Annotated in this window: 110 protein-coding genes, 1 tRNA gene and 1 riboswitch (2 of these 112 only partly in view); of the genes, 54 read left to right on the top strand and 57 right to left on the bottom strand. The window is 62.5% G+C overall.

Annotated features, from left to right (window positions below; genetic code table 11):
- Together ACSQ8R_RS11190 and ACSQ8R_RS11185 are read left to right on the top strand one after the other, a co-directional pair.
- Window positions 1–354: the 3' portion of a DUF7338 family protein gene (locus ACSQ8R_RS11190; RefSeq protein ID WP_436253414.1), read on the top strand. Its footprint begins 147 nt before the window's first position; only the last 354 of its 501 coding nucleotides appear in the window; the start codon falls outside the window, past its left edge; its stop codon occupies window positions 352–354.
- A gap of 23 nt (window positions 355–377) precedes the next feature.
- On the top strand, window positions 378–1,541 hold the full coding sequence (locus tag ACSQ8R_RS11185) for an N-acetylmuramidase domain-containing protein (protein ID WP_436253413.1): 1,164 nt from the start codon (window positions 378–380) through the stop codon (window positions 1,539–1,541).
- Between the two features lie 20 nt (window positions 1,542–1,561).
- Here ACSQ8R_RS11185 and ACSQ8R_RS11180 read toward each other — a convergent pair whose 3' ends face one another.
- The gene (locus tag ACSQ8R_RS11180; protein WP_436253412.1) at window positions 1,562–1,726 is read right to left on the bottom strand and encodes a hypothetical protein; all 165 of its coding nucleotides are present in this window, start codon (window positions 1,724–1,726) and stop codon (window positions 1,562–1,564) included.
- Window positions 1,727–1,921: 195 nt separating this feature from the next.
- Here ACSQ8R_RS11180 and ACSQ8R_RS11175 point away from each other — a divergent pair, with 195 nt between their 5' ends.
- Together ACSQ8R_RS11175 and ACSQ8R_RS11170 are read left to right on the top strand one after the other, a co-directional pair.
- A complete protein-coding gene (locus ACSQ8R_RS11175) occupies window positions 1,922–2,374 on the top strand; it encodes a hypothetical protein (RefSeq protein WP_436253411.1) in 453 nt (150 codons plus the stop codon).
- Window positions 2,358–2,687 carry a hypothetical protein gene (locus ACSQ8R_RS11170; RefSeq protein WP_436253410.1) on the top strand — a complete coding sequence of 110 codons (330 nt, stop codon included), beginning with the start codon at window positions 2,358–2,360 and terminating at the stop codon, window positions 2,685–2,687. Before ACSQ8R_RS11175 ends, ACSQ8R_RS11170 begins: the two co-directional genes overlap by 17 nt.
- 92 nt (window positions 2,688–2,779) lie before the next feature.
- Here ACSQ8R_RS11170 and ACSQ8R_RS11165 read toward each other — a convergent pair whose 3' ends face one another.
- The 3 genes from ACSQ8R_RS11165 to rfbB (ACSQ8R_RS11155) form a co-directional block, all read right to left on the bottom strand.
- Window positions 2,780–3,145: a thermonuclease family protein gene (locus ACSQ8R_RS11165; protein WP_436253409.1), complete on the bottom strand. Its 366-nt coding sequence runs from the start codon at window positions 3,143–3,145 to the stop codon at window positions 2,780–2,782.
- A 195-nt stretch (window positions 3,146–3,340) separates the two neighbouring features.
- A complete protein-coding gene (locus tag ACSQ8R_RS11160) occupies window positions 3,341–3,583 on the bottom strand; it encodes a hypothetical protein (RefSeq protein WP_436253408.1) in 243 nt (80 codons plus the stop codon).
- Window positions 3,584–4,145: 562 nt separating this feature from the next.
- Window positions 4,146–5,234 carry a dTDP-glucose 4,6-dehydratase gene (gene rfbB / locus ACSQ8R_RS11155; protein ID WP_436253407.1) on the bottom strand — a complete coding sequence of 363 codons (1,089 nt, stop codon included), beginning with the start codon at window positions 5,232–5,234 and terminating at the stop codon, window positions 4,146–4,148.
- A gap of 302 nt (window positions 5,235–5,536) precedes the next feature.
- Here rfbB (ACSQ8R_RS11155) and ACSQ8R_RS11150 point away from each other — a divergent pair, with 302 nt between their 5' ends.
- The 13 genes from ACSQ8R_RS11150 (at window position 5,537) to ACSQ8R_RS11090 (ending at window position 18,351) form a co-directional block, all read left to right on the top strand.
- Window positions 5,537–5,887 (top strand): ArsR/SmtB family transcription factor, encoded by a 351-nt coding sequence (locus ACSQ8R_RS11150; protein ID WP_436255445.1) that lies wholly within the window; start codon window positions 5,537–5,539, stop codon window positions 5,885–5,887.
- A 104-nt stretch (window positions 5,888–5,991) separates the two neighbouring features.
- Complete coding sequence (locus tag ACSQ8R_RS11145; RefSeq protein WP_436253406.1) at window positions 5,992–6,501, top strand: arsenate reductase ArsC; 510 nt, start codon at window positions 5,992–5,994, stop codon at window positions 6,499–6,501.
- Entirely contained in the window at window positions 6,498–7,202 is a 705-nt protein-coding gene (locus tag ACSQ8R_RS11140; RefSeq protein ID WP_436253405.1) for an aquaporin, read from the top strand. The genes ACSQ8R_RS11145 and ACSQ8R_RS11140 overlap by 4 nt, the downstream gene beginning before the upstream one ends.
- 2 nt (window positions 7,203–7,204) lie before the next feature.
- A complete protein-coding gene (gene arsC / locus ACSQ8R_RS11135; protein ID WP_436253404.1) occupies window positions 7,205–7,630 on the top strand; it encodes an arsenate reductase (glutaredoxin) in 426 nt (141 codons plus the stop codon).
- Window positions 7,608–8,333: an arsenical resistance protein ArsH gene (arsH, locus tag ACSQ8R_RS11130; protein ID WP_436253403.1), complete on the top strand. Its 726-nt coding sequence runs from the start codon at window positions 7,608–7,610 to the stop codon at window positions 8,331–8,333. Before arsC ends, arsH begins: the two co-directional genes overlap by 23 nt.
- 62 nt (window positions 8,334–8,395) lie before the next feature.
- Complete coding sequence (locus tag ACSQ8R_RS11125) at window positions 8,396–8,716, top strand: ArsR/SmtB family transcription factor (protein ID WP_436253402.1); 321 nt, start codon at window positions 8,396–8,398, stop codon at window positions 8,714–8,716.
- 56 nt (window positions 8,717–8,772) lie between these two features.
- Window positions 8,773–10,167 (top strand): NAD(P)-binding domain-containing protein, encoded by a 1,395-nt coding sequence (locus tag ACSQ8R_RS11120; RefSeq protein ID WP_436253401.1) that lies wholly within the window; start codon window positions 8,773–8,775, stop codon window positions 10,165–10,167.
- The gene (gene arsK, locus ACSQ8R_RS11115; RefSeq protein WP_436253400.1) at window positions 10,167–11,390 is read left to right on the top strand and encodes an arsenite efflux MFS transporter ArsK; all 1,224 of its coding nucleotides are present in this window, start codon (window positions 10,167–10,169) and stop codon (window positions 11,388–11,390) included. Before ACSQ8R_RS11120 ends, arsK begins: the two co-directional genes overlap by 1 nt.
- A 130-nt stretch (window positions 11,391–11,520) precedes the next feature.
- On the top strand, window positions 11,521–12,585 hold the full coding sequence (coxB, locus tag ACSQ8R_RS11110) for a cytochrome c oxidase subunit II (protein ID WP_436253399.1): 1,065 nt from the start codon (window positions 11,521–11,523) through the stop codon (window positions 12,583–12,585).
- On the top strand, window positions 12,582–15,098 hold the full coding sequence (gene ctaD, locus ACSQ8R_RS11105; RefSeq protein WP_436253398.1) for a cytochrome c oxidase subunit I: 2,517 nt from the start codon (window positions 12,582–12,584) through the stop codon (window positions 15,096–15,098). Before coxB ends, ctaD begins: the two co-directional genes overlap by 4 nt.
- Window positions 15,095–15,478: a hypothetical protein gene (locus ACSQ8R_RS11100; protein WP_436253397.1), complete on the top strand. Its 384-nt coding sequence runs from the start codon at window positions 15,095–15,097 to the stop codon at window positions 15,476–15,478. The genes ctaD and ACSQ8R_RS11100 overlap by 4 nt, the downstream gene beginning before the upstream one ends.
- The gene (locus ACSQ8R_RS11095; RefSeq protein WP_436253396.1) at window positions 15,475–16,098 is read left to right on the top strand and encodes a cytochrome c oxidase assembly protein; all 624 of its coding nucleotides are present in this window, start codon (window positions 15,475–15,477) and stop codon (window positions 16,096–16,098) included. Before ACSQ8R_RS11100 ends, ACSQ8R_RS11095 begins: the two co-directional genes overlap by 4 nt.
- A 198-nt stretch (window positions 16,099–16,296) precedes the next feature.
- Window positions 16,297–18,351 (top strand): response regulator, encoded by a 2,055-nt coding sequence (locus ACSQ8R_RS11090; RefSeq protein WP_436253395.1) that lies wholly within the window; start codon window positions 16,297–16,299, stop codon window positions 18,349–18,351.
- A gap of 21 nt (window positions 18,352–18,372) precedes the next feature.
- Here ACSQ8R_RS11090 and rfbA read toward each other — a convergent pair whose 3' ends face one another.
- The 6 genes from rfbA to ACSQ8R_RS11060 all read right to left on the bottom strand — a co-directional run bounded on the left by rfbA (window position 18,373) and on the right by ACSQ8R_RS11060 (window position 24,846).
- Window positions 18,373–19,281 (bottom strand): glucose-1-phosphate thymidylyltransferase RfbA, encoded by a 909-nt coding sequence (gene rfbA / locus ACSQ8R_RS11085; RefSeq protein WP_436253394.1) that lies wholly within the window; start codon window positions 19,279–19,281, stop codon window positions 18,373–18,375.
- A gap of 4 nt (window positions 19,282–19,285) precedes the next feature.
- Entirely contained in the window at window positions 19,286–20,215 is a 930-nt protein-coding gene (rfbD, locus tag ACSQ8R_RS11080) for a dTDP-4-dehydrorhamnose reductase (RefSeq protein ID WP_436253393.1), read from the bottom strand.
- Window positions 20,212–21,270 carry a dTDP-glucose 4,6-dehydratase gene (gene rfbB / locus ACSQ8R_RS11075; protein ID WP_436253392.1) on the bottom strand — a complete coding sequence of 353 codons (1,059 nt, stop codon included), beginning with the start codon at window positions 21,268–21,270 and terminating at the stop codon, window positions 20,212–20,214. Before rfbB (ACSQ8R_RS11075) ends, rfbD begins: the two co-directional genes overlap by 4 nt.
- Window positions 21,271–21,298: 28 nt before the next feature.
- Window positions 21,299–21,895, bottom strand: a complete 597-nt coding sequence (gene rfbC / locus ACSQ8R_RS11070; protein ID WP_436255444.1) for a dTDP-4-dehydrorhamnose 3,5-epimerase — start codon at window positions 21,893–21,895, stop codon at window positions 21,299–21,301.
- A 368-nt stretch (window positions 21,896–22,263) separates the two neighbouring features.
- Window positions 22,264–22,337: transfer RNA gene (locus ACSQ8R_RS11065), tRNA-Gln, on the bottom strand.
- Window positions 22,338–22,506: 169 nt separating this feature from the next.
- A complete protein-coding gene (locus ACSQ8R_RS11060) occupies window positions 22,507–24,846 on the bottom strand; it encodes a PBP1A family penicillin-binding protein (RefSeq protein WP_436253391.1) in 2,340 nt (779 codons plus the stop codon).
- Between the two features lie 194 nt (window positions 24,847–25,040).
- Here ACSQ8R_RS11060 and ACSQ8R_RS11055 point away from each other — a divergent pair, with 194 nt between their 5' ends.
- The gene (locus tag ACSQ8R_RS11055; protein ID WP_052753938.1) at window positions 25,041–25,295 is read left to right on the top strand and encodes a DUF982 domain-containing protein; all 255 of its coding nucleotides are present in this window, start codon (window positions 25,041–25,043) and stop codon (window positions 25,293–25,295) included.
- 52 nt (window positions 25,296–25,347) lie between these two features.
- Here ACSQ8R_RS11055 and ACSQ8R_RS11050 read toward each other — a convergent pair whose 3' ends face one another.
- Both ACSQ8R_RS11050 and ACSQ8R_RS11045 read right to left on the bottom strand, forming a co-directional pair.
- A complete protein-coding gene (locus ACSQ8R_RS11050) occupies window positions 25,348–26,433 on the bottom strand; it encodes an ornithine cyclodeaminase (protein WP_436253390.1) in 1,086 nt (361 codons plus the stop codon).
- 72 nt (window positions 26,434–26,505) lie between these two features.
- Window positions 26,506–26,742 (bottom strand): BrnA antitoxin family protein, encoded by a 237-nt coding sequence (locus tag ACSQ8R_RS11045; protein WP_436253389.1) that lies wholly within the window; start codon window positions 26,740–26,742, stop codon window positions 26,506–26,508.
- Window positions 26,743–27,119: 377 nt separating this feature from the next.
- On the opposite strand from ACSQ8R_RS11045, the gene ACSQ8R_RS11040 reads away from it, so the two are divergent.
- The 19 genes from ACSQ8R_RS11040 (at window position 27,120) to ACSQ8R_RS10950 (ending at window position 47,438) form a co-directional block, all read left to right on the top strand.
- On the top strand, window positions 27,120–27,506 hold the full coding sequence (locus ACSQ8R_RS11040) for a RidA family protein (RefSeq protein ID WP_436253388.1): 387 nt from the start codon (window positions 27,120–27,122) through the stop codon (window positions 27,504–27,506).
- A gap of 148 nt (window positions 27,507–27,654) precedes the next feature.
- Window positions 27,655–27,801 carry a DUF1127 domain-containing protein gene (locus ACSQ8R_RS11035; RefSeq protein ID WP_210009004.1) on the top strand — a complete coding sequence of 49 codons (147 nt, stop codon included), beginning with the start codon at window positions 27,655–27,657 and terminating at the stop codon, window positions 27,799–27,801.
- Window positions 27,802–28,605: 804 nt separating this feature from the next.
- On the top strand, window positions 28,606–29,334 hold the full coding sequence (minC, locus tag ACSQ8R_RS11030; protein WP_436253387.1) for a septum site-determining protein MinC: 729 nt from the start codon (window positions 28,606–28,608) through the stop codon (window positions 29,332–29,334).
- 31 nt (window positions 29,335–29,365) lie between these two features.
- Window positions 29,366–30,181 (top strand): septum site-determining protein MinD, encoded by an 816-nt coding sequence (gene minD / locus ACSQ8R_RS11025; RefSeq protein ID WP_436253386.1) that lies wholly within the window; start codon window positions 29,366–29,368, stop codon window positions 30,179–30,181.
- The gene (minE, locus tag ACSQ8R_RS11020; protein ID WP_038543946.1) at window positions 30,178–30,438 is read left to right on the top strand and encodes a cell division topological specificity factor MinE; all 261 of its coding nucleotides are present in this window, start codon (window positions 30,178–30,180) and stop codon (window positions 30,436–30,438) included. The genes minD and minE overlap by 4 nt, the downstream gene beginning before the upstream one ends.
- A 135-nt stretch (window positions 30,439–30,573) precedes the next feature.
- A complete protein-coding gene (locus ACSQ8R_RS11015; protein WP_436253385.1) occupies window positions 30,574–31,557 on the top strand; it encodes a LysR family transcriptional regulator in 984 nt (327 codons plus the stop codon).
- Window positions 31,558–31,698: 141 nt separating this feature from the next.
- On the top strand, window positions 31,699–33,213 hold the full coding sequence (locus ACSQ8R_RS11010) for a class I adenylate-forming enzyme family protein (RefSeq protein ID WP_436253384.1): 1,515 nt from the start codon (window positions 31,699–31,701) through the stop codon (window positions 33,211–33,213).
- 21 nt (window positions 33,214–33,234) lie between these two features.
- The gene (locus ACSQ8R_RS11005) at window positions 33,235–34,050 is read left to right on the top strand and encodes a creatininase family protein (RefSeq protein ID WP_436253383.1); all 816 of its coding nucleotides are present in this window, start codon (window positions 33,235–33,237) and stop codon (window positions 34,048–34,050) included.
- Window positions 34,051–34,055: 5 nt separating this feature from the next.
- The gene (locus ACSQ8R_RS11000; RefSeq protein ID WP_436253382.1) at window positions 34,056–35,690 is read left to right on the top strand and encodes a CocE/NonD family hydrolase; all 1,635 of its coding nucleotides are present in this window, start codon (window positions 34,056–34,058) and stop codon (window positions 35,688–35,690) included.
- The gene (locus tag ACSQ8R_RS10995) at window positions 35,680–36,705 is read left to right on the top strand and encodes an ABC transporter ATP-binding protein (RefSeq protein WP_436253381.1); all 1,026 of its coding nucleotides are present in this window, start codon (window positions 35,680–35,682) and stop codon (window positions 36,703–36,705) included. The genes ACSQ8R_RS11000 and ACSQ8R_RS10995 overlap by 11 nt, the downstream gene beginning before the upstream one ends.
- 34 nt (window positions 36,706–36,739) lie before the next feature.
- Complete coding sequence (locus ACSQ8R_RS10990) at window positions 36,740–37,789, top strand: ABC transporter substrate-binding protein (protein WP_436253379.1); 1,050 nt, start codon at window positions 36,740–36,742, stop codon at window positions 37,787–37,789.
- Window positions 37,786–39,474: an ABC transporter permease subunit gene (locus ACSQ8R_RS10985; RefSeq protein WP_436253378.1), complete on the top strand. Its 1,689-nt coding sequence runs from the start codon at window positions 37,786–37,788 to the stop codon at window positions 39,472–39,474. Before ACSQ8R_RS10990 ends, ACSQ8R_RS10985 begins: the two co-directional genes overlap by 4 nt.
- Window positions 39,475–39,542: 68 nt before the next feature.
- Window positions 39,543–39,646: riboswitch (TPP riboswitch) on the top strand.
- Between the two features lie 134 nt (window positions 39,647–39,780).
- Entirely contained in the window at window positions 39,781–40,575 is a 795-nt protein-coding gene (locus ACSQ8R_RS10980) for an ABC transporter permease (RefSeq protein WP_436253377.1), read from the top strand.
- The gene (locus tag ACSQ8R_RS10975) at window positions 40,572–41,516 is read left to right on the top strand and encodes an ABC transporter substrate-binding protein (RefSeq protein WP_436253376.1); all 945 of its coding nucleotides are present in this window, start codon (window positions 40,572–40,574) and stop codon (window positions 41,514–41,516) included. The genes ACSQ8R_RS10980 and ACSQ8R_RS10975 overlap by 4 nt, the downstream gene beginning before the upstream one ends.
- Before the next feature lie 97 nt (window positions 41,517–41,613).
- Window positions 41,614–42,516: an NUDIX hydrolase gene (locus ACSQ8R_RS10970; RefSeq protein ID WP_436253375.1), complete on the top strand. Its 903-nt coding sequence runs from the start codon at window positions 41,614–41,616 to the stop codon at window positions 42,514–42,516.
- Between the two features lie 68 nt (window positions 42,517–42,584).
- Entirely contained in the window at window positions 42,585–43,556 is a 972-nt protein-coding gene (nadA, locus tag ACSQ8R_RS10965) for a quinolinate synthase NadA (protein ID WP_436253374.1), read from the top strand.
- On the top strand, window positions 43,553–45,094 hold the full coding sequence (locus tag ACSQ8R_RS10960) for an L-aspartate oxidase (protein WP_436253373.1): 1,542 nt from the start codon (window positions 43,553–43,555) through the stop codon (window positions 45,092–45,094). The genes nadA and ACSQ8R_RS10960 overlap by 4 nt, the downstream gene beginning before the upstream one ends.
- A gap of 1 nt (window position 45,095) precedes the next feature.
- The gene (nadC, locus tag ACSQ8R_RS10955; RefSeq protein ID WP_436253372.1) at window positions 45,096–45,953 is read left to right on the top strand and encodes a carboxylating nicotinate-nucleotide diphosphorylase; all 858 of its coding nucleotides are present in this window, start codon (window positions 45,096–45,098) and stop codon (window positions 45,951–45,953) included.
- Window positions 45,954–46,040: 87 nt separating this feature from the next.
- Complete coding sequence (locus tag ACSQ8R_RS10950) at window positions 46,041–47,438, top strand: M20/M25/M40 family metallo-hydrolase (RefSeq protein WP_436253371.1); 1,398 nt, start codon at window positions 46,041–46,043, stop codon at window positions 47,436–47,438.
- A gap of 12 nt (window positions 47,439–47,450) precedes the next feature.
- Here the strand turns inward: ACSQ8R_RS10950 and ACSQ8R_RS10945 are convergent, their stop codons facing one another.
- Complete coding sequence (locus ACSQ8R_RS10945; protein WP_436253370.1) at window positions 47,451–49,253, bottom strand: adenine deaminase; 1,803 nt, start codon at window positions 49,251–49,253, stop codon at window positions 47,451–47,453.
- Between the two features lie 193 nt (window positions 49,254–49,446).
- Here ACSQ8R_RS10945 and fdxA point away from each other — a divergent pair, with 193 nt between their 5' ends.
- Window positions 49,447–49,785, top strand: coding sequence for a ferredoxin (gene fdxA, locus ACSQ8R_RS10940; protein ID WP_436253369.1), 339 nt, complete (start codon window positions 49,447–49,449; stop codon window positions 49,783–49,785).
- On the opposite strand, the gene ACSQ8R_RS10935 is transcribed toward fdxA, so the two are convergent.
- The 8 genes from ACSQ8R_RS10935 to ACSQ8R_RS10900 form a co-directional block, all read right to left on the bottom strand.
- On the bottom strand, window positions 49,782–51,185 hold the full coding sequence (locus ACSQ8R_RS10935) for an amidohydrolase family protein (RefSeq protein ID WP_436253368.1): 1,404 nt from the start codon (window positions 51,183–51,185) through the stop codon (window positions 49,782–49,784). The genes fdxA and ACSQ8R_RS10935 overlap by 4 nt on opposite strands.
- On the bottom strand, window positions 51,182–52,105 hold the full coding sequence (locus ACSQ8R_RS10930; RefSeq protein WP_436253367.1) for a LysR family transcriptional regulator: 924 nt from the start codon (window positions 52,103–52,105) through the stop codon (window positions 51,182–51,184). Before ACSQ8R_RS10930 ends, ACSQ8R_RS10935 begins: the two co-directional genes overlap by 4 nt.
- 138 nt (window positions 52,106–52,243) lie before the next feature.
- Window positions 52,244–53,020 carry an enoyl-CoA hydratase-related protein gene (locus ACSQ8R_RS10925; protein ID WP_436253366.1) on the bottom strand — a complete coding sequence of 259 codons (777 nt, stop codon included), beginning with the start codon at window positions 53,018–53,020 and terminating at the stop codon, window positions 52,244–52,246.
- Window positions 53,017–54,174: a CaiB/BaiF CoA transferase family protein gene (locus ACSQ8R_RS10920; protein WP_436253365.1), complete on the bottom strand. Its 1,158-nt coding sequence runs from the start codon at window positions 54,172–54,174 to the stop codon at window positions 53,017–53,019. Before ACSQ8R_RS10920 ends, ACSQ8R_RS10925 begins: the two co-directional genes overlap by 4 nt.
- Window positions 54,171–55,529, bottom strand: coding sequence for an FAD-dependent oxidoreductase (locus ACSQ8R_RS10915; RefSeq protein WP_436253364.1), 1,359 nt, complete (start codon window positions 55,527–55,529; stop codon window positions 54,171–54,173). The genes ACSQ8R_RS10920 and ACSQ8R_RS10915 overlap by 4 nt, the downstream gene beginning before the upstream one ends.
- Before the next feature lie 120 nt (window positions 55,530–55,649).
- Window positions 55,650–56,477 carry an ABC transporter permease gene (locus ACSQ8R_RS10910; RefSeq protein ID WP_436253363.1) on the bottom strand — a complete coding sequence of 276 codons (828 nt, stop codon included), beginning with the start codon at window positions 56,475–56,477 and terminating at the stop codon, window positions 55,650–55,652.
- The gene (locus ACSQ8R_RS10905; protein ID WP_436253362.1) at window positions 56,474–57,268 is read right to left on the bottom strand and encodes an ABC transporter ATP-binding protein; all 795 of its coding nucleotides are present in this window, start codon (window positions 57,266–57,268) and stop codon (window positions 56,474–56,476) included. Before ACSQ8R_RS10905 ends, ACSQ8R_RS10910 begins: the two co-directional genes overlap by 4 nt.
- A gap of 26 nt (window positions 57,269–57,294) precedes the next feature.
- The gene (locus ACSQ8R_RS10900; RefSeq protein WP_436253361.1) at window positions 57,295–58,329 is read right to left on the bottom strand and encodes an ABC transporter substrate-binding protein; all 1,035 of its coding nucleotides are present in this window, start codon (window positions 58,327–58,329) and stop codon (window positions 57,295–57,297) included.
- Between the two features lie 365 nt (window positions 58,330–58,694).
- Here ACSQ8R_RS10900 and ACSQ8R_RS10895 point away from each other — a divergent pair, with 365 nt between their 5' ends.
- Window positions 58,695–59,123, top strand: coding sequence for a helix-turn-helix domain-containing protein (locus tag ACSQ8R_RS10895; protein WP_436253360.1), 429 nt, complete (start codon window positions 58,695–58,697; stop codon window positions 59,121–59,123).
- Window positions 59,124–59,138: 15 nt separating this feature from the next.
- Here ACSQ8R_RS10895 and ACSQ8R_RS10890 read toward each other — a convergent pair whose 3' ends face one another.
- The 14 genes from ACSQ8R_RS10890 to ACSQ8R_RS10825 form a co-directional block, all read right to left on the bottom strand.
- Window positions 59,139–59,387, bottom strand: coding sequence for a hypothetical protein (locus ACSQ8R_RS10890; RefSeq protein WP_436253359.1), 249 nt, complete (start codon window positions 59,385–59,387; stop codon window positions 59,139–59,141).
- A complete protein-coding gene (locus ACSQ8R_RS10885; protein ID WP_436253358.1) occupies window positions 59,384–60,124 on the bottom strand; it encodes a TfuA-like protein in 741 nt (246 codons plus the stop codon). The genes ACSQ8R_RS10890 and ACSQ8R_RS10885 overlap by 4 nt, the downstream gene beginning before the upstream one ends.
- Window positions 60,121–61,398, bottom strand: coding sequence for a YcaO-like family protein (locus tag ACSQ8R_RS10880; protein WP_436253357.1), 1,278 nt, complete (start codon window positions 61,396–61,398; stop codon window positions 60,121–60,123). The genes ACSQ8R_RS10885 and ACSQ8R_RS10880 overlap by 4 nt, the downstream gene beginning before the upstream one ends.
- 259 nt (window positions 61,399–61,657) lie before the next feature.
- Complete coding sequence (locus ACSQ8R_RS10875; RefSeq protein ID WP_210009030.1) at window positions 61,658–61,813, bottom strand: hypothetical protein; 156 nt, start codon at window positions 61,811–61,813, stop codon at window positions 61,658–61,660.
- A 95-nt stretch (window positions 61,814–61,908) separates the two neighbouring features.
- On the bottom strand, window positions 61,909–63,849 hold the full coding sequence (locus ACSQ8R_RS10870; RefSeq protein WP_436253356.1) for a BTAD domain-containing putative transcriptional regulator: 1,941 nt from the start codon (window positions 63,847–63,849) through the stop codon (window positions 61,909–61,911).
- 249 nt (window positions 63,850–64,098) lie between these two features.
- On the bottom strand, window positions 64,099–64,248 hold the full coding sequence (locus ACSQ8R_RS10865; protein ID WP_436253355.1) for a hypothetical protein: 150 nt from the start codon (window positions 64,246–64,248) through the stop codon (window positions 64,099–64,101).
- 177 nt (window positions 64,249–64,425) lie between these two features.
- Entirely contained in the window at window positions 64,426–65,289 is an 864-nt protein-coding gene (locus ACSQ8R_RS10860) for a carbohydrate ABC transporter permease (RefSeq protein WP_436253354.1), read from the bottom strand.
- A complete protein-coding gene (locus ACSQ8R_RS10855; RefSeq protein WP_436253353.1) occupies window positions 65,286–66,206 on the bottom strand; it encodes a carbohydrate ABC transporter permease in 921 nt (306 codons plus the stop codon). The genes ACSQ8R_RS10860 and ACSQ8R_RS10855 overlap by 4 nt, the downstream gene beginning before the upstream one ends.
- 57 nt (window positions 66,207–66,263) lie before the next feature.
- Window positions 66,264–67,502 carry an extracellular solute-binding protein gene (locus tag ACSQ8R_RS10850; RefSeq protein WP_436253352.1) on the bottom strand — a complete coding sequence of 413 codons (1,239 nt, stop codon included), beginning with the start codon at window positions 67,500–67,502 and terminating at the stop codon, window positions 66,264–66,266.
- 43 nt (window positions 67,503–67,545) lie between these two features.
- Window positions 67,546–68,616 carry an ABC transporter ATP-binding protein gene (locus ACSQ8R_RS10845; protein WP_436253351.1) on the bottom strand — a complete coding sequence of 357 codons (1,071 nt, stop codon included), beginning with the start codon at window positions 68,614–68,616 and terminating at the stop codon, window positions 67,546–67,548.
- Window positions 68,617–68,634: 18 nt separating this feature from the next.
- A complete protein-coding gene (locus tag ACSQ8R_RS10840; RefSeq protein WP_436253350.1) occupies window positions 68,635–69,252 on the bottom strand; it encodes an HAD-IA family hydrolase in 618 nt (205 codons plus the stop codon).
- A 596-nt stretch (window positions 69,253–69,848) separates the two neighbouring features.
- Window positions 69,849–70,628: an ATP-binding cassette domain-containing protein gene (locus ACSQ8R_RS10835; RefSeq protein WP_436253349.1), complete on the bottom strand. Its 780-nt coding sequence runs from the start codon at window positions 70,626–70,628 to the stop codon at window positions 69,849–69,851.
- 2 nt (window positions 70,629–70,630) lie between these two features.
- Window positions 70,631–71,695, bottom strand: coding sequence for an ABC transporter permease (locus ACSQ8R_RS10830; protein WP_436253348.1), 1,065 nt, complete (start codon window positions 71,693–71,695; stop codon window positions 70,631–70,633).
- 142 nt (window positions 71,696–71,837) lie between these two features.
- The gene (locus ACSQ8R_RS10825) at window positions 71,838–72,863 is read right to left on the bottom strand and encodes a sugar ABC transporter substrate-binding protein (RefSeq protein ID WP_436253347.1); all 1,026 of its coding nucleotides are present in this window, start codon (window positions 72,861–72,863) and stop codon (window positions 71,838–71,840) included.
- 315 nt (window positions 72,864–73,178) lie between these two features.
- On the opposite strand from ACSQ8R_RS10825, the gene ACSQ8R_RS10820 reads away from it, so the two are divergent.
- Window positions 73,179–74,420 (top strand): ROK family transcriptional regulator, encoded by a 1,242-nt coding sequence (locus ACSQ8R_RS10820; protein ID WP_436253346.1) that lies wholly within the window; start codon window positions 73,179–73,181, stop codon window positions 74,418–74,420.
- Between the two features lie 26 nt (window positions 74,421–74,446).
- On the opposite strand, the gene ACSQ8R_RS10815 is transcribed toward ACSQ8R_RS10820, so the two are convergent.
- Both ACSQ8R_RS10815 and araD read right to left on the bottom strand, forming a co-directional pair.
- Window positions 74,447–75,172 (bottom strand): ribonuclease activity regulator RraA, encoded by a 726-nt coding sequence (locus tag ACSQ8R_RS10815; RefSeq protein ID WP_436253345.1) that lies wholly within the window; start codon window positions 75,170–75,172, stop codon window positions 74,447–74,449.
- Window positions 75,173–75,196: 24 nt separating this feature from the next.
- A complete protein-coding gene (gene araD, locus ACSQ8R_RS10810; protein ID WP_436253344.1) occupies window positions 75,197–76,927 on the bottom strand; it encodes an L-arabinonate dehydratase in 1,731 nt (576 codons plus the stop codon).
- Between the two features lie 162 nt (window positions 76,928–77,089).
- Here araD and ACSQ8R_RS10805 point away from each other — a divergent pair, with 162 nt between their 5' ends.
- The 5 genes from ACSQ8R_RS10805 (at window position 77,090) to ACSQ8R_RS10785 (ending at window position 81,818) form a co-directional block, all read left to right on the top strand.
- Complete coding sequence (locus ACSQ8R_RS10805) at window positions 77,090–77,767, top strand: GntR family transcriptional regulator (protein ID WP_436253343.1); 678 nt, start codon at window positions 77,090–77,092, stop codon at window positions 77,765–77,767.
- 204 nt (window positions 77,768–77,971) lie between these two features.
- Window positions 77,972–78,883: a glycine betaine ABC transporter substrate-binding protein OsmF gene (gene osmF / locus ACSQ8R_RS10800; protein ID WP_436253342.1), complete on the top strand. Its 912-nt coding sequence runs from the start codon at window positions 77,972–77,974 to the stop codon at window positions 78,881–78,883.
- A 93-nt stretch (window positions 78,884–78,976) separates the two neighbouring features.
- A complete protein-coding gene (locus ACSQ8R_RS10795) occupies window positions 78,977–80,143 on the top strand; it encodes an ABC transporter permease (RefSeq protein WP_436253341.1) in 1,167 nt (388 codons plus the stop codon).
- Window positions 80,140–81,078: an ABC transporter ATP-binding protein gene (locus ACSQ8R_RS10790; RefSeq protein ID WP_436253339.1), complete on the top strand. Its 939-nt coding sequence runs from the start codon at window positions 80,140–80,142 to the stop codon at window positions 81,076–81,078. The genes ACSQ8R_RS10795 and ACSQ8R_RS10790 overlap by 4 nt, the downstream gene beginning before the upstream one ends.
- Window positions 81,075–81,818, top strand: a complete 744-nt coding sequence (locus ACSQ8R_RS10785) for an ABC transporter permease (RefSeq protein WP_436253338.1) — start codon at window positions 81,075–81,077, stop codon at window positions 81,816–81,818. The genes ACSQ8R_RS10790 and ACSQ8R_RS10785 overlap by 4 nt, the downstream gene beginning before the upstream one ends.
- 6 nt (window positions 81,819–81,824) lie before the next feature.
- On the opposite strand, the gene ACSQ8R_RS10780 is transcribed toward ACSQ8R_RS10785, so the two are convergent.
- The 10 genes from ACSQ8R_RS10780 to murA all read right to left on the bottom strand — a co-directional run bounded on the left by ACSQ8R_RS10780 (window position 81,825) and on the right by murA (window position 93,385).
- On the bottom strand, window positions 81,825–82,745 hold the full coding sequence (locus ACSQ8R_RS10780; protein ID WP_436253337.1) for a DMT family transporter: 921 nt from the start codon (window positions 82,743–82,745) through the stop codon (window positions 81,825–81,827).
- A gap of 50 nt (window positions 82,746–82,795) precedes the next feature.
- The gene (locus ACSQ8R_RS10775) at window positions 82,796–83,911 is read right to left on the bottom strand and encodes an anhydro-N-acetylmuramic acid kinase (protein WP_436253336.1); all 1,116 of its coding nucleotides are present in this window, start codon (window positions 83,909–83,911) and stop codon (window positions 82,796–82,798) included.
- Between the two features lie 11 nt (window positions 83,912–83,922).
- On the bottom strand, window positions 83,923–84,948 hold the full coding sequence (locus ACSQ8R_RS10770; RefSeq protein WP_436253335.1) for a serine hydrolase domain-containing protein: 1,026 nt from the start codon (window positions 84,946–84,948) through the stop codon (window positions 83,923–83,925).
- A gap of 13 nt (window positions 84,949–84,961) precedes the next feature.
- Entirely contained in the window at window positions 84,962–86,707 is a 1,746-nt protein-coding gene (locus ACSQ8R_RS10765; protein ID WP_436253334.1) for an ABC transporter ATP-binding protein, read from the bottom strand.
- Window positions 86,704–87,543 (bottom strand): ABC transporter permease, encoded by an 840-nt coding sequence (locus ACSQ8R_RS10760; protein ID WP_436253333.1) that lies wholly within the window; start codon window positions 87,541–87,543, stop codon window positions 86,704–86,706. The genes ACSQ8R_RS10765 and ACSQ8R_RS10760 overlap by 4 nt, the downstream gene beginning before the upstream one ends.
- Window positions 87,543–88,505, bottom strand: a complete 963-nt coding sequence (locus tag ACSQ8R_RS10755; protein WP_436253332.1) for an ABC transporter permease — start codon at window positions 88,503–88,505, stop codon at window positions 87,543–87,545. The genes ACSQ8R_RS10760 and ACSQ8R_RS10755 overlap by 1 nt, the downstream gene beginning before the upstream one ends.
- A gap of 38 nt (window positions 88,506–88,543) precedes the next feature.
- Entirely contained in the window at window positions 88,544–90,064 is a 1,521-nt protein-coding gene (locus tag ACSQ8R_RS10750) for an ABC transporter substrate-binding protein (protein ID WP_436253331.1), read from the bottom strand.
- Between the two features lie 78 nt (window positions 90,065–90,142).
- Complete coding sequence (murQ, locus tag ACSQ8R_RS10745; RefSeq protein WP_436255443.1) at window positions 90,143–91,066, bottom strand: N-acetylmuramic acid 6-phosphate etherase; 924 nt, start codon at window positions 91,064–91,066, stop codon at window positions 90,143–90,145.
- Between the two features lie 181 nt (window positions 91,067–91,247).
- Window positions 91,248–92,132 carry a BadF/BadG/BcrA/BcrD ATPase family protein gene (locus ACSQ8R_RS10740; protein WP_436253330.1) on the bottom strand — a complete coding sequence of 295 codons (885 nt, stop codon included), beginning with the start codon at window positions 92,130–92,132 and terminating at the stop codon, window positions 91,248–91,250.
- On the bottom strand, window positions 92,129–93,385 hold the full coding sequence (murA, locus tag ACSQ8R_RS10735; protein ID WP_436253329.1) for a UDP-N-acetylglucosamine 1-carboxyvinyltransferase: 1,257 nt from the start codon (window positions 93,383–93,385) through the stop codon (window positions 92,129–92,131). Before murA ends, ACSQ8R_RS10740 begins: the two co-directional genes overlap by 4 nt.
- Window positions 93,386–93,612: 227 nt before the next feature.
- On the opposite strand from murA, the gene ACSQ8R_RS10730 reads away from it, so the two are divergent.
- The gene (locus ACSQ8R_RS10730; RefSeq protein ID WP_436253328.1) at window positions 93,613–94,464 is read left to right on the top strand and encodes a MurR/RpiR family transcriptional regulator; all 852 of its coding nucleotides are present in this window, start codon (window positions 93,613–93,615) and stop codon (window positions 94,462–94,464) included.
- A gap of 7 nt (window positions 94,465–94,471) precedes the next feature.
- On the opposite strand, the gene ACSQ8R_RS10725 is transcribed toward ACSQ8R_RS10730, so the two are convergent.
- The 4 genes from ACSQ8R_RS10725 to ACSQ8R_RS10710 all read right to left on the bottom strand — a co-directional run bounded on the left by ACSQ8R_RS10725 (window position 94,472) and on the right by ACSQ8R_RS10710 (window position 97,562).
- On the bottom strand, window positions 94,472–95,122 hold the full coding sequence (locus tag ACSQ8R_RS10725; RefSeq protein ID WP_436253327.1) for a class I SAM-dependent methyltransferase: 651 nt from the start codon (window positions 95,120–95,122) through the stop codon (window positions 94,472–94,474).
- Window positions 95,123–95,216: 94 nt separating this feature from the next.
- Window positions 95,217–95,837: a 2-dehydro-3-deoxy-6-phosphogalactonate aldolase gene (locus tag ACSQ8R_RS10720; protein WP_436253326.1), complete on the bottom strand. Its 621-nt coding sequence runs from the start codon at window positions 95,835–95,837 to the stop codon at window positions 95,217–95,219.
- 12 nt (window positions 95,838–95,849) lie between these two features.
- On the bottom strand, window positions 95,850–96,779 hold the full coding sequence (locus ACSQ8R_RS10715) for a 2-dehydro-3-deoxygalactonokinase (protein WP_436253325.1): 930 nt from the start codon (window positions 96,777–96,779) through the stop codon (window positions 95,850–95,852).
- Window positions 96,780–96,899: 120 nt separating this feature from the next.
- Entirely contained in the window at window positions 96,900–97,562 is a 663-nt protein-coding gene (locus ACSQ8R_RS10710; protein ID WP_436253324.1) for an SGNH/GDSL hydrolase family protein, read from the bottom strand.
- Window positions 97,563–97,669: 107 nt separating this feature from the next.
- Between ACSQ8R_RS10710 and ACSQ8R_RS10705 the strand changes: the two genes are divergently transcribed.
- The 8 genes from ACSQ8R_RS10705 to msrA are packed head-to-tail and all read left to right on the top strand — an operon-like array spanning window position 97,670 to window position 105,784.
- A complete protein-coding gene (locus ACSQ8R_RS10705; protein WP_436253323.1) occupies window positions 97,670–98,701 on the top strand; it encodes a LacI family DNA-binding transcriptional regulator in 1,032 nt (343 codons plus the stop codon).
- A 14-nt stretch (window positions 98,702–98,715) separates the two neighbouring features.
- Window positions 98,716–100,317: an FAD-dependent oxidoreductase gene (locus tag ACSQ8R_RS10700; protein ID WP_436255442.1), complete on the top strand. Its 1,602-nt coding sequence runs from the start codon at window positions 98,716–98,718 to the stop codon at window positions 100,315–100,317.
- A gap of 51 nt (window positions 100,318–100,368) precedes the next feature.
- On the top strand, window positions 100,369–101,643 hold the full coding sequence (locus ACSQ8R_RS10695; protein WP_436253322.1) for an ABC transporter substrate-binding protein: 1,275 nt from the start codon (window positions 100,369–100,371) through the stop codon (window positions 101,641–101,643).
- Between the two features lie 10 nt (window positions 101,644–101,653).
- Window positions 101,654–102,586 (top strand): carbohydrate ABC transporter permease, encoded by a 933-nt coding sequence (locus tag ACSQ8R_RS10690; protein WP_436253321.1) that lies wholly within the window; start codon window positions 101,654–101,656, stop codon window positions 102,584–102,586.
- Entirely contained in the window at window positions 102,576–103,418 is an 843-nt protein-coding gene (locus ACSQ8R_RS10685) for a carbohydrate ABC transporter permease (protein WP_436253320.1), read from the top strand. Before ACSQ8R_RS10690 ends, ACSQ8R_RS10685 begins: the two co-directional genes overlap by 11 nt.
- 15 nt (window positions 103,419–103,433) lie before the next feature.
- Window positions 103,434–104,486, top strand: a complete 1,053-nt coding sequence (locus ACSQ8R_RS10680) for an ABC transporter ATP-binding protein (protein WP_436253319.1) — start codon at window positions 103,434–103,436, stop codon at window positions 104,484–104,486.
- Window positions 104,487–104,494: 8 nt separating this feature from the next.
- The gene (locus ACSQ8R_RS10675; RefSeq protein WP_436253318.1) at window positions 104,495–105,205 is read left to right on the top strand and encodes a hypothetical protein; all 711 of its coding nucleotides are present in this window, start codon (window positions 104,495–104,497) and stop codon (window positions 105,203–105,205) included.
- 57 nt (window positions 105,206–105,262) lie between these two features.
- Window positions 105,263–105,784 carry a peptide-methionine (S)-S-oxide reductase MsrA gene (gene msrA / locus ACSQ8R_RS10670; RefSeq protein ID WP_436253317.1) on the top strand — a complete coding sequence of 174 codons (522 nt, stop codon included), beginning with the start codon at window positions 105,263–105,265 and terminating at the stop codon, window positions 105,782–105,784.
- A 60-nt stretch (window positions 105,785–105,844) separates the two neighbouring features.
- Here the strand turns inward: msrA and ACSQ8R_RS10665 are convergent, their stop codons facing one another.
- The 6 genes from ACSQ8R_RS10665 to ACSQ8R_RS10640 all read right to left on the bottom strand — a co-directional run.
- The gene (locus ACSQ8R_RS10665) at window positions 105,845–107,278 is read right to left on the bottom strand and encodes an aldehyde dehydrogenase family protein (protein WP_436253316.1); all 1,434 of its coding nucleotides are present in this window, start codon (window positions 107,276–107,278) and stop codon (window positions 105,845–105,847) included.
- Between the two features lie 68 nt (window positions 107,279–107,346).
- Window positions 107,347–108,627, bottom strand: coding sequence for a TRAP transporter large permease (locus ACSQ8R_RS10660; RefSeq protein ID WP_436253315.1), 1,281 nt, complete (start codon window positions 108,625–108,627; stop codon window positions 107,347–107,349).
- A complete protein-coding gene (locus ACSQ8R_RS10655) occupies window positions 108,627–109,148 on the bottom strand; it encodes a TRAP transporter small permease (RefSeq protein ID WP_436253314.1) in 522 nt (173 codons plus the stop codon). Before ACSQ8R_RS10655 ends, ACSQ8R_RS10660 begins: the two co-directional genes overlap by 1 nt.
- An 82-nt stretch (window positions 109,149–109,230) precedes the next feature.
- On the bottom strand, window positions 109,231–110,202 hold the full coding sequence (locus ACSQ8R_RS10650) for a TRAP transporter substrate-binding protein (RefSeq protein ID WP_436253313.1): 972 nt from the start codon (window positions 110,200–110,202) through the stop codon (window positions 109,231–109,233).
- An 82-nt stretch (window positions 110,203–110,284) separates the two neighbouring features.
- A complete protein-coding gene (locus ACSQ8R_RS10645) occupies window positions 110,285–111,151 on the bottom strand; it encodes an amidohydrolase family protein (protein ID WP_436253312.1) in 867 nt (288 codons plus the stop codon).
- Window positions 111,151–112,078: the 3' portion of a mandelate racemase/muconate lactonizing enzyme family protein gene (locus ACSQ8R_RS10640; RefSeq protein WP_436253311.1), read on the bottom strand. The gene runs 209 nt beyond the window's last position; the window shows 928 of its 1,137 coding nt (coding positions 210–1,137); its start codon lies beyond the right edge, outside the window; it ends in the stop codon at window positions 111,151–111,153. Before ACSQ8R_RS10640 ends, ACSQ8R_RS10645 begins: the two co-directional genes overlap by 1 nt.

Raw genomic sequence — 112,078 nt, 5'->3', positions numbered from 1 at the left:
GGCGGCCCGCTGTCCTACCTCACCACCCACAACGCCACGCTCGACGGCGGGATTGACCAGGGCGTGGCCGGCTATGAGCCGAACCTGACCGGCTTCAAACTCTGGTGGCAGCGCACCTGCTGGGTCTGCCGGAACCCGGCTTACAAATTCGCGGCGCTGGTCCTCGGCTTCCCGACGGAAGGCTCGACGCTCGTGTTCGAGGCCGGGAGCAAGGACAAACCGTATTCCTACTGGTCCGTGGTCCAGTCCGCATCCGGCCGGCGATATTTCGGCTACCGCGGCGGCGGCACGTGGATCGGCTGGAACTACCGACCGTATGGCGGCTGGCACCAGCTGCAGGCAAAGCCTTTCTGAACTAACCCACAAGGACATCCCCCATGACCGAGTTCAACGGTTTCAAGGGCGCGGCCGTGCGCCTGGATGATATCGACATCCCCCGCATCGGCTCCGAGATCGGCGTGGGTGAAGACGAAATCCACGCATTTATGGAGGTCGAGGCGGCCGGTTCCGGTTTCGACAGCCAGGGGCGGCCGAAAATCTTGTTCGAGCCGCACGTCTTCTATCGCAACCTGTCCGGCAAGAAGCGGGACGAGGCGGTCAAGCAAGGGCTGGCCTATGCCAAATGGGGCGAGAAGCCTTATCCGAAGGACAGCTATCCGCGCCTCATGAAGGCGATGGCGATCGACGAGACCGCGGCGCTCAAGGCATCCTCCTGGGGATTAACGCAAATCCTCGCCGAAAACTGCAAAGGGGCCGGCTATGCCACGCCTCAGGCTATGGTGCTGGCCTTCATGGCGGACGAGGAGAATCATCTTGCCGCGACGGTCACCCTGCTCAAGCACATGGACATCGCGGACGATCTCAAGGCTCATGCCTGGGCGGTCGTGGCGCGCGTCTGGAATGGTCCTGGCTACCGCAAGAACAAGTACGATACGAAGATGGCGGCGGCCTATGCAAAGTGGGCCAAGATCAAGGATACCCCGTTCACTGCCGGCGCGGCGAAGGTTTCTGCCAATGTCATCGCGCCGGCCGGTAAAACCGATCGGACCACCGTCCGGGTCGTGCAGGAGCGACTGAAGGAACTCGGCTATACCGAAGTCGGCAACCCGGATGGCAAGATGGGCAAGCTGACGAAGACGGCGATCCTTGCCTTCCGCAATGAAAACGACCTCCCGGTGTCCGATATCATCGACGATGGTCTGCTGCAGGCACTCGACAACGCCAGTCCGCGAAACCTGCCGCGGAACGACGCGGAGCCCGCTACCGTCCGCCAGGCGGTCCCAGAGGTGCAATCCAACTTCCTAACGAAGATAGGGGCAGGTGGCCTTGCTGGCGGCCTTGGCGTCGGTTCCATCGGCGATCTCGCAAGCAAAGCGGATTCGGTTCGGGGCTGGATCAACCCGTGGAAGGAAATGTTCTCGGATATCCCAGGATGGGCATGGCTTGGCGGCGCGGCGCTGGTGTTGGTGGCGATCGCGCTGATCGCCCGCCGCGGTGAGATGAAGGGTATCGAGGCCTTTCAGGCAGGAGAGAGACGCTGATGTTCGGGCTTCTCGCGCTCCTACCCGATTGGGTCAAACTCCCTGCTGCCATGGTGATAGGTGGCGGCCTCATCTTCTATCCCGCCAAATGGGTAGGCCAGTCCGAAGGCAAGCAGATGGCTGCGACGGCTGCCCTTACCGCTTCCGTCAAAGTTCTCCGCGAAAGGAACGCGATCGATGATCAAGTCTCTGCTTCTGATGCCGCTGCTCTGTGTGGGGCTCTCGGGTTGTCCGAGCCAGACACTGCAGAGTGTGTGCGACGGCTGGGGGAGGCTGAACCCGAGCCTGGACACGTCGGTAACGATCCTGCGGAAGGACCGCCCTTTTGCCAACCAAGTGGCCGCCCATAACAAGTTCGGCGCTTCGAAGGGATGTTGGAAATGAATGACGGTTACATGGGCCCCGGAATCTGGATACGCATCCAGCACCGCTTCGGCCCGCGGATGATGGAATGGTTCATGGCCGGCCACATGGTCCTTTTCGGATGCATCCTGCTCCTACCCACCGAAACGTTCAACCAACCGGCATGGGCATCCTTCCGATACCTATTCCATTCTGAGCAGCTTCTCGGGTGGATTATGTTCTTCGTTGGCGTCCTGCGGATCGTGGGGCTGATCGTCAACGGCGCAAGGAAGAAGGTTACACCGCAGATCAGGCAGATATCCGCGGCGGTCGGCTGCGTTATCTGGGCAGGCATCACATACGGATTTACTTCCTCGGATGTCGTCTCGACATGGCTCGCCATTTATCCGCTCTTTGCGGTCGGCGAGCTGGTCAACATTCACCGTGCGGCGCACGACGAGGGAGAGATCAGGAATGGAACAACTCGGTAGCCTCCCTATGCCGGCGCTCATCACCTTCGGCGCCGTTCTGGCAGTCATATTCGGAGTTCGGTATTTCGGCCTCTGGCAGGGGCAGCAGCACGCCCCGGCATCATCGGCAGCATCGGCCCAGGTGGCGGCGGTCATTGTCGATCCAACGGCACTGAACAAGGCCACGGCCGCTCTTGAGGCCCACACAGCGGCGCTGCACAAGATCATCTTCGTCGGCGAGGAGATGAGCCGCCAGAGCGACCACCTCGCGGATGAGCTTGGACGGGTCCGGGAGGAGCTTCGCATCCAGCGCGAGATCCGCCGGCAGGCTTGATAGCCACTCGATTTCATGAGCATATTTGATCCGCACAATTCATGGCGGACCTAACGGCCTCCTCTGCCTTCACGGGCGGGGGAGGCCTTTTTTTATTTGCACCAGTCGTTCTTGTTTCCTGGCCGCCATTCGCGCGCCGTGCCGTCCTTCAACAGGATCTGGCCGACCTCGCGCCCGTCCGGGAGGTAGAGGTTCACCAGCGGGCGATCGAAGTCGTCCATGCCCTTTGCCTCCACCTTGATCGTTTTCCCATGGATGAGGTCGCTCAGGTGGCGCTTGGCGATCAGCGCCAGCCTGCGCTCCTTCTCGCACTTCGCATGACTGCCGATCTCCGGCGTGTCTATGCCCCGTACGTCAACGACACCCTGTCCGAGAAGGCGCATGTTCTGCCCGTCGCATTTCACGGTATCGCCGTCCACCGCGGTCAGAGACGCGCAGATGATGATCGCCCCTATCATTTCCTCACCTCAATTTCTGAGTTCCTGCGCACCTGCATTCCGCGGTAGGTTTCCGGCCTATGCTCCATGCAAAACCAGCCCGTCTTGGACTTGTCGCGCTCAAACCCGAATCCTCCCCACATTTTGCAACCGGGATGCTCGCACCAATGCTCGAAATGCACTGGCGCTGCGGGGTGGGGGCAGTGCGTTCGTCGCTCATTTCTTGTGTATCCTGGTGTTCGCAAGCATAGCATCCCAATAGTCCTCGACCTGTCTTGCCGCCTCGGCAGCCGTTGGAAGCCATCCGCTGTTCGGCATCATCATGGTGCGGCACCTCTCCGGCTTTCCACCTGCCCAACGCCACTTCCCGGCCTTCAGGGTCTGCTGGTCGAGATAGATTCTCCCGATATACGCATTCCCATCGTAGCCGACGTAGTCCTCGTGGGGCTTACCATCCAAGCCCGTTTCGCCTGGCCACGTCCGCACCCACCGGTATTTCTTCTGCCATTGCACGCGGAATCGCTCTCGTGTTCGAGACCTGCCGCATCGGTCGTGATTGATTGGTGTCCGCCGCCCTGGGACGAGGAGATAGATTCCGCAGATCGGGGAGGGCGTCAAGCGGTTAGCCGACACAATGAGAACATATGTGAACGCACTGACCTAACCTGAAACGTTAACCTATTGACGGTGCTGGACTCTGGGCACGCCCTCCGGGCCCACCATTTCCGTTTTCGGATGTTGTTTTCCATCGCTTTTGAGCGGTCGGGTCGCTTCATGGAAGTCGTTGATCGCTTTGGCATGTTCGCCTCCGGCTCAAGCGGCTGTACCCAAAGGTGGGTGAACTAGGCACCCTTGCAAGCGCGCCAGGCAGGCAGTCCCGGCACATCCGCAATGCGGAGTTTCCGGTACGCTTCAGAGGACAGCCTACCTGTCACAACTTTCTGGAATGACTTGTCATTCATAGACCTGGCGAAAATCTCCTCGTTTTGGTCCATGCGCTCAACGAAAAGAGCCTCACCAGCTAGCGAATCTGCCCCAGACGTTCCCGCTGGTATGTTCCAGCCTGAACGCGTTGGCACCAGTCGAGGTTGTCGAGATACCACTGCACGGTTTTCCGGATGCCGGTCTCGAAAGTCTCGGTCGGTTGCCAGCCCAACTCGCGCTGAATTTTGCTGGCATCGATGGCGTAGCGACGGTCGTGCCCCGGGCGATCCTGCACGTGTGTGATGAGCGCGCGGTATGTCTTCATCGATCGTCCGGCACCCGGAGGAGCCAAATCCTGCAGGACGTCGCAGAGGGTCTGTACCACCTCGATATTCTGCTTTTCGTTGTGGCCGCCAATGTTATAGGTCTCGCCGACCTTACCTTCGGTGACCACCTTGTACAGCGCACGCGCGTGGTCTTCGACGTATAGCCAGTCACGGATCTGATCGCCAGATCCGTAGACCGGCAAGGCTTTCCCCTCCAGCGCATTGAGGATCACCAAGGGAATCAGCTTTTCCGGGAAATGGTATGGACCGTAGTTGTTGGAGCAGTTGGTGACTACGACCGGCAGGCCATAGGTTCGCATCCAGGCGCGAACCAGGTGGTCGGAGCTGGCCTTGCTGGCCGAGTAAGGACTGCTGGGAGCGTAGGGGGTCGATTCTTTGAAGAGATGGAGTTCCGCATCGTCAGCATCAGCCGGGTGCGGCAGGTCGCCATAAACCTCGTCCGTGGAGACGTGATGAAAACGAAAAGCCTGCTTGCGCTGATCGGCCAACCCCTGCCAGTAGCTGCGAGCCACCTCCAGCAAGGCATAGGTGCCCAAGATATTGGTTTCGATAAAGGCTGCCGGACCGTCGATGGAGCGGTCCACGTGGCTCTCCGCCGCCAGGTGCATGATGCTATCGGGACGGTGTTGGGCAAATACCCGTCCCATCTCAGCGCGATTGCAGATATCGACCTGCTCGAACGCGTAGCGGTCCGAGCTATCGATATCCCGCAGATTTTCAAGGTTCCCGGCATAGGTCAGCTTGTCGACGTTGACCACAAGGTCGCCGGTATTCTGGATGATGTGACGAATAACCGCCGAACCGATAAAACCAGCTCCGCCGGTGACCAGAATTTTCATTCCCCTCGATGCTCCCGCTCAGCCGATGGCTTCATTCAGACACTGAACACGTATTCTCGCTGCTCAGCGCTCAAGTCAACCCGCAGCGGCAAGCGCACCAACCTATCGCGGTATTTCATCTTGGCGTCGCGTCCGCAGATCCACCGGCTGTAGCTCCTGGCGAAGATGTCTTGAGCATCCTTCTATCTTCCGTTCGGGAACTGCCGTACGCGTCCACGGCCATCTCACGATGCCTGAGCCTCTTGCAAATGTCGCCTTACCAGGGTATCTGTCGATTCAATATTTCAAGGATTATATGAATGTTGAATCAGCAGCAGGCCCTCGGAGCCTTTGGTGCCCTCTCGCAAGAGACGCGGCTGCACATCGTCCGGATGCTGGTCGTCGCCGGACCCGAAGGCATGGCCGCAGGTCTGATTGCCGAGCGGGCAGGGGTGTCGCCGTCCAATATCTCGTTTCATCTCAAGGAGCTCGAACACTCGGGCCTGGTTCTCCAGCAGCGTGAATCCCGTTCGATCATCTACAGGGCGAATATCGAGGTCCTCGGCGACCTGGTGCGCTTTCTGATGCAGGACTGCTGCGCGGGCCATCCGGAAATTTGTGCTCCCGCCGTAGAGGTTGCCGCCTGCTGCGCTCCCGCTGCGGTGACGGCATGACGGCTCGACGTCGCCGGTGCCATCGTCCTTGGCGGCCGGTCCGGAACATCTGAAGCGGAAAACAGAACAAACCAATCGAAACCACGTCACCAGGGACAAACGTCATGCCTGATCGCACCTACAACGTGCTTTTCCTCTGCACCGGGAACTCCGCCCGCTCCATTATCGCGGAGGCCATCCTGAACAGGCTCGGCCAGGGCAGGTTCAAGGCCTATTCGGCCGGCTCCCAGCCGAAAGGCGAGGTCCACCCTTACACGCTGCAGCTCTTGAAGACCCTGAACTACGACACCAGCTTCGCCCGCTCGAAGAACTGGGAGGAGTTCGCGGCTCCAGGCGCGCCGCAGATGGATTTCGTGTTTACCGTCTGTGACAACGCCGCCAACGAGGCGTGCCCGGTTTGGCCGGGACAGCCGATGACCGCCCACTGGGGCGTTCCCGATCCCGCCGCCGCCGAAGGGACCGAAGCCGAAAAGCACTTCGCTTTCGACGACACCTACAGGATGCTCAACAACCGCCTCTCCATCTTCACCAGCCTGCCGATGACAAGCCTCGACAAGCTGGCGCTGCAGAAACGACTGGACGAGATTGGTCGCAACTCCCAGAAGGCCGAATGAGCGTGGCAGTCGATCTTGGACGCCGTCTGGTCGCGGAGGCCCTCGGCACCGCGGTCCTCGTTGCAACCGTTGTCGGTTCGGGCATCATGGCGGATCGCCTGACCGACGACACGGCCATCTCCCTCCTGGGCAATACGATCCCGACCGGAGCAATCCTGTTCGTGCTGATCACGATCCTCGGCCCGATCTCGGGAGCGCACTTCAATCCCGCGGTGACAATGGTTTTCGCCGTGCGCGGGGAATTCAGGGTCTCCGCGGTCATGCCTTACATCCTGGCGCAGATAGCGGGCGGCGTGTCCGGAACGATGGTCGCTCATGCGATGTTCGGCCTTTCGCTGCTCCAGACGTCCGGAACGATCCGTACGGGGTCGGCTCAGTGGATCGCGGAGTCGGTTGCGACTTTCGGCCTGCTGCTCACCATTCTCGGCGGCTTGCGCTTCAGGGTCGATGCGATCCCTCTGCTGGTGGGCCTCTATATCACGGCGGCCTACTGGTTCACCGCATCGACATCCTTCGCCAATCCAGCGGTCGCCATTGCACGGAGCATCACCGACACCTTCTCCGGCATTCGCCCAGCCGACCTGCCGGGCTTCATCGCTGTCCAAATCCTCGGGGCGCTCGTCGCCGCCGCTTTGGCCGGATGGCTGTTTTCCGAACGAGGCGGCAAAGTTCGCCCTATTACCGCTCAAGGAGCCGATTGATCATGGACGTCACCATTTATCACAATCCCGCCTGCGGGACCTCCCGAAACACGCTGGAGCTGATCCAGCATGCAGGCATTGAGCCAACGGTGATCGAATATCTGAAAACCCCGCCGACCCGCGCGCAACTCGTCAGGATGATTGCCGATGCCGGGCTGACCGTACGCCAGGCGATCCGCGAAAAGGGCACGCCCTATGCGGAGCTTGGCCTCGACAATCCGGAGCTGACCGACGAGGAGCTTCTCGACGCGATGCTGAAGGACCCGATCCTGATCAACCGCCCGTTCGTCGTCACCCCGATGGGTACGCGCCTGTCGCGGCCGTCCGAGCTGGTGCTGGATGTCCTGCCTGCGGACGCGTTCAAGGGGCCGTTCACAAAGGAAGACGGCGAACGCGTTCTCGACGATGAAGGAAAGCGTATTGCCTGAAACTTTTCCTGCCGCATCGCCCGACCATTTCCGCATGCCCGATCGTGATGCGCTGCGTCCTGCATTCTCGCAGCATAAACCGCGCATCCTGATCCTCTACGGCTCCTTGCGCGAGGTGTCCTACAGCCGATTTCTCGCTCATGAGGCGCGGCGTCTTCTGGAGCATTTCGGATGCGAGGTCCGGGTATACGACCCGGGAGGCCTGCCGCTTCCGGACGAAGCACCTGTCAGCCACCCCAAGGTCCAGGAACTGCGGGAGCTATCGCAGTGGTCGGAGGGCCAGGTCTGGGTCAGTCCGGAGCGCCACGGCGCGATGACCGGGATCATGAAGGCGCAGATCGACTGGATTCCCCTGGCTCTCGGTTCGATCCGGCCGACGCAGGGAAAGGCGCTCGCGGTGATGGAAGTCTCTGGCGGGAGCCAGTCCTTCAACGCCGTGAATCAGATGCGCATCCTGGGACGATGGATGCGGATGATCACCATTCCGAACCAGAGCAGCGTCGCCAAGGCCTACCAGGAGTTCGACGCCGATGGACGGATGAAGCCGTCCTCCTACTACGACCGTGTCGTGGATGTCTGTGAGGAACTGGTCAAGTTCACCCTGTTGACGAGGGATGCGTCCGACTACCTCACCGACCGCTACAGCGAGCGGAAGGAAGATGCCGAAAAACTTCAAGACAGGGTCAAGCTCAAATCAATCTGACATATTTCGATGATTGTGGAAATAGCCTTGACCACTCCAGCTTTCACCGCTATCTTATTTCCATGATCATCGAAAAAGCAGCCTCGCAGCTCGAAGCCCTTGGCAACGTCACCCGCCTCAAGATTTACCGTGTTCTGGTTCGCGCCGGCGAGGAGGGGCTTCCCGTCGGCCGGCTTCAGGAAAAGCTGGATATCCCGGGATCGACGCTTTCGCACCATCTGAAGCGTCTGGTCGATACGGGGCTGGTCGTTCAGGACCGGCAGGCGACGACGCTCATCTGTACCGCGAACTACAAGCACATGAATGCACTCATCGGCTATCTCGCCGATGAATGCTGCGCCGACCAGGGATGCGACGGGCCGGCGACCAGGATCGTCGCCTGACCGCATTTTTTTACATTCTAATTTCGAAATTTCCGGAAATACCGATGGAGATCAAAATGAAGTCGAATGACGCCTTTCCCGTTGCGGTGATCGGTGCAGGTCCGGTCGGGCTGGCGGCGGCGGCGAGGCTGCTTGAAGCCGGCATGGTGCCGATCGTTCTTGAGCGGGGAGTTTCTGTCGGGACGGCGCTGGCGGAATGGGGGCATGTCAGGGTGTTCTCGCCATGGAAATACAATATCGATGACGCCGCGCGGCGGCTGCTCGAGAGCAACGGCTGGGCTGCTCCTTCGCCCGACTACCTGCCGACCGGGCGCGAGATCGTCGATGATTACCTGTTGCCTCTGTCGCGCGTTCCGGCCATCGGGCAGGCGATAAAACTCGGCGCGACCGTCACGGCCATTGCCCGCCGGGGGCTGGACAAGGTTTCTTCCCGGGAGCGCTTCGACGCGCCGTTCGCAATCCGATATCAGGACAAGGACGGCGAACATGAGATCATCGCGCGGGCGGTGATCGATGCCTCCGGCACATGGACGCAACCGAACCCAATGGGCGTAAACGGCATTCCGGTCCTCGGCGAGAGCGCAGGCGGGCGGGTTTCCTACGGCATCCCGGACGTTTTCGGGAAGAGGCGCTCGGACTTCGTGGGCAAGCGTACGCTGGTGGTGGGAAGCGGCCATTCGGCAATCAACGTCGCCCTTGCGTTGCTGGAGCTTCAGCAGGCCGATCCGTTTACCGAAATCCACTGGGCGCTTCGCAATCACGGCGTCGCCAGGCTGCTGGGCGGTGGTTTGAACGACCAGCTTCCGGAACGGGGCGCTCTCGGCCTTGCTGCGAAGAAGGCCATGGACGAGGGAAAGCTCAGGATGCTCACGTCCTTCTCGGCAAGCGGGATCGCGAGGAGAGATGACAAGGTCGTGGTGACCGCAGCCGCCGATGGGGAGGGGATCGAACTTGAGCTGGATCAGGTCGTCGTCGCCACCGGGTTCCGTCCGGATTTCTCGTTCCTGAGGGAGTTGCGGCTGAGCGTCGATCCGGCTGTCGAGGCGCCGCCGGCACTGGCTCCTCTTATCGACCCCAACCGTCATTCCTGCGGCACCGTCCCCCCGCATGGGGTCGATGAACTGTCGCATCCGGAGAAGGACTTCTACATCGTGGGATCGAAGTCTTACGGTCGGGCGCCGACCTTCCTGATGAGGACGGGCTATGAGCAGGTGCGATCTGTCGTCGCGGAACTGGCTGGTGATCATGCGGCGGCGCGACGTGTCGAACTCGTGCTTCCCGAGACAGGCGTCTGCGTCGCTACTCCACCGATTTCGGCATCGTCAGGGTGTTGTGAAGGTCCGGCCCCTGCTAGGGTAGATGCATGCTGCGCCGCTGACGCCGAAGCTAAATCTGAAGGCAAGGCTGGCTGCGGTTGCGGCCAGACAAAGGTCGAGATCGAGCGCGCATAATGTCCAGCGAACAGAAGTTGCCCCTCTGGGCCCTGATGGGTCTGGGAGCTTCGCAGAACATCGGCTACGGCACGCTTTATTATGCCTTCAGCATTCTGGTTCCGGAGATCGCTCGCGACATCGGGCGGTCGGAACAGTGGGTGTTCGGCGCGTTTTCGATCGCACTCCTGTTCGGCAGCCTCGCCGCTCCGTTTTCGGGTACCCTTGCCGACCGGATCGGCGCGGGACGCCTGATGGCCATAGGGTCGCTGCTGGCCGCCTCCTGCCTGGTGATGATGTCCGTGTCGTCGGGGCCGCTGACCTTTGCCGTTTCCCTCGCGTTGACGGAGGTTGTTTCCGCCGCGGTGCTCTACGCGACGGCCTTTACCGCCATCGTGCAGGCGGGAGGGAAGAAGGCCCAGACCTCGATCGTTCACCTGACACTGATGGCCGGGTTCGCGTCGTCGATGTTCTGGCCGCTGACCTCGTGGATGCACGGCTTCCTGTCATGGCGGGAAGTCTACCTGGTCTTCGCGGCGATGAACCTGGCCGTCTGCTTTCCCGTCCACCTCGCCCTGGCCCGTCTGACCACCAGTGCCGTGTCGGCGTCCAAGGCCAATCCTACGGCGGCGGCACCCGTCCGGGCGGTAGCAAACAGGAGCCTGCTGTTCTTCCTGATGCTCTTCGGCTTTGCCATAGAAGGATATGCATTGTCCGCCATCCTCGTTCACATGGTCCCGCTGACCCAGGCGCTGGGCATGGGAACCGCGGGCCTCGTCGTCGCCTCGCTGTTCGGTCCTTCGCAGGTCGCCAGCCGCCTGATCAACCTGATCTTCGGCCGCGAGCTGCCGCAGAGGTGGCTGGCGGTGATCGCCACAACGCTGATCCCGTTCGGCCTGACGATCCTCATGTGGACGACGCCGTCCGTCCCTGGTGCTATCCTGTTCGCTGTCTGCTTCGGACTTGGTTCCGGATTGACAAGCATCGTGAGCGGAACGTTGCCGCTGGAGCTGTTCGGGAAGGCTGGATACGGCAGCCGCATGGGCTGGGTAACGTCGGCCAAGCAGATGATGTCGGCCGTCGCTCCGCTCGCGATGTCGATCTCGCTGGCGGGGATCGGCGTGGTACCATCGATCTGGTCGACTGTGGCGATCGGGACGGTTGCGGCCCTGGCATTTCTGGGCGTTGCCATGACAGTCCAGCTGGGTGCTCGCGCGTCTATTTCGGAGGCCCCGAGTCGATGATTCCCCGCCCTGCGCCGGGGGCCGGGGATTGCGGTTGGATCCGTTTCTTTTTGCTCGGAACAAAGCCATCGGTCGTGCGTTGCGGCCCAATGTCTGGCTGACAGCCGATGGCGCGATGGGTGCTTGCCGAATGGATGATGACCGCTTGACCGGCGCTGGCCGGCCAATCCGATCAGGACGAGACATCGGGCGTGACGGGGGTTCTGGCAGCTATCGGCCGGCAGTCCGGGTAATCACGTTCTTCCTTCTCTTTCCGCTCCTGGCGTCGTGTTCCGGTGTCCAGTCGGCACTTGATCCGGCCGGCCGCGAGGCGCGCGATGTCGCGAGCCTCTTTTTCGTCATGCTGGTTGGCGGCGCGATTATCTGGGCGGGTGTCGTCGGACTGCTTTTCCACGCGGCGCGCAAGCGCAGACACTACTCGGAAAAGGGGGCGGGGCGGCTGATCCTCTGGGGAGGGGCTGTTTTCCCGACGGTGATCCTCGCAGCCCTGCTTTCCTATGCCGTGTGGCTGATGCCCAACGTCCGGCCCTGGTTCAGCGAGGATGTGGGTATACGGCGCGTCGAGGTCACGGGCGAGCAGTTCTGGTGGCGGGTGCGCTATCTCGACGACGCCGGCGCGGTCGTCTTTGAAACGGCCAATGAGGTGCGGGTACCAACCGGAGAGCGCGTCGTCTTTTTGCTGAAATCCCCCGACGTCATCCATTCCTTCTGGATACCCGTCCTCGGCGGCAAGATGGACATGATACCCGGTCGCGAGAACCGCCTGACGCTGCAGGCGGAAAAGCCCGGCATCTATCGGGGCGTCTGCGCCGAATTCTGCGGTGCAAGTCACGCGCTGATGGCCTTTACCGTGCATGCCATGGAGGCGGAGGCATACGAGGCATGGGTGGTTGCGCGCCGCAACGCGTCCGGCGGGCAGGATGCCGAGGGATTGGCGCTCTTCCTGCGCCACGGCTGCGCCGCCTGCCATGCCATTTCGGGCACGGAGGCGAGAGGGACGATCGGTCCCGATCTGACCGCCTTCGGCGAGCGGGGTTCTGTCGGAGCGGGCGCGCTTGCCAATGTGCAGGAGCATGTCGCCCGCTTCATACGCGATCCAGGCAAGGTCAAGCCGGAGGCACGCATGCCACATTTCTCCATGCTGGAAGAGGCTGAGATCGACCGGATAGCTGCCTACCTGAAAGGGCTCAGATGACGATGGAGCTCGGTAATTTTTCGCCGGAGGAGCGGGCGGCGCAGGAGGAACGGCTCCGCAAGGTATGGGAGACGCCGAAAGGCATCCGTTACTGGACATCGGTCAACAATAGCGAGATCGGGCTGTGGTATGGCGTCACCGCCTTTGCCTTCATGCTGTTCGCCGGCCTGCTGGGGCTCTTGATGCGCCTGCAACTGGCGGTGCCGCAGAACGACTTCATCTCCGCGGAACTCTTCAACCAGGCCTTCACGCTGCATGGCACGGTGATGATGTTCCTGTTCGCTGTACCGATCTTCGAAGCCGTCGCGATCTTCCTGCTGCCGTCGATGCTGGGCGCCCGGGAGCTGCCTTTCCCGCGGCTGTCCGCCTTCGGCTTCTGGAGCTTCCTCATCGGCGGCGTCTTCGTTTGCGGGTCGATCTTCTTCAACGCCGCGCCGAACGCGGGCTGGTTCATGTATCCGCCGCTTGCGACCGACGACGAATATGCGGGGATCGGCGCGGATATCTGGCTGCTCGGCCTGTCCTTCATCGAGGTGGCGTCGATCGCCGCCGCCGTCGAGATCATCGTCGGCATCATGAAGTGCCGGGCACCGGGCATGCGCATCAACCTGATGCCGATGTTCGCCTGGTACCTCTTGATCGTCGCCGGCATGATCCTGTTCGCCTTTCCGCCGCTGATCGCCGGTGACATCCTGTTCGAGATGGAGCGGATGTTCGACTGGCCGTTCTTCGATGCGACGCGCGGCGGCGATCCGCTTTTATGGCAGCACCTGTTCTGGATCTTCGGCCATCCGGAAGTCTACATCATCTTCCTGCCCGCCATCGCGCTGATGGCGATGATCGTGCCGACCTTCTCGCAGCGGCCGATCGTCGGTTATTCGTGGATCGTGCTCGCCGCCGTCGGCACGGGGTTCCTCAGCTTCGGGCTCTGGGTGCACCACATGTTCGCGACTGGCCTGCCGCAGATCTCGCTCGCCTTCTTCTCGGCTGCGTCGGAGGCGGTCGCCATCCCGACGGGGGTGCAGATCTTCGTATTCATCGCCACCATGCTTGCAGGCCGGGTGATCTTTTCGGTGCCGATGCTGTTCGGGGCAGGCGGGCTGATCATCTTCGTGATCGGCGGGCTGACGGGCGTGATGGTGGCGCTCGTCCCGTTCGACTGGCAGGCACACGATACCTATTTCGTCGTCGCTCACCTTCACTACGTGCTGATCGGCGGCATGCTGTTTCCGGTCGTCGCCGGCATCTATTACTATTTTCCGTTCGTGACCGGAAAGAAGCTCAGCGATGCCTGGGGCAAGACCGCTTTCTGGCTGATGTTTGCCGGTTTCAACCTCGCCTTCTTCCCCATGCATTTCTCCGGCCTGCGCGGAATGCCTCGGCGTGTCTTCACCTATCCGGAAGATATCGGCTGGGATTGGTTCAACCTCATCTCGACCATCGGTGCTTTCGTCTTCGCGGCCGGGGTCGCGACCTTCGTCATCGACATTTTTCGTCCGAAACAGAAACCTGAAGGGCGCCATCTCAACCCCTGGAATTCCGGCACGCTCGAATGGACAAACGATCCGTCGGAAAGCTGGGGCATGCGCTCGGTGCCGATCATCACCAGCCGCTATCCGCTCTGGGATCAGCCGAACCTGCAGGCGGATATCGAGGCCGGGCGCTTCTATCTGCCGGATGCCAAATCGGGGAAGCGCGAGACGCTGGTGACCTCGGTTCTGGATGCGAAACCGATCCAGTGCCTGCGCGTGGGGGGCGTATCGTACGTGACGATCATCGCAGCGATCGCGCTCGGTGGCGTGTTCATCGCGCTGACCTTCAAGTTGTGGATCACCACGATCGTCTTCGCGGTCGTTACCTTCATGGCCATCATCCACTGGCTCTGGAACGGAACTGCGCCGATCCCGGAGGCACCGGAGACCGATGTCGGGCTAGGCGAGAAGCTGCCGGTCTATGTCTCCGGCCCGGCCTCGGTCGGATGGTGGGCGATGTTCATCACCATGGTCGGCGACGGCACGGCGTTCGCCAGCCTGATCTTCGGCTATTTCTTCTACTGGACGATCCATGGCGACTTCACCACGATCGCCAACGGGCCGGGCGTCCTGTGGCCGATGGCAGCACTGGTGCTCTACGTCGTCGCGTGGACGCTGACGCTTCTGGCGCGCGAACTCAACGAGAATGGGCCAGCGGGTGCGCGCGCGGCACTCGCGGCGGCCTTCGCCATTTCGATCGCGGCCTCGTTTGCGGGCCTTGCCGGGCCGTATCTCTACGGCATGGACCCGACCTCCCATGTCTATCCGGCCATCGTCTGGATTGTCGTTATCTGGACGGTGACGCACGGCATGGTCGGCGCGATCATGCATGCCTATTGTCTCGCGCGCAGCATGGCCGGCCGGATGACTTCGGAATACGACCAGGATATCCGCAACGTCACGCTTTACTGGCACTTCATGGTCTTCACCGCCGTCGTCACCTTCGCGGTCATCGGCCTGTTTCCACTGGTGAGCACATGAAGAGCTTCATTCCGCGCGAGGTGGAAACCCTCTGGACCCTGTTCACCGCCCCGACGGTCTGGGCGGTGCATTTCATCGTCTGTTACGCGACGGTGGCGGTCTTCTGCGCCAAGGGCCTCGCCTCGGAGATATCGTTCGATACGGTGCGGATCGGGCTCGGCGTGGTGACGGCGCTGGCGCTGGCGATGATCGTGCTGTCGGCCTGGCTTGCGTGGCGGCAATGGGGTTTCGGCTCCGACGATCCGCCGCACGACGACGCGACCCGCAACGCGCGGACATTGTTCCAGGGATTCGCGACGCTGCTGCTGTCAGGCCTGAGCTTCGTCGCGGTCCTCTACATGGCCATTCCGATGATCTTCATCGCGGGGTGCCAGCCATGAAGAGGCCGGCACTGATCACCGGGCTTGCGCTGCTGTTGGTCCTGTGGACCGTGCTCACGCTTGCCGACAGGGCGTCCTTCACCGTGCACATGATTGCCCATATGGGCGTCGTGGCGGGTGCGGCGCCGTTGATTGCAATCGGTCTTTCCGGAACGCGCCTCGATTTTCCGTCCACGCTGCCTTGGCTTACGCCGCTCACAGCCTCGCTGATCGAACTGTTCGCCGTGTGGAGCTGGCATGTTCCCGCCCTCCGGTCGCTATCGGAAACCTCGCCCCCCGTTGCGATGCTGGAGCAGCTCATCTTTCTCGGCGCAGGTCTCGCTCTCTGGCTTTCCTGCCTCGGCGGTGCGGCGACGGGCCGGGAGGAGCGGCGGCTTGTCGGCACGTTCGGTCTGCTCTTTACCTCCATGCACATGACGCTCCTCGGCGCGCTTTTGGCGCTTTCGCCGCGTACGCTCTACGGTGATGGCGAAGTCAGTTGCCTCGGCGTGACCCTGTCCTCCGCGGTGGACCAGCAGGCGGGTGGAGTGGTCATGCTTCTGGTGGGCGCCGCGGTCTATTTGGCAGGTGGCGTGGCGCTGTTGGCGCGAACCTTGAACGCGCCGCTGCCGGATCGGTGAGTCGGCAGCCCAAAGAGAGACGTCCTTCCGCCCAGCGGATGGGCGGGTAGCGGTCGATATCGCCGTGTGCATGACGCAGATCGGCGCGATCTCCCCAGCTATTCGCCGCAGCTGCGGCCCTCCTGCCCAAGTTGGCGTTGCAACTTTCCGACTCTGGCTTATTTGATGGAGCGTGAACAACAGATATCGGGGTGTCAGTTGAATCAAACCCGGCCAGCGCTGCTCCTCGTCACGGCGTCGCTGATCCCGCTCATCATTCTCGCCGCCGTGATGGGCAGGTTCTTCATCCAGGAGCAGCAGAACGCGCTCGACGCCGACGTGCGCAGCAAGGCGGTCACCATGGCTGCGACGCTTCAACGCGAGCTCAAGAGCCAGGTTCAGCTTCTGTCCGTGGTTGCGGATTCGCCCCGGCTCGATCCGCCGATACCCCGTTCGGCCTTCGCCGAAACTGCTCGGCGCCTGCGTGAGAGAGTGCCCGAATGGGAGCAGATCCGGATATCGGATGAGAAAGGCGAGATCGTGCTGTCCTCGCCGGTCCTGGACGGTTCGGCTGAGAAACAGGTCGTGGACATGGAGAGCCACCGGACCGTGGTTCGCACCGGCGCCGCTGTGATCGGCAATGTTTCCCTCGGGCCTCGGGGGCAGGCCGCCTTTGCCGTGAGGGTTCCGATCGAGAGGAACGACAAGCTGCGAGCCGTCCTGTCGGTTGTCATCCGCCCGACGATCGTCACAAACCTCCTCTACGCCAACGGGCTCCCGGAAACCTGGGCGGCCTGGATCGTCGACGGCCAGGATCGCCTTGTCGCTTCAACCGGCGCTCCTGCTCTCGCCGGCAATGCGGCAAGCGAGTTCGCAAGTTTTTCCGGAACGGATTTTGGTCTGGCCACGCTCAAAAATGGGCTGGAGGTGCGGGTGGCAGAAGTCGCGCTTGGGGAAACGCCGTGGCGGGTGAGGGTAGGCCTGCCGGTTGCTGAATACGATAGACTGGCGCGCAAGGCGACATTGCTGCTCGCCGCAGCCAGCTGCTTTACGCTGCTGCTCTCGGGTTCGGCTGCATTTCTGTTCCACCGGGAGGTTCGCGCCAGGAACCGCGAACGCGAAAGCATGGCCAACTGGCAGCGCATGGATGCGCTTGGAAAGCTGACTGGCCAGGCAGCGCATGATTTCAACAACCTCCTCATGGTGTTTCAATCGGGCGTCGAGGGCATCAAGCGGAGGCGCAATGACGAGCAGCGGGTGACGCAGCTCCTTTCGCACATGAGCGAAGGAGTGACGAGGGGAAAGGCGATCACGCAACGGCTATTGTCGTTTTCGAGGCGCTCCAATCAGGGGGCAGGGCATGTGGAGCTGGACATCAAGCTCGCCGAATTGAGACCGCTGCTGCGACAGGCCATCGATGACACGATCGTCATGGACATCAACGTTCCGGACGATATCTGGCCCGTTCATGTCGATCCCGCGGGCCTGGAAAACGCGCTGATCAATTTCCTTACCAACGCGCGCGAGGCAATGGGCAGCGGTGGTCAAGTGACGATTTCGGCCAGGAATGTCCTCGACGCCGCCGCGGAAGATCCGACGCTTCAAGGACAATTTGTTGCCTTGACGATCACGGACACCGGAACAGGCGTTACGTCCGAGCATCTCGGGCGGGTGTTCGAGCCGTTTTTCTCTACAAAGAAGAACGGCGGTCCGGGCCTGGGGCTGACCCAGGTTCACAGCTTCGCCAAGGGCAGCGGCGGTGCGGTGAAGGTGGCGAGCGTGGTCGGCCATGGCAGCGCCTTCACGCTGCTCCTTCCCCGGTCAAACGCACAGCGCGTCGCGCGCGAGCCGGTAAAACCGGCGGTGAACCTTCCGGGCAGGCTTTTGATCGTCGATGATACCCCATCATCACTGGAATCGGTGCGCCTGGCGCTGGAAGGGCTGGTTTCCACGATCTTCGTGGCGACAGGTGGCAGCGAGGCAATCGAGGTCCTGGAGCGTCACCCCGAAATCGAGGCGGTGATCAGCGACATCATGATGCCGGGGATGTCCGGCATCGAGCTTGCCGAGGAAATACGTCGAAAGAATTCGCGGCTGCCGGTTGTTCTGATGACCGGCTACAGCGACAAGCTTGAAGCCGGCACGGAGGTCGGGCGCCCGGTTGTGGCGAAGCCGTTCAAGATCGAAGACCTGGCTGCCTCGCTGGAGGCAGCGAAAATGTCGATGGAAAAATCAACAAACGTCGTGCGCCTCGGGATCCCGGCGAAAAGCTGAGCGGCTCGAGAACGCTTCAACCTACCCGACCAGGCTGAGCGGCTTATGGACCTGCGAGGCAATCGGAACCTCCAGAAGCCCGGTCAGGTATCGTCCATAGGCACTCTTCCCATATTGCCTGGCGAGACATTCGAGCTGGCGGGCGTCGATAAAGTTCTGGCGATAGGCGATTTCCTCGGGGCAGGAAATCTTGACGCCTTGTCGGCGTTCAAGCGTCGACACGAATTCGGATGCTTCAAGGAGACTATCGGGCGTGCCTGTGTCGAGCCAGGCATAACCGCGTCCCATCATTTCGACATGGAGCGTACCCCGATCGAGATAGGCCCGGTTGACGTCGGTGATCTCCAGTTCACCCCTGGCGGACGGCCTCAGGTTGGCCGCAATGTCGATGACGTCCTTGTCATAGAAATAGAGGCCTGTGACGGCCCAGCTGGAACGAGGATGTTCCGGCTTCTCCTCGATCGAAGCCGCCCTCATCTGCTCGTCGAACTCGACCACGCCGTAACGCTGCGGGTCGTTGACATGGTAGGCAAAAACGGTGGCGCCGCTTTCCCGCGACATGGCGCTTTTGAAGAGGTCGGTAATGCCATGGCCGAAAAAGATGTTGTCGCCCAGGACCAGGCAGGACGAGCTGGAGCCGATGAAGTCGGCCCCGATGATATAGGCCTGCGCCAGACCGTCAGGAGAGGGCTGTTCCGCATAGGACAACGAGAGGCCCCATTTGGAGCCGTCGCCCAACAGCTGCTGGAAATGCGGCATATCCTTTGGCGTCGATATGACCAGGATGTCGCGAATCCCTGCGAGCATCAGCGTCGACAGCGGATAGTAGATCATCGGCTTGTCATAGATCGGCATCAGCTGCTTCGACAGCACCTGGGTCATCGGGTGTAGCCGCGTGCCGCTGCCGCCGGCGAGAATAATCCCTTTCATCAACTCACCTCCCGTATTGTCTGTTTTCAAGGTCGACCGGCTGCAGAACACGCCTGACGACGTGCCCCGACGAGCCCCGCCAGTCGGGCATCACGACGCCGTGGCGCCTGTACAGTTTCGAACAGTCCAGTTGCGAATTGGCCGGTCGCCGAGCCGGCGTCGGATAGGCGCTGGTTGGAATGCGGACGACCCTTGCCGAAGGCCCGCCGTTCGCTGCCGAAATTCTGAAGATCTCTTCTGCGAAATCCGCCCAGCTCGCCGCGCCCGTTCCGGCCATATGAAAGACACCGCGCAAGGCTGGATCGTTCGAAGCCAAAAGGTTTTGCCCGACCACCATGATGACTTCGGCAATATCGATTGCCGAAGTCGGGTTGCCGATCTGATCGTCGACGACCTGCACCTCTTCCCGAGCCTCGGCGACCTTCAGCATCGTGCGCAGGAAGTTTCGGCCGAAGGGGCTGTAGACCCAGGCGGTGCGAAGGATTGCATGATTTTCGGTTGCTGCGGCGACGTTTCGCTCGCCCACCAGCTTGTCGCGGCCATAGACGCCAAGCGGTGCGACCGGATCGGATTCGACATAGGAGGAGGGCTTGCTGCCGTCGAAGACATAGTCCGTGGACAGATGAACGATTGGGACCCGAAGCGTGTTCGCTACGCGCGCCAGTTCCGCCGGACCTGCAGCGTTGACGGCGAAAGCCGTGGCCCTGTCGATTTCGGCCTGATCGACAGCTGTGAAGGCGGCCGCGGAGACGATCAGGTCGGGTCTGGCGGCCTCGACCGTCGCTGCGATGGTCTCCGGCTTTGCCAGATCGAGTTCGGGACGGCCAAGCGGAATAATCTCGACCTCGCTTTGCCCGATCGCATTCTCGATGAGGGATTGAACGACCTGTCCTCTGAGCCCGGTTACCACGTATCGCCTCGGTTCGCGCATCATCCGGCCCCGGCCTTGAGGAGCCCGAGGCGGCGGCCGTCATATCCTTGCCGGAGCGGCGCCCACCACCATTCATTGTCCAGATACCAGCGTACCGTCTTTTCGATCCCCGTCTCGAAGCTCTCCTCCGCCCTCCAGCCGAGTTCCGTTTCGAGCTTGGTCGCGTCGATCGCATAACGCACATCATGCCCTGGCCGGTCGGCCACGAACTGGATCAGGTTTTCGTGGGGGCGCCCGATCGCGTGCAGATCGTCGAGGATCTTGCAGATCCGCTTGACGACATCGATATTGCTGCGCTCGTTGCGGCCTCCGACATTGTAGGTTTCGCCGACCCTGCCTCGCTCGGCGACAAGATCCAGCGCCCGGGCGTGATCCTCCACATAAAGCCAGTCGCGGATGTTGGCCCCGTTTCCATAAACCGGCAGGGGTTTGCCTTCCAGCGCGTTCAGGATAGTCAGCGGAATGAGCTTTTCCGGGAAGTGGTAGGGGCCGTAGTTGTTCGAGCAGTTGGAGACGACGACCGGCATGCCGTAGGTGCGTGCCCATGCCTTTGCGAGATGGTCCGATGCCGCCTTCGACGCCGAATAGGGCGAGCTTGGATCGTAGGGCGTTGCTTCCGTGAATAGTCCCTTCGCTCCCAGGGAGCCGTAGACCTCGTCGGTCGAGACATGCAGGAAGCGAAAGCGGCTACGGTCTCGGGGAGGAAGATCCTGCCAATATGCGCGCGCGCATTCGAGCATGGTGAAAGAGCCGAGTATATTGGTTTCAACGAATTGCCGCGCACCGAGGATGGAGCGGTCGACATGGCTTTCGGCAGCCAGATGCATCACCCGGTCCGGTCTGAATATCGACATTGCGGAAGCTATCGCCGCGGCATCGCATATATCGATCTTGAGGAACCGGTAGGACGGCTTGCCCTCAACCGACTTCAGCGAGCTCAACGTGCCGGCATAGGTCAGTTTGTCGACGTTCAGGACTTCGTATCCCTTTTCGAGCACGAGGTGTCGGATGACCGCCGACCCGATGAAACCTGCCCCACCCGTTACAAGCACGCGCATGCGTTCGATTACCCCCAAAAAGTTCTCGTCACCGGATCCGACTGCTTCTGCCAAGTTCATCGTTGACGGCATAACTGAAGTTGGATTGAAGCTCCGAGAGCGCAGGCTGCCCCCGATCCTTCTCCGACAGGATTGCCTTGTCCGCAGCGACGGGCCATTCGATCCCAAGCGCCGGATCGCTCCAAAGCAGGCCGCGTTCGTGTTCGGCGCTGTAATAGTCGGTCACTTTGTAGGTGATGACCGTATCTGCCGTCAGCGTGCAGAACCCATGTGCGAAACCTGGCGGCAGCCAAAGCTGGAGAGCATTTTCGGCCGATAGTTCCACCGCGACGAACTTCCCGTAGGTCGGCGATCCGATCCGGATATCAACCGCTACATCCAGAAGTGCGCCGCTGGAACATGACACTAGCTTTCCTTGTGCATGAGGGTGGATTTGAAAGTGGAGGCCGCGAACAGTCCCCGCCTCTGCCGAGTAAGACCTGTTGTCCTGAACGAACGTGAAGGAACCAACTTCCGACTCAAAGAGGTTCTTCCGATACGTTTCCATGAAATAGCCTCGGGGATCGCCGAATTTCTTCGACACCAAAAGAATTACACCCTCAATGGTCGTACCTTCGAAGTGCACAAATTCCTCATGATCCTGAAGTTCCGGCTGTTTAGCTATAAAGCCACACTGATATTCTGAGCGCAATTCGGATGCGGCTCATCAGATGGGCGATGGGATAGTCAATAAGCGGTAGGCTGGAGCCTATGCCGCGTTCTTTGGTTGCCCACACGGCTATGCTGCTCTCACCAGAACAACGGCGTTTGCCGCCAGCCCAGGACCTGGCCGGATGTCAGGGAACGGTGCGGGCAATGGGCACAGCCGCAAATCATCGCCTGTTGTTCAATCGCGATCGGAATCCGTTACCTGGCTCCGGTAGACAGGTGGACTGCTCAGCTACGATTTGCCGGTTCCGGTACCAATGAATGTTAGAATGAACCATCAGAAATTGGCTGGGGCGCCTGGATTCGAACCAGGGATGACGGTACCAAAAACCGTTGCCTTACCGCTTGGCGACGCCCCACCATGATGGCGGCGATGACGCCGCTCAAGGAATGCGAGTTGCTCTAGCAAAGCTTCATTCGGCGAGCAATCACGCAGCGGTCGTTTTTTGTTAAATGTGGTAGTTTCATTCGGCTTTGTAAGTTTACTCCGGCTGATCTGCTGCCGCTGCCCAATCCGGTTGCCGGGGTTCACCTTTCACAAAGCCTGCGCTCACCCCGAAAAGGTTGATAGGTGCAGTCGGAAGCCCGGAAAGACCGGTAGCTGCGGGAGCAGGCGGTGATATTGCAGGAGGGCGCGGCCCCCGGCTCGCCTGCCGCCTGACCCTTGTCCAGATAGGTGTCAGGAGCACGCTCGGCCGCCGCCGCCCGGATGAAGTCCCGCCAGATCCGGGCCGGAAGCGAGCCGCCCGTCACGCCTTTCATCGGCGTGTCGTCGTCATTCCCGACCCAGACGCCGACGACCAGCGGCTCGGTGAAGCCGACAAACCAGGCATCGCGATTGTTCTGGCTGGTGCCTGTCTTGCCGGCGGCGAAGGTGCCGGGATCCGCATCGCGGCCGGTGCCGCGTTCGACGACCAGCTGCAGCAGGCCGAGGAGGTCGGACTGATAGGGTGAGAGATCGATGGAAGGCGCTGACCTTTCGCCTACCCTGAAGGCCTGGGACTGGCCCGCTGCCTGAAAATCGATAATCCCCCACGGCTCGACCGGCGCCTTCCCCAGACGAACCGATGCATAGGCGCTGGTGAGATCGAGCAGATTGACCTCCGAAGTGCCGAGCGCCAGGGACGGCGTCGGCGCGAGCGGCGTGTCGATGCCGAGTTCCCTGGCGGCCGAAATGACGTTATCGAGCCCGACTTCCTGCGCAAGGGCGACGGTTGCGGCATTCAACGAACGGGCGAAAGCTTCCGCCAACGTCACCCAACCACGGTAACCGCCGCCCGAGTTTTCGGGCGACCAGCCGTCAATCTCGATCGGAGCGTCGAGGACGCGGTCGGAAAGGGTCAGTCCCTTTTTCAAGGCCGCGTAATAAACGAACAGTTTGAAGGTGGAGCCGGGCTGCCGCATCGCCGTGACGGCGCGGTTGAACTGGCTGGTCTTGTAGTCGTGCCCACCGACCATGGCGACGACCGCGCCTTCGGGTGTCATTGCCACAAGCGCCGCCTGGCTTGCTCCGAGCGTCTTTCCGTCTTCGTCCAGAGCCTGTGCAACAACCCTTTCGGCAATACGCTGCAGGCGCGGCACGAGCGTCGTGCGCACCGTCGTCGATCCCGGCGAGGTGCCGGCGATCTCGCTTGCCTGCGGCGATATCCAGTCGGCGAACCAGCTTCCCGAGCGCGGCGTCGGTCTTGTGGGGCGAAGTTTGCCGAACTCCGCCTTCGCGGCCGCGGCTTCGTCGGGCGTCAGCTTGCCGTTGGCGACCATTGCGGCGAGCACCGTCGCCGTTCGCTGACGGGCGCCTTCGAAATTGGCGATGGGGTTCAGTTGGCTCGGCGCCTTCAGGAGGCCGGCGAGCATTGCAGACTCCGAGACGTCGAGGTCCCCGATGTCCTTGTTGAAATAGACCCGCGCGGCGGCCGGCATTCCGGTAGCCCCCGAGCCGAGATAGGTGGTGTTCAGATACCGGGTGAGGATTTCCTGCTTGCCGAGCTTCCATTCGAGCCAGAATGCGATGACCACTTCCTGGATCTTACGCTTCAGCGTTCGGTCGCTTTCCAGATATTGCACCTTGATCAATTGCTGCGTGATCGTGCTGCCGCCCTGGGCGACCGTGCCCGCCTGAAAGTTGCGGATCAGAGCACGGCCGATACCCTGTGGATCGATACCGTAATGGTCCATGAACCGCCTGTCCTCGATCGACAGGACGGCGTCGATCAGGGACTGCGGGAACTTGCCGTAGGCGGCATACGGCCCTTGATAGGGGCCCTGTCGGACAAGCGGCGCTCCGTCCGCCGTTTCCAGCACGATGACCGGCTTCAGCGTGCCAGCGGCAATCTCCCACCATGGCACGTCCTTCAATGCCCATGTCAGGACGCCCGCCAGGACAAGGACGCAGGTCAATGATGCGAGTGCGGCCGCGGTTATCCACGACCATCGCCTGGATGGGCCATCCTGCCGTGAAAAGCGCAGCCAATGCGTCAGGGCGGTTATTCGCAAAAGGGCTTTCCCGCGGAAGGCTGAAAGGTGCTTCGCCGTCGCTGCGGATGTCGGGTTTGGTACTTGCCCTTTCGGCCCCGAATATCTCTCCCGAAGAGTGGCAGCGGCTTTCCTCATCCGGAGGGAACCCGATCGCCACGAAGTTCCGAGATCATGCCGGAGCGCGGCCAGCAATTCACGGACGGCCCGTCCGCTTTGCCCAAAAGCCGGAGCGGAACTGCCGCTCGCTTTCGGCTCGTCCGCACTGGAGCGTTCTTCGCGACGCTCGCCGGTCTCCGGCGCGCCTTCCGGTGCCGCCTCGACCTCAGTCACGCGCGCAGGCTCGCTGTGGGCATGTTCATCCGGGTTGTTGGAGCGGTCCTCAGGGCGGGTCATTCACTGCGTAACGGTTGGATTTTGAAAAGGGAACTAGAGCATCTTAGCGCAAAAGGAAGATGCCGTGGCGCCTGTCGGTAATCACAAGCGGCGATGTTCTACTCCCAATGGGGTAAGTCAGGTCAAATAGATAGGCGGCGGAAGCCGTGTCACACTCCGATCCGCAAGCTTTGATCCGCAAGCGGAGGAAATGCATGAAAAAACGGGTGAAAAGCGATCCGAACTGGCCGGAGCCGGTGGTCGTGGCGGTCGGGCGGCGATCTCCGGAGATTATTCGAACTCCCGCGGAGGCCTTGATCTATCTCACCAACAAATGGCCGGCGGCGCGCAACGAACGCTATCGGGCGGCGACCGAGGTCTGCTCCGCCGCGCTGCGCAGGCAGATAGACGCGGCAGCCGCGCGTGAGACGTTCCTATCCGCCGCACTCGAGGCGGGAATGCTCCAATAAGCCTGCTGGGTGCGAACGGCATGAAATCCGGAGCACCCATGTCGCGGTTGTGTTATCCGTTCGGAATCGAGTTCCGCGTCGTTGCTTTCCGCGAGACTTCGCGCCGGAGCAGCATGCCGAACAGGTCGCGCGGCTCGTCAGGGTCTGCGAGGAGGTCGAGATTTTCGTAAAGCCCGGTGCCGGCGAGCTTGTCGCGGATATAACGAAGCGCCGAAAAATCCTCGGTCGCAAAACCGACGCTGTCGAACAGCGTCACCTGAGCGCTGCTCGTCCTGCCCGTCGCAAGACCGGAGATCACCTGCCATAGTTCGGTGACAGGGTAATCCGCCGGCATCTGCTGGATCTCGCCTTCGACACGCGTCTGCGGCGGATATTCGACGAATATGTCCGAGCGCAGCAGGATGGCCTTGTGAAGCTCGGTCTTGCCGGGGCAGTCGCCTCCGACCGCGTTGATGTGCACACCCGGTCCGACCATGTTGTCGGTGAGGATGGTGGCGTTCTGTTTGTCCGCCGTTGCGGTGGTGATCACATGGGCACCCTCGACGGCCTCCTCAGGCGAGTGGCATCGCAGGATTTCAAAGCCCATCCCGGAAAGATTTCTGGCACATCGTTCGGTGGCATGCGGGTCGATGTCGTAGAGTCGCAGCTTCTTGATGCCGACCAGTGCCTTGAAGGCGATCGCCTGGAACTCGCTCTGCGCGCCATTGCCGATGATCGCCATGCAATCGGCACCTTCCGGCGCCAGATATTTGGCCGCCACGGCCGAGGTCGCCGCGGTGCGCAGTGCGGTCAGGATGGTCATTTCGGAAATCAGGAGCGGGTAGCCGCTGTCGACATCGGAGAGTACCCCGAAGGCCGTAACGGTCTGGCGTCCGGTGCGGGTATTCTTGGGGTGGCCGTTGACGTATTTGAAGCCATAAAGCGTGCCGTCGCTGGCGGGCATCAGCTCGATCACGCCTTCCTGAGAGTGGGAGGCGATACGCGCCACCTTGTCGAAGGCCTCCCAACGGCGGAAATCCGCCTCGATATAGGCTGAAAGCTCCGTGAGGAAGTTCTCAACGCCGACGTTCAGGACGAGATCCATCATGTTCTCGACGCTGATGAACGGCACGATGTTCAGGTTTGGCAAAGCTGGCATGGTCGTCTCCTTGGGGGGATCATATCCTTTTCAGGCAGCGCACGCCATGCATGCCGTGGCGGTTGCCGTCATTCACCCCTTGTCGTTCATCGCCTCACGGAGCACATCGTTGATGCGATCCTGCCAGCCGGGGCCGTCCTCCTGGAAATAGGCGAGCACGTCGCTGTCCAACTTCAGGGACACAAGCTCCTTGACGTTCGGCGGCGCGCGCCGCTCGACGGCAGGAGCCGGAGCGGCCTTCCTGGTCGGCGCAAACAGAGCCTCTGCGGCGTCTAGCGGATTGACGGGCCGGCGTGGGGGACGTGTCATGATCATCTCCGTCGAAAGGAAGGGGCCGTTGCGGTTGCGGCCTGCAGAAGCGGCTCCCGTCCCGAACTATCAGCAAGCATGGCGAAATAGCAATCGCCGCGCAGGAACGAGCCGGCGAGTGCACGATCCGGACGCAGGTCGGACACCTTGACGATCGAACCAGAAGACGTCTATCTCGCCGCGAAAGCTCACTGTCGAGCCTGCTGGAAGTCCGGATCGACGAGACGGAGCGTTGCGCCTGGTTGCTGTTCGGGACGACCCGCAACGGCGAATAGGCCGGTCGACAATCTAGATCTATAAAGACATCACCGCGGCGGCCGCATCGCTGCCTCCGCGTCACCGTCTCGTTCATCGTTCAAAATCAGCATAGGCATTTCATGATCCAGGACTTCTCTTCCATCATTCAGCGGTTCGGTGTGGGCAGCCGCGGAAGTTCGGCCGTCGTGCATCAGGGCACCGGCTATTTCGCGGTGACGCCACAGTCACCCTATGACGGTGATTTGAGCACCGCCGAACAGACCCGGCAGTTGCTGGCCAAGGCCGAAGCGCGCCTCGCCGAAATCGGCAGCGCCAAGCAGGGCCTGATCTTCTGCGCCATCATGCTTGCCGACATGGAGGGTTATGCCGAAATGAACGAAGTCTGGGACGCCTGGGTTTCGGGCATGGCCCCGCCCGCGCGGGCCTGTTTCGAGGCGCGGCTTGCCAATCCCAACCTCAAGGTCGAGATGATCATGGTGTGCGCTGCGGAATCCGCTGAGGCATAGTTTCGGGATCAATGCGCATGATGCATGGGTGGCCTGAGGTATTGTTGCTTTTCAGGGCAGTTCCGCGCCTCTATATCACTGTCATCAAACGACGCCGGAGCCAAGAACGGTCGCTGACGTCAGACCGTCTCAAGAAAGGGACCCGATCATGAACGTAGCACGCTCTTTCAACAACTGGCGCAAGTATCGTCAGACCGTCTCCGAACTCGGCCGCATGACTAGCCGCGAGCTGCAGGACCTCGGCATCGACCGCGCCGACATCCGCAACGTCGCCCGCGCAGCCATCGGTCGCTGACCTTAGTATCCCTGCCTGGAATCTGCATGACGCCCGCCATTGCCGCGGGCGTTTTCGTGTCGGCAGGCGCCGGGGCAGGGGGCCGCCTCTTCAAACATCTCCCATCCGATGTTCGGTATGCGTTTTTCGTATAGCTGCACTGCAACATAATGACTATCAATCCAGCCAGATCGGTATATAGTCATATTTATCGAAGCAATGCACCTCCTCCCGCAGAGCTTCGTGTTATCAGGCGTCCCACTCCTCCTCCCAGGGGCGTCTGTAGGAACGGCGGCACTCCTCCTCCCAGCCGCTGTTCGGTTCTTTTCGGAAAGCCTGCCGCACCTCCTCCCGCGGCAGGCTTTTTCGTTTTGGGGCTGAGGGTTTCCCGAATTCGAGTTGCAGGCATTCGAGCGCGCCCCTGGCGGGGTCTGCGGCGATATCGATTCGTGCTTGAAAGTCGCGCGCACGGCGGGGCGAGTTCTCCCGCGAGATGGCTACGGCTGCCGGAAGCGCTTTCGAATTGCCCTGAGCGGGTCGCGGAGTCCCGCGGCAAGGCCGAATCAATGTGACAGTTCGGAATCACAGCCGTCACCGAAGCGCCGGAAAAGATGGTTCATGGCCTGTGCTCCGTGTCGTGGTGGCCAGCCATTTTCCTCCTCACGCCCGACCTTCGCTTCATCGCCAGGCCGATATCTGCCAAGCCGCGCTTGGTGGAAGGGAAGATCGTAACGATCGGTTAAAACCAGGCTCTCCGTGGGGTCTCTGTTTACCTTTTGTTAACCATGCTGGCGCTAGAAATCAGTCAACGATTTCTTTACGCAGATGACCAAAATGCTAACGGACGCTCGATCTATCCGCATCAAGGGCCGCTCATTTCTGGCGGTCGTCCTTGCCCCCGATCTTCCCTTCGACGACTGGCTCATCAGGCTGGACGACCTTGCGGCGCGTTCTGCGGGTTTCTTTCTGGGGCGGCCTCTCGTGCTCGACGTGACCGATCTGCCGATCGATCGCGCCCAGCTGAAGGATCTCATCGCCGAGCTGGCGGGGCGCAACGTCAATATCATGGGCATCGAGGGCGGTCGTCCTTCGATCCTTGGTCCCGGCATGCCGCCGGCGCTCAAAGGCGGTCGTCCGGTCTCCGACGAGGCCGTCGCCAGGGAGCCGATCATCGAGCTTCGCAACGGCGAGCCGAAGCCGGCCGCGCCGGAGGTTCGTTCCGCGTTGCAGTCGGTGGTCATCCGCGAGCCGGTCCGCTCGGGCCAGTCGGTCATCTTTCCGGAAGGCGACGTGACGGTCATAGGCTCGGTCGCGTCAGGGGCCGAAATCATCGCCGGCGGATCGATCCATATCTATGGGGCCCTGCGTGGCCGTGCCATGGCGGGATCGCTCGGAAACGCGTCGGCGCGCATCTTCTGCCGCAAGCTCGAAGCCGAGCTGGTGGCAATCGACGGCATCTACAAGATGGCGGAAGACATGGCCCCGGGCCTTCGCGGACAGTCAGTCCAGCTTTGGCTCGAAGGGGATTCGATCATTGCAGAGAAACTTATTTGAGCCGAAGCCGGCCAGCAAACAGGAGAGCAAGATGGGGAAAGTCATCGTAGTCACTTCAGGCAAGGGCGGGGTTGGCAAGACGACCTCGACTGCCGCATTGGGAGCAGCTCTGGCTCAGCGAAACGAACGGGTGGTCGTCGTCGATTTTGACGTCGGGCTGCGCAATCTCGACCTGGTGATGGGCGCCGAGCGCAGGGTCGTCTACGACCTGATCAACGTCATTCAGGGCGAAGCCAAGCTTTCGCAGGCGCTGATCCGCGACAAGCGGCTGGAGACGCTGTTCCTGCTGCCGGCTTCGCAGACGCGCGACAAGGACAATCTGACACCCGAGGGCGTGGAGCGGGTCATTACCGAGCTGAAGCGGGTCTTCGACTGGGTCATCTGCGACAGCCCCGCCGGGATCGAAAGTGGCGCAACGCTTGCCATGCGCCACGCCGACATGGCGGTGGTGGTGACCAACCCGGAAGTATCGTCCGTCCGAGACTCGGACCGCATCATCGGCCTGCTGGATTCGAAGACTTTGAAGGCCGAGCGCGGCGAGCGCATGGAAAAGCACCTGCTTCTGACACGCTACGACGCCAACCGCGCTGAGCGGGGCGACATGCTGAAGGTCGAGGACGTGCTGGAAATCCTCTCCATCCCGCTGATCGGCATCATTCCGGAAAGCATGGATGTCCTGCGGGCTTCGAACATCGGCGCACCGGTCACGCTGGCAGACGCGCGCAGCGCACCGGCCATGGCCTATTTCGATGCCGCCCGCCGGCTTGCCGGAGAAGTTCTGCCGATCACGATCCCCGGGGAAAAGCGGGGGATATTCGGCAAGATCTTCGCACGGAGGGCCGCATGACCATATTCAATCTCTTCCGCAAACAGCGTTCCGCACCCACGGCCCGCGAACGCCTGCAGGTGCTCCTCGCCCACGAACGCTCATCGAACGGCTCAGACCTCGTATCCCTGCTTCGGGAGGAGATCCTTGCCGTGATTGCCAAACACGTGCAGGTCGACAGCGACAAGGTGCAGGTCAAGATGGATCGCGACGAGAACGTCACGATCCTCGAGATCGACGTCGAGATCCCGCTGGATGCCGTCAGCCAGGCCGCCTGAGGCTATAGACTACCCTGGATTCGGTTCGAAACGCGGATAACCCTGTTGTCCGCGTTTTCTCTTGAGTGACGAAGGCGGCGTGTCTGGCACGTCGCTTGCTTCGTAATACGGTTGTCCCTGCAAGAGGAAACGGCCGTGTACGCGAACATAAATCCCTCCATCGACGTCAGGTTGCTGCGCACCACCTATCTGCTGCTCAGGGAGCGCAATGTCTCCAAAGTCGCGGTGCTGCTCGGACACAGCCAGCCGGCGGTGAGCGCCTGCCTCAAGAAGGCGAGGGAGATCTTCTCTGATCCGCTTCTCGTGCGCAGCGGCCAGAAACTGGTGCTCACCGAGCGTGGCGAAGAGGTGATGACCTCGATCGCGGGCATGCTCGAAGGCCTGCTGGACACCCTGAACCGCAGCAGCCAATTCGATCCCGGCATGGTCCACAGCCGGATGCGGATTGCCGCGGTCAACTGCTTCGGAACCTTCCTCATCCCGCCGATCGCCACGAGCATCCGAAACGAGGCGCCCGGCATTTCGGTCGATTTCTTTGCGCCCTCCGAACAGAGCGATCTGATCGAGGACCTGGGTTCTGGCCGGGTCGACATGGTGATCGGCAACTGGCCGGCGCCGCAACAGAGCCTGAAGTCGAGTACACTCCTGCATTGTGACATCGCCTGCGTGGTGCAGAAATCCAATCCGCTGGCGCGGCTCGGCCGTCTGCCGCTCGACGCCTATCTCGACGCCGATCACGTCTCACCGACGCCCGGCTCGAATGCCGTCTACAGCCCGATCGACGGCCGGCTGGCGCAGCTCGGGCATCGTCGGCGCATCGCCATGTCGGTGCCGGAATATGCTTTGATTCCAGCGATCCTTGCGGAAACGGACCTGATCTTCACCACCGCTAGACCCTATGCCGAATATATCGTCGCTAACGCGCCGGCCAATCATCTGCAGCTCGTCGAAGCGCCGCGGGAGTTCGACCAGATGAACCTCTACCTCCTGTGGCATGAACGGGCCCATAATAGCGGCGCCAACCGCTGGCTGCGGAACGTCATCCGCACCGTGGCGCGCCGTTTCGACCAGACGCTGCATCCCGTGCCATCCGCAATTCCGCTGCGGGCGGTCTCCTGAGGTCTTTCGGTATAAGCAAACGGATATACCCGCTATCGACGACCATGGCATTCACCCAGGGAGCAAATTTGCCCATGCTGCAGGCAGGATTTACATCTGCCAAACAATTGAGCAGGCAGATTTAGCGCCGGGGAATTTCGAATGTTGATGCACACCCTTCTCGTGGATGGCGCCAATCGCGATCCGGATCATGCCTGTTTCCACTGGGTCGATCGCGCCAAGAGCCTGACCTATGCTGGGGCTGTCGATGCGATGGAGCGCGCTGCGGGCGCCCTGCACAGTTTTGGCGTCAAGCCGGGCGACCGGGTGACGATCTTTGCCCATAACGGCATGGATTATCTGACCACGATGCTGGGCTGCTGGCGGCTCGGCGCGATCTCGGCCCTCGTGAACGTCAAATTCGCCGACGAACTTGCCTATTATTTCGGCGATCACCAGCCGACCGTGGTTGTTTATACCCATGACAAGCATGAACAGGTCAGCGCCGCAGCCGCGGGCGTGCCGACAGTCCGGGCATTGCTCTGCATGGACGGGGCGCAACCGGGCGCTCACTCGCTGCCGGATTTGATGGCGGCCGCCCTGCCGGTGCCCGCCGATCCGGGCAATGAAGATGCGATTGCCCATCTTTCCTACACCTCCGGGACCACCGGCAAGCCGAAGGGCGCCTGCCTCAAGCATGAGCCGACGGTTCGTGCAGCGGGCTGCATCGCCGAGCGGCTGCAGATCACGGCGGATGACATCTCGTTCGGCCCGAGCGCGCTGTCGAGTTCCTACCAGCTGGTCGGCAATCTTCTGCCGCAGCTTTCGCGCGGCGCGGCGATCAACGTCATGGGCAAATGGACGCAGACGACCGGCTTCGATGCGCTCGAAGCGCGCGGCGCCACCATGCTGATTGCCAATCCGCCTATACTGACCGATGTGCTCAACGAGGCCGCCATTCGCGGCCATGCGCCGCCGACGCTGCGCATGAGCATGTCCGGCGGCGGTCCGGTTCCGCCCGTGCTGAAGGCCGGCTGGCAGGAGAAGCTGAAGCTGCCGCTGGTCGAAAGTTACGGTCAGTCGGAGCTCGGCGGTTTCGTGGCGCTCGGTTTCCCGAAACTCGATCCCGCTGATATCGAGACCCGCCGCGCCGGCATGCCGCTGCCGGACAAGGAAGTGCGCATCCTCAATTCCGATGGCAGCGAGCTGCCCTGCGGCTCCGTCGGCGAGATCGCCCTTCGCGGCGGCTTCATGTGGGGTTACTGGGGCAAGCCCGAAAAGACCGCCGAGACGCTGCGCGACGGATGGCTGTGGACCGGCGATATCGGTACCATGGATCGGCACGGCTTTGTCACCATGATGGGACGTCGCTCCGAGCTTCTCGAAGTCGGCGGCAAGACCTGGTATCCGCGCGATGTGGAAGAGGCGCTTTCGACGGTGGCCGGCATCGAGCAGGCGGCTGTCGTCGGCGTGCCCGATGCGGTGATGAAGACCCGGCCGGTCGCCTTCGTGCAGGCCGCAGCCCCTATCGACGGCGAGGCTGCCAAGGCTGAGATCGCCGCGACGCTTCCCTATGACCTCTCGGTCATGACGGTCATCTCGCTGACGGAACTTCCCATGACCCCCACCGGCAAGATCGCCAAGGCGGAGTTGGCGGCACGCGCCGCAGCTGCTTGAGCGACAATGAAGGACATGACCATGAAATTGAAATCGCATTGGTGGTGGGATCATACCGCAAGGGATTTCTCCGAATTCGAGATGGAGAAGTTCGTGGCGATCCTGCCGATCGCCGCCGTCGAACAGCACGGGCCGCATCTGCCGGTTCGCGTCGATGCGGCGATCAATGCCGGCGTCGTCGCCCGCACCGTCGAACTGATGGCCGACGACCTGCCGGTACTGGTCCTGCCGATGATGCCGGTCGGCAAGTCGGTCGAGCACACCGCCTATCCGGGCACGCTGACCTTCAACTACGACACGCTGGCAAAGATGTGGTTCGAGCTCGGCGAAAGCGTCAATCGCGCCGGCTGCCGCAAGATCATCTTCGTCAATTCGCATGGCGGCCAGCCGCAGGTGATGGACATCGTCTGCCGTGAACTGCGCATCAAGCTCGACATGTTCGCCGTCAGCGCCTGGGCGAGTGCCGGCGCCGATTTCTCCGACCTGTTCAGCGCCCACGAGATGAAGCACGGCATCCATGGCGGCGAGGCAGAGACCAGCGTCATGCTGCATCTGCATCGCGAGCTGATCGACATGCAGTATGCCGAGGATTTCGTGCCGGTCTCCGTCGAGCTCGAAGCGGCCGGTGGCCTGCTGATGCCGGAAGGCCGGATCGGCTACGGCTGGCAGACCCAGGACGTGCAGCCCTCCGGCGCCTGCGGCAACGCGGCGGCCGGCGATGCCGAGCGCGGCCGGCTCTATATCGAGCGCAGCGCCGCCAATCTCCTGAAGCTGATCAGGGAAGTCCTGGATTTCCCGCTCGACCGGATCACCTCGAAAACCATGTACAGGGGTTGATCGACTTGACGACCTCACGCGCACCATACGGCGTTGCCGGCCCCGAAAGGGGAGAGCTCCTGCTCGATGACGGCGTCGTGCTGGTGTCGGATATCTATCGTCCTCTGGGGGAGGGCAGGTTCCCGGTCCTCTTGATGCGGCAGCCCTATGGGCGGGCTATCGCCTCCACTTTGGTGCTGGCGCACCCCTCCTGGTACGCCTCGCACGGCTATATCGTGGTCATCCAGGACGTGCGAGGCTGTGGCGATTCCGGCGGTGTCTTCGAGGCCTTTGTCAGCGAACTGGCGGACGGCGCACGCACGCTGGAGTGGGCGGCCGCATTGCCGGGAAGCAACGGCAAGCTCGGCCTCTACGGCTTCAGTTACCAGGCGATGACACAGTATTTCGCCATTGCCGGCAAGGGGAGCGTGCGGCCGGATGCGATTGCGCCTGCCATGAGTTCGTGGATGCCGCGTGACGACTGGGCTTATGAAGGCAATGCCTTCCGGCTCGGACTCAATGCCGGCTGGGCGGCGCAGATGGCGCGGCTGACGGCGGCGCGGCGGGAGGATGCCAGGACCTATGCGGAAATCGCAGCCACCGGCGACGACGATGCCGCCCTTCGCGACCTGCTCGCCTCGAGACCCGATATATCGCATCTCGGCAAATGGATGGCGGACGAGAAGGACTATTGGGACGCGGTATCTCCCGGGGCGCTGCTGGCCGATGATCCGCTCGATATTCCGGTTCTCCACACCGGCGGCTGGGCCGATTTCCTGCTCCAGGGCACCTGGGCCGCTGATGCAGCCTTCCGGCGCAGACATCGGGACAGCACCCATCTGGTGATCGGCCCCTGGGCGCATGCGCCCTGGAACCGTGCCGGCGGCAGCACCGACATGGGAGCGGATGCCGAGTTTTCGATCGACCGCGCGCAGCTCGCCTTTTTCGATTTCTATCTCAAGGGCTTTGGCGAACGGCCGCAGCCGGTCCGGTTCTTCGACATGGGGCGACGGCGGTGGCTCGTTCTTTCCGGCCGGCCAGAGGTTTCGGGGGCCGACTTTTTCCTGTCTTCCTCCGGGCTCGGCGCGGCAATGGTCAGCGACGGCAGGCTGCTTGGCGAAACCGGCGGCGAGATGCGGGATACGTTCGTTCACGATCCGACGCGGCCGACTCCGCTCGTCGGCGGGCATCTCGGCGTGCCGCAAGGCTTTGCTGACCATGGCAGCCACGATAACCGCGCCGACGTCGCCGTCTACACGACCCTGCCTTTCGAGGCGGCACGGTTCTTCGTCGGCGAAGCCGCGGCCGAGATCGAGGTGGATACGCGCTCCGAGGGCTTCGACCTCTGCGCGACGCTGTCGCTCGTCGCGCCGTCCGGAGAGGCGAGGGTGCTCAGCACGGGTTATGCCCGACTCGAAGGCGGTGGAAAGGTTCCGGTGCGCATCAGTCTCCGCCCGGTCTGCGTCACAGTCTCCGAAGGCTTTGCCCTGCGGCTTTCTCTGCAGGGCGCCGGCGCGCCGGCCTTCGAAGTTCATCCCGGCGACGGGCCGTTCGCATCTGTGCCCGAGATGGCGCGGCGACCGATCACCATTTCCATCTGCCATGGCGGGGCGACGCGCTCCCGCCTGATCATGCCCGAGGCTCCCGAAAATGTCGCATAAGCACTACCTGACGCTCGACAACATCACGGCCACCTATGGTGACTCCGTCGCCGTCAGCGGCCTGACGATCGAGGTCGCCAAGGGTGAACTCCTGTCGCTGCTCGGGCCTTCCGGCTGCGGCAAGACGACGACGCTCAGGATGATCGCCGGCTTCGTGCAGCCGTCCGAAGGCCGCGTCATCCTCAATGGCGAGGACATCAGCAAGCGCCCGGTGCATACCCGCAATATCGGCGTGGTCTTCCAGTCCTATGCGCTGTTTCCGCATCTGACGGCTCTGGACAATATCGGTTTCGGCCTGCGCATGCGCCATGTCGGCAAGGCGGAATGCCGTGCCCGTGCCGCCGCGGCACTCGATACCGTCGGTCTCGGCGCCTATTACGACCGATATCCGGGCCAGCTTTCCGGCGGTCAGCAGCAGCGCGTGGCGCTCGCCCGCGCTTTGGTGATCGAGCCGGACGTGCTTCTTCTCGACGAGCCGCTTTCCAACCTCGACGCCCATCTTCGCGCCGACATGCGCACCGAAATCCGAACGCTGCAGCAGCGGCTCGGCATCACCACCGTGTTCGTCACCCACGACCAGCAGGAGGCTCTTGCGATGTCGGATCGCGTCGCCGTGATGAACAAGGGACTGCTTGCCGAGATCGGCACGCCCGTCGCGCTCTGCGACCGGCCGCATTCGCCATTCACCGCATCCTTCCTCGGCGCCCGCACGGTGATCGAGGGGCGGACGGAGAATGGATTGTTCAGCGCGCCTGGGCTCACCTGCGAAGGTGCGCCTTCCGGTGCGACCCGTCTCGTGCTGCGCGCCTCGCGCCTCAGGCTTTCCGACGAACCGGGGCCGTTGCATCTCTCAGGCACGCTCGTCAACGCAGCTTTCCTCGGCGACACGTACGAAGCCGATATCCAATCCGCATGCGGCACGATCCGCCTGATCGTGCCTTCGGATATGCCGCCTCCGCCCCTCGGGACGCCGTGCAGCATCCAGACCCAGCCGGGTGGCGCAACATTCATCTGAACGGACAGACCTGACCGAAAAAGGGGAACACGAAATGACTCTCTCGCGTCGTACATTCAACAAGCTGATTGCCGGTGCCGGCCTTGCCGCACCGTTCCACATCATCCGTCCCGCCTCCGCGCAGGAGCCCAAGAAGGGCGACGAACTGGTCGTCGGCATCTGGGGCGGGGCGCAGGAAAAGATCGTCAAGGAACACGTCGAGAAGCCGCTGGTCGAGAAATACGGCTGCAAGGTCAGCTACGTCCTCGGCGGTACCGGTGACCGGCGCGCGAGGGCCTATGCGGAACGCGGCCGCCCGAGCTTCGACGTCCTTTATCTCAACATCTTCGAGAGCCGACAGGCCGTGAAGGACGGCGTGACCCAGGCGCCGACGCCGGCCGTCAAGAACTTCGAGGCGCTTTATCCGAGCGCCCGCAAGGGCGGTTACGGCGTTGCCTTCAACCCCTGCACGATCGTCTACGACAAGACCAAGGCGTCGAAGCCGATCACCTCCTGGAAGGACATGTGGAACCCGGAATGGAAGGGCCGCATCGCCTGGCCGGACGGTCTCGGCGCCGAAGGCATTTCCGCGCTTATGATGGCGGCCCGTGTCTGGGGCGGCGACGAAAAGAACGCCGACATCGCCTTCGAAAAGGTCAAGCAACTGAAGCCGTTTGCCGCCATCCAGGGCAGCCAGGCGCAGCTCTTCGAAATGTTCGACCAGAAGCTCGCCGACCTTTCCGTCGAGTTCGGCAGCTTCACGCAGTCCTATGTCGAAACCCGCAATCCCAATATCGCAATCGCCAAGCCGGTCGAGGGACAGGCGCTTTCGATGAACGTCGCGTGCATCACCGAAGGCACGAAGAACCAGAAACTCGCCGAGGAGTGGATCAACCTGCACCTCTCCGAGCCCTGCATGCTCGCCTATGCGCGCCAGATCTACTACTCGCCGACCGTCAGCAACATCACCGTCCCGGACGACCTCAAGTCGAAGCTCGTGCTCGGCGACGAACAGGTCAGCAAGCTCGTCGATTTCGATTGGGACGTGATCAATGCCAGCCGCGCCAAGTGGCAGGCGAAATACGATCGGGAGATCGCGGGATGAACCGTTGGATCGGGCCGGCGCTTGCAGCGCCGGTCACCCTTTGGCTGCTTCTGTCCTTTGCGGCGCCGATGTTCGTGGTCCTCGTGCTCTCCCTGCACGAGTATCCCGATCCTTTCGGTCCGCTCTTCATAGCTCCGTCGATCGCGCAGTTCCGGGACATCGTCTCCGACAGTTTCTATTTCGGCGTCGTCTCCGAAACCATCCTGCTCGGCCTCGGCGTCACCGTCATCACCGCGCTTCTCGGTTATCCGCTCGCCCACTGGCTGGCGCGCATGCCGGTGAAATACCGCGCGGCCGCCTTCGCGGTGATCCTCATTCCGCTGCTCACCAATGTGGTGGTGCGCTCGCTCGGCATCATCCTGCTGCTCGCGCCGGAGGGGCTGATCAATTCGGTCACCGGCCTCGTCGGCATTCCGCCGGCGAGATATATGCTGTTCACCCACGGCGCGGTCGCCGTCGCGCTGGCGCAGGTCTTCCTGCCGTTCATGGTGCTGGCGCTCTACGACAACCTGCAGAACACGTCTCCGCGCGTTCACGAGGCGGCCCAGAGCCTTGGCGCTTCTCCCGCTGTGCGGTTCCTCACCGTCGATCTGCCGCTTTCGCTGCCCGGCCTGCGGTCCGGTGCCGTCATCGTTTTCCTGATGGCGACCACGGCCTATGTCTCCGCCTCGCTGCTTGGCGGCAAGAAGGTCTGGACGACCGGCATGCTGGTGCTGCAGGAGGCGATCAAGAACCTCAACGCGCCGCTTGCCGCAGCACTTGCGATCATCATGACCGTGACCGGTCTCGCGTTTGCGGCGCTGTGCGCCTATCTCCTCAATCGCCTGATGCCGTGGCTGAAGGGCAAGCCCAGCAATCCGTTGAGCATTCCGCGCTGGATCGTGCCTGTCATCGACATCCTGGGGCCGGTTGTTTCGAAACTGCTGCTTGCCACCTCGCTGCTGCTCCTGCTGCTGCCGCTGGTGCTGGTCTGCATCCAGAGTTTCAACGACGTGCCCCAGGCGACCGCCTCCGGCTTCCGCGGCTTCACGCTGAAATGGTACGAGGCGGTGTTCTTTGCGGGGACCTATGCGGACGCCTTCTGGGTGTCGGTGCAACTGGCGGTCACCTCGATGCTGGTGGCGCTGGCGCTCTCTTTGCCGGCGGCGTTTGCGCTCGCCCGTTATCCGTTCAAGGGCCGGTCCGCGCTTCTGACCTTCTGGCTGCTGCCGATGTCGCTGCCGCATGTGGCGATCGGCGTCGGCATGCTGCGGCTGCTACAGATCTACCTGATCGTGCCGCCGTTCCTCGGCCTCGTGGCAATCCACGTGATCGTCATCCTGCCCTTCGCGATCACGTTGCTGACGACCTCGGTCATGGGCCTCGACCGGGCGCAGGAGGAAGCGGCTGCAAGCCTCGGGGCAAGCCCCGCGCGGCGGTTCTTCCTGATCATCATGCCGGGACTGGCGCCAGGGCTGTTTGCCGCCGGCATCGTCGGCTTCCTGCTGAGTTTCGGCGAGGTGACCGTCACGAGCTTCCTCACCACCGCCCGCCTGACGACCCTGCCGGTGCGCATCTACTCGGAATCGACCTTCAGCCTGGAGCCGACCGCGCATGCGATCTCGGCGGTGCTGATCGTCTTCACCGTCATCGCGCTGGTCCTGGTCGGCAGGGTGGTTCGCCTCGACCGTCTCTACGCACGATAAAAGGGAAACGACAGCGGGCCGGTCGTCCGGCCCGCTTGACAGGCATACTGAAAACCGACAGTTATCGTCTCAATTCCGAGGGGGGCATCTTGACGATGCTGAGATGGCGGTGAGCCGGACCCTTGAACCTGATCCGGGTCATGCCGGCGTAGGAACGGAAATAGGCGTCGCCCGACGATTTTTCTCTTCTCCGCTTCACCTGGATCTCCGTGATTGACTGATCTGGAGATCGACCGATGATATCCATTGTTTCCGTTGTGCCCAAGGGGTATCCGGCCCTGACGTGCAGGTCCGACGTGTAGCATCATGCGCGCGTCCCATGCGGTCATAGGCCTCGTCCTGCTTGTCGTTCTCTGGCAAGCGGGCGTCTGGCTGTTCGCTCCGCCCCGTTATATTTTGCCGTCTCCCCTTGCCGTCGCTTCCGCCTTCTGGCGGCAGCCGGGTTTCCTGCTGCAAAACAGCGTCGTCACGCTGACGGAAATCGCGCTCGGTCTGGTTATCGGCGCAGGCCTTGGTATCGCCACCGCCTTCGGCGTTGCGGCGCTGCCGCGGCTTGGCCGCCTCGTCTGGCCGATGGTGCTGATCTTGCAGGCCTTTCCCGTCTTCGTTCTGGCGCCGATCCTGGTTCTCTGGCTCGGTTTCGGGCTTGCCTCGAAAGTGGCGATGACGACGATCATCATCTTCTTTCCGGTCGCATCGGCTTTTGCCGATGGTCTTCGCCGCACGGATCAGGAAATCCTCGATGCGGTCTCGCTGGAGGGCGCGAGCCACTGGCAGACGCTGGTGACAATCCGCATGCCGCTGGCGATCCCGAGCCTCGTCTCTGGCCTTCGGGTCGCAGCACCGCTCGCGCCGCTGGGTGCGGTCGTCGGCGAGTGGGTCGGCGCTTCCGGCGGGCTCGGTTTCGTCATGGTCCAGGCCAATGCGCGCATGCAGACCGACACCGTGTTTGCGGCGATGGTCATACTCGCGATCCTCACCCTCATCCTGCGGCTTCTCATCGACCGGCTGACCGCCGGTCTCGCCCCCTGGGCCAGCGAAGCCGATCCTTCATTCTCATCCACAGCCAAATCCGCATCAGGGAGTTCCGTCCGATCATGATCCGTATCCTCACCGCGTCCTTCATCGCGCTGGCAAGCCTTGCCGCGCCCGCTTCCGCGCAGGCGGCCGACAAGCTCAGCGTGCTTCTCGAATGGTTCGTCAATCCGGACCATGCGCCGATGGTGATCGCCGAGCAGCGCGGCCTGTTTGCCGATGCCAATCTGGACGTCGAACTCATTCCGCCGTCCGACCCTTCCGCGGTGCCGCGTCTCGTCTCGGCCGGTCAGGCGGATATCGGCATCCACTACCAGCCCAATCTCTATCTCGACCACGAAGCCGGCCTGCCGCTCGTGCGTTTCGGGACGCTGGTCGAGACCCCACTCAACACCGTCACGGTTCTGGCGGACGGTCCGATCAAGAGCCTCAAGGACCTCAAGGGCAAGAAGGTCGGCTTTTCCGTCACCGGATTCGAGGATGCGATGCTGAAGCGCATGCTGGCTTCGGAAGGCCTTTCCAACGATGACGTGGAGCTGATCAACGTCAATTTCTCGCTGTCGCCCTCGCTGATCGGCGGCAAGGTGGATGCGACGCTCGGCGGCTTCCGGAATTTCGAGCTGACCCAGATGAAGCTGGAAGGCCATGCCGGCCGCGCGTTCTTCCCGGAGGAGCATGGCGTTCCGGCCTATGACGAACTGATCTTCGTTACCCGCCGCGATCTTGCTGCCGACAGCCGCCTGCCGCGTTTCCTGCATGCCGTCGAACAGGCCTCGATCTTCATCACCAACCATCCGCAGGAAGCCTCGCAGCTTTTCATCAAGGCCTATCCGAACCTCGACGACGAGCTGAACCGCACGGCCTTCTTCGATACGCTGCCGCGTTTTGCCAAGCGCCCGGCCGCCCTCGACCAGGGCCGCTATCAGCGTTTTGCCGCCTTCATGCAGGAGATGGGGCTGATCAGGACCGTGCCGCCGACCGGCGACGTCGCGGTCGAAATCAAATAGGCCAAGTCGCTGATATTGTTTGATTTGAACTCCGGGGTTCGCGTAACGTGATTTTCATGCCAGATCGGCGTTGCATGTTACGTACCCCGGAGTTTGCTTGACCATCGGACTTGCCCATGCGGAACTGATCGCGGTCCTTTCCGCCGTCACCGGCGACGAGCCGCGCGTCATGACGGTTCGCTCCGGCGATGCGCTGCCGTCCGGCCCTTTCGAGCTCGGCCACAGGAGCCTGCAGGCCGGGCTCCGCGAGTGGGTGGGGGACCAGACGGGCCATCCGCTCGGCTATCTCGAACAGCTCTATACGTTCGCCGACCGGGACCGGACCCATGAGGATGCCGAGGGGCGGACGATCTCGATCAGCTATCTCGGCCTCGTGCGCGAACAGGCGGCACCCGGCGCCGGCAAACCCGGCTGGCATGGCTGGTACGAATATTTCCCCTGGGAGGATCATCGCGGCGGGAGGCCGGATATCCTGGGTGCCATCACCGGCCGCCTGCAGGACTGGGTTGCGGCCGAACCGGCGCGGCGCGAGCACCGCAAGCGCCGAGTCGATTTCGCCTTCGGCCTCGATGGGGCCGCCTGGAACGAAGATCTCGCCCTGCAGCGTTATGAGTTGATGTACGAGGCGGGGCTCGTCACCGAGGCGGGCTGCTCGGCGGCCAAAAGTTTCGGCCGTTCGATGTTTGCCGATCACCGCCGCATCCTGGCGACCGGGATCGCCCGGCTGCGCGCCAAGATCAAATACCGCCCGGTGGTCTTCGAACTGATGCCGGAGAGTTTTACGCTGTCGCAATTGCAGCACACCGTCGAGGCGCTTGCAGGCCTCACCCTGCACAAGCCGAATTTCCGCCGGCTGATCGACCAGCAGGAGCTGATCGAGGAAACCGGCGAGGCGACCAGTGAGACCGGCGGCCGGCCTGCCAAGCTCTTCCGCTACCGTCACGCGGTCCTCGAAGAGCGCGCGCTTTCGGGTTCGAAACTTCCGCTTTCACGCAATTGACATAAACTCGAATCGAGAATATCTCTTTGCGCCGGATATACTCACTTCGAGTATAAAAGGAGCAGATCATGAATTCTCCGCTTTCGGTTTCCTCGCTTTACGATCGTGTCAGCCGCGTCATCCCGAAAGCCGAGTGGATGAGCTACGAGGCGGACGTGGCGGCGATCCTTGAACTCAAGCGCACCCGCAACGCCGTCATCCTCGCCCACAACTACCAGACGCCGGAAATCTTCCATGGCGTCGCCGATATCGTCGGCGACAGCCTGGCGCTGGCCCGCAAGGCGATCGACGTGGATGCGGATGTCATCGTGCTCGCCGGCGTCCACTTCATGGCGGAGACGGCAAAGCTGCTCAACCCGGGAAAGACCGTGCTGATCCCGGACATGGCGGCGGGCTGTTCGCTGGCGGATTCGATCACGCCGGAAGATATCGCGCTCTTGCGCCAGGCGCATCCCGGTGTACCGATCATCACCTATGTGAATACGTCGGCGGCGGTGAAGGCGGCGTCGGATATCTGCTGCACCTCCGGCAATGCAAAGCAGGTGGTGGAATCGCTCGGCGTTCCGAAAGTGCTGATGATCCCCGACGAATACCTGGCGCAGAACGTCGCGCGGGAAACCAATGTCGAGATCATCGCCTGGCATGGCCATTGCGAAGTGCACGAACTGTTCAACGCGCAGGATGTTCGCGATCTGCGTGAGGCGCATCCGGGCGTGGTGGTGCTGGCGCATCCGGAATGCCCGCCGGACGTGGTGGCCGAGGCCGATTTTGCGGGCTCGACGGCCGTCATGTCCGATTATGTCGGAGCCAAGAAGCCGGCCCGCGTCGTGCTTCTGACCGAATGCTCGATGAGCGACAATGTCGCCGTGCATCACCCGGACGTGGAATTCGTGCGGCCGTGCAATCTCTGCCCGCACATGAAGCGGATCACGCTCGGCAATATCCGCAAGGCGCTGGAAGAGAACCGGCACGAGGTGACCGTCGATCCGTCGATCGCCGTTGCCGCCCGCCGCGCGGTAGAGAGGATGCTCGCCATATGACCGAGATCCTCGACCATCTCGCCGGCCGCATCGCGATCGTCGGCAGCGGCCTGGCGGGGCTGGTGACGGCGCTGACGCTCGCCCCGCAGCCCGTTGTCCTGATCACTCGCGCCGGGTTGGGTGCGGAAACGTCCAGCGCCTGGGCGCAGGGCGGCATTGCCGCGAGCCTCGGTGCCGACGACAGCGCGGACCTGCATCTTGCCGATACGCTTGCGGCAGGAGACGGGCTTTGCGATCCGGCTGTGGCGGCTTCGATCCTGAAGGAAGCCCCGAACGCCATCGCGATCCTGGAGAAATTCGGCGTGCGTTTCGACCGGGCCGCCGACGGCTCGCTTTCGCTCGGCCTGGAGGCGGCCCATTCGCGCCGCCGTATCGTGCATGTGGCAGGCGACGGCTCGGGTGCGGCGATCGTGCGGGCTCTGGTCGAGGCCGTTTCAGGGACACCGTCGATCACGGTCCTGGCAGGCGTCGAAGTCCGTCGGCTTCTGATGGAGGGCGGTGCGGTCTCAGGCCTGCTTTGCGCGACGGCTCGGGGGGCGGCTATTCTGCCGACCGCACGAGTTGTTCTGGCGACCGGCGGCCTCGGCGGGCTTTATGACGCAACCACCAATCCGACCGGCAATTTCGGCCAGGGCGTGATGATTGCTGCGCGCGCCGGTGCGATGCTTGCCGACATGGAATTCGTCCAGTTCCACCCGACGGCGCTCGATTCCCAGAGGCGCCCGCTGGCGCTGGTCAGCGAAGCTGTGCGCGGCGAGGGTGCGGTGCTCGTCAACGAAAGGGGCGAGCGTTTTCTCGCCCGCGAACCGGGCGCGGAACTTGCCGCGCGGGATATCGTGGCACGGGCGATCAGCGCCGAGATCGCCCGGGGCGGGCACGTTTTCCTCGATGCCCGGCAGGCGCTCGGGAGCGGTTTCTCCAGCCGGTTCCCGTCGATTGCCGCGCTCTGCGGGGAGGCGAGTGTCGATCCCAATTCGGAGCTCATCCCCGTTCGTCCCGCCGTTCATTATCACATGGGTGGTGTCGCGACGGACGAGAATGGCCGCAGTTCGGTTTCCGGCCTCTGGGTGGTCGGGGAGGCGGCCTCGACCGGCCTGCACGGTGCCAACCGGCTGGCCAGCAACTCGCTGCTCGAAGCGGCGGTCATGGGCATGCGGGCCGCGCAGAACCTCTCGGGAACTTCCGCCGCAACCGCGTTTCGGGTAACCGATGCCGGCCTACCGGTGCCAGCCGATATCTCCGCCGTGCGGCCGATCGTGTCACGGCATCTCGGTGTCCTCAGAAACGCGGGCGCCATCCATGGCGCGATCGCAAGCCTGTTGCCGCTCGTCGAGAGCGATGGATCCGCTGCCGATCCGGCGATCGTCGCTTTGCTGATCGCCGTCTTCGCGTCGCTGCGGAAGGAATCCCGCGGAGCCCATGCCCGCACCGATTTCCCGTTGAAGCTCGCTTATGCGGAGCGGCGGCCGATGTGCCTTGCCGAGGTGCTGGACATCGCCCGCGCCACCGCTTCCCATCCCCTTGCCCGGAGTGCCTGACATGATGCTTGCTGCCCTTCCGCGACTGCTCGTCGAACCGCCGGTGCGTGCCGCGCTGCTGGAAGACCTCGGCCTTGCCGGAGACGTCACCTCGACGGCGGTCATTCCCGCAGGCCATCGCTCGACGGTGGTGATGGCGGCCCGCAAATCGGGCGTCATCGCTGGCCTCGATGCCGCGGAACTCGCCTTCCAGCTCGTTGATCCGAAGATCGTCATGACGCGTCATGTCGATGACGGCGGGGTCGTGAAGCCCGGCGATGTGATTGCAACGATCGAAGGCCCGTCCCGCGGCCTCCTGACCGGCGAACGAACCGCACTCAACTTCCTCGGCCATCTCTCCGGCATCGCCAGCGTCACGGCTGGCATCGTCGCGGCGATCGAAGGCACCAAGGCCTCGGTCGTCTGCACCCGCAAGACCACGCCGGGGCTGCGGGCGCTGGAAAAATATGCGGTGCGCGCCGGCGGCGGCATGAACCATCGTTTTGCGCTCTATGACGCGGTGCTGATCAAGGATAATCACGTGGCGATCGCAGGCGGCATTGCGGAAGCCATCCGCCGCGCCAAGGCGGGCGTTGGCCATATGGTGAAGATCGAGGTGGAGGTGGATACGCTCGACCAGCTTCAAGAAGCCATGCAGATCGGGGTCGATGCGGTGCTGCTCGACAACATGACCCCGGAGCTGCTGCGTGAGGCGGTGGGTATCGTCGGCGGCCGGGCTATTACCGAAGCATCCGGCGGAATCACGCCTGCGACGGCCGCGACGGTGGCGGCATCCGGTGTCGATCTGCTCTCGGTCGGATGGATCACGCATAGCGCGCCGACGCTGGATATCGGGCTTGATTTCCGGTCTGCAAATTAAGGTGACGGCAGCTGCAAGTGCTTCCTAGTGCGTTGAAAACAGTGCTACATCCTTGACCCGAAAGACCGAGCGGGCAAGGAGTGCAAAATGCCGAGACTATCCGAGGACCAGATCGATGCCGTGCTGGCTGTTGTCGATGCCGATATCGACAACAGCCTTGAGCGTCTCTTCGACCTGATCCGTATTCCGAGCATTTCGACCGATCCCGGCTATCGCGACCAGTGCAAGGCGGCGGCCGATTGGCTGAGCCGCGATCTCGGATCGATCGGCTTCGATGCCTCCGTCAGGCCGACGACGGGCCATCCTATGGTCGTCGCTCACCAGAAGGATGCAGGCGGGCCTCATCTTCTCTTCTACGGCCACTACGACGTTCAGCCGGTCGATCCGCTGGCGCTTTGGACCAGCGATCCGTTCGAGCCGCGGCTGGAGCCATTGCCGAACGGCGATACCGCGATCGTCGCGCGGGGGGCCTCCGACGACAAGGGCCAGATGATGACCTTCGTCGAGGCCTGCCGTGCCTGGAAGGCGGTGACCGGCAAGCTGCCGGTGCAGGTCAGCATCCTTTTCGAAGGCGAGGAGGAGGCGGGCAGCCCGAGCCTTGCGCCGTTCCTCGATGCGACCGCCGACGAACTGAAGGCCGATATTGTCTATGTCTGCGATACCGACATGTGGGACCGGCAAACGCCGGCCGTCACCACCATGCTGCGCGGGCTCTACAGCACCGAAATCGAGATCACCTGCGCCGACCGGGACCTGCATTCCGGCATGTTCGGCAATGCCGCCCGCAACGCTCTGCAGGTCCTCTCGGATGTTATCGCGAGCCTGAGGACGCCGGATGGCGGGGTGGCGGTCGAAGGTTTTTACGACGGCGTGAAGGAACTGCCGGAAGCCATCAAGGCGCAGTGGCAGCGGCTGCCGTTCGACGAAAAGGGTTTTCTTGCCGATATCGGGCTCACCATCCCGGCGGGCGAGGCGGGGCGGTCGATCCTGGAACAGGTATGGGCGCGGCCGAGCTGCGAAATCAACGGGATCAGCGGCGGTTATACGGGCGAGGGCTTCAAGACGGTCATCCCGTCGAAGGCGATGGCGAAGATCTCGTTCCGGCTGGTCGATGGGCAGGTCCCGGAAAAGATCCGCGATGCCTTCAAGGCGCATGTCGCAGCCCGCATCCCTTCCGACTGCTCGGTGACCTTCAATGATTTCGGTCTTGCCCCGGCAACCGTGATGCCGATCGAAAGCTCGTTTCTGACGAAGACGCTCTCAGCACTTTCCACCGAATGGGACTGTGAGGCGGCGCTTGCCGGGACCGGCGGCTCGATCCCGATCATCGGGGAGTTCAAGCGCCGGCTCGGCTGCGATGCCCTGCTCGTCGGCTTCGCCCGCTTTGACAACCGCGTTCACAGCCCGAACGAGAAATACGACCTGTCGAGCTTCCACAAGGGTATCCGCTCCTGGGTCCGCATTCTCGCCGAGCTTGCCGACTGACCTTTTCGCCGCTCAGGCTTTTTCGAAGAGCGGCGAGATCACCATTTCCGGTACCAGCACAAGTCCCTTGTCGGTGATGCGGATTTCGGGGATGACCGATAGGGGGATGAGGTTGAAGCCCATATAGGCGATGGTGCAGCCTGCCTTTTCCCATTCGAGCTTGAGGGCTTTCACCTCGTCGGCGACCTCGTGGACGCGCTTGTCGGAGAGCAGGCCGGCGATCGGCAGCGGCACCATGGCCGTCACCTTGCCGTCCATCACGACGCAGACGCCGCCCTGGGTTTCCTCGATCGCATCCAGCGCCAACTGCATGTCCGTTTCGTTGGTGCCGGCGACGATGATGTTGTGGCTGTCATGGCCGACGGAGGAGGCGACGGCGCCCTTTTTCAGCCCGAAACCGTTCAGCAGCCCGTGCGCCACATTGCCGGACGATTTGCCATGCCGCTCGACGACGGTGACGAAGCAGAGGTCGTGGCGGTCGAAATGGGTCTGCCAGTCGTTCGCGGGTTCGAGTGTCACCGTGACGTGGCCGAGCGTGATGCCGGGGAGCTCGGTGCGGATCGTATGCGCTGTGACGGTGCCGGCCGGCAGATCGGGCGTCAGCTTGAGGTCTTTCGGCAGCTTGACGGTGTGATAGGCGACCTGCGGGTAGCGATAGGGCTTTGAAAGCGCCTCATCCAGAATCGGGGTGATCTTGCGGTTGTCGACCACCAGCTCGCCGCCATACCAGGTGCTGACGGGTTTCAGGTCGTCGGTCAGAAGCACGAGGTCGGCGCGGCGGCCGCCGCCCATGCCGCCGATCTCGCCTTCCATGCCGAAACGGGTCGCGCCATGCAGCGAGCCCATCGCCCAGGCCTGTTCCGGCGTCATGCCGGCCTTGACCGCTTCGCGCGTTACCCAATCGAGGCCGAAGGCGAGCAGGTCCTCGCCATCGCGGTCGTCGGTGCAGACCGCGACGCGCTTGTGCGATGCGCCGAGTTCGGTGATCGTCTTGATCGCATGCGGCAGCGAATGCCAAGGTGTCGTCGGCGGGCCGCCGCGCAGGAAGAGCCAGACGCCTGCTTCGAGCAGGTCGTCGGCGATGTCGCGGTCGATCGCCTCATGGGTATCGGTAACGCCTGACGCGGCATAGGCCGCGACGAATTCCCGGCCATACACATGGCCCGAGACCGGCCGGCCGCGCTGGAGCGCTGCGGCCAGGATCGCATGACTGCGCTCGTCGCCCATCGCGACGGGCACGAAATCCATCTTTTCGCCGAGCGCCACCGCTTCCGGCCATTTGTCGAACAGGGCGGCGATCTTGGCGGGCGTCAGGTCGCCGCCGGCGGTTTCGAGCTCCGGCGATGTCGCCGGCACGGTGCTCGGGACGGTGAGGAAGATAGACAGCGGCGCCTGCCGTGCGTCTTCGAGCATCGCTTCGACGCCCGCCACGTCCATGACGTTACCGATCTCGTGGCTGTCGCAGAAGATTGTCGTGGTGCCGTTGAGAAGTGCTGCTTCGGCATAGGCACAGGCCGTCACCATCGAGGATTCGATGTGGATATGCGGATCGACTAGGCCTGGGGCGATGATGCCGCCTTTGGCGTCATACAGTTTCGCGGAACCGCTCCTGTAGCTGCCGGCAGGCTTCACGGCTGCGATGCGGCCGCCCGAGATCCAGACTTCGCGGCCGTCGAGAATGCGCTCCGAATAGGTGGAGAGCACGCGCGCACCCTGAATGACGAGATCGGGTTCTCGACGGGCCGAGGCTACGTCAGCGAGACGACGGGTCATGGTCGAAAGCGGTTGGACGGAGAAGCGGGTGAGGGTGCTCATGAAAATCTCATTTCCAGACTCGGGAGTGACGCGGAGATTGTAGGGAAAGCCGGCCAGGCAAGGAAGCGCCAACGGGCAAGCGAACGCAATTGGGTGTTGCCGAAATTCGAATGCTCGCTGCGAAATATGCTGCTTTTCAGCAACGCCAAGGTTTGGGATAGTGCGCCAAAGGCAATGAGAGGCGAACGATCCGATGGCCTATATCATCACCGAACCCTGTATCGACGTGAAGGACGGCGCCTGTACCGCGGCCTGTCCGGTCGACTGCATCTACGAGGGCGGGCGGATGTTCTATATCCATCCGGACGAGTGCATCAATTGCGGTCTCTGCCTCTCCATCTGTCCGGTCGATGCCATCGCCTATGACGAAGAGGCGACCGAGGCGCAGATGGCTTTCGTTCCGGTGAACCGGGACTATTTCGGACCTGATGTCACCGGGCTGGGGTCGCCCGGCGGTTGGGACAAGAGCAGGACGCGAGCTGTCGATCACCCTGCGGTGACAGCCGTGCCCGTGCGCGAGGCGGCGCATTAGGCGTTCGCCCAGCTTCCGTAATAGGCGCGGGTGGCAATGATCAGCTTGCCGCACCTTTCCCGCTCGACGGTGAGGCGCGGCAGGTCGGCCTTGGCCTGCGCCAGCAGTTCCTTGCGGGCCGCGTCGAAATCGACGTGGACGAGCTTGCCGTCCCGCATGACTGGCCGCCCGGCGACATAGACGGCCTTGGCGTGGACGGCTGACATGCGATTCAGCAGCACCTCGGCTTCATCCAAATCGTCGAAGACGCTGTCGGCGATCAGGGCTTCGTAGTCGACGACCGTGAAATCCTCTCCGAGCGGCGTGTTGACGACGGCGGCACCGGTGCGGATCGCGGCGTCGAAAATGCCGGCTGCCGTAAAACTTCGTTCGAGCTCGCGCCCGCCATGCAGGAAATAGAGGAGCCGCATTTCGCGCCAGAGATCCTGGTCGTCGTCGAAGGCGCTGCCGTCCAGTCCGATGCCGAAACGGAGACCGCGTTTGACGGCGTTCGCCAAGGGCGCAATGCCGGAGCGCAGGCGCAGGTTGGCTGATGGATTGGAGACAAGCTGGACGCCGCGCTCGGCCAGAAGTTCGTATTCGTCCGGCCGGAGCTGAACGCCGTGCGCCACGGCAAGCCGCGGTGACAGGAAGCCGATCTCATCGAGATAACGGACGATGCCCTGCGGGAAACGACGGTCCAGCCATGCCCGCTGCCTCGGGCTTTCGAGCAGATGCATGTGGATGCGGCGATTGTTGGTGGCGGAGGCCCCGGCGATCGCTTCGAGCAGGGCGTTCGAGCACCATTGCGGGCCGATCGGGCCGTATTGGACATCGACCAGCGGGTTGGAATTCGCGGCCGCGACGGCGTCGGCGGCGGCAAGCTGGTCGCTGAAAGGCGCATAGCGCGGCGCAAGGGGTGAAAGGGCCTCCCAGTCCTCAGTACTCAGAAACGGCTTCAGCCGATCCGGGCCGCCGTCATAGGCCCAGGCGTCATGGTCGAGCAGGGGGCAGGAGAGGCCGAGACGGATGCCGACATCCTTTGCCGCGCGGATCACTTCCAGCGCTTCCTCGACCATGCGGGCGGCGTTGAGCGAGTTGTGGCAGTGGATGGTCGCCGCGACGCCGGTTTTGGCCAGGCGGCCGAAGGCGACGAGCGCTTCGAGATAGGCGTCGGTGCGGGGGCGGAGCCGCATGGTCGGAATCCAGGCCTCCAGCGCGTCGTCCAGGCTGCCGAAATCCAGCGTGCGGATGCCGTAGCCGTGGTCATGGGCGTTGACCGGCATAGGCAGGACGAGGTCGCCGGCGGCAAGTGGAATGGCCGAAGCCAAAGCGGGAAGGGCGGCACATGCCGCATCGCCGCGCAGGGCTTTTTCGTGGCCCGGGTGCTGCAGGAAGCGTGTGTCTTTGTTCGATGTCACCGCCTGATGACCTCCGCGATCTGATTGCTGAATTTTTCGAGGTCGATGCTCAGCGCCTCGATCACCGCTTCCGTCGCGTGGGTGAGCTGGCGGTTATGGGGCGCGACGATGCCGACCTCCATGTTCTGAAGGCGGGAGCCGGCGATCGGCAGGGCGACGACGTCGCCCGCCTTCAGCTCCTTCAGGAGGCCGAGCGGAGTGAAGAAGGCGACGCCGGCACCCGACAGGATCAGGGGTTTGAGCATCATCTGGTTGTTGGTGGCGACCAGCGTGCGGCCGACGCGATCGAGCGAGGCGAGTTCGACAGCGATCATCGAGCTCATCACCTCGTTGTCGAGCTGCAGCAGCAGCTTGAACTGGGCGCATTCCTGCAGCGTCACGCTCTTCTGGCGGGCGAGCGGGTGGTGCTTGGCGACGATAACCATCAGCGGCATGCGCACGCCGTGCACCAGCTTGATGTCGTGGGGGCGGGCGAGATCGAAGGTGATGCCGATATCGCAGTCGCCATCGGCGACGAAATGGAAGATGTTGTTGAAGTTGTCGGCGCGGATGCGGAAATCGACCGCCGGGTTCTTGTGGTGAAATGCCATGACGAATTCCGGCATGAACTGTACGGCCAGACTGTCGAGGCAGGCTATGTGGACGCGGCCGGTGCGTTTGCCCTGCAGGTCGCCGAGATCGGATTTCATGATCTCGTAGTGGTGGATCGTCTCCTTGGCGTGCTTCAGCACGACCTTGCCGGCGGAGGTGAGGCGCAGGCCGTCGGAGAACCGTTCGAACAGCGGCGTACCGAGTTCGTCCTCGAGCTTGCGGATCTGGCGGCTGACGGCGGAAGTTGCCACGTGCAGCTCTTCGGAGGCTTTGCGGATCGAGCCCGAGCGTGCCACTTCGACGAAATATTTCAGGATACTGGCGTGCATACTCAACCCCCAAGATCCTGAAATTCATACCATGCCTGAAGCGTGTTGCGATCCTTCGGATTCGCTTGCCACGCTTCCATTCCTTGTTCGATGCATGTCGTTACCGCAAAACCGCCACGCACTTTTGCGCGACATGCATCAGCGGCCCTGCCAAACCGGCGCGCGTTTTTCGCGGAAGGCAGTCACGCCTTCGACGGCGTCCTCGCTTTGCAGAGCCCGGATCAGCGCGGGGGTGCGCAACCCTTGGGCTTCCGAGGGACTGAGATGGCCGGTGCGATTGACCGTCTGCTTGATCGCCTTCAGCGACAGCGGCGCGCAGGCGACGATATCCTTCACCCATCTGTCGACGGCGGCATCCAGTTCGTCGAAGGGTACCGTTTCGTTGACGATGCCAAAACCTTGCATTTCGGCGGCGGTGAACTGCCGGCCGGTCAGCATCACGGCCATGGCGAGGTTGTGGGGGATTTTCCGCTGTAGCATGACCATGCCGCCGTCAAGCGGCATGCGGCCGACGCGAGCTTCCGGCAGGCCGAATTTCGCGCTGTCGGCGGCAATCACGATATCGCAGCCGAGTACCATTTCGAAGCCGCCGCCGAGTGCGTAACCGTTGACGCGGGCGATGACCGGCACGTCGAGCGACTTGCGGAAGGCAAGGCCGCCGAAGCCGTTGGTGCGGCTCTCCGCCCAGTATTCGAGGCCGGATTTGGTGGCGCCGCCCTTGAGGTCGGCGCCGGTGCAGAAGGCCTTTTGGCCGCTGCCGGTCAGAACCACGCAGGAGATGTCATCGCGGGCCTCGATTTCCGACCAGATTGCGTCGAGTTCCTTTTCGGTGGCGGCATCGACGGCGTTCATGCGGTCCGGGCGATCGAGCGTCACCCGCGCGACGCGGTTCTCGACGGAGAAACCGACGGTCATGCTGCATCCCCACGACGAGCGTCCAGCGAACCGAGGATCTCGTCATTGTGCTGCCCGAGACGCGGCGGGGAGATGCGAACCGAAACCGGGGCGGCCGACATGTCGATCGGCGAACCGATCAGGCGGATCGGGCCGGCCGCCGTCTCGCCGGCTTCGAGGATCATCTTGTTGATCACCGTCTGCGGGTCCTGCAGCGCTTCCGCCAGGTTGCGCACCGGGGCGCAGAGGATATCGACCTCTTCCAGGCGCTTCAGCCAGTGGGCATTGCTGTTCCTGGCGAAGTTCGCGCGGAAGATCTCCTGCAGTTCCGGGCGATGGGCCATCTGGGAATCGAAATCCTTGTAGCGCGGCTGGGCGGAAAGATCCTCGATTTCCAGCGCGTTGCAGATGTCCTGCAGCGGGTTCTGCTTAAAGGCGCCGACCATGACGATCGCGCCATCGGTGGTGTCGAAGACGCCGGTCAGCGGGAAGGCGCCCCAGTTGAGGTCCTTCTCGCGCATCATGTGCGCAGCACCTTCCTGCATCTGCATGGCCAGCATGGAATTGTAGAGGCTGACGGCCACGTGCTGGCCTTCGCCAGTCTTTTCCCGGTGCAGGATCGCGAGAAGGATGCCCTGGACCAGATGCATGCCTGCGGAATAGTCGGCGAGCGGCGTGGCATAGATCGAGGTCGGATGGGCGCTATCCGACTTGCGGCGCATGACGCCCGAGAGCGCCTGGGCGAGGATGTCCTGGCCGCCCTTGTGCTGGTAGGGGCCGGTGAGGCCGAAGCCGGTGCCGACCGCGTAGATCAGCCGCTTGTTGATCTTCTTCAGGTCCTCGTAACCGAAGCCCATGCGCTCCATGACGCCGGGGCGGAAATTGTTGACGACGACATCTGCGCCCGCGATCAGGGCGAGAACGGCGTCGCGCGCTTCGGTGAGCTTCAGGTCGAGCGCCAGGCTCTTCTTGTTGCGGTTCAGCGAGCAGAAGACCGGGTTGTTGAGCCCGTCCGGATCCGAGCCAAGCGACCAGCGGGAGAGGTCGCCGATCTTGCTCTTTTCGATCTTGATCACTTCGGCGCCGTAATCGGCGAGCGTCTGGGTGCAGCAGGGGCCGAGCATGACCTGCGTGAAATCGATCACGCGGATGCCATCGAGGGGTAAAGAGTTCATTCCGCAGCCTCCAGGAATGTTGCATTGTCGGAGGGCACGTCGCCGGGATCGGCACCCTGCGCCCTCATCTGTTTCTGGATCGCCCGGACATCGGCTTTCCGTACGGTGGTTCCGGCATTGAGCGCCACGACTGCGGCGACGCCGGCCGCTTCGCCCATCGCCATGCAGGGCGGGATCTCGCGGCTCGATTTCTGCGCTTGCGGTGTCGCCGAGTAGTGACGTCCTGCGACGATCAGCTGGTCCACCTCGCGCGGCAGCATCGACCGGTACGGCGTGTAATAGTCGCGGCCGCGGCAGACGGTGTCGGAGAAGTGGATGCGGTTCATGACGTCGTCCTTGGTGACGACGTATTCGCCTTCCAGCAGTCGCGTCTGGCGTACGCCGGTCTGCGGTGCGAAATCGACCACATAGGCCTTTTCGAAGCCCGGCATCTTCTCGCGGGCGAAATCGAGCAGGCGGGCGATGCGGTTACGGCCTTCCAGTTCGGCCTTGGTCAGGTCCTCGGTCTTGAGACCCGAGAGGTTCGGCATATGCGGGCAGTTGAGCCAGACGACGCCCGGCAGCGGCGTCTTCAGCCACCAGAAGGACCAGCAGCCGCCGATCAGGCGTTTCGCTTCATGGTCGATCTTCTTGAAGGCTTCCGGCTCCTCGAATTCGAAACGCTCGGCAGCATCCGTATCGACGCCGCCCCAGCGGGAGACGGTGGTCAGGATGAAATTCGATTCCACATGCGAGGCGCCGGCCGAGGCCGCGACGTCGAGGTCGCCGGTGGTGTCGATGACGACATCGCCGAGGATAGCTTCCATGCCCGACTTGGTCTGGCAGATGACGCCCTTGATGGTCTTGCCTTCCATGATGGCGGAGGAGAACCAGCTATGGGTCCTGAGCTTCACGCCGGCCTCGGTCAGCACGTCGTAGGAGGCGCGTTTGAAACCGTCCGGGTCGAAGGCGGCGGAAAAGCAGATCGGGTGCGGCATGGACTGGGTGTGGAAATCGAACAGGCCCCAGCGCGCCCAGCGCCGCCAGGCTTCCGGCGTTTCGCGGATATCGAGTTCCCGGTCGCGGCCGGTGGGCGTGACGCAGAGGTCCCATTTCTTCATCCGCTCGATCATCTCCATGCAGATGCCCTGCACGGTGATTTCGAGCTGGTTGATCATGTCGTCGAGCACCAGCACCATGCCGCCGGCGGCAAGCCCGCCGACATAGGGGTAACGTTCGAGAAGGGTCACCTTGGCGCCGTTGCGGGCAGCGGAAACGGCCGCGGAAATGCCCGCCGGTCCTCCGCCGACGACGACCACATCGGAACGGTCTACCACTGCGACGTTGCGCGCCGCCTGAAGAATTGTCTGTTGCATTGGTTCAAACTCCCAAAGAACCGGGTCTGATAACGTCGTCGGGCTAGAGCGTTCCGCTCTACCTCTTTGTTTTTACGCAATTCCGGACGCAAAACCGCTGTGCAGCTTTGCTGGAATGCTCTAGTGCGTGCCGGCCGGCTTCCAGCGGATCATCCGTGCTTCCACCACCGAGACGATGAAGAAGAGGACGACGGCGAGGACCGCGGCGATCACGACGGTTGCGTAGAGCAGGGGCGAGCGGAAATTGTAGGTCGCCTCGATGATGAGGGCGCCGAGGCCGAAGCTGGAGCCGATCCATTCGGCGACAATGGCGCCCATGACGCTGCTGGTCGCGGCAATCTTCAGGGCCGCAAACAGGAACGGCATCGAACTCGGCAGCCGCACCTTCCAGAGGATTTCGGTGTTGCTGGCCGAAAGCACGCGCATCAGGTCGAGCATGGCGGGGCTTGCGGATTTCAGGCCCTGGACCATGTTGACCAGCGTCGGGAAGAAGCAGATCAGCCCGGCGATGATGATTTTTGGCGCAAGCCCGTTGCCGAAGATCAGCACCAGGATCGGGGCGAGCGCGATGATCGGGATCGCCTTGATGAAGACGGCGATCGGGTAGAAGGCCTTTTCCGCCGTCGAGCTGTGGACGAACCAGATCGCCAAGAGGATGGCGACGAGATTGCCGAAGACGAAGCCGAGGAACGCCTCGAGGATCGTCGGCAGCATGTTGGTCCAGAGGATGCCGGCATTCTGCTGGAAGGCGTAGGCGACATCGACCGGGCTGGGGGCCATGAAGGTCGGTATCTTGAAGAACCAGACGACGAACTGCCAGAGGACGACGAGCCCGACGGCCGCCGCGATCGCCGGCATATGTTTGGTGAGCACGCCGGCGGTGGCATCGAGAAGCGCGATCTTGCGATCGGCCCCGGTCTTGGCTGTGGAGGAAGCGACGTGGCTCACAGGCATTCCTCCAGAAGGCGGCGCAGATGCGCGGTGACACCGATGAACTCCACCGTGTCACGCACGGCAAGCGAACGCGGGAAGGGCAGATCGACCCTCATGAACTCCTTGACGCGGCCCGGATGGGCCTGAAGCATCAGCACGTTCTGGCCGAGGAAGGCCGCCTCCGGGATGGAATGGGTGACGAACAGGATCGTCGTTCCCGTCTCCTGCCAGACGCGCAGCAGTTCCTCGTTCAGCCGGTCGCGGGTGATCTCGTCGAGCGCCCCGAAGGGCTCGTCCATCAAGAGGATGCGCGGCCGCGTGATCAGCGCGCGGGCGATCGCCACGCGCTGGCGCATGCCGCCGGAGAGCTCGTGAGGGAGCGCATTTTCGCGCCCCTTCAGGCCGACCATGGCCAGCAGTTCATGCGGATCCGCATTGTTGCCGTTCTGGGCGTGCTTTCCGACTTCCAGCGGCAGTCGGACATTGTCGAGTACGTTCCGCCAGGGGAGCAAAGTCGCATCCTGGAAGACGAAGGCGAAGTCGCGGCCTTCCCGGGCCTGCTGGGGGCTCTGGCCGAATACGGAAATCGAACCGTCGCTGATATGGACGAGATCCGCGACGCATCTCAGAAGCGTCGATTTTCCGCAGCCGGAGGGCCCAAGCATGGTGACGAAGGCGCCTTCCGGTATGTCGACGGAAACGTCGGAAAGGGCCGTGAATTCGTTGTTCCTGTCGCCGAACCGGACGGAGAGGTTTCGGATCGAAACCGCCGTGGCCGCCGGTTCTGCCTGGGGAACGCTCGGCATCAATTTCGCCGCTCCTGACATGGCCATCACCCCACCTGTTTGCGGATGTCGGCGGTCGCTTCGAGGATGGAGAAGTTCGCGACGTCGTCGACCGTCGGAACAGTACCCTTGAATTGCTTGAGATCGGCATAGGCCTTGATCTGCGCCGCCCAGTTCTCACGCGACATGGTACCCCAACCCGATGCCTTGGTGGTGGCGCCGAAGGAGAAATCGACGCAGGGGGCAACGGCCTTCATTTCGCTTGCCTTGTCGAGGATCGGGTAGGCCTCACAGAGCATCTCGACCGCTTCCTTCTGATTGCTGCGAACGTAACCCCAGCCTTTCGCGGCAGCACGGGTAAAGCGTTCCAGAACATCGGAATGTTTGGCGATCTGGTCGTCGGTCGTGTAATAGACGTTGGCGTAGAGCTGCAGCCCGCTATCCCAGAGCATCATGTCGACGCGGTTGTCGCCCAGCACGTCGAGCGCGTTGACGTTGGTGAGCCAGCCGGTGACCGCATCGGCCTGGCCGGTGATCAACTGGTTCATGTCCGAGCCCATGTTGACCATCTTCACCTGGTCCTCGGCAATGCCGTTCTGGGCGAGAAGCGCGCGCAGCAGGATGAAGGCGGTCGGCTGGGTGGCGATCGTCTTGCCGATCATGTCCTTCGGGGTCTTGATCGCCTTGCTCTTCAGCGAGAAGTAGGTGAACGGGTGTTTCTGGTAGCCGGACAGGAAGGCCTTGACCGGCAGACCGGCCGACCGCGCCAGCATCACGGACGGGCTGGACGAAATCTGGCCGGTTGCGGACTGGCCGGACGCGACGCCCGCGACGCCATCGACGCTCGGTCCGCCAGGGACGATTTCAAGTTCGATTCCCTGTTCCTGGAAGAACCCCTTCTTGATGGCGGCGACTTCGCCGAGCACGCCGTTCGAGACGAGCCAGCCGAGCTGCATGCGCACCTTGGCGACGTCCTTGGCATTGCCGGCCTGGATGCCGAGGAAGCTGGAGGTTGCGGCAAGGCCGCCCAAGGCGGCGGCATTGGAGATGAAGCGGCGGCGATTCAGTGTGAAATGAGACATAGCGTTCCCCTGTTGGCCTTTTGGCCCGATACATTTTCGCTTGACCTAGCCGGTCTCAACTGCCGGATTAAGGAGAGGATGGCGCAATGTGGCGTTCTAATAAAGAACAATAATTCGCATATTTGGTTGCCGAAAAGGCAACACCAATGTGTCGCGGACTTCCGCGAGCCGGCAAGGGCAGGGCGCCTTCGCACACCATGGCCTCGGTGCCGATACCGGAAACGCCGCCTGGGCCGGCGTTCATGGTAGACGGTTTGTTTATTTATCCACTCAAGATAGAAAATGCCTGGAGGGTACTCGGCAACCTATCGATGATAGGATACAAATAACACCTGTGTATCCTAGCCCGTAGAGATGGTCCTGTAGTGAGCAAAGCACCGAATGCCGCCGACAGAGAGGTTGGAAAGCGGATCCGCCTCTACAGGCGGGAGAGAAAACTAACCCAGCCGCAACTCGCCCATCATGTGGGCATCACATCTCAGCAGCTTCAGAAGTATGAAAACGGCATCAATCGGATTGCCGTCGGCAAGCTCGTGGAGATCGCAACTGCGCTGAAGGTCGAGATGGTGTCGTTCTTCGACCGCATACCGACGGTCGAACCGTCGAACGACAATCAGGCCACAGACCCGCAATTCGATTTCACCCATGAAGCGCTGCTGATGAGCACGGCATTCATGAGCATTTCGAAGCCGGTTCTTCGCAAACGCATCCTCGAATTGGTTCAGGCGGTTGCCGCCAAGGAATTCGAGGCGGAAGCGCTTTTTGCCGAGATCGAGAGACAACCGGCCCAGTGATCGGTCCCTGGCGTTTTAAGTCCGGGGACCATCCTCATCGAGGGCCAGCTTCGTTTTGCTGCGAAATATCGCATTCAGCTTCACGCTCCTCTCGTTTTCGGGATTGATACCTTCCCAATCGAGCGAGAGCTGAAGCAGCGCCATGTTCGTCAGGTGGACGACCGTGGCGAGATGAAGCGATTCCGCTTCCTTGTTGACTGCGGAAAGCATGCGGAACAGGCGGGCATATTCGTCGCTGGCGACATCATTTGCGAGATCAATCATTTCATGGATCCTTGCGCCGAGTCGACCTCGTCGCGCAGTTTTTCCCAATGGGCGGTCTGAGCGAACGTCCATTTGGAATGTTTGTTGGAACTACTGATGCCGTTTAGCCAGACGAGAACGGCTCTCGCATCCTCACGCTTCAATTCCACCTTGTTACGTTTGATGTCGTGAAGGATCACTGCACTGCGCTGGGGATCGCTGAAATCGCATCGTTGGAGAATGGCTTGGTAGGTCCGCTCGGTGTAGTGCATGAAATTGGCGGCGAGGAAAAATCTCTCCCGCTCGGCAGCCGAGATCAACCCCATCCGCCCAAGCTTGCGGATCGTCGCCTCATAATCGACCCGTGGCACCGAGAGAGGCATCCAGCCCAGCTCCTCGGGGCCGTGGATCAGAGCGACGGCTTCGTCGTCGATCAAGCGACCGGCGGCATAGTCCGAATAGATCCTGCCGATGCCGACCATCCCGAATGCCTCGCATTCGGCAGCTCGCAATGCTCCCATGCTCGATCCACCGCCGACGGAAACATCGCAGCTCAGCGCATAAAGTATCTCCTTGTGCCATACGGAGGCGGACTCGCCGAAATAGCCGTCGATCAGGGCGATCGCCTTGGCACCGTCCTCGACCGCTTTCAGGATGTCGCCACGCGCCGCGGGCCCGCGGAAGGTCAGCGAGGGAAACCTTTGCTTCATCTGGCGGGTCGAAGACCCGAGACTCGGTCCGACAAAAACGACTTTCAATGCCGTGACCTCCTTATGGCGTTTGCAGCGCGGATACCGAGTTGCAAATATTGGCCTGAAAGTTCGACTTCCAAGCCGGGAACGACGACGCGGACGACCGACACAGGAAGCCCGGCATCCTGCATGGGAACCGCAACGACCTGCCGGATGCCGGCAAGCTTCAGGCGGCCGAGGATATGATCGATCGTGCCGTTGATGGTGTGGCGGGTTGCGTCGATCTCGCGATACTGGACCCGCCGCCTGTCTTGCGACGACAGTGCGACCAGGCGGCCGAGAGCGTTATCCCCCCGCATGTGCTGATAGATCCGCGGCGAAAAGTCGTCGCGGCTGCCGGCAATCGCAGTCAGGCGGCTCTGCGCCGCCTCGGTGATGGCGCGCAGCATTGCGCGGACCGGATCGGGATGGCAGCCGCAGCCGCCGCAAATCTGGCTCCAGCGTGAGTCTGATCGGCTGGCTGTGGAGTCGGGGATAAGCACGGCCAGGAATGCCGGAACCTGGAGATCCGTCGTCATATCGAGGAGGAGGAGCTGTAGGCCCGCATTGCGAAGGCGGCTGACCATGAGGTCGAGCACGGCATCCTCCACACTCGCGGGATCCACAAGGCAGTCATTCAGTTCCTGCTCGGATTTCAGCTGGACAAGGGTCCACGCATCGCGCTCGACGAGTTCGCACAACCCGTGCAGGAGTGCCTCGGCGTGAGTGTTTCCGGATGCGAGGCCATCGCTGGACTGCTCGAACCCGGCCGGCCGTTCGCCCCGGTGATCCATCCCGGCGAGCCACCAGGGCACCATGACCTGTTTGCCGGAGAGAATGTCGAAACCCGAGACCCAGGGTATCTGGCCATCGCCGATTTCGGAGGGCACGCATCGTGCGGTCGAATGAAGGTCGAGCATCCCCGCCGTGGAGCCCGCAACGTCGTGGACGGTCGCCCAGGTGAGCGATGCCGGTTCGATTTCCGCGACCCGCGTTTCCAGGGCCTCCATGGCGGCCGAGGTGCGCGCCGCATCGGCATCGACGCCTTTGCCCTGGAAGACGGAAAGAGTGTAGCTATTCGGCCGCGTCGCAAAGGCGACAGGAATGCCAACCCGGTCGAGGCCGGTCAGGAAACCGACCCGGGTAATGCCGAGATCGCGGAAAAACGGGCTGATCGCGTCGAAGGTTTCCGCCGGCGAAACGCGCCGGTCATGATAAGTGCTGAAACCCTGCTCCCGCTGCGCGAGGGAGGCTGCGAACGTCTGGATCGTCTGTGTCGATGACTGTATCTGTATCATCATTTCCGGCTGCCGAATTTCAACGGACCCTGCCCCGGAACGGGCGGGCGACTGCCGGGTCTGCAAAAGTGGTTGCGATGCCGAACTCATCCCGTCGAATCGTCCTCTCTAAGGGTCTCTATGGGAGAAGAGACCAAAGGCACCGTGACTTGGGCGTGACAGGCTTGTTCAGGAGGGTCGCCTGGCTGCTTGAACGTTCTTTTGCTTGGCGGCTCGTGGTTAAGCCCAAGGCAGCCGTCGGCACCTTGGGCTTCCAGGCTCATTACTGATATCTCATGGCATGCGTGACCTGAGAGAGCGCGTTCGGCGCAATTTCGGTCCGGCGGCCGAGCACGGCTTCGGCAGCGGCGGAAAACCGCAGGGTCGGGGCCGAAGCAGTGGCTTCAACGGGCTTGGAGGTCTTGAACTTCGTTTCCATGCTTTCTCTCCGCTAATAGGCAGCGTGTGCTGCGTTGCATCGAGAAAGGACCACACCGGGTGTTATTCCAGCGTGACAGGCATTTTCACGCCTGTTTACGGCAGCCCGGCGAGCCGGAGGCCATGAATGAGAAGCTCGGCATGGGCCGGATTGCGGTCCGGCACAAAGTAACGGATATCCTCGCTGCGGAAGTCCGGGAAATTTTCCCTGACGATTGCCGCATATTTACGCGCGGCGGGCATGTCTCCAGCCATTGCGTGACTGGCGGCGAGCAGCCGCGCGGTGGCGTGCTTGGTCCTGACCGGGTCGATCGTATCGATCGCCTTCGAATATTCCTGGCGGACGTAATAGGTGGAGCCCAGGATCCAGTAGTAATAATCCGGCGGCAGCGGGTTCAGCTTGAAGGCCGCGAGCCCGAGATCGAGGGCCTTGTCCAGGTCGCCGGCATGCGACAGCGCGTCCGAATAGTCCACCAGCACATCCGCGTCGCTCGGATTGAGGTTGTGAGCCTCCTGAAAAAGGTCGAGGCTTTCATCGAAACGTCGGCGGTAGAGGGAGATGAAGCCAAGTTCGCGGAAGGCGCGGCCGCTGCCGGGATCGAGATCGCGGGATGCGCGGGCGGATTGATTGGCCACGTCCAGCAGTTCATTGTCCTTCATGCCGCGGACCAGCCATTCCATGCCGAGCGAGCGCGAAATTCCGGCATGCGCCGGAGAAAAGCTGTCGCAACGCTTGACCGACGATTTGAACCACTTGCGCGCCTGGCGCAGGTGCTGGAGGTCAGTGCCCGACAGGTAGCGCTTCCCTTCGAGATAGAGGCGATAGGCGGAGGGATCGACCTCATCGAGCGACTTGGCAATCTCATGCCGCTCGATGACGTCGGTCAGCGATGTCGAGATGCGCCGCGCCAACTGGCCGAAGGACGCCCTCATCTGCTGGACGTCGAGCGGCAGGTTGATGGCCCAGAGCACTTCGCCGGTGCCAACTCTCGTCAGCCTGCAGGTCGCAAAAATCTCGTCGCCTTCGCCCTGGATCGTGACGAACACGGAATAATCGAACTGAAGGTCGCTCAGCATCGACTGGCCCTGATTGGGATCTGTCGAGCGGTTGAGGAGTTCAAAACTCGTATGGGCGGCGATGATCTTGAAAACACGCTGATGGCTGAGGCCGATCGTGACATCTTCCAGCAGGGCTCTGCCGAGGCGCTGGACCAGCGCATCCTGGGCGATCGTTTCGGGCGGCAGGATCACCACGCGCGGCTGAGCCGGCATGACGTCCCTCGGACGTATCTCCGCCGGCGGCGTGCGGTCCGAGCCGGGCCTGCTCAGGATGCCGAGTTCGTGGGCGAGCCCGACCGTCTCCGGTGTCGGCGGCGTGCCGTAATCGGCCCTGAGCTGGTCCCGGCATCGGCTATAGGCCTGGCGAGCGGCGGCAAGGTCACCATGGCCGACGTGATACTTCATCAACGCTCGTGCGGCGCCCTCGTGAGAGGCATCCAGTTCGAGCAGGCGGTTGGCAAGCAAAGGCAATGACGGGGACTGCTGGTGGGACGATATCGCCAGCAGGCTTTCGATGTGGCTCGACCGCCACTCCCCGACCTTGCGGCGCGCGTCGAGAAGCCAGTCTTCCGCGCCGCCGGTCGGAGCCTCCACGGCTTCGAGCAGTTCGCCGTGAACAAGGCCCCAACCATCTTCCGTTAAGGGGCCCGGCTCCATCAAGGCGAGGAGATCGGCCGTGAACCGGTCGCAATCCAGCCGCAGCGCTTCTTCGTCGGTGACAAGGATGGCCGGGGCATCCGGGCCGATAGCCTTGGCTATGCGTGCCAAAAGCTGACGCAGGCTGTTTGCACGCTTCTCCGAGTCATGGGAAGGCCAGAGAAGCCGCCGTATCGTTTCGCGATCGACCGTCAATCTCGGCGCCATCGCAATGACGGCAAATAGAAAATACGCTTTTTCCGGCAGAGCGATGCTCACGCCGTCCAACTCTAGCGAGGGGCGACCGAGCAACCGGATTTTGAGCGTCGTATTTTCGAGCATTGTATTGTTGTTCGGAACTACGCGTTGTTGTCGGAAATATGTATCGTTATTGGGACTGCCTGTACATGCATTTCTTGAGACTATTAGCCAAGTAAGATACAGCTATCGCGCGCCTCGTCAAACAGGCATTTATCGTAACGGTCGAAATGTGTTCCTATCACCATCTTTGGATTGAAGGTAGTGTGCCGAAAGCAACGGGGCGATCGGCGTGTCCAGAAATCCGGTGCCGGTTCAACCAGAAATCCAGGCTTACGTCGGGCTTCCGAGGAATTGGAAATAAGCCCAGGCAAGAACAAGGCACACGATTACGGCTGCAACAACCGCCAACTTGCGCAGCAGCGGGTTCGGCTCCCGCGGCGGCGGTTCCGGGCGTCGGAATTTGATGATGTTGTCGTTCATGGATCTGCTTTTACCGCTGAATTTCTTGAACCGCCATGGGGCTGCGATCGTTTTGTGGTTTTGCGGGCGCGAGCTGCATCCGGGAAGTGCATAACAGCACATCGACCGGGATTCAACTTGCCAGAGTCGCCGAACTCTCCAGCTCGGCGGCCATCGCAAGCGCTCTTTCCGACCGGCCTACTTCACCGCTCCGGCCGTCATGCCGTTGATGAACTGGCGTGACAGGATGATGTAGACGATGATGACCGGAGCGGAGGAGAGCAGAAGCCCGGCAAACAGCACGCCCCAATCGGTGGTGTATTCGCCCATGAAGGTCGTCAGGCCCTGCGGCAGGGTTTTCAGATTGTCCTTCTGGATGAAGATCAGCGGGAAGAAGAAGTCGTTCCAGATCGGCACGACGTTCTGGATGCCGGCGATCACCATGGCGGGCCTGACGAGCGGCAGCATGATCGACCACATGATCCGGGGTTCGCTGGCGCCGTCCATGCGGGCCGCGTCCTCCAGCTCGTTCGGGAGCGTGGCGATGAAGCCGGTCATGATGAACACGGTGGTCGGCAGGCCCATGGCCACATAGATGACGATCAGCGACAGCTGGGTGTTGAGGATGCCGAGGTCGCGCATCAGGATGAAGAGCGGGATGATCGCAAGTTTCAGGGGAAGCGTCAGGCCGGCCAGGAAGAACATCAGCACGAAGCTCGATCCCCGGAACTTGTAGCGGCCGACGGCATAGGCAGCCATCGTCCCGAGCGTCAGGATCACGACGATCGACGCGCCGGTGACGATCACCGAATTCAGGAGATAGCGCAGGAAGTTGGTCTGGCTCCAGATCTTGATGATGTTGGCGAAGTTGGAAAAATCCGGGATTCCGAACGGTGACTGGAAGATCTGCGCATTTGTCTTGAACGCGGCAAACAGCATGATGATGATGGGGGCGAGCATCACCACCGTATTGAGGATCAGGATGATCTGGATCAGCCCGTCCTTGCCGAGCGTGGCGAGCATGCCGCGCCGATCGTAATAGCTTTGCGAAGCAGCGCTCATATCTGAATTTCCCTGGCCCGCAGCTTGAAGGTGATGACGCCGGCGACAAGCGCGATGAAGACGAAGATCAGCACGGCAAGCGCGCTGCCGGCCCCGAAATCCTGGCCTGAGCCCGACATGTTGCCGAAGGCGGTGCGGTAGAAATAAAGCCCCAGCACGTCGGTCGCGCCGTGCGGAGAGCCTTCAAGGCCGACCATGACGTAAGGGATCTCGAACCAGTTGAAGCTGCCGACGAAAAGTAGCGTGAAGACGACGGTTGCGCTTGGCGCGACCAGCGGCCAGACGATCTTGGTGATCTTCGTCCATTCGCTTTCGGTTTCCATGCGCACGGCATCGAGGATCTCGCCCGGGATGCGCTGCATGCCGGCGAGGAAGACCAGCGTCGGAAAACCCACCATGTGCCACGCATTGGCAATGATCAGCGACCAGAGCGCCGTGGAATCCTGACCCAGCCACGGCTGGGCAAGACCGCCAAGACCCAGGCCGCGGAACGAGATGTTGACCACGCCGAAGAGCGGATGAAGGAAGAGCTTCCAGAGGAAACCGACGATGATGGTCGACAGCACGACCGGCAGAAAGACGGAAATCCGGTGGAAGGCCGCACCCGGCAATTCGCGCCAGAGGCAGTAGGCGAGCAGGAAGCCAAGACCGTTCTGCAGCACCATCAGCGCGAAGAAGACCCAGACGTTATGAAGGAAGGCGTTGACGGTCCAGTCGGCATAAGGCTGGGTGAACAGAACCTTGTAGAAGTTTGCGAAACCCACGAATTCCCCGCGCGCCAGCCCGTTCCAATGGAAGAAGGCATAGGCGAAGGCCGAAATGATCGGGTAGACGACAAACAGCGCCACGAAGGCAAGCGGCGGCCCGATCAGCACCGAAATCCAGAGCCTTCGCGAAACAAGGGGCGATCCGGGCATCACAACTCTCTTGAGGTTGGAGGCGGGGCAGCTTTCGAGCCGCCCCGCCGCTTGAGGTCACTTCTTGAACGGGGCGTACCAGGCCGCGAGGCCGGTCGTCAGGTTCTTGCCGACCTCTTCCGGGGTCGCCTTGCCGCCGAGCAGCTTCTGGATCTCGCTCTGCAGCAGGACCGATCCGGACGGCTCGCCGTAACGGAAGTGGACCAGCATCAGGTAGGGGATAGAGTGCTTGTTGAGGTCGGCGACTTCGCCGAGCAGCGGATCCTTGAACGTCACGCCCGGCACGGCCGAGATGTTGTTCAGGTCGTTGGCGAACATCTGGCCGAATTCCTGGCTGGCGAGGAAGTTCAGGAACTTGACCGCGGCTTCCTGGTTTTTGCCCTTGGAATTTGCCGCATAACCGCCGTCGAAATAGAGGGCGACGAGCTTCTCGTCCTCGGCTTTGAGGCCGGGAGCCGCGAAGATGCCCAACTTCATGTTGGGGTTCTGCTTCTTGAAGTTGGCAAGCTCGTAGGAGCCGCCGACGAACATGCCCGCCATGCCGGAGGAGAAAAGCTGCTGGGCGGAAGCGTAATCAAGGCCGATGAAGCCATCCGGGAAATATTTGGTGATTTCCTTGAGCTTGGTGAGGGCCCCGACATAACGCTTGTCGGTGAAGTCGGCCTTGCCGGCCATCAGGTCGTCATAGAAGCTGCGGCCCATGATCGAGGAGACGAGGCCACCGACCACGACTTCGTTCTGCCAGGCGGTCGCCGTGCCGTTGGCGAACGGCATCACGCCGGCAGCCTTCAGCTTTTCGGATGCCTTGATGAAGTCATCCCAGCTCTGCGGTTCGCTCAGGCCGTTCTTGTCGAAGATGTCCTTGTTGTAGATGACCAGCATGGTCTGGCTGGCAAAGGGAACGGCGTAGGTGGTCTTGTTCGAACGCATCGTTTCCGAGGCAAGCGCCGGCGCGGTGAAGGTCGAGAGGGCAGGGACGTTGGTCTTGTCCAGAGCCAGAAGATAACCGCCGCTCGCGACCGTTTCCATGCCGCCATAGGTGCGGGTGAACATCAGGTCAGGTCCCGAACCGCCGGCAAGCGCGGTCGACAGGATGGTGTTGTAGTTCGTCGCTTCGAAGGTCTCGAACTTCACGGTGATGCCCGGGTTCTTCGCCTCGAAAACGTCGATGAACTTTTCGTACTGCGCCTTGTCTTCCTGGCGCCAGCTCCAGAAGGTCAATTCCTGCGCCATTGCCGGCAAAGCCGTCGCAAGGGCTCCCAGGGCTATTATCGTGCTGCTAACTAGCTTTTTCATCTGGTTCCATCCTCTTGGTATTTATAGGAGACGAAAAGTGCTCTCAGGCCGCCAACCTCTCCCTCGTCGCGCGGCTGAAATAGTGGATTTGCTCTGAGGCGACGTTGATGACGACCGGCGTGTCCGGAGGCAGATCGACCGAGGCCGACGACCGGATGCCCACCAGCGTGCCTTCGCCGAGGCGCACATACACATAGGTGTTCTCGCCGAGGTATTCCGTGTAGACGACCCTGCCCTTGAAACCATCGCCGGTCTCGTCCGCGGAGACCGTCATCGCATCCGGCCGGACGCCGATGACCAGGTCCCGTTCGTCGGAATGGGGGAGGCGGGAGGCGCTGACCGCACCCGATCCGGCAAGCGCCAGATGATTGCCGTTTCGCTCGACATCGAGAAGCGACATGCGCGGCGAGCCGATGAAGGTGGCGACGAAGGTGTTCGCCGGTCGCTCATAGAGTTCGCGCGGGCTGCCGAACTGCTCCACCTTGCCATTGTTCATGACGACGATCCGGTCGGCGAGCGTCATGGCCTCGACTTGGTCGTGGGTGACGTAGATGGTGGTGCCGCCGATCTCCCGGTGAAGCCTTGCAATTTCCAGGCGCACGTCGGAGCGGAGTGCCGCGTCGAGGTTGGAAAGCGGCTCGTCGAGAAGCAGGACCTTCGGCTTTCTGACCAGCGCGCGGCCGATCGCCACACGCTGGCGCTGGCCGCCGGAAAGCTCGCGCGGCTTGCGCTTCAAGAGCGGATCGAGCCGCAGCATCTTGGAGGCCTCGTCGATGCGCTTTTCGACCTCGTCCTTCTCAAGGCCCATCAGTCGGGCGCCGAACGCCATGTTTTCGTAGACATCCATATGCGGATAGAGCGCGTAGGACTGGAAGACCATGGCGATGCCGCGGCGCGACGGGGCGACGTCGTTCATCCGGCGGTCGTCGAGATGAAACTCACCCGAGCTGATCGTGTCGAGGCCGGCGATCAATCGCAGCAGCGTGGATTTTCCGCAGCCCGACGGGCCGACGAAAACGACGAACTCCCTGTCGGAAATCTGGAGGTCGATCCCATGCAGCACATCGACGGATTTGAAGCTTTTCTTGATGCCGCTGAGGGTCATTCGAGCCATGCCGAAACTCCGTATTCGTCAATTCAAAGTCTGCTCGGCGACGAGCGCCATGAGCAATTCTGCCGTTTCAACCGAATCGCGATGGACGATGCAATGCTGCCATCCGGCTTCGCGAGCCGACAAAACATTTTCCTCCAGGTCGTCGATGAAGAAGACGTCCTTTTCCGAACATGCCTCCGCCCGCGATACGGCCTCGAAGATCGCGCGATCCGGTTTCTCAAGGCCCATTTCATGGGAAAGGTATTCGCGGTCGAAATAACCGGCGCCCAGAAGGTTCTCGCTGATATGGCGCCAATGGATCGCCTGATTGTTGCTGAGGCAAACGACGCGATGGTTTTCCCGGAGCCTGCGGACAAACTTGATGAATTCGTGAAAACCTTCGGCGACATAGGCATGTTCGGCGGCGTAGATGCTTTCGGACGGGACATCGAATATCTTGGTCAGCGCCTGCACGTAGTCGGGTTCGGTCGATCGCCCCAGCCGGAAATCCCGGAAGATCGCTTCCGGAACGTCACCGTAACGCAGCGAAGGGCCAGCACCGCCGGCCTTGGATACCGCCTGGTCACGGGAAGCCGGATCGAGCTTCACGAAGACTCCGCCAATATCAAAAATGAAGAGTTTTTCGCGTTTCGTCATGAGCCGGTTCCAGCACCACTCCCTCACCCTCGAGCGTTAACAACCTATTAGATAATTCCGCCCTGTCAATTAAGTATGGAATTTTTTATTCGTATCGAACGTTTTCAACAGGCCGGCGTGGCCTTCGCCTAATTTCGATGGCGGGTTTACTATGGGCATCGGTAGGGGATGTCGTAACCCACAGGCGGTAAGGTCTTAGAAATGCGCCTTATCTGGGAATGCGCGGGTCATGCCGCTGTAGCAATGCCGCGAAGCGGGTTGGAATATAAAATTCTTCAAAAGGTTTATGGCGGGAATTTTCTATCGGTGCCGTTTCGGCGACTGGGACTGCCAACCGAACGATCGAAGGGAAGCCCCATATCGTCCGGGCGATTGATACCATCGTGGCAAGCGGTTGATTGTGTTGGAATGCGCGTGGCCACCGAGCCTCAAAGGGGAAACGCTGCTTCCCTGCAAGGTCGGCGGCATCAACGCTGCGGTCCGATCACGCAAATGGGTCAAGGTAGGGCAGGGAGGAGATATCCTGGGCTACCCGATCGCCTGTCTCTGCAGGCGACCGGAAGGCGGCTTTGACAGCGGCCTGATCGAGGCGGCTGTTACGCTGCGACCGGCTGGGCAGGCGCCTTGGCGCCGGTCATGAAGGCGACCGCGTCGGACATCGTGTATTCTTTCGGATCGATCACCGTCAGCCGTCGTCCAAGCCGATGAATATGAATACGGTCGGCCACTTCGAACACATGCGGCATGTTGTGCGAGATGAGCACGATCGGGATGCCGCGCGAACGCACGTCGAGGATGAGTTCCAGAACCTTCCGGCTTTCCTTGACGCCGAGTGCGGCGGTTGGTTCGTCGAGGATGATCACCTTGGAGCCGAACGCTGCCGCGCGTGCCACCGCGACGCCCTGGCGCTGGCCGCCCGAGAGGGTCTCGACCGCCTGGTTGATGTTCTGGATCGTCATCAGCCCGAGTTCGGTGAGCTTGTCTCGCGCCTGCTTTTCCATCGTCGGCCGGTCGAGCATGCGGAACCACTGTCCGAGCATGCCCCGCTTGCGGATTTCGCGACCGAGAAACATGTTGTCGGCGATCGACAGGGCCGGGGAGAGCGCGAGGTTCTGGTAGACGGTTTCGATGCCGGCATCGCGTGCTTCGAGCGGCGACTTGAACTGCACCGGCCGGCCTTCGAGCGTGATTTCGCCTTCATCGGGCCGCACCGCGCCTGAGATCGCCTTGATCAGCGAGGACTTGCCGGCGCCGTTGTCGCCGATGACGGCGAGGATTTCGCCGGGGTAGAGATCGAAGTCGGCGTTGTCGAGAGCGGTCACGCGTCCGTAACGCTTGACCAGGCCGCGGGCCGTGAGAATGGGTTCTACGCTCATGGTTACACCGAGACCTTTCTGATCCACTGATCGATTGCGACGGCGGCGATGATGAGCCAGCCGGTCAGCATGACTTTCCATTGGGGATCGGCGCCGAGCATGTTGAGCCCCATCGACATGACGCCGACGAGCATGGCGCCGAACAGCGTGCCGAGTATGGAGCCGCGTCCGCCGAACAGCGAGATGCCGCCGATCACCGTCGCGGTGATCGCCTGCAGGTTAAAGTCCGTCACTGCCGAGGAGGGGGATATCGAGCCGTTGCGGCCGATCGAGACCCACGCGGCGAAGGCGGCGATGACACCCGCGATCGTGTAGACGCTAAGCAGAACCTTGCGGGTCTGGATGCCGGAGAGCTTGGCCGCTTCCGGGTCGTCGCCGACGGCGTAGACATGCCGTCCCCAGGCAGTGTGGTTGAGAATGTACCAGAGCACCGCCACGAGCAGGACCATGGCGATGACGCCAAGCGTCAGGATGGCGCTGCCTATCTTGAAGTTGAGAGCGAAGAGATGGAGGAGCGGTGCCTTTTCATCCACGTCGGTGTCGCGGATCGTCTCGTTGGCGGAATAGATGAAATTCGTCGCCATGATGATGTTCCAGGAGCCGAGCGTCACGATGAACGGCGGCAGTCGCATGACCGCGACGAGGAACCCGTTGAAAAAGCCGCAGACGCCGCCGGTGATCAGGCCGACGAGGATGGCGATGCCGGTCGGCACGCCGTAGGTCACGGCAAAGTTGCCCATGATGACAGCCGATATCACCATCACTACCCCGATCGAGAGATCGATGCCGGCTGTGAGGATGATCAGCGTCTGGGCCGCGCCGAGAATGCCGACCACCGCGATCTGCTGGAGGATCAGCGTCAGCGTGTAGGACGAGAAGAACCGTCCGCCGATGGCGACGCCGAAAATGATGATGGACAGAATCAACACGATCAGCGGCACGGCAGCGGGTGTCGAATGCAGAAAATGTTGCGCGCGTTTTAAGAGAGAGACGTCCTGGCTCTCGAACGAGGCAACGTTTTTGTCGCTGCCGTCGAGAACACGCTCGAATTCCTGTGTTCCGCTCATGTTTCCTCCTCCGCGCGTCGAATGCGCAGGAACCGTCCGTTGAGTTTGACCGGTCTTCGCCGGTTGTTCCCCAGCGGCGCATCATTGGTCGAGAATGGCCGGGGATCTCAGCCCCCGGCCGGGGTTGGCTATATGGTGGGGATCAACCCCAGCACTTGGCCGTACCTTCCTTGACGTCGATCGACTTGACGCCGGGGACCGGTTTGTCGGTGACGAGCGCGACGCCGGTGTCGAAGAAGGACTTGCCTTCGGTCGGCTTCGGCTTTTCCTTAGTGTCGGCGAACTTCTTGATCGCTTCGATGCCGAGCGAGGCCATCAGCAGCGGATATTGCTGCGAGGTGGCGCCGATCACGCCCTCCTTGACCGACTTGACGCCCGGGCAACCGCCGTCAACCGAGACGATCAACACGTTCTTTTCCATGCCGACGGCCTTCAGGGCCTGATAGGCGCCGACGGCGGAGGGCTCGTTGATCGTGTGGATGACGTTGATGCCGGAATCCTTCTGGAGAAGGTTTTCCATGGCCTTGCGGCCGCCTTCCTCGTTGCCGTTGGTCACGTCGTGGCCGACGATGCGCTTGTCGGTTTCGTCACCGATCTTGTCCGGGTTCTTGGGGTCGATGCCAAAGCCGATCATGAAGCCCTGGTCGCGCAGCACGTCGACCGTCGGCTGATCCGGGGTCAGGTCAAGGAAGCCCACCTTGGCGTCCTTGGCCTTGTCGCCCATGGTTTCCTTTGCCCACTGGCCGATCAGCTTGCCGGCAAGAAGGTTGTCGGTCGCGAACGTGGCATCGGCGGCACTGATCGGATCGAGCGGGGTGTCGAGCGCGATCACCAGGACGCCGGCGTCGCGGGCCTTCTTGACCGTCGGTACGATGCCCTTGGTGTCGGATGCAGTGATCAGGATGCCCTTTGCACCATCGGCGATGCAGCTTTCGATGGCTGCGACCTGGCTCTCGCTGTCGCCGTCGATCTTGCCGGCATAGGATTTCAGCGTCACGCCGAGTTCCTTGGCCTTGGCCGTCGCACCTTCCTTCATCTTGACGAAGAAGGGATTGGTGTCGGTCTTGGTGATCAGGCAGGCGGATACGCCTGCGGCCTGCGCGGGGGCGGAAAACGCAACGCCCAGGACAAGGGCGCCGAATGCGGCGGACAATACGGATTTCTTCATGGTCTCCTCCCAGAGTTAAGACTGTCCGCCATGCGGACCAACTTTCGGACACCGGTGCCACCGAGTTCGACAGGCGTCTCCTCCAAGCCGTCCTGTGCCCTTGCACTCTAATTAAGAACGAGTTGAAATAGCCTGTCAATAATTAATTCCGATTGAATTATTTATTTCTCATGCCATAGTTTGCCGAAGTGGAGGTTTAGAATCTGGCGATCTGTGCGCGGTGTGCCTTCGGGTTTAATTCGGGATATCAGGGGGATACCTTGCATTCCCGAATCGGGTGCTCTCGTCGATTTCACGCTTCTGGGAGGAAGAGCCATGTCAGTTTCAGATAGCGTGGCGCAAGGCCATGCGCTGCTGGGCAATTTCACCGGCGGCTCAAATCAGGTGCGGGTCAGGGCCTATAACGAACGGCTCGTGCTTTCGCTGGTGCGGCTGAACGGCTCCATGTCGAAGGCTGATATCACCCGGCGCAGCGGGCTTTCGGCCCAGACCGTCTCGGTCATCATGCGGGCGCTCGAGAAGGACGGCCTTCTGTTGCGCGGTGAACCGGTGCGTGGCCGGGTGGGGCAGCCTTCGGTGCCGATGCGCCTCAATCCGGACGCGGTCTATTCGTTCGGCGTGAAGATCGGCCGGCGCAGCGCCGACCTCGTCCTGATGGATTTTGTCGGCCGCATCCGGCTGCAGTATCACGAATCCTACGCCTATCCGCTTCCCGGGAAAATCATCGAGATCATCACGTCCGGCATTGCGCGGCTCGAAGGCCAGTTGAACGAGGTGCAGCGCGGCCGGATCGCCGGGATCGGGATCGCCGCGCCGTTCGAACTCTGGAACTGGGCCGAGGAGGTGGGCGCGCCGCAAGGGGCGATGGAGGTTTGGCGGGGGGTCGATCTGCAGGCGGAAATCGCGGGCCAGGTCCAGCATGCGGTCTACCTGCAGAACGACGCGACAAGCGCCTGCGGCGCCGAACTGGTGTTCGGCGTTGGCCCCTCCTATCCGGATTTTGTGTATTTCTTCATCGGATCGTTCATCGGCGGCGGGATCGTCCTGAATTCGGCGATCTTTTCCGGCCGGACAGGGACGGCGGGCGCGGTGGGGCCGCTTCCCGTGCGCGGCGGCGATGGCGAGACACGCCAATTGCTCGACATCGCCTCGATCTTCGTTCTGGAGAATCTTCTCAAAGAGCAGAACATCGATCCGCAGCCGCTCTGGTATTCCGCCGACGACTGGATCGATTTCGGGGAACCGCTCGATCTCTGGATCCGGCAAACCGCGGATGCGCTTGCCCAGGCGATCGTTGCGGCAGCCTCGATCATCGATTTTGGCGCGGCCGTGATCGACGGCGGTTTTCCGGCCTGGGTCAGACACCGGATCGTCGCATCGACCATCGAAGCGGTGGCCCGGCTCGACCTTCAGGGCGTCATCATTCCCGATATCATCGAAGGAATGGTCGGTTCGCAGGCGCGGGCGATCGGCGGGGCCAGCCTGCCGATCTTTGCCAAGTACCTGTCCGACCAGAACGTGCTTTTCAAAGACCTGCGCGAAACGGCAGGTTCATAGGCGGTGGAGATCGGCCGGAGGTCGCCTCAGCGGCCCCTGGCCTGGCGCCAGCGGGCGAAGTCGGATCTGGTCTCCTCGCGGGTCGCCGGATAGAGGCCGATGATCGAGCGGCCGTTCAGGACTTCCTCGGTCACGAAATCCTCAAACGCAGTCATTTCGATCACTTCGTCGGCGATTTCGTCTGCGAGAGACGCCGGGATGATGACGACCCCCTCGTTGTCGCCGACCACGACGTCGCCCGGCCAGACGGCGACGTCGCCGCAGCCGATCGGCACGTTGATGTCGAGTGCCTGGTGTAGAGTAAGGTTGGTCGGGGCGGAGGGGCGGTTGTGGTAGGTACGGATGCCGAGTTCGGCGATTTCGGGACTGTCGCGAAACCCGCCATCGGTAACGACGCCGGCGACACCGCGCACCATCAGGCGCGATACGAGAATGGAGCCGGCGGAGGCCGCGCGGGGGTCCTTGCGGCTATCCATGACCATGACCTGGCCGGGTGGGCACTGCTCGACGGCGGCGCGCTGCGGATGCTGCGGGTTCTGAAACGCCGAGAGCTGGTTCAGGTCTTCGCGTGCCGGGATGTAGCGCAACGTGAAGGCCTGGCCGACCATGTTTTTGGGTTTCTGGGAAAGCGGCCGGACATCCTGGATGAACTGGTTGCGCAGGCCGCGCTTGAAGAGCGCGGTGCAGATCGTCGCGCAGCTGATGCCCTCGTATTTCTGGCGTGTGGCGTCGGAAAGAACGTAGTCGGTCATGGGGTTCCACTCGGAGATATCGGGTTAGAAAATGTCGGGCTCGCCGGCGGTGGCGCCGAATTCCCGTTCCAGAAAGTCGAAGTCGCAGCCTTCGTTGGCCTGCTTGATATGCTTGGTAAACATCCAGCCATAGCCGCGTTCGTACTTGTCGGCCGGTGCCACCCATTCGGCGCGGCGCCTGGCGAGCGTCGCTTCGTCCACCAGCATGTCGATCGAGCGGTTCGGCAGGTCGACGCGGATGATGTCGCCGGTGCGCACCAGCGATAGCGGGCCGCCGACATGGGCTTCAGGCGCCACATGCAGGATGCAGGCACCGTAGCTCGTGCCGGACATGCGGGCATCGGAAATGCGCAGCATGTCGCGAAAACCCTGTTTCAGGATCTTCTTCGGGATCGGCAGCATGCCCCATTCCGGCATGCCGGGACCGCCTTTCGGTCCGGCGTTGCGCAGAATCAGCACGTGATCGGCGGTGACGTCCAGATCCTCCCGGTCGATCATCGCCTTCATTTCGGGATAGCTGTCGAAGACGAGGGCAGGGCCTTCGTGGACCCGCAGCCGCGGTTCGCAGGCGGAAGGTTTCATGACGCAGCCGTCAGGCGCAAGGTTGCCCTTGAGGACCGCCAGCGAACCCTCATGATAGATCGGGTTCGACAGCGGGCGGATGACGTCGCTGTTGTAGACTTCGGCGCCTTTCAGGGTCTCGCCGAGCGGGAAACCGCTGACGGTCATGGCGTCGAGCTTCAGGAGATCCTTGATCTCCGACATCAACGCGCGCAGGCCGCCGGCGTAATAGAAGTCTTCCATCAGATATTTGTCGCCGGACGGGCGGATGTTGGCGACGACTGGCGTCGTGCGTCCCGCCTTGTCCAGATCGTCCAGTGTCAGCGGCACGCCGGCGCGGCGGGCCATCGACAGCAGGTGCACGACCGCATTGGTGGAACAGCCGGTCGCCATGGCGACCGTCGTCGCATTGTGGACGGCATCGGGCGTGATGATCTTGTCGGGCGTCAGTTCATCCCAGACCATTTCGACGATCCGGCGGCCGCACCGCGTGCTCATGCGCATATGGTTGACGTCGGCGGCGGGAATGGAACTCGCGCCAGGGAGAGTGAGGCCGAGCGCTTCGGCGATCGCGGTCATCGTGCTTGCCGTGCCGAAGGTCATGCAATGGCCGTAGGAGCGGGCAATACCTTCCTCGACGCCGGTCCACTGCTCTTCGGTGATCGCGCCGGCGCGGCGCTCATCCCAGTATTTCCAGGCATCCGAGCCGGAGCCCAGCCATTCGCCTTTGTAGTTGCCGCGCAGCATCGGGCCGGCCGGGAGGAAGATCATCGGGAAACCGGCGCTGATGGCGCCCATGACGAGGGCTGGGGTGGTCTTGTCGCAGCCGCCCATCAGCACCGCTCCATCGACCGGATGCGCGCGCAAAAGCTCCTCGGCCTCCATGGCGAGGAAGTTGCGATAGAGCATCGATGTCGGCTTCAACGCGCTTTCGGACAGCGACTGGACCGGCAGTTCGACCGGGAATCCGCCGGCCTGCAGAACGCCGCGTTTCACGTGTTCGACGCGATCCTTGAAATGCGCGTGGCAGGCGTTGAGGTCGGACCATGTGTTGAGGATGGCGATGATCGGCTTTCTGCCCCAATCCTTTTCGTCATAACCCATCTGCATCATTCGGGACCGGTGTCCCGACGAACGGAGATCATCCGGCGCGAACCAACGCGCGCTGCGGAGATCGGCTGTTTCCTTGGTCATGCTTGCTCTTCCAGAAATTCTACCCTCACTCCAGGATCGTTCATGGTCGATCATGGGGACGGAGCTCCTCCCGCCCGGCGTCAGCTTAAACACGCTCGTTTTAAATTGATATATCAAATTTCAGGTGCTAGATCGGCATAAAGGACAAGGTGGAGGACGCGGATGGTAAGCGACAACGCGCTTCTGCCAGTGGCGCCGGTTTTTCTGAAAAGCCTGCGCGACCACGTTTACGGCTTGGTACGCGATGCCATACTTTCCGGCCGGCTGAAGAGCGGCGAGAAGCTGAACGAGCGCCACCTCGCCGGTCAGCTCGGCATCAGCACGACACCGCTGAAGGAGGCGTTGCGCGTGCTCGAGGCCGAAGGGCTGGTGCGGTCGGAGCCTCGCCGCGGGATTTACGTCACCTTCAATGCCAGCCAGGCGGAAGAGATGATGCTGGCGCGTGCCGCGATCGAGAGCATGATTGCTCGCCAGGCCGCCAAGCGAGCGAATGACGACAGCGTGGCCCTTATGCGCGAACTCGTCGTCGAGATGCGGACCGGCCTCGATAAGGTGGACGTGCTCCAGTTCATCGCGCTCAACGAACGTTTCCACAACGTCATCCATGAAGCATCCGGCTGCGGCTATCTGCGTCGGCTGCAGGGCGGCCAGAGCATCTACACCCACGCAGCCCGTCTCAGCGTGCTGTCAGAGGAGCGGGAGCGCTTTCTGGCGATCGAGGAACATGAGGCCATTGCCAATGCGATCGCCGACCGCGATCCCGATCTTGCCGAGCGCCTGATGCGCGATCACGTCATTCGCTCGGGCGAGAAACATCTGGTTCGCGTGTCCCAGGCGTGAGGTGGAGGCGTTCCAGCCAATGGCGGGCGGCAGATCCTGTGGGCTAGATCGATCGGCGGAGAAAAATGCACCGCACAAAATATTTGCCCGATGCGCCTTCCAGAACTCGCACATTCCATAAGTCGCCCTACATAACATTGGCTTTTATGTGTTCCAGGCCAAGTCAAACGTGCGTCGGCCGACGATCCGGAGGGAAATTCTGTCATGTCTTTGAAAAAGAAGCTTTTAGGCATTGCTTTTGCGCTTGGCGTTTCGGCCACCATGGCCAATGCGCAGGTCGTCGTCTCGTCCAAGATCGATACGGAAGGCGGTGTGCTGGGCAACATCATCCTTGCCATGCTGAAGGCGAACAACATCCAGGCCACCGACCGTATCCAGCTCGGTGCGACGCCGGTGGTGCGCAAGGCGATCACCGCCGGCGAGATCGACATCTATCCGGAATATACCGGCAATGGCGCGTTCTTCTTCGAGAAGGGCGACGATCCAGCCTGGAAGAACCCGCAGAAGGCCTATGAAGCGGTCAAGAAGCTCGATTACGATGCCAACAAGATCGTCTGGTTGACGCCATCTTCGGCCAACAACACCTGGGCGATCGCCGTCCGCAAGGATGTGGCCGATGCCAACAAGCTGAAGACGCTGACGGATTTCGGCAAATATGTCGCGGGCGGCGGCAAGATCGTTTTGGCGGCATCGTCCGAATTCGTCAATTCGGCCGCAGCTTTACCGGCCTTCCAGACGACCTACGGCTTCAAGCTGAAGCCCGACCAGTTGATCACGCTCTCGGGCGGCGACACGGCCGCAACCATCGCCGCTGCCGCCAACCAGACCAATAACGCCAACGCCGCGATGGTCTATGGCACCGACGGCGGCATCGCGCCTTCCGGCCTGGTGGTTCTCGAAGACGACAAGGGCGTTCAGCCGGTCTATCAGCCGACCCCGATCATTCGCGAAGCGGTGCTCAAGAAGAACCCGAGCATCGAGGCGGTGCTGAAGCCGGTCTTCGCCAAGCTCGATCTCGTCACTCTTCAGGATCTCAATGGTCGCGTGCAGGTGGGCGGCGAGCCGGCCAAGGCGGTTGCCGAGGACTTTCTCAAGAAAAACGGCTTCCTGAAGTAATTCCTTTTCGGAGCGGTTTCGTGTCAACATGGGCCGGGCGCTCCAGCGTCCGGCTTTTTCATCGGTCGCAGGTCGCTTATAGGCAGGGACGGTTTGAGAGTTCGGTTCGATAAGCTCGGCATCGTCATCGCCCTTCTGGCCGCCTACGGTGCGCTCTGGTCGTCGTTTGCGACGCTCAAGCCCAATCGCATCGTGCAGGGCAGGGCGGAATCGATGCTCGATTCATTGCCGGCCTGGGCAGGCTGGGGACTGACCGGCGTGCTGGTTCTTGCGATCGCGGCAGCACTCTTTCGCACGTCTCCCTGGATCAAGTTGATCGCCGCCGTCGCAGCACTTGCGGCGCTGACGCTTTCGATCGGATACGCCGCGACATTCCTGACGCCGGCCGGCAATTCCTATGCCCGGGTCTCGCCAGCTTCAGGCTTCTGGATCCTGCTGTTCGCCTTCGCGCTTCTGGCTGCCGATGCGATCACGCGGCTCGATCCGCCGCCCTCGATGCGGGTCCTGTTCCTGCTTCTGGCGGCGGTGGCGATCGGTGCGCTGCTGGTCTCGGGGAGCTGGAACGGGCTGTCGATCATGAAGGAATATTCCGGCCGCGCCGATGTCTTCTGGATCGAGGCGGGCAAGCATGTGGAGTTGGCGCTCGGTTCGCTGTTTGCGGCGGTCCTGGTCGGCCTGCCGCTCGGCATTCTCTGTCATCGGGTGGCGCCGCTGAGGGATGGCGTGCTCAATACGCTGAACCTTGTCCAGACAATCCCGTCGATCGCGCTTTTCGGAATCCTGATCGCGCCGCTTGGCTGGATCGCTGTCCATGTGCCGGGTGCGGCCGCGATCGGCATCCGCGGCATCGGCGCGGCTCCGGCCTTCGTAGCGCTGTTTCTCTATTCGCTGCTGCCTGTCGTCGCCAATACCGTCGTCGGGCTCGCCGGAGTGCCGCGCGAGGCCAATGATGCGGCCCGCGGGATCGGCATGACGGGTCGCCAGCGGCTGTTCAAGGTCGAGTTTCCGCTGGCGCTGCCGGTCATCCTGACGGCGATCCGCATCGTGCTCGTCCAGAATATCGGCATGGCGACGATTGCCGCACTGATCGGCGGCGGCGGCTTTGGCGTGTTCGTCTTCCAGGGCATCGGCCAGACCGCCATGGACCTGGTATTGCTCGGCGCCGTGCCAACGGTGGCGCTTGCGTTTGCCTCGGCCGTCGTTCTCGACGCGCTGATCGAAATGAACTCCCGCGTTCCCAACGGAGCCAGATCCGCATGATCGAGATCGACGCCATCACCAAACGCTACGATGGGGCAGCCGTCGTCGACAACGTCTCGATGGTGATCGAGCCGCGCACCGTCACGGTCGTCGTCGGTACCTCCGGCTCCGGCAAGACGACGCTGGTCCGGATGATCAACCGGCTGGTGGAGGCAAGCGAAGGCGCGATCCGGCTCGACGGGGAGGATAACCGCTCGATTCCCGGTTACGAATTGCGACGCCGGATCGGTTACGCGATCCAGGGGCACGGGCTTTTCCCGCACCGGACGGTGGCGCAGAATATCGCGACCGTGCCGGGCCTGCTCGGCTGGAGGAAGGCCCGTATCGATGCCAAGGTCGAGGAATTGCTGACGCTCTTCCAGCTCGAGCCGAAGACCTTCGGGCCGCGTTATCCCCATGAGCTTTCCGGCGGCCAGCAGCAGCGCGTCGGCGTCGCCCGGGCGCTTGCAGCCGAACCGAACGTGCTTTTGATGGACGAGCCTTTCGGGGCGCTCGACCCGATCATCCGCGCCAAGGCGCAGGACGATCTGCTGGCGATCCAGAAACATTTCGGCACGACCATCGTGCTGGTGACCCATGACATGAACGAGGCCTTTCATCTGGCCGACAAGATCGCGGTGATGGACAAGGGCAGGGTGGTGCAATACGGGCCACCGGCCGAGCTGGTGCGCGCGCCGGCGACGCCGTTCGTGGAAACGCTAATCGGCGACGCGGAGCGGCCGTTCCGGTTGCTGTCGATCGCAAAGACCGGTGCTGCGGCGGAGCCGGGCGAGGCGGAGGGCACGCCGATCAGCGAGGACAGGAGCCAGCAGGAGGCGCTTGCCGATCTGATCTGGAGCGGCCGGGATGCGCTGCCGGTCATCTCGAAGAGCGGTGTTTCGATGGGGCGGGTGACGCTTGACGCGATCCTCAAGCGCGCTGCGAGGCCTCGATGAGGACCTGGGCGCCGACCATCCTGCGCGGCCTTCTGCTTGTGTTGCTGATCGCCTTCCTGCTGTCGCCGGGAATTTTCGAACCGCTGCTGAAGCCCCTCGTGCAGCAGAATGCCCCTGCTATCTATAATCAGGGCAGCCTGCTCAGCCTGACACTCCTGCATCTGCGCACGGTCTTCATCGCGACGTTTGCCGCGACGATCATCTCCGTGCTTCTGGCGATCCTCGTCACGAGGCCGTTCGGGGCCGAATTCCTGGCGCTCTCCCGCAGCCTCGTCAATATCGGGCAGACCTTTCCGCCGGTCGCCGTGCTGGCGCTTGCCGTACCGGCCGTCGGTTTCGGCGAGAAGCCGACGTTGATCGCCCTCTTTCTCTACGGCCTTCTGCCGATCTTCGAAAATACGCTGACGGCGCTGACCAACCTGCCACGCTCGGTGATCGAGGCGGCACGGGGAGCGGGCATGACCAATTTCCAGCGGCTGATCCAGATCGAACTGCCACTGTCGCTGCCGGTGATCGTCGCCGGCATCCGGCTTTCGGTGGTGATCAGCCTTGCCACCGCGACGATAGGCTCGACGGTCGCGGCAAAGACGCTCGGCGAGGTGATCATCGCCGGGCTGCAATCCAACAACCTCGCCTTCGTCTTGCAGGGCGGGTTGATCGTCGGCGCGCTGGCGGTGCTGATCTATGACGGGCTCTCGGCTATCGAGGCCATGCTTGCCCGTCGGACGGGATCGGCCTGAGCTTTGTCAGCCGTGGCTGGAATCGGTCGGCACGACCGGTTCCACATCCTCTTTCAGGTTGCCGCGGTGGAAGATGAACAGACCGGCGACGACGATGATGCCCGCGCCAATCCAGGTCTGCGCATCCGGCAGGTCGCCAAAGAACAGCCAGCCGAGAATGACCGCCCAGACCAGCAGCGTGTATTGCAGCGGCGCGAGCACGGAGGCCGGCGCGAGCTTCAATGAGCGGGTGATCAGGAGGTGGGCGATGCAGGCGATAACGCCGAGCAGCAGCAGCGCCAGCAATTCGCCGACGTTGAAAGGGCTCCAGTGGCCGATGCTGAGAAATATGCCGGCAACGAGGCCGGCAACCGTCTGCCAGGTAACGAGCGTCGCATCGGTCGTTGAACGCAGCCTGCGGTTCAGAACGAGAGTGAGCGCGAAGGACAGGCTGCCGACGAGGCCGAAGACGGAAGGCCATGCCAACATCTCCGCAGAAGGCCGAAGCGCGATCACGACGCCGACGAACCCGATGAGGACGGCGAGCCAGCGCCGCCAGCCGATCCGCTCGCCGAGCAGGAAATGAGAAAGGGCCGCCACGTAAATTGGCCCTGCCATGTAGAAGGTCATTACGTCGGCGAGCGGCAGATAGATGACGGCCGCATAAAACAGCGCCAGATCGCCGGTGGCGAACACGATGCGCAGCACCTGCAGCGGAATTCGTTCGACCTTGTACAAGGTCGAGATCGGCTGGCGGGCGATCATCGGGCCGAGCACGAAGAAGGCGCCGAACGAGCGGATCACCAGGACCTGGCCGACCGAGAAACTTGCGACCAGCCATTTGCCCATGGCGTCGTTCAGCGAGAACATGAAGGCGCCAAGCAGAAACAGCAGAACGCCGGCCAGCACGGTATTGCCCCCGAAGTCGGATGCAGCTCTTTTGTTCATGACGTCCGGCCGCTCCCGACTCTGATCCTGAAAATTGAAAAGCCCGGGGCTCACCCGGCGAGCTTGCCACCTTGCAAGGGCTTTGGTGCGCCGGTGGTCGTCGGGAAGCTGATCGGCATGCCGCGCAGCACACGGACCGCGAGAAAAGCGAAACACTCGGCCTCGACCGCATCGCCGCGCCAGCCAAGCGTGTCTGCCGAAACGGCTTCGACACCGGCGCGGCTTTCGATCATCGACATGATCGTCGGGTTGTGACGCCCGCCGCCGCTGACGATCAGCCGCTTCGGCCGATGCGGCAGGAGATCGAGCGCCTTGCCGACCGCGGAAGCGGTGAAGGCCGACAGGGTCGCCGCGCCGGTCGCGTCATCGAGACCGTCTGCCATGGCGGCGGTGAAGTCGAACCGGTCGAGTGACTTCGGATAGGGGGCCGCGAGATAGGGATGCTCAAGCAGTCTGGCGAGGCGTTCCTCATCGACGGTGCCGGAGGCGCCGAGTGCGCCGTTGCGGTCCATTTCGCCGAGGCCGCGTGCCTTGATGAAATCGTTGAGGGGGGCGTTGGCAGGGCCGGTATCGAAGGCGATCATCAGGTCCTTGCCGTCCCACCATGTGATGTTGGCAACGCCGCCGAGATTGAGCACCGCCGTATCGCCGCTGGTATCGACGCCGCGCAGCAGCGCGGAATGATAGGCGGCGGCAAGCGGCGCGCCCTGGCCGCCGGCGCGCACATCCGCCGAGCGGAAATCGTAGGCGACCCTGGTGCCGAGGATCGAGGCCATCAACTCGCCATCGCCGAGCTGGCGGGTGTCGCCGATCCGCTCCCTGGTCGGCGCGCGGTGGAGCACGCTCTGGCCGTGGAAACCGACGATGCCGATATCGGCCATGGTCAGCCCGGTGCTCTCGACCAGTTCCCTGACGGCATGGGACTGTGCCTTTGTCAGTGCCTGTTCGGCCTCTTTGAAGATCGCCGGATCGGGACCCTCGAAATTCCAGACGCGGGCCTGCGCCAGCGTCTCCTCCAGCAGAGCGCGGATTTCCGGCGGATAGGGGGCGAGCGTATAGGCGCCAAAGGTCTCGATCGTCTCGCCATCGGTCTTCAGGAGCGCGACGTCGATATTGCCGTCGAGAACGGTTCCGGTCATCAGGCCGACGGCCCAGATTGGCTCCATAGTCTGGCTCCTCAAGGTTGATTGACGAAATTGCAGACCGCCTGGCGCAGGGTCAGGATGCCGCTGTCGAAATGGCGGGTCGGATGGACGCGGTTGGTGAGCAGGGTCACGGCGCGGCCCTTGTCGAAATCGATCAGCAGGCATACGCCGGTGAAGCCCGTATGGCCTATCGTGCCGGCGCCGCACAGCTCGCCGCCCCACCAGTCGGCAAAGGGATGTTCCCAGCCGTGGGTGCGCCTGTTGGAGAGCGGCGTGCGCATCGATGCGATTGCGTTGCTGGAGGCGCCGGTGCCATCGAGCAGGCTTTCGGCGAAGTCCAGAACGGAGGTCACGGTGCCGAACAGGCCGGCATGGCCGGAACCCTGCAGCGCCGCGCAGTTTTCGTCGTGCACCTCGCCGGAGAGCACCCGGTGCCGCCATGCGCAGTCTTCGGTGGCGGCGGCGTTTTCCGGATCGGCGGACCAGGCAAAGCCCGGGCCGGGGTCGATGTCGCGGATCGTCTTCTTCGCCAGCCGTTCGAGCGCGAAGCCGAGCAGGATGAAGTTGATATCGGAATAGACCGGCGGGCCGGCTTTCCATTCGCGCTGCAGGATGAAGGCGCGCAGCAGGTCCGGATCGCGGCCATAGGTGTAGATAGGCTCGACGCCCGGAAACGGCGTCTGATGGCCGAGGCACTGGCGGAAGGTGATCTTCCTCTCCCAGGCGTCGGCATTGTACTGGCGCAGGTCGGGAAGCAAGGTCGTAAGTGGCGCGTCGAGATCGATCGTGCCCTCGTCGGCAAGCTTCAGGATGCGCGTCGTGGTGAAGATCACCTTGGTGAGCGAGGCGAGATCGAACCACGTGTCCAAGGTCATCGGACGTTGAGTGGGAACGACTTGAGCCGAGCCAATGGCGCGGGTCATGCGGCCATGCTTCAGATCGACAATGCCGAGCACGCCGCCCGGGATGCGCCCGTCCGCGACGGACTTCGCGAGCGGGGCGAAGGCCCGCTCGAAGACGGTGGCAAGTTCGGGACTGGCGGAAGCTTTGTCGTTCATGATTGTTACATCCTCAGGCTTCCGCCCGTGCCCGGTGATCCCGTCCGTAGGTTCGCCATTCGGCAGGCGGCGGTTCGAAACCCGGTGGCCGGACCAGAGACGGGACCTGGCGCGTGTCGAGTTCGAAATGCTGGTTGCGGCGCTCGATGCTGGGGACGGCGGAAATCAACCGCTTCGTATAGGAATGCTGCGGGCCGGACAGAACCGATGCGGCGTTACCGATCTCGACGATCTGGCCAGCATAGAGCACGGCGATGCGGTGGGCGATACGTTCGACGACAGCCATGTCGTGTGACACGAACAGATAGGCGAGGCCATATTCGTGCTGCAAGTCTACCAGCAGTTCCAGCACCTTGGCCTGTACCGAAACGTCCAGCGCCGAGACCGCTTCGTCGAGCACGACGATCGATGGATTGAGCATCAGCGCGCGGGCGATGCAGAGGCGCTGGCGCTGGCCGCCGGAAAATTCGTGCGGGTAACGCAGGAGGCTGTTCTCGGGCAATCCGACCCGCTTCAGCAGCGCCACCATTTTCGCGCGCGTTTCGGCATCGATCCGGCCGCCGGCGGCGATCACCGGTTCGGCAAGGATGCTGTCGATCCGCAGGCGCGGATTGAGCGAGGCGTAAGGGTTCTGGAAGACCATCTGAACGGATGGGTCGCTGCCATCGACGATCGTTCCGTTGTTGGCGGAAAAGCTGCCGCGGGTCGGCTTCACGAGACCCAGGATGGCGCGGGCCGTGGTGGATTTGCCGGAGCCGCTTTCGCCGACGATCGCCAGCGTCTCGCCCGGCATCAGGTCGAAACCGACATTCTCGACCGCGTGGACCGAACCCGGCGAGCGGCTGAGAATGCTGCCGGCCACCTTGAAGCGCACCGTCAGGCCATCGACCGTCAGGGCAGGGACGATCGCCTCGGACTGCTCGCGGTTGAAATCGGAACGGGCGGCGCGGCCGGATTCGAAATGCGGCACGGCCTTTAGGAGATGCTGGGTATAGGGATGTTTCGGCTGGTCGAGGACGTCATCGAGCGGTCCCTGCTCGACCGCTTGGCCGGCCTGCATGACCATGACCTTGTCGGCAATGCCGGCCACGAGGCCGATGTCATGGGTGATGAAGATCATCCCCATGTCGGTCTCGCGCTTCAGTTCTCCGAGCAGCGCCATGATCTGCGCCTGCACGGTCACGTCGAGCGCGGTCGTCGGTTCGTCGGCGATCAGCAGGCGCGGATTGCAGGCCAGTGCCATGGCGATCATGACGCGCTGGAGCATGCCGCCGGAAAGCTGGTTAGGCGTATATTTGAGACGCCGCGCGGCATCCGGGATGCGGACGCGATCGAGCGCGTCCTTGGCTGCCGCCGTCGCCTGCCTGCCGGTCAGGCCGCGATGCAGGCGAAACGATTCCTCGATCTGGCGGCCGATCGTCAGGACCGGGTTGAGCGAGGTCATCGGCTCCTGGAAGATCATGCCGATCTCGGAGCCGCGGATCTTTTCGAGCACCGGCTCGCCGGCTTTGGTGATGTCGAGAACGCTGCCATCGGCGCGTTTCAGGGTGATCGAACCGTCAATGATGCGGCCGCCGCCGAAATCCACCAGCCGGTTGATGGAAAGAGCGGTGACGGATTTGCCCGAGCCGCTTTCGCCGACGATCGCCAGCGTTTCGCCCGCGTCGAGGTCGAAGCTGACGCCCTTGACGATCTCGTTGGCTTCAGGATTGCGCCCGAAACCGACGCGCAGGTTCGATACCGAGAGAAGCGGCGTCATGGGGCGGACCTCCGCGTCTTGGGGTCGAGGATGTCGCGCAAGGCGTCGCCGAGCAGGTTGAAGCCGAGAATGCTGATCATGATGGCGACCGCCGGGAAGATCAGCATCCAGGGTGCATTTTCCATCAGGTTGCGGCTGTCGGCGAGCATCAGGCCGAGCGAGGAGGCCGGCGGCTGGGTGCCGAGGCCGAGGAAGCTCAAGCCGGCCTCGGTCAGCAGCGACCATGCGAGCGCCAGCGTTACCTGAACGGTCAGTGGTGCGACGAGATTGAGGAGCAGGTGCCGGGTCAGGATATAACGGCGGCTGGAGCCGAAGGTGCGCGCCGCATCGACGAACTCGCGGGCCTTGATGGAGAGGGCCGGACCGCGCACGACGCGGGTGAAGATCGGCGTATAGACGATGGCGATTGCGGCCACGCTCGTCCAGGTGCCGGGGCCGACAACGGCGATGATGAGCAGGGCGAGCAGGATGGCGGGAAAGGCGAGCAGCACGTCCATGATGCGCATGACCAACCCGTCCCAGGCCTTGCCGAACCAGGCGGCGGTAAGGCCGAGGATGGTGCCGGCAAATGTCGCGATCGCCACCGAGCAGAAGGCGACGAGGAAGGACTGGCCGATACCGTTCATCAGCCGGCTCGCGACATCGCGGCCAAACAGGTCGGTGCCCATCCAGTACACTGCGTTCGGCGCGTGCAGCCTGTCGATGCGGAACTGCTGCAGCGGATTGTAAGGAGTGACGCCAAACATGCCGAGGAGCGCGACGACGAGATAGATCACAACGATCGTACCGCCGATCCTGCCGCTGGGGTGGCTGAAAATTGCACGCAATATCGACATCACTTGCTCTCTCCGAGCCGGATGCGCGGATCGAGCGTCACATAGGCGAGGTCGACGAGCAGATTGACCACCATGAAGTTGAAGGCAATGAACAGGACGCAGCCCTGCACCAGCGCATAGTCGCGCTGCAGGATCGCTTCGAGGACGAGGCGGCCGAGGCCGGGAAGAGCATAGATCTGCTCCACCAGCACGGCGCCGCCGAGCAGATAGCCGAATTCGACGCCGCTCAGGGTGACGACCGGGATCAGCGCGTTCGGCAGGGCATGGCGCCAGATGACGCTGCGCTTCGGCACGCCCTTCGACCGGGCGGTGCGGACATAGTCGTCGCTGAGCACATCGAGCATGGCGGAGCGCGAGATGCGGGTGACGGAGGCCGCGAATGCAAAGCCTAGCGTGATCGCCGGCAGGATCATCTGGCCGAGATTGCGCAATGGATCGGTGAACAGCGGGGTGAACTCGCCCATCGTCGGCAGGATGCCGAAACCGGCCGACAGGGCATAGATGATCAGCAGGCCGACGACGAAATTCGGCGTCGACTGGCCGATCATCGCGAAGATCCGCACCGCAAGATCGGACATCTTTTCGTTGCGGGTGGCGGCGAATACGCCGGCCGGCAGGCCGACGAGAAGCGCCACGCACATCGACATCAACGCAAGCTGCAGGGTCAGCGGAAAACGTTCGAGGATGATCGTCAGCGCCGGCTTGCCGTGGATCACGGAAATGCCGAGATCGCCCTGGAGGACGCCCAGAAGCCAGTTCCAGTATTGCACCAGGATCGGCTTGTCGATGCCGAAATAGGCTGAGAGCGCCGCCCTCTGCGCCGGCGTCAGCAGGCCGGCTTCGGTGCCGAGCATCGCGGTGATCGCGTCGCCCGGCACCAGTCGGATTGCGACGAACACGAGGATGGAAACCCCGAGCATGACGAGCGGAAACGTCAGAAGCCGTCGCGTCAGATAGTTCATGGGCCAACCAACCTCGTATGCGTAGCGTCAGGCAAGCATCACTGCAGGGTGACTTTGCTCAGGCCGAACAGCGAGCCTTCCGGCGTCGGCACGAAGCCCTGAACGTTCTTCTGCTGTGCGGTGTAGCTGTAGGACGTATAGAGCCAGACCCACGGAGCAACTTCGACAAGATGCTTTTCGAAGTCGGCGAAAATGACCTTGCGCTTGGCAGGATCGGTCTCGACGCGGCCCTTCTGCATCAGGCTGTCGAGCGTGTCGTCGATGTAGTTGGTGACCTTCTGCAGGTTGCCGGTCTTGGTCCAGTAACGGTTGTACATGGAATAGGGATCGGCACGGCCGCCGTTCAGCGCCACCGCCATGTCGAAGTCGCCCTTCAGCCAGGCGTCGACATAGACGTTGAGCTCCATCATCTTGATGTTGAGCTTGACGCCGATTTCGGCGAGCTGGGACTGCAGGACCTGCGCTTCGGCGGCGGCGGTCGCGGGTTCGCCGTTGGCGGCGATGACGGTCGCGGTAAAGCCGTTCGCAAAACCTGCATCGGCCATCAGCTTCTTCGCCTTGGCGATGTCCTGCTTGTAGCAGAACAGCGTGCTGGCATCGGAGGTGTAGCCCGGCATGGTGAGCGGGCCGGTAACCTTGCCTTCGCCGACGGAGGCCGTATCGAGCACGTCCTTGCGGTCGATGGCGCAGGAGATCGCCTGGCGCACGGCGAGATTGTCCATCGGCTTGCGGGACGGGTTCATCTGCAGCACGTGGTAGGCGAGAACCGGCGTGCGGTTGAGGACCAGGCTTGTTTCCTTCGGCACGAGGGTCGCCACAAGCGGGTCGTTGATCAATGCGAAATCGACCTGCTTGGTGCGAAGCGCCGCAAGAATGGCGGTTTCGTCCGGCAGGACGCTGATGTCGATGCCGTCGATCGCGATCTTGCCGCCGGCCCAGTCCTTGTTGGCGGAGAGCGTTTCCCTGGAGTTCGGCTCCCACTTGTCGAGCTTGAACGGGCCCGAACCAAGCGCCTTGGTGCCGATCGTGCCGGCGGTGATTTCAGCTGCCGGTACGATCGCCGCGTTGATGCTTGCCATGGCGGTCAGCAACGGCACGTCCGGCTGCGACAGCTTGAAGACGACGGTCGCCTGATCGGGGGTCTCGATCGAAGCGATCGACAGGAAGTTGGCGCGCGCGGCTGCTGCAGTCTTTTCGTCGAGAAGGCGCTCGAAGGAAGCCTTCACGTCGGCCGCGGTCACCGGCTTGCCGTCCTGGAATTTTGCGCTCGGGTTGAGCTTGAACGTGATCTGCTTGGCGTCGGCTGCGAATTCCCACGAAGCGGCGACGGCCGGGACGATCTGCAGGTCCTTGTCGAAACGGACGAGCGGCTCATAGATCAGTTCCAGCAGGCGGATCGAGGAAAATGCGGTCTGCTTGTGCGGATCAAGGCCGGTCGCATCCTGCTTCCAGGCCATTTTCAGCGATGCGGCGGAGGCCGGCGAGGCGATTGCGGTCGCGCCGATGGTGACGGCCAGCGCCAGGCCGGACAGCAATTTAGTCGAAAGATGTCTTCCCATTTTTATTCTCCCTCTCTTGATATCTGTTCGTCGGCTGGACCCAGCCACATTCGGGCAGCGGTCCGTCATTCAGCAGCTTTACGCTGTCTTTCCATCAATTGCCTTGCGGAGGAAGCCTCCGGCATCGTCGAGCGCCACGCGCGCCCTATCGACATCCATTCCCGTCAGCGCGATTAGGATCGCCAGTTTGACGTCGTTGCCGGTGAGGTCAAGCACGCGGCGCGCCTCTTCCGTCGTGCAGTCGGTTGCCTGCATGACGATGCGGGCGGCGCGGGCGACGAGCTTCTGGTTGCTGGCGTGCAGGTCGACCATCAGGTTCTGATAGCTCTTGCCGATGCGGATCATGCTCGCCGTGGTCAGCATGTTGAGCACGAGTTTCTGTGCGGTGCCGGATTTGAGCCGCGTCGAGCCGGTGAGGATTTCCGGGCCGACGACCGGCGATATGGCGATGTCGGCGATATCCGCGATCACAGCGTCAGGATTGCAGGAGAGGGCGACCGTCTTCGCCCCCAGCCCCTTGGCATAGTTCAAGGCACCGATGACGTAAGGGGTGCGGCCGCTGACTGCGATGCCGACGACAACGTCGTCCGCGGTCAGGCCGATGTCGACGAGGTCCTGCCGGCCCTGTTCCGGGCTATCCTCCGCGCCTTCGACGGCGTGCTGCAGGGCATGGCTGCCGCCGGCGATCAGGCCGACGACCATGCCTTCCGGGACGCTGAAGGTCGGGGGGCATTCGGAAGCGTCGAGCACGCCGAGCCGGCCGCTGGTGCCGGCGCCGATATAGACCAGCCGTGCGCCCTTCTGGAAAGCGCGAACGATTTCCTCTACCGCCTCGGCGATCTGCGGGATCACTTTTTCGACGGCTGCGGGAACGCCATGGTCTTCCTCGTTGATCTCGCGCAGGACATCGACTGTCGGCAGGAGATCGATGTCCATCGAGCGGGGATTGCGGTCTTCCGAAACCAGTCGTTCCAGTTCGGATATCAGCCGTTCGTCGCTCATGACCCTGCCTTCGAGATCGGAGTGCGGTGCAGCGCTTCGCAGGATCGGCGTCATACGATGTTGCTCCTCACCCTTTGTTACCCTTTCCTCAAAGGATTAGGATCATCCATTCCATGAGTCAATTGAAAATTGGAATATATTATTCCATGGCGCCAAGCCTTTTCAGGAGGCGGATCGCGGTTCAGGAGGTTTTGAGAGCCTGGCGGGCAAGGATGATCGCGCCTGAGACGGCATCCCCGTCTGCGGGCTTCAGGCGGCGGCGGACGTCCGGCGCCAGCCAGGCCTCCAGCGGGCTCGAAAGGCCGCCGAGCAGGGTGACGCGCGGCGCGCCCTGATCGAACAGCGTTCGGACCAGCGTGTCGATCTGCTCGGCAGCACTCTGGACGATGCGACGACCGGCGGAATCCCCCTGGTCCGCATGCCGCATCACCATCGGCGCAAGCGATGCATAGTCCGTGGCAGACGAACGGTCCATCCAGGCGATGGCTTCCGAAGGGTCGTTCTGGAAACGCTGCATGACCTCGATCAGCAGAGCGGTTTTTTCGATCCGCCCGTCATGAGCACGGAGCGCCAGTTGCACGGCTTTGAGGCCGAGATCTGCGCCGCTGCCTTCATCGGAAATGGGAAACCCGTATCCGCCGACGCGCAGGCTGCGTCCATTTGCAAAACCAAGCCCGATCGAGCCGGTGCCGGCGATGACGATCGCGCCGTCGCGGCCGGAATGGGCGCCGAGGCAGGCGCCCATTCCGTCGCTGACGAAATCGATGCTGGCGAACGGGTGGGGGATCGCCTTCAAGGCCTCGACCGAACCCTTGCGACCGGTGCCGGCAAGCCCGATGCCCACATGGGTGCGGGCTATCTCGTCGGGCCCGAACCCGGCTTCGTCGAAGGCGGCATTGAACGCGCGCGAAATCGAGGCCCAGGCTTCCTCGATGCCGAGCCGCGTCGTGGCAGGCCCGGAGAGGCCCTGGCCAAGGACAGAGCCGGATTGGTCCTCGATACGGGCGCGGCAGCCGGTACCGCCGCCATCGACGCCCAGGAAAAAGGGTAGGGTACCGGTCGTCATGCGCTGATCCGCTCGATATCGGCTCCGCACTGGCGAAGCTTGCGGTCGAGTTGTTCGTAACCGCGGTCGAGGTGGTACACGCGGTTGATGATCGTTTCGCCTGACGAGACCAGCCCGGCGAGCACCAGCGAAACGGAGGCGCGCAGGTCCGTCGCCATCACCTGCGCACCCTTCAACGGCGCGCCGCCGCGCACCAGCGCGGTGGTTCCCTGGAGCGCGATGTTGGCGCCGAGGCGCATCAACTCCGGCACGTGCATGAAACGGCTTTCGAAGACGGTTTCGCGGATCAGCGAAGCGCCTTCGGCACAGGTGGCGAGCGCCATGAACTGCGCCTGGAGGTCGGTCGGGAAACCCGGATAAGGCTCGGTGGTGATATCGGTCGCCCTCAGGGGGCCTTCGCGCGAAACGACAAGGCCGCGATCGCTTGGCCAGATGCTGACGCCCATCGCCTCCAGCACCTGCACGATGGAGGCCATGTTTTCCAGCCGTGCGTTGGTGAGTTCCAGCATGCCGCCGGTGATGGCGGCTGCGACGGCGTAGGTTCCGGCTTCGATGCGGTCGGGAATGCCGTGATGTTTGGCCGGCTGCCAGGTGGTTGAGCCCTGGATCAGGATGCGGTGGGTGCCGGCGCCTTCGATGCGTGCGCCCATGGCGATCAGGCAGGCGGCGAGATCGGCGACTTCGGGTTCTCGGGCGGCGTTGAGGATCTCGGTTTCGCCCTCGGCGGCGGTGGCCGCCATCATCGCCGTCTCCGTGGCGCCGACGGAGGGGGAGGGAAGCACGATCCGGCCGCCCTTCAATCCGCCCGGTGCCGAGGCGACGATCAGGCCGTTCTCGATATCGATGTCCGCCCCCAGTGCGGCAAGCGCCTTGATATGCATGTCGACCGGACGTGCACCGATGGCGCAGCCGCCGGGCAGCGAGACGCGTGCTCGGCCGAAGCGGGCGAGCAGCGGTGCAAGCACGAGCACGGTGGCGCGCATCTTGCGGACGGTGTCGTAGGAGGTTTCTTTCGAGACGATTGCCTTGGCATCGACGATGGTGGAATGGCCGGTGCGGGTGACGGCGGCGCCATGCAGCTCGACGACGCCGAGCATGTTTTCTACGTCGCTGACCTGCGGCAGGTTGGTAAGCTCGACCGGGTAGGGGCTGAGCAGCGTTGCCGCGATCTGCGGCAGGGCCGCATTTTTCGCCCCGGCAATGGTGACGGCTCCCTGGAGCCGATGACCGCCGACGATCCGTAATCTGTCCATGACGAAACCTGTCGAAGAGGCGCTGTGAATCTCAAATCATTCTGCGCTTCTCGAAACTAGACCACCGGGCGCCCCTGTCAATCATTCGGAATTTTTTATTCCTTTTGGCGGCGGTATCTGCGATAATCCATCCTCGGTTCGAGAATGGAAACGCTGTTGCGGACAGACGTTGCGGTGATATCCTCCACCATCGCCAAAACCGCATCGGGAAGCTTCCGAAGGAACGCATGTCAGTCTTAAAGAAGATCACCGCGCAGCTTGAGGACATGGCACCGGCGGACCGGGAGATCGGCCAGTTCATCCTCGACAATCCGGACCAGATGCTGCGGCTTTCCTCTGCAGCGCTTGCGGCCGAGACGGGGCGCAGCCAGTCGAGCGTCGTCAAGTTCAGCCAGAAGCTGGGTTTTGCCGGCTACCAGGAACTGAAGCTCGCCGTCAGCGAGGCGAAGGCGCAGGAATGGCATGCGCCTCCCGGCATGATCCACGGCTCGATCGAGGTCGGCGACAGCTACCTGACGATCCTGCAGAAGCTGATCGGCAGCAAGATGCTGTCCATGCAGCAGACGCTTGCGGTCAACAACGAGCAGGAAATCGAGCGGGCACTGACGGCTCTCAACGATGCGCGCCGCATTCACATGGCGGGCGTCGGGGCGTCGTCGCTGGTTGCCCGCGACTTTTCCTACAAGCTGATGAAGCTCGGGCGCAACGTGCTGCACGACAGCGACAGCCATGTGCAGATGGCGAATGTTTCGACGCTCAACAGCCAGGACGTGCTGCTGGCACTTTCCTATTCCGGCACCAGTTTCGAGACGCTGAGGATTGCCGAACTAGCCCGCCAGCGCGGCGCGACGGTGATCGCCATTACCGGCCTCAACGGCAATCCACTGATGCAGGCCTCGGATATCCGGCTTTACACGGTCGCCGACGAGGAACGCGTACGCTCGTCCTCGATCACCGCGCGTGATGCCCAGTTGATGCTGACGGACTTGCTGTTCATCCTGCTCGTCCAGCGCCAGCCGGACGCCAATGAATATGTCCATAACAGCGAACTGGCGGTCTCGGTCCTGAAGGCCAAGTGACCCAAGGTCAGGCGGCGAGGCGTTGCCTGAGGCGCATCACCTTGAAGAAACCATTCGGGAACACGCGCCGGATCTCCGCCACTTCGAAATCCCCGCGACACTCGGCCCATTCGGCGATCCGGGCGATGCGGAAGGAAGAACTCCACCCGACCCGATGGGCCAGCGGCGCGACGGCATGTTCGATCGCGCCCTGCAGGCCGCGCCCGTCACCGAGCTTGCTCGCAACGATGATCTCGCCGCCCGGACGCAGGACGCGGGCGCATTCGTCGAGCGCCCGTTCCGGATCCGGGATCAGGGTGATCACGAAGGGCAGGCAGACGACATCGAACGAGTGGTCGGCGAAGTCCAGATTGTGCGCATCCATCACATGCAGCGATTGTACGTGAGTAAGACCGTTACGGGCGACCTTCTCGCGCGCCCTGGCGATCATGTGTTCGGAAAGATCGATGCCGGTGACGCGGCAATGTTTCGCGTAGTAGGGCAACACGAGCCCGGTGCCGACACCCACTTCCAGGATGTCCCGTCCGGCCTCGGCGGCAAGCCTTGCGACCGTGCGATGTCCGTCGCGCAGCAAGCCGCGATAGACCCGGTCATAGACCGGCGCCCATCGCTCATACACTTTCTGCTGATGTTCGGCGCTGTTGCGGATCACTGCCAAGATCGTCCCCCCTCCGGCTTGCTATGCGTTGGCTGAAACTCAGGACGAAAACGATAGTTCCGATTCACGACTGTTTTGCGACGGGCTTTTGACGTTACAGCGCTCGCATTGCGTCGATGAATTCTCTCGCCTTTTCCCGGATGGAGGCGATGTCGGCGCCGGGTTTGTACAGAGAGGAGCCGATGCCGAAGCCGGCCGTGCCTGCCTGTGCGTAGACGGCCATGTTTTCGGGCGTGACACCGCCTACGGCGAGCACCGGGATCTCCTTGGGCAGTACCGCCTTCCATGCCTTGATGACATAAGGCGGGATCGCTTCCGCCGGAAAAGCCTTGATGCCGGTCGCGCCGGCCCCGATCGCTGCGAAGGCTTCCGTCGGGGTCGCGACACCGGGCAGGCTCACCATGCCGGCCGCGCGGCTGGCCGTGATGACTTCGACGTTCGCGTTCGGCGAGATGATCACCTTGGCGCCGGTCGCGGCCACGTCGGCGACCTGGGCCGGTGTCAGCACGGTGCCGGCGCCGATGAGTGCCTGGTCTCCGAAACGTTTGACGAGCTTTTCGATGCTCTTCAGCGGATCGGGGGAGTTCAGCGGCACTTCGATGATCCGCCAGCCGGCCTCGATCAGCACCTCGCCGACGCTTTCAGCCTCCTCCGGCTTGATGCCGCGCAGGATGGCGACGAGATTGCATGCCTTGAGCGCCTCTTCGAAGGTCATCTCGAAACTCCTTTATTGCGCGGCTTCGGCCGCGATCAGCATGATGCCGCGTTTCGCGGCGTTTTCCGGACCGGGTTCGACCGTCAGGCCGAACAGGGGGGCGATCCGGCCGTAGCGGCTGTTGAGCACGTTGTTGCCGACGATGCCGATCGTGTCGCCGTTCTTGAACCAGCCAGTAGCGCGGGCCTGGCGGAATTCGGAGCCGATGACGAGGCCGGAGACGTAGTCGAGGATATTTTCAGGTTTCAATTTGCCGTCGAGAATACCGGTGCGGGCGCTGAAGATTGCCGACAGGAAGGCATCTGCGGCCGCCGAATCGCTCGCTGCGAACTCTGCGCCGCGATCGAAGCTCTGCCAGTCCGGTTCGGTGCCTGCCTGTGGCTCCAGAGCCTTGGCGATGAAGGAATGTTTGGTCAGAAGCGCAAATATCTCGCCCGTCGCATAGGTCTGAAAACCGTCGATGCGCCCGTCCTTGATCCGTGCCCATTTGCTGTGGGTGCCGGGAAGGACAAGAGTGCGGTCGCGATCGAGGCCGTAACCGACGATCTGGGTTTCCTCGCCGCGCATGACGTCGGGGAACGGTTTCGCAGCCGGATCGCGCATGCCGGGAAGGAAGGTGATGACGGCGCCGTTTGCCAACGTCAGCGTTTTCGTTCCGGCAGCAAGTTCTTCCACACCTCCAGGGGTATCGACATAGGGAACTTCCACCCAGCCGTTGCGGCTGGTGATCATGCCGCTCGCCAGGACCGGAAGCGGGCCGTGGATTGAGAACCATTCGCCGACGGTGTCCATCAGTGCCGCTTCGAAGGCGCCGTTCCTGACGAACTGGATGCCGCCACTCGATGTATCGCGGGTATCCAGCGTTTCGCCCGTTCCCGAAACCAGCATGGCGCGCAGCGAACTCGTTCCCCAATCGAGGATGATCGAGGTCGGTTTGTGCATGATCAGATTCCTCCTGAAGCGGCTTTGGCCCCCTCGATAGCCGCAGGCTTTCGCGCTGTCGAGAGGCGACACGGCGAAAGCCTGCGGCTTGTCACCTCATGGGGGCCGTGACGCCTGAGATCATCGCCGTGCCGTATCCCGGAACGCTTCGAAGATCACCCGGTGCCCGGCGTCATTGGGGTGGGTGATGTCGGGCGAGGCAAGCAGACCGTCGCCGTGCTCCTTCATCCGTTCGTAGACCGGAGCATAGAAAACCGAGAATTGCCGGGCAAGCCTGCAGACCGCTTCCACATAACCCTCAAAGCCCGGGCGAGTCTGGCCGGTGAACCCCGCGCTTCCCACCGAAAATCCGGCATCCGGAATATAGGGTGGGCTGCCGATCGCGATCCTTTGTCCATGGCCGGCGGCGATCAGTCCCTTCAGGATCGTGGCATAGTCCCGTTCGAAGCCTGCGATGTTCATGGTGTCGGGGGCCGCAGTGTAGCGGGCATCGTTATAACCGTAGAGGATCAGGATCGCGTCCTCGTGCGGTTGATCGAGAAGCGATTCAACAAACCTGCAGACGCCGTTGTTCGGCCTCGGGTTTCCCTCGGCGAGCCTTGAGCCCTGCAGCACGGTTCCCGGGATCGCGTGATTGCGGATTGGAAAGCCGTCGACCGCATCGGCGAACAGCGCCGGCCAGGCAAGTTCGGCACTGGAGGCGTTAAACCCAGCGGTGATGCTGTCTCCGAAAACGCGGATTCCGGAAATTTCGAGGCATTTCAGATGTTCACCCAATGTCATCAACCTTGCCTTCATTTTCCCGCTTGACATCGACCGGCGTGATCTTGTTAATACGTATTAGCTGCTAATGCGTATTAGCAGTCAAGGGGAATTAGGGAGGATGTTGCGTGGCCGCGCCTAAGCGTTTGACTCAGCATGATATTGCGAAGCTTGCCGGCGTCAGCCAGGCAACCGTTTCGCTTGTGCTGAACGGTGCCCCGACAGCTTTGGCGCGCATTCCGCAGGAGACTCGCGAACGCGTCCAGCAAGTCATACGCACCACCGGCTATGTCGCGGATCCGATTGCGCGCCGGATGGCGAAGGGGCTCAATCGCATTCTGGGTGTGTTCACCTACGAGCCGGCGTTTCCGAGCGCCCAGGCGGACTTTTTCACACCCTTCCTGCTCGGCATCGAGGAAGAGGCCCAGATCCAGAACTACGACCTTCTGCTTCTGACCGGCGCCGGCGTCGGACAGGATCGAAAAATCTTTGCGGACGGCAACCGGCTGCGGATCGCGGACGGCTGCCTCGTGCTCGGCCGCGAGTTCGATCGCGAAGAACTGACGCGGCTGGTCGCGGGCGACTATCCTTTCGTGGCGATAGGCCGCCGCGAGGATGCCGGCGGGCCGGTCCCATATGTCGGCGGCGACTATGCCAACGGCACGCGTGCGCTCATGGAGAAGGCAAGGGCGCTCGGCCATTCGAAGCTCGCCTATATCGGTCCCCCGGGGCCGGCGGAATCGACCGCCGATCGCTGGGCCGGTTTCTACGGTGCACTCGGCGAGGGTCTGGAACTCGTCCTGCATATCGAGACGGTCGGACATGTGGCGGAGGAAATCCTCGACGCTCTGCTCGCCAGCGGCGCCACCGTCGCCTTCTTCGTCGAACTTGCCGATGCGGTGCGCGTCGAGGCCGCCGCCCGCGAGCGGGGCCTGTCTATCCCCGGTGACTTTTCGGCCGTCGTGCTCGGCAGCCATATCCGCGCCGAACGCAGCCACGTGCAGTTCACCGCCTTCGACATCCCCCGCGAGGAGATGGGCCGGCAGGCGACTGCCATGCTGGTGCGCCGTATCGAGAGCGGCGAGCCCGGTGGCCAAATTCTTCTGACCTGTGAACCGGTCGAGGGGGAAACCCTCGGACCCGCAAAAAGACGGACGTGATCAACGTGACAGAGATGCATACGGATATTCTGGTGGTGGGCGGCGGCCTTGGTGGTGTTGCGGCAGCACTCGGCGCATGCCGGGCCGGCCGCAACGTCATCATGACCGAGGAGTTCGACTGGATCGGCGGCCAGCTGACCAGCCAGGCGGTCCCATCGGACGAACATACCTGGGTCGAGCAGTTCGGCATCACCCGCTCTTACCGGAAGCTGCGGGAAGGCATCCGCCGGTATTATCGCGATCATTATCCGCTGACCGAAGGCGCGCGCGCCTGGGGCGACCTCAATCCCGGTGCCGGCTGGGTCAGTCGCATCTGTGCCGAACCGCGCGTCAGCCTGGCCGTCATGGAAGCCATGCTTGCGCCCTATCGCGGCGCCGGCAGGCTGAAGGTGCTGCAGCCATACCGTCCCGTGGCAGCCGATGTCGAAGGTGATACGGTCCACGCCGTCACCGTTCGTCACCGCGATACCGGCCGGGAGATCACCATTTCCGCTGCCTATATCCTCGATGCGACCGAACTCGGCGATCTCTTGCCGATGACCGGCACCGAATATGTGAAGGGTTTCGAGGCCCAGTCCGATACCGGCGAGCCGAGCGCCCCGTCCGAAGCCCAGCCGGACAACGTCCAGGCCGTATCGATCTGCTTTGCGATCGACCATGTCGACGGCGACCAGACAATCGACAAGCCGGAGAACTACGACTACTGGCGCAAGTACCAGCCGCATTTCTGGGGCGGTCCGCTGCTCGGGTTCACCGCGCCGCATCCGCGCACGCTGGACTTCACCACCCGCTCGTTCACGCCCAATCCGAACGACGATCCGCTCGCCGTCGATGCCGACCAGCGCAAGGGCGGCGGCGACGAAAACCTCTGGATCTTCCGCCGCATCGCGACCCGCAACAATTTCGTGCCCGGTGCCTACGCCTCCGACATCTGCCTCGTGAACTGGCCGATGATCGACTACATGGAAGGCACGATCATCGACTTGTCCGAAGAGGAGAAGGCGAAGCAGCTCAAATCGGCGGCGGACCTTTCCTATTCGCTGTTCTACTGGCTGCAGACCGAGGCGCCGCGCGTCGATGGCGGCCAGGGTTTTCCGGGGCTTCGCCTGCGCGGCGACATTACCGGCACCGAGCATGGCCTTGCCATGGCCCCCTATATCCGCGAGAGCCGTCGCATCAAGCCGGTCACCCGCATCGTCGAGCAGGACCTTTCCTATTCGGTGCGCGGCGAGAAGGGCGCGGTCAATTACCGCGACAGCATCGGCATCGGCATGTACCGGATCGACCTGCATCCCTCGACCGGCGGCGACAACTATATCGACGTGCCGTCCTGCCCGTTCGAGATCCCGCTCGGCGCGCTTCTGCCCGAGCGGGTGAAGAACCTCATCCCGGCCGGCAAGAATATCGGCACCACTCACATCACCAATGGCTGCTACCGGCTGCACCCGGTCGAATGGAACATCGGCGAAGTCGCCGGCATGCTCGCCGCCCATTGCCTCGATAAAAATCTTACGCCGCATCAGGTTCAGGAAAACGACGGCAGGCTGCACGATTTCCAGAGAGAGCTTGGCCGGGAAGGCATCGAAATGCGCTGGCCGGATATCGCGGCCTACTAGGGACGGCCGCAGGCCTGTCTATCAAAACCAACCTTTGGAGGAGGAACGGGAATGAACTATCATCGGACATTGAAATCTGCGGTCGCGGCATTGGCCGTGGCCGTGCCACTCTGCTGGAGCGGCATCGCCAACGCGCAGGATGCGGTCAACCTGCGCATGACGATCTGGAGCGCCAACGAAGCGCATCTGAAACTCTTCAACGACATCGCCGCCGGCTTCAAAAAGGACCATCCGAACGTCACGGTGACCTACGAGTCCCTGCCGTTCGAAACCTATACGACGGCCCTTACGACCCAGATCGCCGGCGGCAATGCGCCGGACATGGCATGGATCTTCGAAACCGCCGCCTATGACTTCGTCAATTCCGGCGCGCTCTTTCCGCTCACGGACACGCTGAAGGCCACCAAGGGCTACAACGCGGAAGAACTGAGCGCCACGGCTGCCGAGCGCTGGACCAAGGACGGCAAGCTCTATGCCTATCCGTTCTCGACCTCGCCGTTTGCGATGTTCGTCAACAACGAAATCATCAAGGCCGCCGGAGCCAAGACGCCGGCGGAAATGATCGCGGCCGGGCAATGGACCTGGGAGAATGCCATTGCCACCGCGTCCGCCGTCGGAAAGGTGCCGGGCAAGGGTGGCCTGATCGTTCGCGACTTCAATTACCAGACCTGGCAGAACCTCGCTTCCATCTGGAACGGCTGGGGCGCCTCACCCTGGAGCGCCGACGGCAAGACCTGCACGATGACCGAAAAGCCGATGGTGGAGGCGCTGACCTTCATCCATAAGGCGGCCTTCAAGAACAAGGCGATGCCGGGTCCCGGCGAAAGCGTCGACTTCTTCGCCGGCAATGCGGCGATGACCATCACCCAGATCAGCCGCGCCTCGCTGCTGCCGAAGGACAAGCCTTTCGCCTGGGATCTCGTGCCACTGCCCAAGGGGCCGGCGGGTAACTATGCTTTGATCGGCCAGGCCGGTGTCGGCGTCATGCAGGCCGGCAAGAACGCCAAGACAGCCGCCGAATTCGTCGCCTATATGACGAACCCGGAAAACTCGGCCAAGCTCAGCCAGTTCTTCCCGTCGGCCCGCAAGTCGCTGCTGAACGCCGAGGTCCTGAAGAAGACCAACCCGCTGCTCAGCCAGGAACAGATCGACAAGGTCGTGATCTCGGGCATCGCCACCGGCAAGGTCATTCCGGGCCATACGGGTTTCGCGCAGATCCAGCAGGCGGTCCGCTCCGGCCTCGATGCCGTCTGGCGTCCGGATGCGAATATCCCGGCGGCCCTCCAGCAGATCTGCGGCCAGATCGGCCCGCTTCTGAAGCGCTAAGGAAAAACTGATGGCTGTCGCGCAGCAAACCGCCCGTCCGGAAGGCCGCTCCTCATCGTCGTTCTGGACGGTCGCGCGGCGCGACAGCCTTGCCGGTTTTCTCTTCATCGCCCCGCAGTTGATCGGGATCACGCTGTTCGTGCTGATCCCGCTCTGCCTCGTCTTCTGGTATTCGCTGCACGAGTGGAACGTGCTGGCCAATACCTTCACCTATACCGGCGCCACCAACTACCGGATGCTGATCGAGGACACCAACCTGCCCTCGGTGCTCGGGGCGACGGCGATCTTTTCCGCCGGGCTGGTGATCTTCAACCTGAGCCTGGCATTGCTGCTCGCGGTGCTGCTCAACCAGAAACTCGCCGGGATCACCATCTTCCGCACGCTGTTCTTCTCGCCCGTCGTCGTGTCGCTGGTCGCGTGGACGATCGTCTGGGGTTTCCTGTTGCAGAAGAACGGCGGCATCAACGGCATGTTGCTCGTCTTCGGCCTCGAGGGGCCGAACTGGCTGCGCGAACCGGTGACCGCGATGATCTCGGTGATCGTCGTGCAGGTGTTCAAGAATGTCGGCCTCAACATGATCCTGTTCCTGGCCGCCCTGCAGGGCGTGCCGAACGAACTTTACGAGGCCGCCCGCATCGACGGTGCACCGCGTTTCAAGCAGTTCCGCCGCATCACCCTGCCGCTGATCAGCCCGACCATCCTTTTGACCTCGATCATCACCATCGTCGGCTCGCTGCAGGTGTTTGCGCAGATCGCGGTGCTGACGCAAGGCGGGCCGGGCCTCACGACCACGGTGCTCGTCTATTACCTCTACCAGCAGGCCTTCCAGTTCCATTTCTTCGGTTACGGCTCGACGCTGTCGATCGTGCTGTTCTTGATCGTCGCGGTGCTGACTTTCGCCCAGTGGCAGATGCGCAAGAGGATTGTCTTTTATGAAAGCTGAGCTCTCCCCGCGCAGACAAGTTTTTCTCTATGGCCTGCTCTGCGTCCTTTTGATCCCCTTCGTGTTCCCGACCTGGTGGATGGTGACGTCGTCGGTCAAGCCGATCAGCGACATCTTCGCCTTTCCGCCGCAACTCGTGCCGGAGCGTTACGACTGGACGACCTATTCCAAGGTCTTCGAGCTGCAGCCGTTCGTGAAGCAATACTGGAATTCGGCCTATATCGCCGCACTCGTGACGGTCGGCACGATGATCGTCTCGTCGATGGCGGGTTATGCCTTCGCGCGTATCAAATTTCCGTTCGCCAATGCGATCTTCATGGTCGTGCTGCTCGGGCTGCTGATCCCGTCGGAAGTGACGATCGTGCCGCTGTTCCAGATGTTCCTGAAGGCCGGCATGGTCAACACTCACTGGCCGCTGATCCTGGTGCCGATTTTTGGCGCCCCGAGCGTGTTCGCCACCTTCGTGATGCGGCAGTTCTTCATTGCGCTGCCCGTCGAGCTCGAAGAGGCGGCGCGCGTCGATGGTCTCGGGCGCTTCAAGATCTTTCGCAAGATCGCGCTTCCGCTTGCAAGGCCGGCACTCGCGTCGGTCGCGATCTTCACCTTCCTGCACTCCTGGAACCTCTATCTCGAGCCAATCGTGTTCCTGTCGAGTGCCGACAAATTCACGCTGCCGCAGGCGCTGACCCAATATACCGACGCCTACGGCGGGCCGATGTGGAACATCCAGCTTGCCGCGGCGACCCTGACGGCGCTCCCCGTTCTCATCGTCTTCATCATCGCGCAGAAGCAATTCGTCGAAGGGCTCGCGCATACCGGCCTCAAGGGCTGAAGAACCGGATTTCCTATGGCTGAAGTTACCCTTTCCAATGTCCGCAAGAGCTATGGCGCCGTCGATATCATCCACGGCATCGACCTTGGCATAACCGATGGCGAGTTCGTGGTGCTGGTCGGCCCGTCCGGCTGCGGCAAGTCCACGCTGCTCAGAATGGTCGCCGGGCTGGAGACGATCACCGGCGGCGAGGTGAGGATCGGGGGGCGGGTGGTCAACGATCTCGATCCCAAGGACCGCGACATCGCCATGGTCTTCCAGAACTATGCGCTTTATCCGCATATGACGGTTGCCACCAATATGGGCTTCTCGCTGGAACACCGCGGCGGCAGCAAGGCGGAAATCGCCGAACGGGTGAAATGGGCGGCCGACATCCTCGGGCTAACGCCTCTGCTCGATCGTTATCCGCGCCAGCTTTCGGGCGGGCAGCGCCAGCGCGTCGCCATGGGCCGGGCGATCGTTCGGGATCCGCAGGTCTTCCTCTTCGACGAACCGCTGTCGAACCTCGATGCCAAGCTGCGCGTCGTGATGCGCGGGGAAATCAAGAGCCTGCACCAGAGGCTGAAGACCACCACCGTCTACGTGACCCATGACCAGGTCGAGGCGATGACCATGGCCGACAAGATCGTCGTTTTGAACGGCGGCCGGGTGGAGCAGATCGGTGCGCCGCTCGATCTCTACGACCGGCCGGCCAATCAGTTCGTCGCCGGCTTCATCGGCTCGCCGTCGATGAATTTCCTCACCGGCACGATCACGTCGGAGGGTTTTACGGCACCGGGCGTTAGGCTGCCGATACCCGAGACAGCGCTTGAGTACATAGGCCGAAAGGCCGTCTACGGCATCCGGCCGGAACATTTCGCCCTGGACGAGACCGGCGTGCCGGCGGAAATCGTGCTGGTCGAGCCGATGGGATCGGAAACGCAGGTGACCATGAGGCTCGGCGAGACGCTGGTGACCGGCGTGTTTCGCGAGCGCGTGTCGCTTTCGCCCGGAGCGACGATCCGCGTGCGGCCGGGGCTTAACAATATCCACCTCTTCGCGGCCGATGGTGGCCAGCGGCTGAATTGAGGCCTATCATGCCCGATTATCCCGAAACCAAGCTCACCAAGGCGCTGCGCGGTGGCGACTTCCCGGTCATCGTGTCGCTTGCCCGGCATGATCTCGATCTCGCCAAGGCGGCGATCGGGGCAGGGGCATTTGCCATCAAGGTGCATCTCAACGCCTATCACCGTGCCACCGGCACGACCTTCGGCAGCTTTTCGCAGGAACGGCCGTTTTTCGAAAAGCTCTCAACGCTCGGGGTGCCGCTGCTGGTGATGGCCGGCCAGGAGACGGTGCCGACGCCGCACGAGCTCGATGCCCTGGCAGAACTGGGGTTTGAGGGTTTCAACGTCTATTTCGACCATCTTCAGCCGCATCTCCTCCAGTCAAAGCTCCGTCCGATCCCGGCGCTCGGCGAGAAAAGCACCGACGAGGATTTGAAGACCATCGTCGCCATTCCCGGCGCGATGATGGAGGCTTCCGTCGCGTCGTTTGCCGATTACGGCAGGCCGCTCAACGAGGCCGATCTTGACCGCTACAGTGAAATCACCAGGAAAGCCGGTATTCCCGTCATCGCGCCGAGCCAGAAGCGTTTCGTGGCCAACGATATGGCAAGGCTGAAGGCTGCAGGCATTGCGGCGCCGCTGCTCGGTGTCATCGTTACTGGCACGACGCCTGAGAGCCTCGAAGCGGCGGTTCGCCCGATCGCCGAGGCGGCAGCCGGTCGAGTGGTGGGGATGGATTGAATTTCTTCATTCGGATCGCCATTTTAGGTGCAAATCCAAAAACCGAAGGAGGAAAGCATGACGACGTCTACCGAACGGGCCGTACTGGCCGGTGGCTGTTTCTGGGGCATGCAGGACCTGATCCGGCGTCTGCCCGGCGTGGTTTCGACCCGTGTCGGCTATAGCGGCGGCGATGTGCCGAACGCCACCTACCGCAATCACGGCACCCATGCCGAGGCGATCGAGATCATTTTCGATCCGGCCAGGACCAGCTATCGCGATATCCTTGAATTCTTCTTTCAGATCCACGATCCGTCGACGAAGAACCGCCAGGGCAACGATATGGGCATGAGCTATCGCTCGGCCATCTACTACGAGAATGACGAACAGAAGCGCGTCGCCGAAGATACGATCGCCGATGTCAACGCATCCGGACTGTGGCCGGGCAAGGTGGTGACGGAAGTGGAGCCGGTCGGCGATTTCTGGCAGGCTGAACCGGAGCACCAGGATTACCTGGAGCGCTATCCGAATGGCTATACCTGCCATTTCCCGCGCCCGAACTGGAAGCTGCCGAAGCGCGCCGGTGTCGCTGCTGAATAACCCGCCGTAGCTGATGAAATCCGAGGCGCTGCCATTTCAAAAATGGCAGCGCCTTTTTTGTCAGGCGAGCGTATAGGCCGTCTTCACCACGGTGAAGAATTCGGCGGCGTACTTGCCCTGTTCGCGGGGGCCGAAGGACGATGCCTTGCGGCCGCCGAACGGGACGTGGAAGTCGACGCCTGCGGTCGGCAGGTTGACCATCACCATGCCGGCTTCGGAATTACGCTTGAAGTGGGTCGCATGCTTGAGGCTGGTGGTGGCGATGCCGGCGGAGAGACCGAACGGCGTGTCGTTGGCAACGGCAAGCGCTTCCTCGTAGTTCTTCACCCGGATGACCGAGGCGACCGGTCCGAAGATTTCTTCGCGGGAGATCCGCATCTGGTTGGTCGCTTCGGTGAACAGCGTCGGCTGCAGATAGAAGCCGGGGGTATCGCGCTTCACGAGTTCGCCGCCGAAGGCAAGCTTGGCGCCCTCGTTTTTGCCGATCTCGATATAGTCGGTGTCCTGCTTCAGCTGCTTGTCGTCGACGACCGGGCCGATATGGCTGCCGGCCTTCATGGCGTTGTCGACATTGAGCGTCTTCAGCTTTTCGGTCAGCGCCGCGACGAACTTGTCGTGGATGCCTTCCGTCACGATCAGCCGCGACGAGGCGGTGCAACGCTGGCCTGTCGAGAAGAAGCCGGAATTGGCGGCGGCTTCGACGGCGACGGAAAGATCCGCATCGTCGAGGACGACCATCGGGTTCTTGCCGCCCATTTCGAGCTGGAACTTGCGGTTATGCTCGATCGAGGCAAGTGCGACGCGCTTGCCGGTGCCGGTCGAGCCGGTAAACGTGATGCCGGCGAGGTCCGGGCTGTCGAGCATGGCCTGGCCGACGACCGAGCCGCGGCCCATGACGAGGTTCAGCACGCCCTTCGGCAGGCCGGCGCGATGCAGGATATCGACGATCGCCCAGCCGCAGCCCGGCACGAGATCGGCCGGCTTGAAGACGACGGTATTGCCGTAGCAGAGCGCCGGGGCGATCTTCCAGGCCGGGATGGCGATCGGGAAATTCCACGGCGTGATGATGCCGATGACGCCGAGCGGTTCGCGGGTGATCTCGACGCCGATGTTCGGGCGGGCCGACGGTACCATCTCACCGGTCAGGCGCAGCGCTTCGCCGGCGAAGAAATCGAAGATCTGGGCGGCGCGAGTGACTTCGCCGATCGCCTCGGGAAGGATCTTGCCTTCCTCGCGGGCGAGAAGCGCGCCGAGCTCTTCCTTGCGGGCAAGGATCTCGTCGGAGGCCTTTCTCAGGATTGCGTGGCGTTCGAGAATGCCGGAGCGCGACCAGGCGGGGAAAGCGGCCTTGGCGGCGGCAATCGCCTGCTTGGCGTCTTCGGCACTGCCCTGGGCATACATGCCCACGACATCATTCGTGTCGGAGGGGTTGATGTTCTTCGAGGCGTCGGAGCCGACCCATTCGCCGGCGATCAGGTTCTGGTAGATGGTCATGGACCTCTCCTTTCATGTGAAAGGTCCCGCCATGGGGCGGGACCGTCAGATAAGGCTTGTTCAGTCGCTCATCTGAAAACGCTTGGCAGCCAGAGCGACAGGGCAGGGATGTAAGTCACGAGCAGCAATACTGCGATGCTGGCTCCGAAGAAAGGCCAGATCGTGCGCATCGCTTCACGTATTGTGATGCCGCCGACCGCGCAACTGACGAAGAGCACGGTTCCGACCGGCGGGGTGTTAAGGCCGATGCCGGCATTGAGGATCATGATGACGCCGAAATGGACCGGATCGATGCCGAAGGCCTTGACGACGGGCAGCAGGATCGGCGTCGATATGATGACCATGGGCGCCATGTCCATGAACGTGCCGAGGACCAGCAGGATGACGTTGATCATCAGGAGCACGACAATCGGATTGTCCGAGATCGCTCCGATCGCCGCGATGATCAGCGTCTGGACCTGCAGGAACGCCATCAGCCAGCCGAACGAGGCTGCAGTGCCGATCACCAGCAGCACCATCGCGGTGGTGCGCACGGCGCCCATGACGGCCTCGACAAAACCTTCCCAGTTCAGTTCCCGATAAACGAGCATGGCGACGAGGAAGGCGTAGAGGACGGCGATGCAGGAGCTTTCCGTTGCCGTGAACACGCCGGAGCGGACGCCGCCGAAGATGATGGCGATCAGCAGGATGCCCGGGAGCGACGCCAAGAGGTAATAACCGACGCGGGCGAAGCCGGGGAAGGGGTCGGCCGGATAGCCGCGCTTGACGGCAACCCACCAGGCCGTGAACATCAGCGCCAAAGCCAGGAGCAGGCCGGGAATGATGCCGGCTGTGAAGAGGTCGGCGACGGAAAGGTTGCCGCCCGCTGCGATCGAATAGAGGATCATGTTGTGCGAGGGCGGGATCATCAGCGCGATGATGGCGGCATTGGCCGTCACATTGACTGCATAGTCCCTGTCGTAGCCACGCGCAGCCATCTGCGGGATCATCAATCCGCCGACGGCCGATGCGTCCGCCACGGCAGAGCCGGAAATGCCGCCGAACAATGTCGAGGCGACGACGTTGACCTGGCCGAGACCGCCGCGCATGTGGCCGACAAGGCCCGCCGCGAAGCGGATGAGGCGCTGCGCAATGCCGCCGCGCACCATCAGGTCGCCGGCGAAGATGAAGAACGGGATCGCCATCATGGCGAAGACGTTCATGCCGGAATTCAGCTGCTGGAAGACGACGATCGGCGGCAGGCCCATGTAGAGGACCGTCGCGAAGGAGGCGATGCCGAGGCAGAAGGCGATCGGCATGCCGATCAGCATAAGGAATGCGAACGAACCGAAAAGAATGGCGTAGGCCATTACGCAGCCTCCTGCACGAGGACGTCGGCAGCAACGTCCTCGCCGATGGCGACATCGACGAAGCGCTCCAGAGCGAAAAGGGAGATCATGGCGCCGCCGACGATCATCGGGAAGAAGTCGGTGCCGCCCGGCCAGCCGAGAACGGGAATGGTGGCCGACCAGGTGCCCAGGGCCAGCAGCGTCGAATAATAGGCCATGCCGATGCCGAAGAGCACGATCAGGCCGAGACTCAGCAGGTCCATGGCCTTCTGGATTGTCTGCGGCATGACGTAACGGACGATATCGAGCCCGAGATGCACGCTTTCGCGCACACCGACGGCGGCTCCGAGCATGATGAACCAGGACATCAGATAGAGCGACAGAGGTTCGGACCAGCTCGGCGAGTCGTTGAGGACGTAGCGGCCGAATACCTGCCAGCCGACAATGAGGGTCATGGCGATCATGCCGATGCAGGAGATATAAAGTGATAGGCGGCTAAGCCCGCCCAGATAGGGCTTTATGGCCAGCATGAAGTTTCTCATGATCCTGTCCTCTTGCGGCAGCGGGGCTGCCGGATATGCAAGAAAAAACCGGCCCTCTTGGCGAGGGCCGGTCCCGTTAGGCTTACTTGACGGCCTGGATCTGCTCCAGCAGTGCCTTCTGCTTCGGGTCGGTGACGAACTTGTCATAGACCGGCTTCATGACGGCCGAGAACTCGTCCTTGTTGACCTTGATGACGTTGGCGCCGCCGGCGCGGACCTTGGCTTCCGACGATTTTTCGCGGGCGGTCCAGAGTTCGCGCATCTTGACGACGGAGTCCTTGGCGGCCTGGCGGAAGATCTTCTGGTCTTCCGGGGTCAGCTTATCCCAGGAGATCTTGGACATGACCAGGATTTCCGGGTTCAGCGAATGTTCGGTCAGCGTGTAGTTCTTGGCGATTTCGTAGTGGCGGGCCGATTCATAGGAAGGCCAGTTGTTTTCCGCACCGTCGACCACGCCGGTTTCGAGCGAGGAATAGACTTCGCCCATCGGCATCGGCGTCGGGTTGGCGCCGAAGGCCTGCATCATGGCGATCCAGAGGTCGGACTGCTGGACGCGGATCTTCATGCCCTTCAGGTCGGCAAGCTTGGTGATCGGCTTCTTGGTCGTGTAGAAGGAGCGTGCACCGGAATCGTAGTAGGCAAGGCCGATCAGGCCATGCGGTTCGAAGGCTTTCAGGATTTCGTCGCCGATCGGGCCGTCGACGACCTTGTGCATGTGCTCGGTCGAACGGAACAGGAAGGGCAGGCCGAGAACGGTGGTTTGCGGCACGAGGTTGTTGAACGGCGCAGCATTGACGCGGTTCATATCGATGACGCCGAAACGGGTCTGCTCGATCGTGTCCTTTTCACCACCCAGGACCGAGTTGTTCATGACCTGGATCTTGATGCGGCCGTTGGTACGCTGGGAGACCAGTTCACCCATATATTTGACGGCGTCGACGGTCGGATAACCGTCCGGATGGATGTCGGCGGAACGCAGGGTGACCTGTGCGTTTGCGGCCGTCGCACTGAGCGTGAGGCCGAAGGCAAGGCCGAGCAATGTCTTAAGTATCATGTTGTCCTCCTCTGAGTGAGCGCCGGAGCCTCCACGCCCCGGTCGTTGAATTCGTCAGTCTTCCCCCGGTCCCCCTTGCCGTTTAACGGGCTGGCAGGCCGTAAAGCTCTTCGGGATTTTTCACGAGTGCGCGCGCGCGCGCGCCCTCGTCCGGGAACCAGCCGAGCACGGTGTCGGTCAGCGCCGCGTCATCCGGATAATCGGCCTGTTCGCGGGCGAGATTGTGCGGCCAGTTGGTGCCCCAGACGATACGTTCCGGTGCGTATCCGGCGATCTCCCGGGCGACCGCCGCGACATCGGCATAGTCCGGGCCGCCGGCCTTCGAGGATTCGTAGACGCCGGCGAACTTGAACCAGCACTTGCCGCCGTCGATGAGGCGCTTGACGGCATCGACCTGCGGACTATCGGGCGTCACACCAGCGAAGAACTTTCCGTGGTGATCGAAGACCCAGCGGGACTTCAGGTTCTTCAGACGCACCTCGTGGTCGAGAATGTTGCTGCCGTCGAACTGGACGGCGACCATCCAGTTGCGGGAGGCAGCCTTGGCATCGACGGCTTCGAGTTCCGACAGGTTCACTGCGCCGCCCGGCAGGTCCATGATGCGGGCGCCGACATTGCCGGCTGCCACAAGGCTATCCAGTTCGGCGTCCGACGTGGTGCTGTCGATGACGCAGACGCCGCGGGCGATCGAGCCGAATTCCGCAAGGCAGGCATTGAGATTGGAATTGTCGCGCTGCTGGGCATTGCCCTGGGTGACGATGACCCGGTCGATGCCGATCCAGCGCATGAACTCGAGATACTGCGCGGGCGTCGGCAGGTCTCCCGCCGGCAGCCCGGGACCGCCGGGCAGGGAAGGGTAACCCGGCAGATAGGCATGCATCTGGGTATCGACCGCGCCCTTGGGCAGCTTGGTCCTGGGAGGATTGCCGGAAAGGGTGCGGACGAGCATCAGATGTCTCCCATGCGGAATTCTTTGAGCGCATCGCGGTTGATCTCGATCCCGAGGCCGGGGCCGTTCGGGATCTGCACCACGCCGCGCTCGTGTTCGATCGGGGTTTTGATCACCGCCTGACGGAACGGATTGTGGGTACGATCGAATTCGAGGATCGGTTCGATCGGGTTGACGCGAACCGGGCTCGGGATCATCGCCGCCATGAACTGCAGGGCGGCGGCGATATGCACGGCGGTGCCCCAGACGTGCGGCACGACCCGGATGCCGTGAAGCGCTGCCAGATCTGCAATGCGCTTGGCCTCGGTAAAACCGCCGACGCCGGCAAGGTCGGGCTGCAGGATATCGACGGCGCGGGTTTCCACCGGCTCGCGCATGCCCCAGCGGCTGTGCCAGGTCTCGCCGCCGGCAACCGGGATCGGCTGGCGCGCGCGGACCTCGCGATAGGCGGCGAGCTGTTCCGGCACGACGGGTTCTTCGAACCAGTCGATGTTGAGTTCCGCGGCCGCCTGGCCGAAGCGGATTGCCTCGATCGCGTCATAACCGTGGTTGGCATCGACCATCAGGCGCATGTCGGGGCCGACGGCGTCGCGCACGGCGCGGATGACGCGCAGGTCCTCCTCGACGCCGAAGCCGATCTTGATCTTGCTGGCGTGAAAACCCTCGTCCCAATAACGGGCGACATCCGTCGCGTTGTCTTCGACCCGATCGACACCGTCGCGCTTGAAGCTGCCGGTCGCATAGGCCTTGACGCTTTCGCGAAAACGGCCGCCGAGCAGGATCGAGACCGGCACGCCGAAATGCTTGCCCTTGATGTCCCAGAGCGCGATGTCGATGCCCGAAAGTGCGGTGACGGCAAGGCCGCGCTGGCCCTGGTCGCGGAGCGCGTTATAGAGCCGCGCCCAGATCTTTTCGGTTTCGAGCGGG

Source organism: Neorhizobium sp. LjRoot104, from assembly GCF_964253725.1.
Taxonomy (GTDB): Bacteria; Pseudomonadota; Alphaproteobacteria; order Rhizobiales; family Rhizobiaceae; genus Neorhizobium.
Note: the sequence above shows the minus strand (reverse complement) of the source record. Positions and strands in the feature narration are given on the sequence as shown.

Bases quoted from the DNA above. Each gene is read 5' to 3' on its own strand.
- minE (WP_038543946.1), top strand. From the start codon at position 30,178: ATGACCATATTCAATCTCTTCCGCAAACAGCGTTCCGCACCCACGGCC.
- ACSQ8R_RS10700 (WP_436255442.1), top strand. From the start codon at position 98,716: ATGCATACGGATATTCTGGTGGTGGGCGGCGGCCTTGGTGGTGTTGCG.
- ACSQ8R_RS11165 (WP_436253409.1), bottom strand. From the start codon at position 3,145: ATGATAGGGGCGATCATCATCTGCGCGTCTCTGACCGCGGTGGACGGC.
- ACSQ8R_RS10720 (WP_436253326.1), bottom strand. From the start codon at position 95,837: ATGACCTTCGAAGAGGCGCTCAAGGCATGCAATCTCGTCGCCATCCTG.
- fdxA (WP_436253369.1), top strand. From the start codon at position 49,447: ATGGCCTATATCATCACCGAACCCTGTATCGACGTGAAGGACGGCGCC.
- msrA (WP_436253317.1), top strand. From the start codon at position 105,263: ATGACGACGTCTACCGAACGGGCCGTACTGGCCGGTGGCTGTTTCTGG.
- ACSQ8R_RS10825 (WP_436253347.1), bottom strand. From the start codon at position 72,863: ATGAAGAAATCCGTATTGTCCGCCGCATTCGGCGCCCTTGTCCTGGGC.
- rfbB (WP_436253392.1), bottom strand. From the start codon at position 21,270: ATGCGCGTGCTTGTAACGGGTGGGGCAGGTTTCATCGGGTCGGCGGTC.
- ACSQ8R_RS10695 (WP_436253322.1), top strand. From the start codon at position 100,369: ATGAACTATCATCGGACATTGAAATCTGCGGTCGCGGCATTGGCCGTG.
- ACSQ8R_RS10890 (WP_436253359.1), bottom strand. From the start codon at position 59,387: ATGATTGATCTCGCAAATGATGTCGCCAGCGACGAATATGCCCGCCTG.
- ACSQ8R_RS11095 (WP_436253396.1), top strand. From the start codon at position 15,475: ATGAAGAGGCCGGCACTGATCACCGGGCTTGCGCTGCTGTTGGTCCTG.
- ACSQ8R_RS10790 (WP_436253339.1), top strand. From the start codon at position 80,140: ATGATCGAGATCGACGCCATCACCAAACGCTACGATGGGGCAGCCGTC.
- ACSQ8R_RS10920 (WP_436253365.1), bottom strand. From the start codon at position 54,174: ATGAACTCTTTACCCCTCGATGGCATCCGCGTGATCGATTTCACGCAG.
- ACSQ8R_RS11125 (WP_436253402.1), top strand. From the start codon at position 8,396: ATGATCATCGAAAAAGCAGCCTCGCAGCTCGAAGCCCTTGGCAACGTC.
- ACSQ8R_RS10740 (WP_436253330.1), bottom strand. From the start codon at position 92,132: ATGACGACCGGTACCCTACCCTTTTTCCTGGGCGTCGATGGCGGCGGT.
- ACSQ8R_RS10805 (WP_436253343.1), top strand. From the start codon at position 77,090: ATGGTAAGCGACAACGCGCTTCTGCCAGTGGCGCCGGTTTTTCTGAAA.
- ACSQ8R_RS10870 (WP_436253356.1), bottom strand. From the start codon at position 63,849: ATGCTCGAAAATACGACGCTCAAAATCCGGTTGCTCGGTCGCCCCTCG.
- ACSQ8R_RS11170 (WP_436253410.1), top strand. From the start codon at position 2,358: ATGGAACAACTCGGTAGCCTCCCTATGCCGGCGCTCATCACCTTCGGC.
- ACSQ8R_RS10690 (WP_436253321.1), top strand. From the start codon at position 101,654: ATGGCTGTCGCGCAGCAAACCGCCCGTCCGGAAGGCCGCTCCTCATCG.
- ACSQ8R_RS10780 (WP_436253337.1), bottom strand. From the start codon at position 82,745: ATGAACAAAAGAGCTGCATCCGACTTCGGGGGCAATACCGTGCTGGCC.
- arsK (WP_436253400.1), top strand. From the start codon at position 10,167: ATGTCCAGCGAACAGAAGTTGCCCCTCTGGGCCCTGATGGGTCTGGGA.
- ACSQ8R_RS10990 (WP_436253379.1), top strand. From the start codon at position 36,740: ATGACTCTCTCGCGTCGTACATTCAACAAGCTGATTGCCGGTGCCGGC.
- ACSQ8R_RS11035 (WP_210009004.1), top strand. From the start codon at position 27,655: ATGAACGTAGCACGCTCTTTCAACAACTGGCGCAAGTATCGTCAGACC.
- murA (WP_436253329.1), bottom strand. From the start codon at position 93,385: ATGGACAGATTACGGATCGTCGGCGGTCATCGGCTCCAGGGAGCCGTC.
- ACSQ8R_RS10715 (WP_436253325.1), bottom strand. From the start codon at position 96,779: ATGCACAAACCGACCTCGATCATCCTCGATTGGGGAACGAGTTCGCTG.
- ACSQ8R_RS10655 (WP_436253314.1), bottom strand. From the start codon at position 109,148: ATGAGAAACTTCATGCTGGCCATAAAGCCCTATCTGGGCGGGCTTAGC.
- ACSQ8R_RS11060 (WP_436253391.1), bottom strand. From the start codon at position 24,846: ATGACCCGCCCTGAGGACCGCTCCAACAACCCGGATGAACATGCCCAC.
- minD (WP_436253386.1), top strand. From the start codon at position 29,366: ATGGGGAAAGTCATCGTAGTCACTTCAGGCAAGGGCGGGGTTGGCAAG.
- ACSQ8R_RS10650 (WP_436253313.1), bottom strand. From the start codon at position 110,202: ATGATACTTAAGACATTGCTCGGCCTTGCCTTCGGCCTCACGCTCAGT.
- ACSQ8R_RS10900 (WP_436253361.1), bottom strand. From the start codon at position 58,329: ATGTCTCATTTCACACTGAATCGCCGCCGCTTCATCTCCAATGCCGCC.
- ACSQ8R_RS10675 (WP_436253318.1), top strand. From the start codon at position 104,495: ATGCCCGATTATCCCGAAACCAAGCTCACCAAGGCGCTGCGCGGTGGC.
- ACSQ8R_RS11010 (WP_436253384.1), top strand. From the start codon at position 31,699: ATGTTGATGCACACCCTTCTCGTGGATGGCGCCAATCGCGATCCGGAT.
- ACSQ8R_RS10880 (WP_436253357.1), bottom strand. From the start codon at position 61,398: ATGATGATACAGATACAGTCATCGACACAGACGATCCAGACGTTCGCA.
- ACSQ8R_RS10775 (WP_436253336.1), bottom strand. From the start codon at position 83,911: ATGGAGCCAATCTGGGCCGTCGGCCTGATGACCGGAACCGTTCTCGAC.
- ACSQ8R_RS10950 (WP_436253371.1), top strand. From the start codon at position 46,041: ATGCCGAGACTATCCGAGGACCAGATCGATGCCGTGCTGGCTGTTGTC.
- ACSQ8R_RS10905 (WP_436253362.1), bottom strand. From the start codon at position 57,268: ATGCCGAGCGTTCCCCAGGCAGAACCGGCGGCCACGGCGGTTTCGATC.
- ACSQ8R_RS10855 (WP_436253353.1), bottom strand. From the start codon at position 66,206: ATGCCCGGATCGCCCCTTGTTTCGCGAAGGCTCTGGATTTCGGTGCTG.
- ACSQ8R_RS10710 (WP_436253324.1), bottom strand. From the start codon at position 97,562: ATGACATTGGGTGAACATCTGAAATGCCTCGAAATTTCCGGAATCCGC.
- nadC (WP_436253372.1), top strand. From the start codon at position 45,096: ATGATGCTTGCTGCCCTTCCGCGACTGCTCGTCGAACCGCCGGTGCGT.
- rfbA (WP_436253394.1), bottom strand. From the start codon at position 19,281: ATGAAAGGGATTATTCTCGCCGGCGGCAGCGGCACGCGGCTACACCCG.
- ACSQ8R_RS11100 (WP_436253397.1), top strand. From the start codon at position 15,095: ATGAAGAGCTTCATTCCGCGCGAGGTGGAAACCCTCTGGACCCTGTTC.
- rfbB (WP_436253407.1), bottom strand. From the start codon at position 5,234: ATGAAAATTCTGGTCACCGGCGGAGCTGGTTTTATCGGTTCGGCGGTT.
- ACSQ8R_RS10845 (WP_436253351.1), bottom strand. From the start codon at position 68,616: ATGGCTCGAATGACCCTCAGCGGCATCAAGAAAAGCTTCAAATCCGTC.
- ACSQ8R_RS10875 (WP_210009030.1), bottom strand. From the start codon at position 61,813: ATGGAAACGAAGTTCAAGACCTCCAAGCCCGTTGAAGCCACTGCTTCG.
- ACSQ8R_RS10830 (WP_436253348.1), bottom strand. From the start codon at position 71,695: ATGAGCGGAACACAGGAATTCGAGCGTGTTCTCGACGGCAGCGACAAA.
- ACSQ8R_RS10765 (WP_436253334.1), bottom strand. From the start codon at position 86,707: ATGACGCCGCTTCTCTCGGTATCGAACCTGCGCGTCGGTTTCGGGCGC.
- ACSQ8R_RS10660 (WP_436253315.1), bottom strand. From the start codon at position 108,627: ATGGCCTACGCCATTCTTTTCGGTTCGTTCGCATTCCTTATGCTGATC.
- ACSQ8R_RS10835 (WP_436253349.1), bottom strand. From the start codon at position 70,628: ATGAGCGTAGAACCCATTCTCACGGCCCGCGGCCTGGTCAAGCGTTAC.
- ACSQ8R_RS10915 (WP_436253364.1), bottom strand. From the start codon at position 55,529: ATGCAACAGACAATTCTTCAGGCGGCGCGCAACGTCGCAGTGGTAGAC.
- ACSQ8R_RS10865 (WP_436253355.1), bottom strand. From the start codon at position 64,248: ATGAACGACAACATCATCAAATTCCGACGCCCGGAACCGCCGCCGCGG.
- coxB (WP_436253399.1), top strand. From the start codon at position 11,521: ATGGATGATGACCGCTTGACCGGCGCTGGCCGGCCAATCCGATCAGGA.
- ACSQ8R_RS10645 (WP_436253312.1), bottom strand. From the start codon at position 111,151: ATGCTCGTCCGCACCCTTTCCGGCAATCCTCCCAGGACCAAGCTGCCC.
- ACSQ8R_RS11055 (WP_052753938.1), top strand. From the start codon at position 25,041: ATGAAAAAACGGGTGAAAAGCGATCCGAACTGGCCGGAGCCGGTGGTC.
- ACSQ8R_RS10760 (WP_436253333.1), bottom strand. From the start codon at position 87,543: ATGTCGATATTGCGTGCAATTTTCAGCCACCCCAGCGGCAGGATCGGC.
- ACSQ8R_RS10850 (WP_436253352.1), bottom strand. From the start codon at position 67,502: ATGAAAAAGCTAGTTAGCAGCACGATAATAGCCCTGGGAGCCCTTGCG.
- ACSQ8R_RS10820 (WP_436253346.1), top strand. From the start codon at position 73,179: ATGTCAGTTTCAGATAGCGTGGCGCAAGGCCATGCGCTGCTGGGCAAT.
- arsH (WP_436253403.1), top strand. From the start codon at position 7,608: ATGAAGGAAAGCGTATTGCCTGAAACTTTTCCTGCCGCATCGCCCGAC.
- ACSQ8R_RS10960 (WP_436253373.1), top strand. From the start codon at position 43,553: ATGACCGAGATCCTCGACCATCTCGCCGGCCGCATCGCGATCGTCGGC.
- ACSQ8R_RS11185 (WP_436253413.1), top strand. From the start codon at position 378: ATGACCGAGTTCAACGGTTTCAAGGGCGCGGCCGTGCGCCTGGATGAT.
- ACSQ8R_RS10755 (WP_436253332.1), bottom strand. From the start codon at position 88,505: ATGAACTATCTGACGCGACGGCTTCTGACGTTTCCGCTCGTCATGCTC.
- ACSQ8R_RS10815 (WP_436253345.1), bottom strand. From the start codon at position 75,172: ATGACCGACTACGTTCTTTCCGACGCCACACGCCAGAAATACGAGGGC.
- ACSQ8R_RS11005 (WP_436253383.1), top strand. From the start codon at position 33,235: ATGAAATTGAAATCGCATTGGTGGTGGGATCATACCGCAAGGGATTTC.
- ACSQ8R_RS11145 (WP_436253406.1), top strand. From the start codon at position 5,992: ATGCCTGATCGCACCTACAACGTGCTTTTCCTCTGCACCGGGAACTCC.
- ACSQ8R_RS10980 (WP_436253377.1), top strand. From the start codon at position 39,781: ATGCGCGCGTCCCATGCGGTCATAGGCCTCGTCCTGCTTGTCGTTCTC.
- ACSQ8R_RS10925 (WP_436253366.1), bottom strand. From the start codon at position 53,020: ATGACCGTCGGTTTCTCCGTCGAGAACCGCGTCGCGCGGGTGACGCTC.
- araD (WP_436253344.1), bottom strand. From the start codon at position 76,927: ATGACCAAGGAAACAGCCGATCTCCGCAGCGCGCGTTGGTTCGCGCCG.
- rfbD (WP_436253393.1), bottom strand. From the start codon at position 20,215: ATGATGCGCGAACCGAGGCGATACGTGGTAACCGGGCTCAGAGGACAG.
- ACSQ8R_RS10860 (WP_436253354.1), bottom strand. From the start codon at position 65,289: ATGAGCGCTGCTTCGCAAAGCTATTACGATCGGCGCGGCATGCTCGCC.
- ACSQ8R_RS10685 (WP_436253320.1), top strand. From the start codon at position 102,576: ATGAAAGCTGAGCTCTCCCCGCGCAGACAAGTTTTTCTCTATGGCCTG.
- ACSQ8R_RS11040 (WP_436253388.1), top strand. From the start codon at position 27,120: ATGATCCAGGACTTCTCTTCCATCATTCAGCGGTTCGGTGTGGGCAGC.
- nadA (WP_436253374.1), top strand. From the start codon at position 42,585: ATGAATTCTCCGCTTTCGGTTTCCTCGCTTTACGATCGTGTCAGCCGC.
- ACSQ8R_RS10945 (WP_436253370.1), bottom strand. From the start codon at position 49,253: ATGAGCACCCTCACCCGCTTCTCCGTCCAACCGCTTTCGACCATGACC.
- murQ (WP_436255443.1), bottom strand. From the start codon at position 91,066: ATGAGCGACGAACGGCTGATATCCGAACTGGAACGACTGGTTTCGGAA.
- ACSQ8R_RS10975 (WP_436253376.1), top strand. From the start codon at position 40,572: ATGATCCGTATCCTCACCGCGTCCTTCATCGCGCTGGCAAGCCTTGCC.
- ACSQ8R_RS10930 (WP_436253367.1), bottom strand. From the start codon at position 52,105: ATGCACGCCAGTATCCTGAAATATTTCGTCGAAGTGGCACGCTCGGGC.
- ACSQ8R_RS11045 (WP_436253389.1), bottom strand. From the start codon at position 26,742: ATGACACGTCCCCCACGCCGGCCCGTCAATCCGCTAGACGCCGCAGAG.
- ACSQ8R_RS10770 (WP_436253335.1), bottom strand. From the start codon at position 84,948: ATGAACGACAAAGCTTCCGCCAGTCCCGAACTTGCCACCGTCTTCGAG.
- ACSQ8R_RS10665 (WP_436253316.1), bottom strand. From the start codon at position 107,278: ATGACCATCTACCAGAACCTGATCGCCGGCGAATGGGTCGGCTCCGAC.
- ACSQ8R_RS10785 (WP_436253338.1), top strand. From the start codon at position 81,075: ATGAGGACCTGGGCGCCGACCATCCTGCGCGGCCTTCTGCTTGTGTTG.
- ACSQ8R_RS11050 (WP_436253390.1), bottom strand. From the start codon at position 26,433: ATGCCAGCTTTGCCAAACCTGAACATCGTGCCGTTCATCAGCGTCGAG.
- ACSQ8R_RS10750 (WP_436253331.1), bottom strand. From the start codon at position 90,064: ATGGGAAGACATCTTTCGACTAAATTGCTGTCCGGCCTGGCGCTGGCC.
- ACSQ8R_RS11175 (WP_436253411.1), top strand. From the start codon at position 1,922: ATGAATGACGGTTACATGGGCCCCGGAATCTGGATACGCATCCAGCAC.
- arsC (WP_436253404.1), top strand. From the start codon at position 7,205: ATGGACGTCACCATTTATCACAATCCCGCCTGCGGGACCTCCCGAAAC.
- ACSQ8R_RS11140 (WP_436253405.1), top strand. From the start codon at position 6,498: ATGAGCGTGGCAGTCGATCTTGGACGCCGTCTGGTCGCGGAGGCCCTC.
- ACSQ8R_RS10995 (WP_436253381.1), top strand. From the start codon at position 35,680: ATGTCGCATAAGCACTACCTGACGCTCGACAACATCACGGCCACCTAT.
- ACSQ8R_RS10985 (WP_436253378.1), top strand. From the start codon at position 37,786: ATGAACCGTTGGATCGGGCCGGCGCTTGCAGCGCCGGTCACCCTTTGG.
- osmF (WP_436253342.1), top strand. From the start codon at position 77,972: ATGTCTTTGAAAAAGAAGCTTTTAGGCATTGCTTTTGCGCTTGGCGTT.
- ACSQ8R_RS11120 (WP_436253401.1), top strand. From the start codon at position 8,773: ATGAAGTCGAATGACGCCTTTCCCGTTGCGGTGATCGGTGCAGGTCCG.
- ACSQ8R_RS10730 (WP_436253328.1), top strand. From the start codon at position 93,613: ATGTCAGTCTTAAAGAAGATCACCGCGCAGCTTGAGGACATGGCACCG.
- minC (WP_436253387.1), top strand. From the start codon at position 28,606: ATGACCAAAATGCTAACGGACGCTCGATCTATCCGCATCAAGGGCCGC.
- ACSQ8R_RS10680 (WP_436253319.1), top strand. From the start codon at position 103,434: ATGGCTGAAGTTACCCTTTCCAATGTCCGCAAGAGCTATGGCGCCGTC.
- ctaD (WP_436253398.1), top strand. From the start codon at position 12,582: ATGACGATGGAGCTCGGTAATTTTTCGCCGGAGGAGCGGGCGGCGCAG.
- ACSQ8R_RS10840 (WP_436253350.1), bottom strand. From the start codon at position 69,252: ATGACGAAACGCGAAAAACTCTTCATTTTTGATATTGGCGGAGTCTTC.